The following is a 110,779-nucleotide window of genomic DNA, read 5'->3' on the forward strand; positions in this document are numbered from 1 at the left end:
GATTGTGGTGATCCAAAGGACAAACGGCGTAGCCTGGCCGCTTTGGTGTCCAAGTTTGACAGCGCTCAACCAACTCAGGAAAAGAAAAAACTAACATCGTGCCTTTAGGACAAAATACTCAGCATTGGCTTATTGTATCGCCAAGCGATCGCGCTATCCTAGCCAATGGCCGCGGTTCGGAGTTTTGAATGAGTACACCCATTCCGGTCATTGTTGTCGGTGCTCTCGGCAAAATGGGGCGCGAGGTCGTTAAAGCCGTACAACAGGCTGCCGACACTGCCCTCTATGCTGCTGTTGATCGCAAGCAGGGGGGGGAGGATATTGGTGAAGTCCTGGGGCTAGGGGCGCTGGGCATTCCAATTAGTGGCAGCTTGCAAGAGGTGTGTGTCGCCGCTGCCCAAGAAAAACAAGGGGTGGTGATGGTGGATTTTACCCATCCCACAGCCGTCTACGAAAATGTGCGCATGGCGATCGCCTACGGTATCTATCCTGTGGTCGGAACAACGGGCTTGAGTCCAGAACAAATTGAAGATCTGGCCGAGTTTGCCGACAAGGCCGATATGGGGGGGGTGATTGCTCCCAACTTCTCCATTGGTATGGTGTTACTGCAGGAGGCGGCCATCCGGGCGAGCCAGTATTTTGACCATGTGGAGATCATTGAACTGCACCACAACCAAAAGGCTGATGCTCCTAGTGGTACCGCCATTCAAACCGCGCAGCGTTTAGCAGAATTGGGTAAAACCTTTAACCCACCGCAAGTGCAGGAGTCGGAACATCTCAGGGGTGCCCGCGGGGCGTGTACGGAGGGGGAGATTCGCATCCACAGTGTGCGCTTGCCGGGACTGATTGCCCATCAGGAGGTGATTTTTGGCGCACCGGGGCAAATTTATACGTTGCGCCATGACACCAGCGATCGCCAGTGCTATATGCCGGGGGTACTGCTGGCAATCCGCAAAGTACGGCAGCTCAAGCGCTTGATCTATGGCTTGGAGAAGCTGCTCTAATTTCGCTTTAACTTTAGACTTCGGGTGTTTGCTGCAACAACCAAAAGCCTTGCAGGGTCTCCTGTTCTGGTCTTTCCTTCACGGCAATGAAATGCAAGCCTTGGCTTTGGGTACAGGCGTCCCTAAAGGCGGCCAGTTCTTTCTGAATCTGGGGATTGCGGCCACTGATGAGTACCCAGCGATCGCTCGCTCCTGTTTCCAACACTAGCAACGGCTGAGGTTCTTCCTCAAAACTCAAATAGGCCGGCTCTAATCCCGACAGCCAACCCGCCAAGGGCAGTGCGCGCTGCGAATAGATAATTAACCCCGGCAGTAGCGTATCGTCACTGAGGGTCAAAAAGGGCAGTGGGGGTACCTCACCAAAGGGCAGTTCCCATTCACCAGCCGTTTTAATTTCCCCCAGAGGAAGACCACTGAATTGCCAGCGATCGCCCCTCAGGGCTGGTGGTAAAGGTTGAGGCGCAGGGAGGATCAACTGGGGTGGCGTTGCCAGATCGGCTTGGTAGTTGGGTAGGGTTGGATAGAGGTTTGTGGCGCGATCGCGCAGCCAATCATAGAGGGCAAACGTGCGCCGACTGGGCACCATCACTAATCCTGCCGCTTCTCCCCCCCGCGTAATAATGCTGGTCATGGCTCGGCGGAAAAAACGTACCCGATCGGGTTGAGCACTGTTTGCCAGTCCCAGTTGCTGCCGCCATTGATCCATGGCTTCTTTGAGGGCAGCTTCTAACCAGCGGGCATTGGCTTCAGCTCCGGCACAAGTTTTGCTGAACTGAAATTGTTGCTGGCGATCGCAAATCAGCAATTCCCAGATTTTTTTGTTGTTTTCATCCACAAGGGGACGGGAATAAAAATCCAACTCCCAGATCGTATCCATTCACACCTAGAGGAACGTTACCCGCAAACTTGAAGCTATTTGCCTTTCCTAGGATAGGCGGTTTTGGCCGTCAAGGTAAATGTATAACCCGATACAGATTTTCCACTGTGAGAACTGGTGCAATCAAAGGTTAATTGCGGGTCAATGCTTTGCTCAGCTCCAGCCAAACAACAGCCAGATCACTTTCTGGCGCGATGGTGCCGCAACTGCGATTTCTCCTCCGCTGAACTCATGTGCAACTCTACTCCATAATCGTTGAGAATGAAAGCGATGTCCAAGTTAAAACTGAAACGTGCGAGACGGCAAAAGCGCCCGTTACGCAACCTTGACCGGCAGCCCAATTTCCGCTGGCGATCGCCAGCCCTTGTCGCCTGCATTCCCCTAGCTTTAATCATTGTGGCTGTTTGGGGAGTGGCTGCTCAGGCACAGGATAAACCCCTCACTCCTGAAGACGTTCAAGGCGTACTCAACACCATTTGGGTACTCATTGCAGCCATTCTGGTGATTTTCATGAATGCTGGCTTCGGCATGTTGGAAACTGGCTTCTGCCGCCAGAAAAATGCTGTCAACATTCTTTCTAAGAACCTCATTGTTTTTGCCTTGGCCACCCTTGCCTACTGGGCGATCGGATTCTCTTTCATGTTTGGTACCGAGGGCAATGCTTTTATTGGCCTGGGGGGCTTTTTCCTCAGTAGTGAAAACCCCGAAACCTACGGTCTTGATCCCTTTCCGGAGGGCTTACCCATCGCTGTGGCCTTTCTGTTCCAAGCTGCCTTTGCAGGAACCGCAGCCACCATTGTTTCTGGGGCAGTGGCCGAGCGGATCAAGTTTGTTGACTTTTTGATTTTCAGCCTCCTGCTCACTGGTATCTCTTACCCCATTACGGGTCACTGGGTTTGGGGGGGTGGCCTTCTCAGCAACATTGGTTTCCTTGGCCCAGATATTGCCTTTAAGGATTTTGCCGGTTCAACGGTGGTTCATGCCGTAGGCGGTTGGTCGGCACTGATGGGCGCTGCGTTCCTAGGACCACGGCTTGGCAAGTATGCCGCAGATGGTACGCCTCGGGCGTTGCCCGGCCACAACATGGGCTTTGCCATGCTGGGGTGTTTGATCCTCTGGATCGGCTGGTTTGGTTTTAACCCTGGTTCTGAACTGGCCGCAAATGAAGCTGTACCCTACATCGCAGTCACAACAAACTTGGCGGCGGCAGCCGGTGGGGTTGCGGCAACAATTACCGCTTGGCTAGCCATTGGTAAACCTGACCTCTCCATGATTATCAACGGTATTCTGGCGGGATTAGTGTCCATTACAGCACCCTGTGCAGGTGTGTCTTACTGGAGTGCCGTGATCATTGGTGCCATTGGCGGTGTGATTGTGGTCTATTCTGTCCTTTTCTTTGACCGCATCAAAATTGATGACCCCGTTGGTGCCACCTCTGTCCACTTGGTCTGCGGCACTTGGGGTACCTTAGCTGTTGGCTTGTTTGACAAAGAGTTAGGCTTGCTCACCGGCCACGGAGTGACTCAGTTGATTGCTCAGATTATCGGTATTTTAACAGTCGGTGGCTTTACTGTACTGCTGACCAGTATCTTTTGGCTGGCTCTGAAACAAACGCTTGGCATTCGTGTTTCCGAAGAAGAGGAACTCAAAGGCTTGGACATCGGCGAGCATGGCATGGAAGCCTACAGCGGTTTCTTGAAGGAGTAACTCGCCTGCCAATAAGTTTGGGGTCGTACCACGCCGCTGAACGATCCCATTGCCCTAGGTGGTTTTTGCTGTCCTCAGCGTTTGAGGGCAGTTTTTTTCTAACTTTGCAGTGATATACGCTACGCTATAGCGGCAGTACATTAGGGAGTTTTGGATGAGCGATCGCGCCATGGCGGTACGGGTGCGACAACACGTTAACCCTCTCAGTCAAAAGTTCCAGCAGGACATTGCTGTTCCCGATTGGTCAACGATTTACGAGCAACCTTCGCAGCCTTTACATCTCGATATTGGCTGTGCCAAGGGCACGTTCTTGTTAGAAATGGCAGCACTGTATCCAGAGCAAAATTTTCTGGGTCTGGAAATTCGCTACCCGCTGGTGGTGGCAGCCAATGAGCGGCGCGATCGCCAGCAACTTCGGAACCTCCACTACCTTTGGGGCAATGCCAATGTCCACTTGGGCAAAATCCTCGGCGGACTCCCCCTGCACACCGTCACGATTCAGTTTCCAGATCCGTGGTTCAAGCGCCGTCACCATAAACGCCGCGTCGTCACCCCTGAACTGGTGGCCACCCTTGCCGAACTCCTGCCCGCTGGTGGGCGTGTTGTCCTTCAGTCAGATGTCTTTGAGGTGGCTGAATCAATGGTGCAACAGTTTCGTGCCCATGCCGCCTTTAGCTCAACCTGTACCGATTGGTTACCCCAGAGTCCTTGGCCCGTCGCGACAGAACGGGAAAAATGTGTCCTCAGTAAAGGATTACCCGTTTACCGCTGGCAATTTGAGCGGTGTGCCCTCTAACTGGCTTTCAAATACTGCTGCCAAGTAGCGACAATTGCTGGGGAGCCGTACCAAGGGGCATCGGGGCGATCGCGCAAGCGGCTGCGAGGCGCATGGAGCACATCTTCATAGACCAGATTCTCTGCCCCCTCAAGGTGGGCTGCTGCCACTGGTGTCACCCCATCTCCCCAACAGGCACCCTCGCCACAGGTGAGTTTATAGCTTTGATACGTAAACCAATTGGCAAACGAACCGCGTGGTGTGCCATAGATAGCCTTGCCCGCCAGACAGACATAGCGAATTTTGGGGTAATAGGCGCCGGGGTAGGTGGTGTTCACAAAGTCAAGATTGCGGCGCGTCCAACGCTCCTGACTCCGATGGGGAGTACCCAACGTGATTAGCGTGTGCACCCATTTGTGACCCGCCCAAACTTGGCCTTCATAGGGTTGATCCCCTAGATAAATGCGGCTAATCCAGCCCCCCGCTGAGTGGCCAATGAGATGCACGGCGGACGCCCCTGTTGCATTCAGAACATGCTGAATGGTGGTATCCAAGGCCTGTAAAATTGGCGCCACCGATCGCCCCCCCAACGTGGGAAACCACGAGCGTACCCTGAGGGGCACCACCTCCGCCACAAACCCCAATTGCCGCAGATAATCCCGCAGTGGGTAGTACTCAGGGGCAGCCGCTAAATATCCCGGCAAAATAACGACAGGCAACACAGGACTAACTTGCTTGAGGCGTCGCCGGGAAGTGTATCACATTTGGATAGACGGAAATCATTAGCCCCTCGCGAGCCAACAGCGTCTGCGGAAATCGTGCCCGTGCCAACTCACCAATGCGATCTAGACAGTCATCATCATGGCTAGGGTCATGGTGAAACAAAATCAGTTGCTTGACCTGGGCGGCTTGGGCAAGCTTAACCGCCTCCTGCCATGTGGAATGCCCCCACCCCACCTTGCTCTGCTGCGGGTGATAGTATTCTTCATCGGTATAGGTGGCATCGTAGATCATCACATCGGCGCGATCGGCCAAGGCAAACGCCCCCGGATGCAGCTGATCAGGCAAATGCTCCGTGTCTGTGATATAGGCCACATGGATACCCTGCCAACTCACACGGTAGCCCACCCCCCCACCCGGATGATTCAGGGCTTCATTACTCACCACCACACCGCCGCCTAGGTGTACCTGTTCGCCCGCCTCCAAGTCATAAAAACGCAAATCTCCCCCCATAATCTGCAACGGGACAGGAAAGTTGGGGTGCAGCATTTGATCATTCAGTCGTCGTTCAATGCCCTGACCATTTTTCCCCGGCACTGCGTAGATATGGAACTGATTCCCCGGTACAAAGGCGGGCTGAAAGAAGGGAAAACCCTGAATATGATCCCAGTGGGTATGGGTAAAGAATAAATGTGCCGCCACCGGATGTTGACTCATTAAGTGCTCCCCCAGAACCCGTAAACCCGTACCGCCGTCAAAAATGATGCGTTGACCATTAGCTTGAATTTCCACGCAGGGAGTGTTACCGCCATAGCGGACAGTGTGGGAACCGGGACAGGGAATACTGCCGCGCACGCCCCAAAACCGAATGGTGAGTGGGTTAAACATGGGCATATCGCAAATCTTGATCGTAGTGTGCCACAGAAAACACGCTTGACTTGTGATATGGATCATCCTCCCCCTGTGACGCTAGGAGTTGATAGAGTGGGGGCTAGCCGCCACGAAGGTTGGTGAAAAATTTTTTCTAAAATCTGCAAGGCGAGTGCATATTTGTAAAAACGCCATTGGATAAATGAATAGAGGGTTGTAACAGGAGGATGGATGAATAATGAGGAGTGAATAAAACAGGCAGTCACGTTTCTTCGTACGGTTGTCCTTTGATTGATATCTAGTGAGAGCGATTGATGACACGCCAACCCTGCGATAAACTCATTGCTTTGCTCCGATTTGACGGTTCCGATCGCCCGCGCTGGTATCGAGATCGCCAACTACAGGCCTACTTCACAGCAGCGGGGTACAACCTCGAGGAGCCAGAGTCGACGGCTGTCTTCCTCCTCCAAAAATTACAGAGTCAGCCGAACCATGATGATGCCCAGTACTGGCAGCGGGGTCTATTTTGCTATCTCCAAGAAACTAGTTGGTCTGTAGCCATGACCCTGCGGGAGAAACTGGGCGGGATGCATCAGGTCAGTGACTGTTTTCAGCAGGCTTGCTGTCTCACTAATGATCCCCTCAAGTTATTGAGCAAATTTAAGCCCGGGCGGGGTACGCGGCTATCCACCTATGCCTATCTCCGTATCTATGACGGTGTGTATGCTGCGCTGGTGGGGGTTCGGAAATCAGATTGGGGCCTACTCAAACACAGTGGTCTGCGTTCTCTCTCCTCAGCCTTGGGGAACCAAGGATACACAGAAGATCGAGTTCGTCAAGTTTGTGCCCTTGTCGAATTGTGGCAGGAGTTGGCGGATCAGACCACTGCTCCCGATCAGGCACTGCTGGCTCAGGTGGCTAAAACCTATCGTCAATGTTGTCCTGATCTCCCCGCTGTAACCCCTAGCGAAGTTGAAACCCTGCTCCGCACAGCGATCGCTGCCTTGCGAGCTTATCGCCAACCACAGGTGGTGAATCCTGCTGAGCAAAGGTTTTGGGACACCCTAGAAGGAAGAAATACGCCTTGGGAAGCAACCCTGAAACAGGAAGAACAGGAAACCCTTAAACGGGTCTTTGAAATGATGAAAAATGCGATTGCAGCACTGGATGACACTAGTCGTCAGGTGTTTTGTCTGTACTATTGCGAGCAGGTCAGCCAACAAGCAATTGCCCAGCACTTAGGCTTTGCAAAACAATATCAAGTGTCTCGTGCCCTAGAGCGGATTCGTGGTCATTTGGCGAAAGCGGTACTCGCCGGCCTTAACCAACCCACGCATCCTGAACGCCTTAAGGAGGCAACAGTGGCTGTCAACCTGTGGTTGAAGGAGGGTTATAAAGTGTTAGCAGGGTCTTGTCAGCGGTGTGATCAGGTAGGTATGGCAGAACACTGTCGTTATGAGGGTGCATTTTGACTGTTTTGTAAACGGTATGAACTTTTGGGAGTTGTTGTACTTAGGTAAGGAACCATGACATCGCTATCACTTTCGTTTCTCACTGCTATAGATGCGCCACCGATGGCGCACACGGAACACGTTCACATTGATTTAGCAGATGCTGGCGATCGCCAGTGGATCGAGCAGATCACAGCGGCCGCCCGCGCTTACCGTCGTGGCAGTGTGCGAATAAATGCGATGGCCTATGTAGCTGTGCGTGACTGGTTCGCAGCAATGGGCATTAGTGCCGACCCCTTCCTCTCCACCGTCGAACTGCCCATCTTCTGGGAGTTTGTCAACGGCACCCTGCTGAAGACCGCCATCGGTCAAGTGTTGATTGTGCCTGATACTTCTATAGAGCTTGACGAGTGCCGCATTCCTCAGGAATGGTTGCACATTGCCGCTTGGAAACCCGATTACATCTTGGGCGTACAAGTCTTTGCTGAAGAAGCGCAGGTCAGACTCTGGGGCTATGCACCGACTAGCAGTGTGAATCGTTCTGCCATTGATGCCTTGAGCCGTACCTACACCCTCGATCGCGAGGACATGATCGAAGATGTGCCCCTCCTCGCTGCCTTGCCGGCCTGCCATCACATCCCTGTTCCATCACCTGCCGCAACTGCGATTCCCACAGCCACGCTTCAGCAAATTGCCAGTGGTGAGATGCTCTTGCCCCGCTTGGTGTTGCCCCTAGAGGAATGGCTGCACATCATTGGGCAACCTCGCCATCGCCTTGATCTCTTTTTGGCCTGTCATCCGCAGCGGCTGAGTCTCTGGCTTTATGCCAAGACCAAGGGCGTGAGCAACCTGTTGGGTCAAGTGTGGCAAGAGGCGCAGGAGTTGCTGGCGGAGGGCGCAATGCTCAATCCCTACATCAGTTGGAAGCTGGGCTGGACATCGCCAGAGTGGGCATTGCGCTCCAATGACACCTTAGAAGCCATGCAAGCTCAAGCTCAATTACGCCAAGCCTTGGAAACGGAGGATTGTCGCCAAGCGGTTGCCCTCCTCAAAGACCTGATTGCCACCACTGCCGATGAAGGATTGCGCTGGATGGCGGCAGAATATCTCCACGCTAAAGATGCCACTGCCCCAGAAGCAGGGGTGTGGAAAACTCGTACCGTGGACTTGGGTCTTGCCCTCGGCGGACAGTCCTTCGGCTTGGTCATGGCCGTACTGCCGCGAGATACGATGTCTGCCAATATTCTTGTGCGCGTCACTGCCCTCAAGGTAGGTGAAACCTTGCCCCCAGACTTGGTTTTGATGATTACTGAGGCCAATGGCAATACCTTTGCCCAAGTCACTAGTCGGCAGCAGGATCAAGCGGTGCAGTACAAGTTTTGGGGACAAATTGGCGAAACTTTTGGCATCACATTGGCCTATGGAGATGCTAAAATCACGGAAACTTTTGTTGTCTAGCTGCATTGGCTCTTTTTGATTGCCGCTGCGATGAAACACGTCTGTCTCGAAATCTACGGGGGTTGCCTTGAGCAGCATTCCTTCAAGGGTCGCCTATTATTGGGGACAGAAAGCCAAGTGGATGCCTATGGGGTGTATCCTGTAGAGTTTCCAGCAATGCCTCACCTTCCGCACCGGTATCGGCAGTGGCGCGACGCCTATCACGGCTATGCGAAGAATACTCGTCTGGGGGCTAGCGGTAACCAGATTACGAACATTGGTACTCAGCAACCCACCCTCCTTAAAGAGGTACGGCAAAACTACACTGACCTTGTGACTACCCTTGGCACGTGGTTGCACAATACGCGCATCAGTTATCTCTGCGAGGAACAGATCAATGAGCAAACTTCACTTTCTAAGGAGCAGACTTCATTTTTTGGCCTAGGCAACTTTATCTTGCCGCCGCCGATGAACGAGATTCACCGCATTTCTGTGCAGACAGATTTTGTTGAACTGTGGCACTATCCATGGCACGACTGGACACCGATTCGCCAACACAGCAATCTGGATGTGGTGTTTTCACCAATGGTGTATCAGTCCCTGAAGTCTTCGACAGCGCACCATGAGGGAGTACGGATTCTGGCAATTTTTGGCGCGAATGGCGACCTTGATCTCAAGGGGGATCTTGAGGCTCTCAGGGCGTTACCCAATGTCGAACTCCACTGCCTGCGATCGCCCCAATTAAGTGAACTCTATTCCCTGTGGTGTCAGCCCTGGGACATTCTCTTTTTTGCTGGGCATAGTCAGGGTAATGGCATTATTATCAACAATGAAGAGGAACCATTACAGATTTACAGGCTTTATGAGACGCTTAAAACCGCAGTGAAGCAGGGGCTGCAACTGGCGATCTTTAATTCCTGCGACAGTATTCCCCTAGGACAGTTTTTGATTCAGTTGGGCTTGCCCCACGCGATCGTGATGCGCGAAGCGGTTCCGAATATTGCCGCTGAGTTGTTTTTGAAGTACTTTTTACAGAACTTTCACGGCGGTGCAGATCTCTATGCCGCTGTAGCTCAAGCGCGATCGCAATTACGCGAACTGAGTCGCTGCGATGATCATCTGCCGGGCACATCAGCGCTGCCCTTAATTTGCCGCCATCCCCAAGCGCGCTGCCCCCACTGGCACCATTTACGCCGATCAGAAGCCCCTGCTGTTACAGTTGGTGTGTCTGGGGGCGATCGCTCCTCCCCAAGGGTTTCTAAATTTCCCGCATTCCTCTACTGGTGTCGCTGGCAACTGGAACTGGCGCAACTCCTGCCCCACGCCCAAGATCCTAGTCGCTGGGTGACAGCAATTCCTGGGGGTTGCAGTCCCCAAAGGCCACAGCAAAACTACCAAGATGCCTTTGCGAATGTTGCCCACTGGGTCTGCGGCCTCGAACGCACTATCGGTGGCTTTTCCCCTCAAGCGGAGTTGGCCTTTTTCTTTCCTGCCCTAGAGGCTGAGGCTCGGCAACTTCTACCGCGGATCTCTAGCCAACAGCTGCTGCCTTACTTGGAATCCTTGGTGGTGGAGCAGCGGGGCCTCCCCCGTGTCCGTGCCGCTTTTTTAATTGCGCAGCAATATCCCAATGTCAGCCACCTCAGTACAGCGTTTCAAGTTTTAGAGGATACCTTACGCCAAGACACCAAGCCCCAAGTGCGCGAAGAGCTATTAGCGGAGTGTCAGCAATTTCTCAAGGAGCTAGATGCCAAGCTGGTCAGGAGCGTTTGGGACAGCACCACGGGAGAGCGCCTACAGCAGTTTTTACAGCGGCTGCTCCATTATCCCCAACAGTCTAACCGCCTGAAACTGGCGATCGCCTCTGTTCTGATTACGGCAAAGGGCCGTTGGGCGGTTGAAGCTAGCAATGTTGCCCTAGAAATTTTTCGTAACTCCTCATACCTAGAGGATGTGATCCTTGCCAGTCGCTGTTTACACCAAGCGGGGGTGCGGCAGTGGGAGGTTGTTGGCCGACTAGAGCGCTATTTGGGCTTGGCCACGGTGCAGTCCCACCAGATTGCCCTTGCCGGCGCCCTTGGCATGGTTAGTCCGAATCATCCCCAAGCCATTGACACCCTTGAGTTAATCATTGAGCAGCAGGCCTACGATCTGGAAACATTGATGGCGGCGGTGCGTGCCCTTCACCGCATTTCCCCTGAGCATCCCCTTGTGTTGGCGACCCTGCGATCGCTCTTGGTCAAGGCGCAGGAAACCCAAGATATTCTCGGCTTTTACTATGGCCTAGCGGCTCTCGATGAATTGCAGCAGCCCCTAACTCCCTACATCTCAACTACAGTCATCCCGTGGGTTTGCCAGAAAATTGCGGTTTTTAAGGCGCAAGAAGAACCCTACCTGATGGCTCCCTATACCGTGCTGTGGTACTGTAGCCGCCATATTCCCTACCAAGAATTTGCAAATCTTTGGCAATAGTTAACTTCCCCGAAGGGGCGGGAGATCGAGCGCTTTCTGAGGATCAACCGTAGCGACTAAAGAAAAAATGGGGTCGTCGCAATGACTGACCCCGCCTGCCGATTCCTCAGAGAGGAGAACACTAAAACTTAGCCTAAGACAGATGAGAAAAAATGTCAACAAGCTAGAAGAAAAAGTTTGCCCAAGATGCCGAGCACCCTCTTGCCCTGTCTCCCTCAGATTCCACGCCGTGGGCTTTCGCCCTAACCTCTGAGAAAAGTGACCATTGCTTTGGGGGGTGCTCAAGGTTGAAGAGTTGCTCAGCCCTCAACACCAATTGCGGGAGTAGCGTTGATCGAAGTTAGGGATTGTCCTTGCAATTCGGTGAGCTGATAAGATTGACCGACTACAACGCAAAGCACCACCTTTTGTTCTTCAGGGTCAACGATCCAATATTCAGGAATGCCCATTTCGGCATACTCTCGACGTTTTGTGTGATAGTCGCGATCGCGAAGCGCGCCCTTTGGGCGATCGCGATTCCCATTGCCCGGACTAACCACTTCTACCACTAAAAGCGGTGGGCGTTCGACGATCGCCGAAGCAGATTTTGTTTGCGCAGAGCGTCCCAGTCTTCGCGGTGCAAAATGCATAAGTCTGGTTCCCGTGATGTTCGCAGGCCAGTGCGCACGCCAATGCCACCGGGGAAAATTTCGAAGGGTAAATGATTCCCCTTAATTTCGTTTTCAAGCGTGGTGAATAAAAATCGGATAATTGCGATATGTAGGGGGCTACCGGTTGGCATGGTAATAATTTCGCCATTTTCTAATTCAATGCGATGATCTGCCGCATCATAATCAAGGAACTCCGCAAAGGTAACCTTTCTAACGGGAGTCTGAGTCATGGCTGAATCTCGCAAATTCAAACACAATTTTTAATGCCTAACTCCAGCCTAGCCTACCGGACTTGAGTCAAAGCTTAACTTCAGGCTAGGAGAGCAATTTCAGTTGCTGAATCACAGGTTCGGGCGTTCGCGCAGCGCGCCCTTCAGGCGATCGCGGCATCTCTGGAGTGTCTTGACTCTCTTCTTCAGAGTGGCCATTAAGGGTTTGGAGTGCCGCTAGCAGATCTTGGTGCAGCGGTTCAAGGTCAGGGTGATGATCCAGATAGAGTTGCAGGGCATGGCTGGGGTCAAGGCACTGTTCGAGGGCAACTTCTGGCAGGCGGGCAATGGGCTGGCTATTCACCAGTTGAGGCAGAAGGCTGACGCTGTGGGCACGTTCAAGCGCTTTTTGCAGTTCATGGAGGTTGATCAGGGGAATTTGATCGGGGCGCAGTTGATACATGACCCGCACCACAGCCCCGCTGATCTCCCCGCTGGCGATCGCCCCCAAGAGGGCGGCTTGGGGATCCAGTTCCAGCTCGGTTAAGTCCACACGAATGGTGCGGAAGGGGCGGGTGGGTAGGGGACAAAACTGAAATTCTGTTTTGCCCTTAGCAAGGTTCACTAAGACATAGCCCTTTTCTTCCCCCTCTTCACCAAAATCCACCCGCTCAATGCTGCCGGGATAGACCACGGGTGGATCGTGACACAGGACTTGATGGCGATGCACATGGCCAAGGGCAACGTAGTCAAAACAGGGGCGCGCCAAAAAACTCAGGGGAATCGTAAAACCTTTGCCGGCACTCAAATAGCGTTCAGAGCCGTACTGGGCGGTGTCCACCATGGCATGGGCCAGTAAGACAGTGGGCAAGGCCGGATCAAGTTGGCGAATTTCCCCCTCAAGGGCAAGGCGCAGCCGCTCTAGGAGCAGTTGATGCACCTGGGCAAGGGAAAGGCCACTGGTTTCTGGCCGAGTGAGGAGCGTAGATCGCGTTAACCAAGGGAGGGTAATGACTTGAACACTGCCGCGGCGAGTTTCAATGCGATGGGTAGCCAAGCGATCGCCCACGATAAAACCAGGCACCCCAAGGGTGCGATAAAGACTGAGGCTGGCGCCCCCCTGTCCTTGGGCGTGCTGATCGTGGTTGCCCACCAGCAAAACCGTGGGAATGCGGGCATCGGCCAAGCGGCGAAATTGGCTGGCAAAGGCTTCATGGACGAGAGGGGGTGGCGTGGCATCGGGAAAGGCATCACCGCCAAAGAGCACCAGATCAACGGGTTCACTGAGGGCACGGTCAATACAGGTGGCCAGAGCAGCAATAAAATCCTCAAGGCGCGTATTCAAGCCGGTGGCCGGGTTAATGTGGCCATGACTGAGGCCACTGCCTAGGTGAATATCGGACACATGGAGAATTTTCATAGCGATCAGGTGATGACCGTGGGGCGATCGCGCCCCGTTAAGCCTTGGATATTCGCCACTTCATTGGCCAGTTGAATTAAATCGGCGAGTGCTACTTGGGCATCGAGGTGCTGCTGGCCAGGATTGGGTTCAAAGCGCTCCAAATAGACCCGGAGTGTTGCCCCTTGGGTTCCCGTTCCCGATAGGCGATAGACAATGCGACTGCCATCCTCAAAAATCAGCCGAATCCCTTGATTTTGGCTGACGCTGTGATCCACTGGATCGGTGTAGCTAAAGTTATCGGCAGTGGCCACGGTGTAGGCACCCAAGGTCTGACCCACGAAGCTGGGCAGTTTTTGCTCCAGTTGGCTCATCAGGGTGTGGGCGCGATCGCTCTCAATGCCTTCGTAGTCATGGCGGGAGTAGTAGTTGCGGCCATAGGTTTGCCAATGGGCTTTGACAATCTCGGCCACGGAGGTTTGGCGGACAGCCAAGATATTCAACCAAAAAAGCACAGCCCAGAGGCCATCTTTCTCGCGTACATGGTTTGATCCGGTACCAAAGCTTTCCTCGCCGCAGAGGGTGACTTTACCGGCATCGAGGAGGTTGCCAAAAAACTTCCAGCCCGTGGGGGTTTCATAACAGTCAATCCCCAGCTTGGCCGCAACGCGATCGGCCGCTTGACTCGTGGGCATCGAACGGGCAATCCCCGCTAAGCCGTCTTTGTAGCCGGGCACCAGTTGGGCATTGGCGGCCAGAATGGCTAGGCTATCACTGGGGGTAACAAAACAGTGTGCCCCCAAAATCATGTTGCGATCGCCATCACCATCGGAGGCCGCACCAAAATCAGGAGCCTGCTCGCCAAAGAGTTGCTGCACCAAGTCATGGGCATAGACCAAATTGGGGTCGGGATGACCACCACCAAAGTCCGGTAGCGGCACACCATTTTGCACCGTGCCTTGGGGTGCCCCTAGGCGTTTTTCAATGATCCGATGGGCATAAGGTCCCGTAACCGCGTGCATGGCATCAAAGACAAGGCGCAGCTTCCCGGTGCGAATGACCTCAGCAATACGATCAAAGTCAAAAAGAGTCTCCAGCAATGTTTGATAATCGGCGACGGGGTCAATGACTTCAACAATCATTTCACCCAAGGGAAACTCCCCAAGGGTGTGCAGATTCACATCGGGGGCTGTGTAGATTTTGTAGCTGGTGAGGGCAAGGCTCCGCTCATAGATCGCGTTGGTCACTTTCTCTGGCGCAGGCCCGCCATTGGCAATATTGAACTTAACGCCAAAATCTCCCTGTGGCCCTGCGGGGTTGTGACTGGCTGAGAGAATAATGCCACCGATCGCCCCATACTTGCGAATCACACAGGAGGCGGCTGGCGTTGAGAGAATGCCATTTTGCCCCACCTTGACCCGTGCAAAGCCATTGGCTGCAGCCATTTTGAGGATGACTTGGATCGCCTCAGCATTGAAGTAACGGCCATCACCCCCTAGGACAAGGGTTTGCCCCTGCGGTGCCTCAATGGTGTCAAAAATCGCTTGGATAAAGTTTTCCAGATAATGGGGCTGCTGGAAAACAGGTACCGCCTTACGCAACCCAGAGGTGCCGGGTTTTTGATCCTTGAAGGGAGTGGTGGCAACAACTTGAATACCCATTAGGAGGCTCCACAAGGGGACTGTCACTATAAGGGCAGCTTAGTCGGCTCCAGAATCGTGGTCAAGACCTTTCCATATAGTATGCGATAGTATGCGTTTGCCCTAATTGATTTTCTGAGAGACTTGTCATCGCACCTAGACGCTTGCTAGAATCATGAAGCACTTTCAAGCCGGGATAGCTCAGTTGGTAGAGCAGAGGACTGAAAATCCTCGTGTCGCCAGTTCAATTCTGGCTCCTGGCATCGCCGACAAGATGCGCCTCGTTTCGCTCCTACCGAGTGCCACAGAAATTGTTGCTGCCCTAGGATTGACACCGTTTCTTGTGGGGCGTAGCCATGAATGTGACTATCCGCCAGAGGTGAAGACATTGCCTGTTTGTACACGGGCAAGGTTAGATACACAGCAGTCAAGTTTAGCAATTGATCGGGCGGTTCAAGACCTCCTGCGATCGGCTCTGGGCATTTATGACTTGGAACTGGCGACCCTGCAAGCACTAAAACCGACCCACATCATTACCCAAGATCAATGCGATGTTTGTGCTGTAACCTTGGCAGAGGTGCAGGGGGCGATCGCCAGACTCTTTGAGCCACCACCGCAGTTAATTTCCCTCCAACCCCATTGCCTTGAGGATGTCTGGCAGGATATTCGGCGGGTGGGTCTTGCCCTCGGTGTCTCTCCCGACCCCCTACTGAATTCGCTACACACCAGAATTCATGCCTGTCAAGCAGGGGTGAGCGATCGCCCGCGGCGGCAAGTCGCGACCATTGAATGGATTGACCCCCTCATGGCCAGTGGCAATTGGGTACCGGAATTGATTGCCCTCGCGGGGGGTGAAAATGTCCTCGGTACAGCAGGAAAACATTCCCCCTACATTGAGTGGTCAACACTTCTGGCGATCGACCCGGAGGTGATCATTGTCATGCCCTGTGGCTTTGACCTCGAACGCAGCCGTCAAGAACTTGACCAAGCCTTGCACACTTATCCCCAATGGCAGCAATTGCGTGCCCTGCAAACAGGTCAACTGTACATTGTTGATGGCAACGCCTATTTCAACCGCCCCGGCCCCCGCTTAGTGGATTCCCTTGAAATTCTTGTCGAGATTCTCCACCCACCCCAAGAACCAAAATTTCAAGGCATGGGTTGGCAACCCTACAGCCCTTTTCCCAAGGATGGCACACGCTCACAGCTGTAAAAGCCAGTGCCGGCAAGGATTTGATTTCCTATCCCCTATTTCAGCAAAGGGCAGCTGTACGCGCCATCAATCACAGGAGGATGGCACCAACGATAAATCTGAAGAAAAGATAAAAATTACCCGTTGCAGATTTGGCTATTTCGCCTAAGATGAGGGAAACTCAACTGATCTCATTGATCCCCTGCCGTTGTCCCAAATACATAAATAGGCAAGCTTCCTATGGCAATTGGTTATTTAGCGCTGGTTTTGCATGCTCACCTCCCCTTTGTCCGCCACCCCGAGAGTGACTACGTTTTAGAAGAAGAGTGGCTCTTTGAGGCAATTACCGAAACCTATGTGCCCCTGATCTGGATGTTTGAGGGGCTAAAGCGTGACGGCGTGGACTTCAAAATCACAATGAGTATGACGCCGCCATTAATTTCAATGCTGCGGGATCCGCTACTTCAGGAACGCTACGATCAGCACTTGGCAAAACTAGAGGAACTGGCAGAACTAGAGGTAGAGCGCAATACCTACAATGGCCACATCCGCTACCTTGCCGAGCACTATGCCCAAGAATTCAACCGCGTACGGCAGACATGGGAAAACTACGATCGCGACCTCGTCAAGGCCTTTAAGCAGTTTCAAGACACCAATAACCTTGAAATCATTACCTGTGGTGCCACCCACGGCTACCTGCCCCTCATGAAAATGTATCCCCAAGCGGTGTGGGCACAACTGCAAGTGGCCTGTGAGCACTATGAACAAACCTTTGGCCGCCCGCCCAAGGGCATTTGGCTGCCAGAATGCGCCTATTACGAAGGCCTAGAGCGAATGCTGGCCGATGCGGGTTTGCGCTATTTCATTACTGATGGCCATGGTATTCTCTATGCCCGTCCGCGGCCTCGCTTTGGCACCTATGCGCCTATTTTCACCGAAACTGGGGTGGCTGCCTTTGGCCGTGATCATGAATCCTCACAGCAGGTGTGGTCATCGGAGGTGGGCTATCCGGGAGCGCCTGAATACCGTGAGTTCTACAAGGACTTGGGGTGGGAAGCGGAGTACGAATACATCAAGCCCTACATCATGCCCAATGGCCAACGCAAAAATACGGGAATTAAGTACCACAAAATTACGGGTCGTGGCCTAGGACTGGGAGAGAAGCAGCTCTATGACCCCTACTGGGCTCGGGAAAAAGCAGCCGAGCACGCCGCCAATTTCATGTTTAACCGCGAAAACCAAATTCGCTACCTATACCACCTAATGCAGCGCCCGCCGATTGTGGTCTCTCCCTACGATGCGGAACTTTATGGTCACTGGTGGTACGAAGGGCCTTGGTTCCTTGACTTTCTCTTCCGCAAAGTGTGGTTTGACCAAGACACCTTTGCCATGACCCACTTGGCAGACTATTTGCGCGCCCATCCCACCCAGCAGGTGTGCCGTCCGTCCCAGTCCAGTTGGGGCTACAAGGGCTTCCATGAATACTGGCTGAATGACACCAATGCTTGGATTTACCCCCACCTCCATAAGGCCGCTGAACGGATGATTGAACTGGCCAAGGGGGAGCCGTGGGATGAACTGAGTTGGCGTGCCCTCAACCAAGCGGCACGGGAATTACTCCTTGCCCAATCCTCAGACTGGGCTTTTATTATGCGGACGGGAACGATGGTACCCTATGCGGTTCGCCGCACCCGTAGCCACTTGATGCGCTTCCACAAGCTCTATGATGACATCAAGGCACAAAAAATTGATGCGGGTTGGCTGGAAAAAGTGGAAGCCATTGACAATATCTTTCCCCACATTAACTATCGGGTCTATCGCCCCTTGTAGTCGGGGCAGTGGTTAAAGAACGCCAAAGCCTTTGCGTTTCTTTTGCTTCTTGGGCTTTTTGGGAGCCTGAGCACGACCCCCTCGACCCATTGGGTTCATACCCGGCATACCCATTCCCGGAAAGCCCCCTTGACCCATCTGCTGCATCAGGGATCGCATCCGCTGGAAATCGCTGACCAACTTTGTTACATCGGCTACTTGATAACCAGAACCTTTGGCAACCCGTTCACGGCGACTGGGGGAGCTAGCGAGAAGTTCAGGATTGCGACGCTCTTCGCGGGTCATGGAGTTAATCATTGCTTCCGCCCGTTTGAGTTGTACTTCGCCCTGCTGGAGTTGCTCCGTTGAAATTTTATTCATGCCGGGGATGAGCTTCATAATTCCCGCAAGGGAACCCATATTTTTTAGTAGGCGCAGTTGCTTGAGGAAGTCATCAAAGTCAAACTGGGCTTCGAGGATTTTGCGGGACATTTTTTCGGCATCGGCCAAGTCCACTTCCTCTTGGGCTTTTTCGACAAGGGTGAGGACATCCCCCATCCCCAAGATGCGAGAGGCCAAGCGATCGGGATAGAAAGGTTGGAGAGCCTCGACTTTTTCACCAACACCAATAAACTTAATCGGTTGTCCGGAGACTTGACGCACCGAGAGAGCTGCACCGCCGCGTGTATCCCCATCCAGTTTGGTGAGAATGGCTCCCGTAATCCCCACCTGCTCATGGAAGGCACGGGTGAGGTTGGCCGCCTCTTGCCCCGTCATCGCATCTACTACTAAGAGGGTTTCGTGGGGTTGTACCGCATCTTTAATGGCCGCCAGTTCTGCCATCATCTCGGCATCAATTTGTAGGCGCCCCGCTGTGTCAATAATCACGGTATCCACACCGAGTTCCTTGGCTTTGGCCACCCCTTGGCGAGCAATTTCCACGGGGCTAACTTCTGTACCCATCTCAAACACGGGCACGTCAATTTGTTTGCCAAGGGTAATCAACTGATCAATCGCAGCGGGACGATAGACATCGGTGGCCACCAAGAGGGTGCTGCGGCGTTCTTTGCGCAGGTGCAGGGCGAGCTTTGCTGTGGCGGTGGTTTTCCCCGTTCCCTGTAAACCGGCCATGAGAATAATCGTGGGGGGTGGCTCCACGTGAGCAAGGGGACTGTGGGATTCCCCCATGACCTCAACAAGGGCATCGTAAACAATTTTGATAAATTGCTGATCGGGACGAACCCCGGCAATGACCTCAGCACCGATCGCCCGCTGACGCACATTTTCAATAAAGTCTTTAGCGACCTGGAGGTTGACATCGGCCTCTAACAGGGCACGGCGCACTTCCCTAAGAGCTTCTTGGATATTGTTTTCGGTAATTTTGTCTTGACCCCGTAGGGTTTTCCAAGCAGATTCAAGGCGTTCAGCAAGGGCGTCAAACATGGATTACAGCTCAAGGGGCAACAAGAATTTCATTGATCTTAGAGTATCTATCGTAGCAAACCGTCTTCCCCATACCGTCTTGGCTGCCGATTTAAGCAAGGGGCTGCGAGTTGCAATTTGTAGCAAAGTTAGCAGTGGTCGTCAACCGTATCCGCTAGGCTTTCACGGTAAGATAAAAACATTGGGGTTAGAGTCTTTATTTTTATCAGGTTCTATAAAGACGGCCTATTAAAGGCTCTGATCGGCGGGAGGTGTCCAATGCTTGTGATCCTCACCCAAAATCAGATTTTACCGTCACAGTCTGTGTGTCAATCCTGCTTGTTTGCTGATCGCCAAGGCAAACCCCGCTGGCAGGAGGGTCAGCTCCGTTGTGGGGCGCCTCTAGGGAGTACTGCTGAAGCGGGATGTCAACACTTTCGCTGTCAAATGGGGTTTCATTTAGTGGCGGTGTCAGATTTGCCGACTCCTCTCGAGCAAGACCATTGAGGGAAATCGCCACCAAGGAATATCAATGCTGGAATTTGAGAACTACGATCCGGAAGACTTTTACGACGAGTGGTTTCTAGCCAAAGGCCAACCACGACCTTTTATTGAACCGCTGTTACAACGGGTGCGATCGCTGCCAGCGGGAGAACTGCAACAGCGCCAAAAAACCGCCCAACAGGTGATGTTTAACATTGGCGCCACATTCACGGTCTATGGTGCTGCCGAGGGCACCGAGCGGATCATGCCCTTTGATATTCTGCCGCGGGTCATTCCCGCCCAAGAGTGGCAAGCCCTTGAACGGGGTCTCAAGCAACGGATTGCGGCGCTCAATACATTTATTGCTGATGTCTATGGTGAGCAAAAAATTATTAAGGATGGTGTCATCCCACGGGAAATCATTGAGTCGGCCAAGGGCTATCTGCGTCCCTGCCACGACCTGAAGCCGCCGGGGGGCATTTGGTGCCATATTACGGGTACCGACTTAGTGCGCGATCGCGATGGCACCTTCTATGTTCTAGAAGATAACCTGCGCTGCCCTTCGGGGGTCTCCTATGTGCTGGAAAACCGCCGCGTGATGAAAAGCACGTTTCCCCTTGTCTTCAAAGAACTGCACATTCAACCTGTGGACGAGTACCCCAGCCGTCTCCTAGAAACGCTGCTGAACCTTGCGCCCCCCGGCCTACCGGATGCGACCGTGGTGGTACTGACGCCGGGGATGTACAATTCCGCCTATTTTGAGCATTCCTTCCTTGCTCAGCAAATGGGGGTAACGCTCGTGGAAGGGCGGGATCTGGTGGTGGCTGATGGTTACCTACAAATGCGCACAACCAAGGGTCTGAAGCGCGTGGATGTGGTCTATCGCCGCATTGATGATGACTTCATTGATCCAGCGGTATTTCGTCCTGATTCGATGCTGGGGGTCAGGGGTCTGATGGAGGTTTATCGCCAAGGGCGGGTGGCGATCGCCAATGCCCTCGGAACTGGCGTGGCCGATGACAAGGTGATTTATGCCTATGTGCCGCAAATGATTCGCTATTATCTCGGTGAGGAACCCCTACTACCCAATGTGCCCACCTACCTGTGTTGGGAGCCACAACAGTTGGATCATGTGCTCAAGAACCTCGATTCCCTCGTGGTGAAATCTGCCAACGAGTCCGGCGGCTATGGCATGCTCATTGGTTGCCAAGCCACGACTGAGCAGCGGGCAGAATTTGCAGAGCGCATCAAAGCCAATCCCCGCAACTACATTGCCCAGCCCACCCTTTCGCTGTCGCGCGTGCCCACCCTGCTGGGGGATGAAATTGTCGGCTGCCATGTGGACTTACGCCCCTATATCCTGTACGGCAAGGAAATTTATGTCCATCCCGGTGGTCTGACGCGGGTGGCGATGAAGCGTGGCTCATTGGTGGTGAATTCTTCCCAAGGGGGCGGGAGCAAGGATACTTGGGTGCTTAATGATTAGAGCCGTCTTTTGGGGACAGGGGATGCTAGCGGTAAGGCACCACCTATGTTAAACAATTATTAGCTATTAGCCAACGCTGATCGGTGAACTTAGCCTAAACTTGCTGAGGTACTGAAGGAACTTAAGCACATGAATGAATTTGAGACATCCCCAACCACAGAAACTACCCATACGGAAAAGCCTATTTTTGAACCAACGCCGGCACCAGCACCCTTAGCGGAAGTAGAGTCTCAGCCAGCGCCGCCGAAGGTGGGCGGTCTCACGGATGAACAGTGGCAACAGGCTCGTGAAAAACTCTATTGGCTCCTCACGGTCTTCCCCGATCAGGTTAGTGCATTTGTGGGTGAATACAAGCAGCCCCTGCGCACCCTCCTCATCATTCTTGCCACCATTCCTTTTGTGGCACTAGCGGTTGCCATTTTGGAAGTAGTGAATGCCATTCCCCTCCTAGGCCCGACCTGTGAACTCGTAGGCTTTGGCTACACTTGTTGGTTTCTCTATCGCTATGTCCTCTTTGAGTCCGGTCGCCGTGAACTTGGCCAAAAGGTGAATGAGTATAAATCCCGTATCCTTGGGAATGAAGGCGGCAGTTCTTCTTAAGCGAGTTCATGCGCCTGCATTATCTCCAGCACGTGCCCTTTGAGACCCCTGCCTACATTGCCCAGTGGGCGATCGCCCGTGGTTTTGATTGGCAAGGCAGTCATCTCTATGCAGGCGAGCCGCTACCCGCATTGACGGAGGTGGATGCGCTGATTGTGATGGGCGGCCCTATGGGGGTACACGATGAGGCTGTTTATCCATGGTTAGGGTCTGAAAAGGCCTTTTTGCGCCAAGCGATCGCCAACGGGTTACCCATTTTCGGGATTTGTCTTGGTGCTCAGCTCTTGGCACAAGTCCTAGGGGCAGAGGTCACCCCAGCACCCACGAAGGAAATCGGCTGGTTTCCCATTGAACTGACAGCAGCCGCCCAAGCGCATCCTTGGTTTCAGGATTGGCCACCCCAACTGACGGTGCTGCATTGGCATGGGGAGATGTTTAGCCTCCCTCCGGATGCGATGCCCCTCGCCAAAAGTGCCACCTGTCCGCAACAAGGATTCTTGTGGGGCGATCGCGTTGTTGGTCTTCAGTTTCACTTAGAAGTGACCCCCGCTAGCCTTGGGGAGTTGATTCAGCACTGTCAGCACGAGCTAGTCCCCGGCCCTTACATTCAATCCGCCACAGAGATTCAAGCTCAAGCCGCGCAAACCGCACTCTTGACTCCCTATCTGGAACGTTTACTTGAGCGCTGGATTCAGTCGTGATCATTACCAGTCGGCAGAATCCCTTGGTGCGCTCGATCCGTAGGCTGCACCACCGCAAATATCGCCAAGGGCACTTGCTTTTAGAGGGGACTCATTTGCTCCAAGAGGCACTGGCAGCCGGCTATCGCTTATCGGTGGTTTGCTATACCAGCGCTTGGCAAGCAAAGCAGTCGCCAACATTTTGGCAGCAGGTTGTCCATAGGAGCGATCGCACCGTTGAAGTCAGTGAAGAGGTACTGACTGCCCTCTGTACGACAACCACTCCCGATGGCGTTGTTGCTGTTGCCAACTATACACCCCTTCCTACCTTGCCACTCCAGCGTTTAGGTCTGTGCTTAGTCACGCTTCAGGATCCGGGCAACTTGGGAACGATTATTCGTACCGCTGCCGCCGTGGGTGTTGAGGGGCTATTGTTGACCCCCGATTGCGTGGACATGACCCATCCAAAAGTGTTGCGTGCCAGTGCCGGCCAGTGGTTTCGCCTACCGATGCAAACTGTTAGCGATGGTTTGGCCACTCTCAAAGCCTACCAAGCCCAAGGATGGCAAATAGTCGTCACATTACCAACCGCGCCACTGATCTATTGGCAAGCGGATTTTCGTCAACGGACCTTACTGGTCATGGGAAATGAAGGCCAAGGGTTACCCCCGGCCTACCAAGATCTCACGTTTACGGCACTGCGGATTCCTCAGGAGCCAAATGTTGAATCCCTCAATGTGGCGATCGCCACAGCAGTGCTCTTGTACGAAGTCTATCGCCAACGCTGGCTGAACTAAACCACAAAAAAGTTGAGAACGCCTACCACTAGCACTAGGGCAATCCATAGCCCAGAGCCAAGGAAAATTAACTGCTTTGAGCGATCCCAATCTTGGGGAGAGGCGTAGGCCACTGGCACACCCACCACCATCACAAAGGAGAGGATGACAAGGGCAGCAAGAGCCAGTTGAAAGAGAATCGTCATTGTTGCTAACTCCCAAATCTTATCAGCGGCAATGGTAGCGAAGCGGCTACCTCTGAACTAGCATTATCCCCCATTTGTTGACCCTAAACTAGGCTCAGAAGCGAGTTATATCGCAACTACTGCCAACCCTGAGCCAGCCACGATCGCGGATCGACGCACTCGCCATTAACGTAGAGTCCCCAATGTAAATGGGGTCCTGTGGAGGCACCCGTATTGCCAACCGTACCAATGACTTGCCCTGCCTCAACCATTTGTCCCTCTTGGACGTGAATTTGATCGAGGTGCAGGTAAATCGTCAGCACCCCTTGCCCATGATCAATACCGATCGTGTTGCCATGGATGAGAAATCCTTGGGATTCTCGCCCCACTAAGGCCACTCGCCCCCGCTGCGCCGCTACTACGGGTGATCCCTTGGGGCCTGCATAGTCCAAACCACGATGGAAGTAGTCCTTGGCCAAAACCCCGTTGTAGTACCGCCGTACGCCGTAGGGTGTGGTCACAGGGCCACTGTTGGGGCGGCGAAAGGCACCTTGCCAGAGTCTTTCGGGGGTGACCAGTGCCTTAAAGGCATCCACGCGATCAAATTCCAAATCCGTTCCTGAGGCGTCTTTGCCCGGTGGGAGCCAAATCCTTTGCACAGGAAAGGAGCGATCGCCCACCCACAGAAGCATATTGCGGGTTTCATTTCCTGAGCGAACCACCAATGAACGGCGGCCGGGGGTCTGGAGTGGTGTTGTGGCCACAAAGGCACGCCATTGCTGTGGCCCAATGGAAAAGACCGGCAGCGCTTTGCCCGCCACCTCGACCGTGGGCTGTTCTGAAGCGTTGACCACAATGGCCAGCGTATCTCCCAAAACAGGGCGATCGGGACTGACGGTGACCGTAATTGGAATCGTAACTTGACTACTGGCGGGCAGAATGGTGGCAGTGATAATGGCAGGTACTAGCCACGGGAAAAGGCAATCGCGCATAGCGGCAAGAAACAATGAGCCTCTAGATTGGACACGCAAAAATGCACTGGGGTTCCAAGCAGGAACGAATGAGAAAAAGCCGCCAGTAAATTTACCGACGGCTGGATGATTAAAGCATCCTTGGGCGTAATTTAACGACGGCGGGGCACTTTGGCTAAGTAATCAATATCAGCAGCACGCAACTGCTGGGCATAGCGAGTCTTGGGCGCGATCGCTGCTGCCAAATCGCGGTATTTGCGGGGGTCGCCCTCCGGTAGCCGCCGCTCTTGGAACTTGCGATCGTAGAATTTCTCCAGCGTAAACCGCCAATCGGTGGTAGTGGTGCCCACTTTGTCGCGGTATTCAAAGCCATAGCGCGGCGTCACGAGGTTAAAGGGACGTCCCTCCATCCGCTTGCGCTGGTAGGGCACCGTAAAGTCACCAAAGGCATTGGTGTATTCCTCACTGTCGAGGAGGGCATCGACAAAGCCATAGAAGCCAAGGGTGCCGATTTTAATTGACCAAGCAATTTTTTCCTCTTCGTTGTAGGCACTGCGCCCCAAGAACCGCCGCAGGCACACATCCACCAAACGGTAGTTGTCGTTCACAGCCACCACCGTATTGTAGAAGCGCTCTGATTTGGCCAGACCGCGAATGAAGTCCCGCACCGTAATCACTCGGTTCACTAATTGGGATTCCAAGGTGATTTGACGGTTAAAGGCTAAGGTGGCATGCTCACTAAACACCTGCCGATAGCAGGCCCAGATCACCTCGCGGATTTCCGGGTAGGAGGCCGCATCCTCAAGACGATAGATATAGGGGCTATCTTCGTTTTGATCGGCAATGCCAAAGGTAGCGACGCGGTGGTTTTGAGTCGTCGGCTTGTAGGCGAGTAGAGGTAAGTCCATGGATCTCTCCCAAGTCAAAGAGTGAAACAATAGCTAGCGCAGCGGAAAGGTCGCCGTCGGGTTGATCGACGCCGGTACAGTCGGGCGATCGCGCCGCGTGGTATCGGGGATTTGCACATTGGCCGTGGACACTGGCTTGAATTGCACAGGTGTCACCTTGACTGATCGTGCCATCTCCAAGAAATTGCGAATGTCGCCCCACTTGTAGCGACTGTTCTCTAACTTATCGCGCCAGTAGTCACCATAGCGAGGGGTCACCAGATTAAAGGGGCGATCTTTATAGCGACGACGCTGGTAGGGCACGGTGTTATCGCCAAAGTTTTGCGTATATTCGTCACTATCCACAAGGGTATCCACAAAGTTCTGCCAACCGTCGGTGGCAATGCGAATGGACCACGCCAGTTCCTCATCTTTGTTGTAAGGGGCACGCCCAAGGAGCCGCTTCAGGGCAATTTCCACCAAGCGATAGTTGGAGTTCGTCTCCACCACCAAGCGACGGAATGTCTCCGATTTGGCCAAGCCGCGAATAAAATCCCGTACCGAAATGGCACGATTGGCTAGTTGGGACTCCAAATGGGGCTGGCGGGTACTCTTGAGGACAACGTGTTCACTAAACACTTGGCGATAGGCTGCCCAAATCAGTTCATCAATATCCGACTGATCCACTGCATCCTCAAGGGAATAGCGCCAAGGGGTGTCTTCATTGGGCACTTCATAGCCCGGTACCCGCTGATTTTGGGAACTAGGGGCATAGCTCAGCAAGGGAATCGTCATGGCTTACACCTTTGGTTGAGAGGGCAAATAACGATAGGGCAACGCAACGGGCACAGGTTTGACCGGTGTCGGCGGTAGATCCCGCTCTTGGGCGGTGTTGGGAACCGTCACCAAACTGGAGGTGGCCCGTGCCACATGGCGTTGAGTATCGAGGGTAGGCACCACAATTGAACGCGCCATAGAGAGGAAGTTGGCTGGAATCGCGCCGCGGATAATTTGCTTGTCCAGTGGCCCTGCGGTGTAGTAGCGCACTTGATAGTAAGAACGACCACTGAGGGACATTTCCTTGTTGCGCCAGTAGTCGCTGTAGCGGGGATTAACGAGGTTAAAAGGACGCGCCATGCGCCGCCGCCGTTGGTAGGGGACAATATCGGCACCAAAGTTTTGCTGGTACTCATCGCTGTCCACCAAGGCATCAATAAATCCTTCTAGGCCACGGGTGGCTAGAATAATCGACCAAGCAATCTGCTCCTGCTGGCCATAGGTGGGGCGGCCAAGGAATCGCTTGAAGGAGACATCCACGAGGCGGTAATTGGAATTGACGGCTGCCACTTGCTCGCGATAGACCTCGGACTTACCCAAGCCACGGATAAAATCCTGTACGGAAATGGCACGATTGCGCAGTTGGGATTCTAGGAAGGGCTGACGGTAGGAGTCCAAAATCAGGTGCTCGCTGAAAATTTGGCGATAGGCTGCCCAAATCAGGGCATCCACGTCTGCGGCATCGGTGGCATCGGTGAGGCGGTAGATGACGGGATCATCCTCGGCGGGGACTTCATAACTGACCACCCGCTGGTCAAGGGTTCTGGGCTTCACAGCCAGCAAGGGTAACGACATAACTTTCCAATCCTTTTAGGTGTGCATGGACAGAGAGTCCCTCTGGAGGGCAAGTTGACAACGGGAACGCACAACAATGTCGGGGTCGCGATCGCTCAAATGATTGAGGAGGAAACGCACCGCTTCCCGAAGGGCGCGAGCAGCCGCCTGCTGATGCAGATGATCGAGGGCAACACCCACGGCATAGCGAACCGCCCAATCCGCTGCTTCACTGTTGCGTTGAAGAACTGTGAGTGCTTCCCTTAATTGAGCCTCTCTTGCCGTCTCTTCAGTGATTAACTGCCAGCGGAGCGTTCCTAAGGCCTTTGTGGCGGCGCGGCGAACACTGGGGGCAAAATCCGACTGCGCGGCAGCCAATAAGACCCGTAGGGCGGCAGGATGACCAATACTCCCCAAAACTCGCACCCCATAGGCACGGGCACCATAGTTGTATCCATCCAACTGTGCCAACAGCGGCTCCACAACCGCATCCCCAAGGGCAATGAGGCCTGCCACAGCGGCTTGGGCAGCAGCGGGGTTGTTGTACCCCAAAACTGCAATCAGCGTGGGAATAGCAGCGGTGTCTTTTTGCTGGGCAAGCTGAACCACCGCCTCGCATAGGGCAGGAGCAGAGGTGGCGGTCTCAACGGCATGGATATAGGTATGGAGATCACTCACAGCAGTTGATCCAATCCTTGAAAGAGGGAGAGGGTCTGTTCGGCTGGGGCGGCCTGCCGCAGTTGCTGGCTGAGGATGCCGTGGAGGGCAATGAGCTTGAAGCTCGCTTCAACACCCGCCTGCAAAATAGCCTCTGCTGCGGGTAGATAGCCCATCGCTCCCAAATCCAGAAGCGCTGTCCGTCGCAGTTGCACATCCTCACTGTTGAGAGCCGCTAGCAGGCGATCGCCATACTCGGCCGCTCCCGTGAGCTGAAAAAGTGCCCGCGCAGCGGCAAATTGGACTCGCGGCATTTCATGAGCCAAGAATGGCTCAATCAGGGCAATGGCTTCAGTGGCACCAAGGTGACCCAAGCTTTCAATCACGGCTTCCACTGGCTGCACCAGATGCGGGCGACCGGGGACGAGCCGCGCCATTGCCACACCCCCTTCTAGGAGCGATTGCAGGGGCGCGATCGCTTGAGGGTCTCCCAACTGACCAAGAGCAATGGCCGCCGCCTCACGGACATAAAAATCCTCGCAGCGCAAGCACTCAATTAATGCCGGTACGGCTTGGCGATCGCCCAACTTGCCCAAGGCACGGGCGGCATTCCGCCGCAGAGGGTAACCCCCCAATTCTGTGCGATCGGCCTCATCGGCCAAAGCAGCAATCAAGGCGGCCACAATCGCCTGCCGCTCCGCTGCTGTTGCTGTTTCTAGGCCAAACTTCCCCAGCCACCACGCCGCATAGTAGCGGAGACTGGTATCCGTCCCCTGAAGCTGCGCCAGCATTTGGGGAACCGTCAGTTGTACCGGTTCAGAGACCGCCGTCATTCCCTCTCCAGACATCAGCCAATTAGGAGGCGACCACGGGGGTAATGGAAACGATTTTGCCCCCCATGCGGGTAATGCGCTGCATCTCTTCATTCATGCGGTTGTAGGGCACCGTAATAAAGGTGCTACCGCTGCGCCGAATCGGAAACCCCATTTTGTCAGTTTCTTCGTTTTGACGCAGACCCACAACCTCGTAGCGGAAAACGCGAGCGCCGGAGGGGCTAAGGGCAGCACTTCCAGACGCAGTTTGACCAAACATGACACCTGACTCCCAATCTCAAAAGGACGCTAAACAAACATTCCTAGGCAGGATTGACACTGACAATGCGAGCACCCGTGCGCTGAAGCTGCTGCATTTTGCTCGACAGTTGCTCATAGGGCACCAAGAAGGCGGTACTGCTGCGGCGCACCCCCGGATAGCCCGGTTGGCGAATGCCCGCCACTTCAATGCGATAGACGCGGCCACTTTCACCAAAGGAACCACCCAAGCAAGCCCGTGGGGGAACATCGGCACTGGGGGTGTAGTAGGCAAAGGCCGTATCGCTACTCGAAGGCGGCACCACCGTATTGGGACTGTTGGTGGCCAGATCCCGCGCTAAACGGGACATGCTGCCTTCTGCTTGGGCGCGATCGCTATTGGCATAGCCACGATAGAGACGGAACATGCGGTTAAAGCCCACTGTTTTCTGACCCGGCTGGCTATTAAAGCCACGGTAATAGGGCACGACCCAATCCCCAAAGCTATCGGTGTATTCGGGGGAATCAATGTAGGAGTCAATGTCGGCATCAAAGCCCTCATTTTCGTAGAGATCCAAATGGAAGATTACTTCCGACTCGTCGTAGGGTGCCCGCCCCAACAAATGCTTATAGTTCAGTTCAATGACACGGGTTTGAAAATTGCCGTAGAGAAACTTCTCTTTGTATAGTTCCGACTTGGCCACTGCGCGCACAAACTCCCGCACGGTAATTTTGCCATTGCGCAACAGTGACTCCGCACTCACCAAACGCTCCGATGCCATGACATAGTCATTGCCCAAGACCTGACGGTAAACGGCACGGATGACAGTCTCTAGATCTTCCTCGCTCCAGTTGGCACGCAGCTCCACCCGCGGAGCATCACTGAAGGCGGAGGTACCCAAGCGCGAAGCAGCAGCAGTAATAGCCACGGTACAAACTCCTAAATATCGAGGGTACAAACAAGCCCGGTGCTGTAAACAAAGGGTCAGCCCAACGCCGACAACATCTGCTTACCTCACCGGGCAACGAAGGGAAACGCCTATTAGCTGAGGGCGTTAATGGCGTAGTCGATGTAGGCGTTGGCTTCCACCGCAGCTTGGCCCGTCAAGCCATGATTGGCTTTGATGTATTTCAGAGCTTCCACATACCAGCTTGGGGAGAGATCAAACGTGCTGTTGATTTCAGACAAGCCAGCGATGAGGTACTCATCCATCGGACCAGTGCCACCGGCAACGAGGCAGTAGGTCACCATCCGCAGGTAGTAGCCGATGTCACGGGCGCACTTGGCTTTGCCTTCGGGGGTCGAGGCATATTGAGAGCCTTGCATGGTGGTGGTGTAGGGGAATTTTTGGTACACCGCTTGGGCTGCGCCGTCAATCAGGCTCTGAGCATTGTTGGTCAGGGCGCGAGCAGCTTCCATGCTGGCCACAGCGCGCTTGAAGCGACCGTCAACCGCTTGCAGCTCGGTGTTGCTAAGGAAACGACCTTGGGTATCAGCGGCGGCAATAGCTTCAGTAATCGGCGTTTTCATGGATAAAATATCTCCCTAAAAAATGTGCGTGTTCAGAACGGTCAAAGTTACAAGACGGTAGCTGTGTCTTAGGCAACAGCGGCAGCGGCACGATCAAAGTAGCCAGCAATCTCAGACATCAGGGCGCTGCAATCGCCAGGAGTGATGCCATTGGGATCATTGGCGATCGCGATCGCGGCATCTTTCATTTTTTGGATAGCCACAGCCACGGAGGAGCCGGGGGTACCAAGGGCTTGGTAGGTTTCCCGCAGACCGTTCAAGCAGCGATCATCGAGCACGCTGGAGTCACCGGCCAAAATGGCGTAGGTCACATAGCGCAAGATGATTTCCATGTCGCGCAGGCAAGCAGCCATACGACGGTTGGTGTAAGCATTCCCACCGGGTTGGATCAGTTGGGGTTGCTCTGCAAAGAGGGCACGAGCAGCGTTAGCAACGATCGTGGAGGCATTGCTGGTGATGCGGTTGACGGCATCCAGACGCTTGTTGCCTTCTTTCACCAAGTTGGACAGGGCATCGAACTGGGCGTTGGTGAGGAATTCACCGCGGGCATCGGCCTGAGCGACAACTTTGGCAAATGCATCTAGCATGGATCAATTCTCCTTAAAGGTTGTTAAAGAAGTTAGAACTTCTTGACATTCCTGCCCCTAGCGGGATTGCAGGATTTTTATGGTGTTTTTGTGTCAACCCATAAAGGCTGTGTCAAGCAACCTTAGAGCGACCAAGCTGATCCTTGGTGTGGATATGTCAGGTCACGAACACCACAGTGGTGGGTGCCGGAAAGGTCGAATAACAGCCTGTGTTTCCCTAGGTGAGGTCAACAACCGTGCTGTTAAACCCTTCAGGTATTTCTTATACAATGCGGTGGGAAACCTGTTTCGCCGTAGTTATTAATTTGTAAAATACTTTTGTGAGATAAATTAAGCTTCCCGCGATCGCCATAAAATTGGTGCGATTTGTCCTAAGTTTTTCCTAAGTTTCGTGAAGTTTCTTTAACATTATTCTCAGGAAGTTACGATCCACATGAGTGAACCGTTGCAATTTAGCTTATTTGACACCCTCGCCCCCACCGAGGCCGAATCCCCGCCACCGACGCCTCTCGATGCTGCTACCTATGATCAAATTCCGCTGCGCGCTGAGGTGCCTATTCCCGCCGGTACCTACCGCGACTTGGAGGCGCTTGCGGCGCATTGTCAGCAGTGTCAACGCTGTGGCTTAGCGGCCACCCGTACCCATGTGGTGGTCAGCCGTGGTAATCCCGCCGCCAAGCTGATGATTATTGGTGAAGGACCGGGTCAAGCGGAGGATGAAACGGGTCGCCCCTTTGTTGGCAAGGCAGGGCAGCTCCTCGATAAAATTCTGGCTTCGGTCAATCTCGATAGTGAACGGGATGCCTATATCTGCAACATTGTGAAGTGCCGCCCTCCCGGCAATCGCGTCCCTGAACCCGCTGAAACAGCAGCCTGCCTGCCCTATCTGTTAGAGCAGATTCGCTTGGTCAATCCCCGCATTATTCTACTGGCGGGGGCAACGGCTGTGCGCGGCTTGCTCCAAGATCAGCGGGGGATTACAAAAATTCGCGGTCAGTGGATTGAATGGCAGGGACGCTGGTGTATGCCGATTTTTCATCCTGCTTATCTGTTGCGAAATAACTCGCGGGAGCCGGGCAGTCCCAAGTGGCTAACGTGGCAGGATATGCAAGCCGTGCGCGATCGCCTGCGCCAACTCGATGCTTAGATTACTCCTGACGGTGGGGATGTTCCTGCAAATAGCGTAGCCAAAGCTCCGAAAGTTCCCGCGCCTGTTGCTCCTTTTCGCCAACAATGTGGTACATTCGCCGCGGCCGACCGCGACCTTCCACCTTCTTCCAATAACCATCAATAATTCCCTCATCCTCGAGGAATTTGAGGGCGCTGTAGAGCACCGTATCGGAAAGGCGGTAAAGAGGATATTCGTTTTCAATGGCTTGAATCAGCGCCGTGCCATAGGAGTCCCCCTTTTCCACAAGGGTATAGAGCACATAGCACACCGCAACTTCCTTGCTCAGGTAAACGGGCGGTGGCTGGCGGAAAAAGGTGTAGATATCTTCCAGTTTCATAACCTTATCCTCAGCAATGGGCTACTGCTGATCCATTGACTCCCCAAAATTCCTCAGATCATGGAAGCGTCTGAATTCAACTCTGTTGCTCCAAACGATAGAAAACACAAATACTCCCCCCTTAATATCAGCACTTGCCTCTAGCCTTATATAGCGCATGAAAGTCACTAAGTATTTATCACTACCAAGACTACAATATTGTTTTACAACCCTTTCCTGAAATATAGGAGAAACAGTCTTCTCCCCTGTCGGCTTTCACGATTTTAAGCGTCTGCCGTCCTTGTAAAAAGGGCTGTACTTCTGATTTTAGGAAGTTTGAGAGAAAAGTGTTCCTTGCATCATAATTCCGCAGTTGGCAAAAATCAAGTCATTGACCTGTTGTAAATTGATTTCAAGGGTGATCAGCAGCAAAATTTCTTAACAAAAATTCACGATAAATCTGCCAGCGGCGGCCATTGTGGACCAGCAGTGTGAGGTGGGATACCCAACAGCGAGCCGCAAAGGATTGTGCTTGAAAGTCTGCCCAAGCGTGGCGAAAGTTGTCCTTGGTTAAATCACGAAAGGCGATCGTCATGTGGGGGGTAAAGGCATGGCGTTGCGTAGGGGGGAGGTGCAGGGGCTTCGCTACCGCTTTGACGAGATCTGCTTGTAGTGTCTTGAGGGCTGGGGTGGGTGCCACGTGAATATAAATGACTCGTGGGGGAAAGGCGGCAAAGCCATCGAGGATCAACTCCACTGGAGCGGCTTGCTCGGAAAAAGTTTCTAGAGCTTGCTCCAGATTTACGACCGCTGCATCTGGCCACCAAAAGGGGGGATAGAGGGTAACGTGGGGGGGAGAGCGCAGTGCCGCTTGGCTTTGGTAGCGATCGCAACAATACTGCTTGAGGCGGGTGACTTCCGCCTGAATGTCAGCATTGGGCAACAAAGCAATAAAGTAATGCCGCCGGTTCATTAGCGCTGTGCCACAACGGTCCAATGGCGATCGGAGGTGAGGGTGGCTTGCCACTGCTGCGGCGGCTGCGGCAAGGTTTTGAACAGATCCCCCATTTCCGTTAAGGTCAGTGCCGCATGGAGCGAATCGGCAAACAGTTGCCGTTGCTGGGGCGGGTCTTGACCCGCATATTGCTCAACCAAGGCTTGCAGTTCGGCCAATGTTTCTGGGCGATAAAGGTCACGGATAAACAACGTCCCTTGGGGACGCAGCACCCGCAGCATTTCGCCAAGGGCAGGCCGCGGATCCGCTAGGTGATGGATCAAGCTATTACTGATCACAACATCAAAACTCGCGTCGGCAAAGGGCAAGGCTTTGGCATCCCCTTGAATAAAGTTTAATTGCGGACTGTGGTGGCGGGCGATCGCCAGCATGGCTGAACTGAGGTCAATCCCTGTTAGTTGCCAATGGGGATAGCGTTGATGCAGCATTTGCAGAATCCGCCCGTTTCCTGTACCCACATCTAAAACTTTTAGAGGTTGCTCAACACTGGCTAAGACTGCGGCTAAATCTTCACAGAAGGCGGCATTAACAGCAGTAAAATCCATGGCGTCATAGGCGGCAGCCGTTTCTGGCGTCTCCATGACCTCAGGTTCAAGAATGCGTTGCAGCGGCATAGGCTATAGACCCGTCGCCGATCGCCCCTGCTTGGGTAAGCGCACAAACACAAAGTAGCTCAGATAGAGCATATAGATGACAAGGGCAACGGCGGCAAAGAAGCCAAGGGTACCGGCGCGGGCTTGGGCATGGAAAATATCTTTGAACATCAGGGGTGGCTCGAGCCAGACTTGGCAACTGGGGGTCTGAACGGCACCAGCGACAAACGCACAGGGCAAATAAAAGGCCTGACCAATGGCGGCAAGGATACAGTAGAGCGTGATTGCCCAGCGCCAGCTACTAAAGACCTGACCAATCAAATCTTGGCGATCGCTAATTTCCTCATTGAGATCCACCCAAAACCAGAGGCTAATGGGAATCAGCACCAAGGCCATAAATCCGGTGACGTAGGCCACTGGCCACTGCGGCATCATCAGGTACACCGTAATCGCCAATAGACTGGCCACCCGCCAATAGATAATCAGCAGTTGGGTAATCGCTGGCACATTTTTAACCGTTGACCACAGCAACAGGATCAAGGGGATAATTACAGTAAAGAGCACCGCAAGGCGGTAGTCCATCCACACGAGCGATCGCAGAAGTTCCAAGGACATGGCAGGCCACAGACCCAAGTGCAACGGTTCTATTATTAGGGATCGCCTTCCCAAGGCACAAGGCTAGAGCGATCGCACTCGCTCATACCAACGCATCAGAATGGCTGCTAACTTTTGCGAATCATGGCGCACGGTTGGCGTGGATTCGTCCATCACATCCGCAAGGATCAGTCGACAGTTTTGACGGGTCAGGGCTTCCCGATCAATAGCCACAGCGGTACTTCCCTGCTGCCCATAGCGTTCAAGGTGAGCGGCACTGGGGGGGTATTTTTGCACCAGCACCGCATCAAACAGGCGATCGCCCGTGACCGCATCAAGGGCACGCACATGATCACTCACAGCATAGCCATCGGTTTCCCCCGGCTGCGTCATAATGTTGCAGACGTAAACACAGGGGCACTGCCGCTCCGCTAGGGCTTGGGCAATCTCAGGCACTAAAAGATTGGGAATGATACTCGTGTAGAGACTGCCGGGGCCAAGGATAATGTAGTCGGCCTCATGAAGGGCTTGAATGGCGCGGGGCAGGGCTTTGGGGGCTGGGGGCGAGCAACCAATTTCGACAATTTTGCCGCGGGCGGCTGTAATGTTGGACTCCCCATGAATGAGGCGACCATCGGCAAGGCGTGCCCAAAGGGTCATATCTGTTAGGGTGGCTGGCAACACTTGACCACGAATGGCCAAGACCGCTGAACTGGTGGCGATCGCTCGCTCCAGATCCCCCGTGATATTTGTCATCGCCGTCAGAAACAAATTGCCAAAACTGTGCCCTGCTAAGCCATCCCCCGCTTCAAAGCGATATTGAAACAGTTCAGTGACGATTTTCTCCTCATCGGCAAGAGCCGCCAAGCAGTTGCGAATATCCCCCGGTGGCAACACCCCAATTTCCCGCCGCAGTCGTCCGGATGAGCCGCCATCATCGGCCATCGTCACAATGGCAGTGATATTGGAACTATAGAGCTTGAGTCCCCGCAAGAGGGTGGAGAGACCAGTTCCCCCCCCAATAGCAACAATTCTTGGCCCCCTGCCTAGCCGCCGATGGATGAGCAGCCGCTCCACCAAGGCCTTGTCGTCTTCTGGCAATAGGACTTCCGTAATCGAGCCAAGGGTGCGGGCATAGCCCCAAGCAATCAGTGCCAACCCCCCAAGCAGCAGTAAAGGGCCACTGATGTAGCTGGGCACAAAACGGGCAATACTTTGAACAAACTGCTCTAGAAATTGCAGGAAGTAAAAGATGGGCGTGAGATTGATACTAATGGCAAAGCCCAAGCTGGCGAGCAGAACGCCCAGTGCACTGATCAGGAGCCACCGCTTGACCAATAGCCCCGGCAGCAACCATTGGGACCACAAACGGATTTTACGACGGGCTGGCCGTAGCTTCGCTGAGAGTGGTTGAGCCTTATTCGCTCTCCTCATCCGCACCAATACCCAAATAGGTTTTGCTCAGATAGCGGGCTAGGCGCTGCAGAGGATTGGCCACTTGTTTTTTGTGTTCGGCATGATTACTGTTAATGGGAACACCTAAAATCCCGGAAAATTCATCATCGCTAATTTCCCCTGCTTGGTGCTGAGCAAAGGAATCAACCACTTGAATGAGTTCATCGGTGGAAAATTCAAAACCATGTTGACTGGCAAAATCCACCACCTTAGGCGCCATCTCTCCTCGCAGGGCAGCGAGTTCCTCAGCATCTAGTTCGGCAGCGCCGCTGATATTGCCATCCCCTACCCCCAGAAGGTTCTCCAGTTCATCTCGTAGTTGGGTATCTTCAGCGGTCTTTTGCATGAACGCTAACACCTGTGCCGTCGCCATAGGCTTCCTTCCTTCGGTCAGTAAATTTTCTGCACGAACCGATTGGATTATAGCATTCTCTGCTGAGAGTATTTTTAGGCAACAGTTCTTAAGAAGGGCACCTCAACCACTTGAGCAATGATGCCCTCTGGGGTGTGCAAGGTTAACCCGGCACCGCCCACTTTAGTGCGCACATAGCCTAGACCAAAGGCACCCCCATTTAGGGGCGTACAACTGGTGAGCAGACCCACTTTTTCCCCTTCCAAAAGTAGGGGAGTTGGGGCGGAAACAACGGCACTCAATTCCAGTCCCCAGAGATGTTGTTTGACCCCTTGGTAGGTGTTGAGGCGGGCGATCGTCTCTTGGCCAATGTAGCAGCCCTTATTGAAAGAAATCGTATGCCCCAGTCGGGCTTCGAGGGGGTTATAGTCTTCGGTGAGTTCAGCCTCGGCAGCGGGTCGCCCTTGGCGGATGCGTAGGTGTTCCCAGTCGGTATCATTCAGTTGGAGATGGGCATTGAGGAGATCTGTGAGGGGGCGATCGCTCCAAAGGGTCAAGCCCGGAATCGCTAAGCCACTGGTGGCAGCAATGGTTATGGGAGCGTTTTCGTAGGTGAGAGTCACATGAGCGTAGGGCTGGGAAAACGGTTGCAGACCCAATTGGTCAGCGATCTGATCCGAAACGGCACCGAACACTCGGTAGCAGTAACTGTCAGAAGTGCGATCGCTCACCTGCACATCGTCGCCAAAGAAGATGTACTTATCGAGCCATTTCAAGAGAAACTCGCGGCGCTGCGGTGACACCAGTAGATCCACCCACTCCATATGAACAAGTAGGGTGACAAGATCAAGGGTGCGTGCCGTCGAGGTCAGAAAAACCGTATCTGCCCCTTGGCCGGGTTGCAAGACAAGACAGTTATTGGAGCTTTGATTGTGCAAAAACTTTAGGCGATCGCCCCCCCTGAGGCGTAGGCGCCCCCAATGACTGCAATCATAGACTGCACCACTGACAGAGACTGTTTCCAGTAGATCCGTCATTCTTTTACTCCTAAGAGAAGCAAGTCCCGCTCAAGGAGCGATCGCACCCCTGCAAGATTGAAGCCCGGTTGCTCAGCTAATAACTCAGCCACGTTTTTTTGACCCGTCGCAGCCGTCAGGAATTGCTGCTCAGCCTGATTGAGCTGAATCACATCATAGTGACAGTTAAAGACACAGACCCCCGGCCAACCGTCTAAGCAGGGGTGTCGCCACGGAATAGCCACCAGCAAAGCCGCATCCTCAGACCAATCGTGACGGGGCAGCGGCGGCTTGGCCAAAAAGAACTCAAAGTGGGTCATTGCCTCAGGGTCAAGGCATTCAATGAGTTGATATTGCTGGATCGGATCTAAGTGCTGTGCGCGGTGCAACAGTTCTGGCTGGCTGCCCAATAGCCGCTCCAACCGCCAAACTTGAGGGTTAGAAAAGCCAACGAATTCTAGGCCAGAGGCAGCAATGAGGTCAAAGAGGCTGGCGATCGTGTAGTCAATTTCTTGGGGATGCACGTACATGTCGGCAAAGCATTCATCCCGCTGATTTTCGAGGCTCCAGCGCTCCTGCTCACGCTTTTTCAGGCGATTGTTCTGGGGCAATGCGGCAAAGAGTTGCCGTCCAATGGCCACCCCCTCGCGATAGTTGTGGCGATCGCTCCCCTGAAGTAAGGCAATGGCCTGCTGCATCAGTTTAATTTCCCAGCGACCGTAGGCTCCATAAACAAAGATGTGCAAAATGCCGCCGGGAGCAAGAACATCGGCGAGAGCTTGAATGCCCCGCTGCGGATCCGGCAGATGGTGCAGCACGCCCACACAGTTAATCATCTGGAACCTTTGCCCCAGTTGTGCCACATCCTCTAGGCTCAGGTGGTGAAATTCGACATTGGTGGCGCCCGATCGCCGGCAGCGCTCGCGGGCAATCTCCAAAGCACCCTCACTGAGATCCAACGCAGTAATCTTTGCCTGCGGATTCAAATGGGCGAGATATTCCGTTCCTACACCAGTGCCACAGCCAGCATCGAGAATGGCAACGTCCAACTGGGAGGGATAGCGTCCTGTGCAAAAGCTATAGGCCGCCGGCCAAGACCAGCGCCAGTTGTACCCCGGTGGTGGCTCATCAAGGAGCGGCTCCGGCGGAAAAGGATAGGTATTGTACAGTTGCCGCACAGCAGCAGTAATCTCAGCCGCCGAGGTCATGATGGTTCCCCTTGAGATAAGCGTCGTAATAATTCTCGGGTGGTTGCCTCTGGGTCAGCCGCATCCATAATGGCGCGGACAACGGCCACCTGAGTCGCCCCGGCCTTGACCACCTCATCAATGTTACTGAGATCAATGCCGCCAATGGCAAACTGCGGCATCGGGGCGTGTTTGCGGGCGTATTGGAGATAGTCAAAGCCCACAGCCGCTTTACCGGGTTTGGTAGGAGTCGCAAAAATCGGCCCAACACCCACATAATCGGCACCTTCAGCAATGGCACGCTCCAGTTCTTGGGGATTGGTGGTCGAGCGTCCCACGAGGCGATCGCGCCCTAAAATTTGCCGAGCCAGTTCCATGGGAATATCCGTCTGTCCGAGGTGGACACCATCGGCATTGGCACCCACGGCAATATCCACGCGATCGTTGACCAAAAACAGGGCGCCGTAGCGTTGGCAGAGCGCTTGTAACTGGCGAGCCGTGGTTAGACGGGTGTGATCATCACTGGTTTTGTCGCGGTATTGCACAAGGGGCAGTCCCCCCTTCAAAGCAGCTTCGACGGTTTCCAGCAGGCGATCGCTGGGGGCAGTCACCAGATAGAGCTTTGCCCCTTGCAGGCGTTGCGCTCGAGCGTGGCGCGGGTTGAGGATCAAGGCTTGCTCGAGAATGTAAACGCGATAGCGGAGGGCTTTGGCGGTGTCACTCAGCTCAGTGTCCGTCAATTTCGCGTATTCTTCAATCACCCGCAGGGCTTCTTGGACACGGGCAAAGTTAGCAGTGAGCACCTCGCTGAGGGTCTGGCGATCGCGCTCCTGCGGATGACGCAAAGCAGTCCCCGGATCCTGATCCGTTTGTCGTGCCGCCCGCAACTCTGGGGTATGGTAGCGGCCAAGGGTTTGGCGCAAATCTTTACATTCTGCACTCAGGGCAGCATCTTCGCGGCCAAAGCGGCACCATTCCTCAATCACCCGCAGACCTTCGCGGGCACGGTCAAGGTTGGCATCGAGAATCCGCCGGATGCGTTGCCCCTCAAATCCGGGAGCTAAATTTTGCATAGCACGTCCGATCCCCACAGAAAAGAATCAACACAGTTCTGTTCACCGTTCATCGGCATTGTTGATAGCGCAATGAAGTTTTTGATGAGCCGTTTCAGCATTCACTCCCAGCCGTGGTTGAGTCACCTATGTTTGATCCTAATGGGTTGGGGGACGCCCGTATTGGCGGCAGAACCGATTCCCATCCCCGTGCCACCGCCAGAGGTGAATACCGTCATCCCGATTCCTGTGCCTGCCCCAGAGGTGAGTACGGCGCCAATTCCCACCCCACCGCCGCAGCAGCTTGACAACTCCCTCGAACGATTGCCGGTGCCTAGTGGCCCGATTCCGATGGGATTTGTGGGTCGCGATCGCGCGATGAATCAATTGCCGCCCCCACCAGACATTTCTGATGTAAACTTGGCAACACTCGCTCCCGTAGCCCCCAGAACGCGGTTTCGAGTCATTGTTTTGGATTTGCGGGAGGATGATCTAGCCAATCAAGAACGCCTGCGATCGCTCGTTCCCGAAGTGATACCCATTACCCTTGGCCAGCGCCGCGCCCTACAAGTGGGCAGTTTCCAAAACGAGGCCAATGCCAACGAAATGCGTACCTTTATGGAGGTCAATGGCTTCCGCGCTGAGATTCAACGTCTGCCCTAAACAACCTCAATTGGCTCAGGAACGACGCGAAGAGGCCTAAAGAGTGCCCGCTTTTTCGGCAGTGAAGTGAACCCCCTGCCCAAGCAATCAATTTTTCATAGACTTAGAGGATTAGGAGCAAATCGCCACAGGAGTTGAGTTGCTAAAACATTCTGAGGATACAACCGTTCCCAAAGACAATAGCAATATCAACAAGATAGATGAGCAAGACCGCACCTTTCATGACTGGTATCGGTTTGTGCTCTCTTATCCGCCCCATCTTGTGAGGGATTATATAGAAGACTTTGGCTTGAATGCAGAGAGTGTCATCCTCGACCCCTTTTGTGGCACAGGCACAACGCTGGTTGAGTCGAAGCTGCGTGGAATCCCCTCATTGGGTACCGAAGCCAATCCATTTGCCCATTTTGCGACGTGTGTTAAGACGGATTGGGATGTTGATCCGGATTTGCTCTACCGTCACTCCTGTGAGATCGCAGAATTTGCCCTTGACATCCTGCGGCAGCAAGGGATAGGGGACTCGGTGCCTTTTGAGGGGAATATTGCGGATCTACCGTTACGCCAACTCTCGCCAGAACAACATAAACTCATCCTTACGGGGTCGATCAGCCCGATTCCCTTGCACAAGGTCTTGGTACTCCTTGACTGCTTAGAGAAATACAGAATAGAACAGGTCTATCGGCATCAACTGCTGGCGATCGCCAACATACTGGTTTTTGCCGTGAGTAATTTGCGCTTTGGCCCTGAAGTGGGTGTTGGCAAGCCTAAAGTTGATACACCAGTGATTAGTGCTTGGCTCGCCAAAATTGATGAAATGGTGGAGGATTTGCGGCAGGTCAAAAATCAAAATGATGCCCCTGCCCACGTCTATCTGGCGGATGCAAGATGTCCTGACCGAGTATTGCCGCCGCAGTCCGTTGATGCGGTGATCACCTCACCCCCGTATCCCAATGAAAAGGACTACACCAGAACAACCCGCCTCGAATCGGTGGTCTTGGGCTTTATCAAAACCAAGGCGGACTTACAAGCTTTCAAGAAGGGTCTGATCCGTTCCAACACGCGCAATGTGTACAAAACCGATGACGACGATCAGTGGATTCAAAACCATCCTGCAATTCAGGAGATAGCAGCTGAAATTGAACGCCGCAGAATTGAGCTGGGTAAAACGTCTGGCTTTGAGAGACGCTACAGCAGGGTAACAAAGCTCTATTTTGGTGGCATGGCACGTCACTTGGCTGCCCTGCGATCGCGCTTGCGTCCCAATGCTCAATTGGCCTACGTCGTGGGTGATCAAGCCTCCTATTTGCGGGTGATGATTCGCACAGGTCAGTTATTGGCTGACATTGCCCAAGCCCTTGGCTATGAGGTTGTGCGCACAGATCTCTTCCGAACACGGTTTGCCAGCGCCACGAAGGAGCAACTGCGCGAAGAAGTGGTGATCCTACGCTGGAAAGGATAGTCGAGTCAGTCCAGATGGGCTGTACCTTAAGAATTACTGTAAAATAAGGCATCAACTGGCAGTACACCCACCCTATGGTTACCTCTTGGGCGAAATGGTCATTGCCGCGACTTCAACGGTACTCAACTGCGCTGCGCCAAAGGCGATTGGCCAAAGGACACGCGACGCGATCGCAACGACTGCGCTGGAAATCTTTTGTGTTTAATCTGCTGTCTGAGCGTCTTTTGCTGGTCATCGGCGGATTGGGGGCAGGTCTTCTCCTGTGGCAAACCGATGGCCCCCTGATGGTGGCCACCCTGAGTGGCGTGGGTACGATTTTTCTCCTCAGTCGCTGGCAACGCCGACTGTTGACGCTATGGCAAGACCTGCGCCAACAGATGTCCCAATGGCTACACCATCCCTTCGCCTTTACGGTGGTCGGGGGTTTGCTGGCCTGTTTGGGTACCTATACCCTTCTGCATTTGGGTCAACACACCGCAGATCCATGGCTCGTGGTGGCGCTTGTGATCCTCGGCATCCTTTTAGTGGCCGTCATTGCCCTGCTTGGGACGCTCATGGGGCAACTGCAACAGCAGCATCAGACCCAACAGGTGTCCCAATGGTTTGCTGACCTCACCCATCCGCAACCGCTGCATCGGCTAGTGGCTATTCGCCAATTAGCTCGCATCTCTAAGGGGGCAGAGCGTCGCCAAGTGCAGGAAGCCCTATATCTGCTACTGGGACAGGAAACGGATGCAATCGTTCGCCGTGCTGCCCTTGAGGTGCTCGATCATCTTGATGATGCCGCCTGAGTCCCTCAACTGGTTGGAGCGATGGTGCTTAGCTCGGTTGATTCGAGCGATCGCTAGTGTCATTGGGGTTGAGCCACAGCGATTCGACTACGTTGGCTTTGTTGAAATCACACGGCAAGTGAAGCAGAGGCGATCGCCCGCGCAGCAGCAGGCTATCGTGGCCACCGTCTTTGATCGGTTAGTTCCCCCCTTTATCAGCACCTTGGTACGCACACTCTTTCGCCCGACTCGCTGGGTTTGTGAGTGGAATGCGTGGTTTGCCACCCGCCTCACGGGCTGGTTAGTGGGAGCCAGCGATCGCTACTGGGTCGAGGTCATTCCCCCCGATCAACCCCGCCAATGGCAACACAGTGGCGTGCGCATTCAAAAATGCCGCTATCTTGCTGAATCTCAATGCGTGGCTCTGTGCATGAACCTGTGCAAAAAGCCCACAGAGCAATTCTTTCGGCAGCGATTTGGCATTCCCTTGACGATGACGCCCAACTTTAGCGACTACAGTTGCGAAATGGTTTTTGGTACCCCTGCCCAGCCGATTCCTGAGCCAACCATTCCCCACTGTTGGGACGATCCGAGTCAGACCCCCTGCCCCCACATTTAAGACCATTCTCTTGGCGAATCATTTTTGGCGATTGACAATTCAAGATTATTTGAAATAACGTAGGGATGTCCCGCTGGAGCAGCAACGATGGGCGTTGGCATCGGCATTAATGGCTTTGGCCGCATTGGTCGCTTGGTTTTGCGTGCCGCGTGGGGTTGGCCTGAACTGGAGTTTCGCCACATTAACGAGATTAAAGGAGGCACAACCGCTGCCGCCCATTTACTAGAGTTTGATTCGGTTCATGGCCGCTGGCCCCAAGCCATTCAGGCCAAAGAGGGGGCGATCGCCATCAACGATCAGATCATTAGCTTTTCGGAAGCAAAAACCCCAGCAGAGGTACCTTGGCAAGAACGAGGAGTCGAGATTGTTCTGGAATGCTCCGGTAAATTCCGTACCGCTGAGCAACTGGCGGCCTACTTTGCAGTTGGGGTGAAAAAAGTGATTGTTGCTGCCCCCGTCAAGGAACAGGCCCTCAACATTGTCATGGGCATCAATGACCATCTCTACAATCCCCAAGAACACCACTTGCTCACCGCCGCCTCCTGTACGACAAATTGCCTTGCCCCCGTCGTTAAGGTCATTCACGAAACCCTTGGCATTCGCCACGGCTTGATCACCACGATCCACGATGTCACCAATACGCAAACAGTGGTGGATGCCCCCCACAAGGACTTGCGCCGTGCCCGCTCTAGTCTGATGTCTCTTGTGCCGACAACCACGGGTTCAGCCACTGCTATTGGGCTGATTTATCCCGAACTCCAAGGCAAACTCAATGGCTTGGCGGTACGGGTGCCCCTGTTGAATGCGTCGCTCACCGACTGTGTTTTTGAAGTGAGCCGCCCCACCAGTGTGGCCGAAGTGAATGCAGCTCTTAAAGCTGCCGCCGCCGGGGAACTCAACGGAATTCTCGGTTATGAGGAGCGCCCTCTTGTTTCCATTGACTATTGCAACGACCCCCGTTCCAGCATTGTCGATGCCCTCTCCACAATGGTTGTGGATGAAACGCAGGTGAAAATTCTCGCATGGTACGACAACGAATGGGGCTACAGCAATCGCATGGCCGAATTAGCTCGTCACGTCGCCACTACGTTGCCCTAAGGAGTCTGCTATGGCTGTGTCCACCAGTGTCCGCAACTATATGATTGTTACCCTCGCCTACTGGGGGTTCACGATTACCGATGGCGCACTGCGGATGCTAGTGCTGCTCTACTTTAACCAGATTGGCTACACACCGCTGCAAATTGCCTTCCTATTTCTCTTCTATGAAATTTTTGGCATTGTCACCAACTTTCTCGGTGGCTGGATTGGTTCCCGTTTAGGGCTGAATGTCACCCTCTACGCGGGCATTGGTTTACAGGTGATCTCGCTGATCATGCTCACGCCCCTAACGCCAGAATGGCCTTTGTGGTTTGCGGTGCCCTATGTGATGGCGGCACAGGCGATGTCGGGGGTGGCCAAAGACCTGACAAAGATGAGTTCTAAGAGCGCTATTCGCTTAGTGGTGCCCCAGGAGGCAGAGTCACAGCTCTTTAAGTGGGTGGCGATTCTGACGGGTTCTAAAAATGCCCTCAAGGGGGTGGGTTTCTTTGTTGGCAGTGTGTTGCTGACATTGGCGGGCTATAGAGCGTCTCTGTGGATCATGGCGATCGCGCTTATCTTGATCCTGTTCAGCGGTTTGTTATTGCCACGGGGGATGGGGCAGATCAAAAAGAAAATCAAATTTCGCCAACTCTTTTCCAAGAGCAAGGAGATCAATATTCTTTCTGCTGCTCGCTTTTTCCTCTTTGGGGCGCGGGATGTCTGGTTTGTGGTGGGTTTGCCCGTCTATCTCCAAAGTGTTCTCAACTGGTCATTTTATGAAGTGGGGGGCTTTCTCGCCCTGTGGGTCATTGGCTATGGAGGTGTCCAGTCCTCGGCACCCCTGCTGTTGAAATACATCAATCGCGGTCGCCCTCCCCAAGCCGCCACTATTCAGTTTTGGACGTTTACACTGACGATTGTGCCAGCAGTCATTGCCTTGGGCTTGATGAGCCACTGGAATCCCAATGCCGTCATTATTGGCGGCTTGCTCCTTTTTGGCTTGATTTTTGCCATGAATTCGGCAGTCCACTCCTACTTGGTGCTGGCCTACACCGATGATGAAAAGGTGGCCTTGAATGTTGGCTTCTACTACATGGCCAATTCCGGCGGGCGACTAGCGGGAACGGTTCTCTCTGGCCTCATCTATCAAATTTGGGGCATTGTCGGCTGTCTGTGGGTTTCGATGGTCTTTGTCCTCTGTGCTGGCTTGATTTCCCTGAAGTTAGAAGATCCAAAACGGCAGCAGCCCTACCCCTCGTTGGTTGTGGGGGATGGTGAATAACTGCAACATTTTCCCCTAGGGGTTAGAAGTGAATAAAATTGAGATATGGTGAGGTTCCCCGAGGAATTGCCCTTATGATGCTCCCCCAAGAAATCATCGGCCAAAAAGTGTGGTTGGAAGTGGAACCCGAAGATGCCTACTATGCGGGTGAGAAAATTCGAGTACAGGCGGAAATTAGCCAGCCCACTGCTCCCCCGTGGTACTATGCTCGCTACATTAACCCGCCCCGCTGGTTCCGCACCCAAGGTCAGTGGCTCACCCACCATGAGGCGGAGATGGCAGTGCTCTTGAATCCCGTCTTGGAGGATTTGGAGCTGGGGGAAGAGGATTACGACGGTGATGAACTGACGAATGGTGATTTTAGCGATCGCTAGGAGCATCTCGGGTCTGTTGGTCAGGGTGGCGATCGCCCACTGTTAGCTGCTATACTAAGTGCTAGGAAGAGTGGTGTATTGGCAGCACCCATGAACGTTCTATTCTGAACGGTTCAAAAATCTCCTTCCCCTCGGGAAGTGAGGTTGTCACTTTTTGAGATTGTTTGGGTGTGGTGGGCAATGTCCCGCCTTTTTTATTTCCTATGCAGATACAGATGCTGTTGCCTGTGGTGCAAACCCTTGCCCAGCAGGTTGCCGACCAAGAACACCTTGATCTGGTGAGTGTGCAGTGGCTGACCCATCAATCGCCCCCAATTTTACGGGTGGAGGTGCGCCATCCTGAGAATGACACCAGCTTAGAGGATTGCGAACGGCTGAGTCGGGCACTGGAGATGGCTTTGGATGGGCTGCCAGAGTTGGAGTTTGCCTACGTTCTCGAGGTGTCGAGTCCGGGCCTGTCGGATTACTTGAGTAGCGATCGCGACTTTGATGCCTTTCGTGGCTTTCCTGTACGGGTCACGACCACCGCACCCCATCGGGGCAAAACCCTTTGGGAGGGCAACCTGATTCGCCGTGACGCGGTGAATGTCTATCTCAATCAACGGGGGCGATCGCTGGCGATTCCCCGCTCACTGATTGCCAGTGTCCAACTGTACACCCCCAGCAGTGAGCCTTAGCAGCAGTTGATCTACTAAATGAACGAGGTTGTAACGGACGATGACCATCTATCGCTTACCCGGCCTACGGGCCATGATCAATGAAATCAGCCAAGAGCGGAATTTGCCCAAGCACGCGGTACATCAAGCCCTCAAGGAAGCACTGCTCAAGGGATACGAACGCTATCGCCGCAGTCTGCGCCCGGATCATAGTCACTTTGAAGAAGACCACTTTGCCAACTTTGAAGTGGAACTAGACACCGAGCAGGAGGGCTTCCGCGTTTTGGCCACCAAAACGATTACGGAAACAGTGGCGAACCCCGATCGCGAAATTGCCCTTGCCGATGTGATTGAGGTGGTGCAGGATGCCCGTGTCGGCGATACGGTGCTGTTGGATGTCACCCCTGACCATCAGGAATTTGGCCGCATGGCCGCCATGCAAACCAAGCAAGTGCTGGCGCAGAAATTGCGAGATCAACAGCGTCGCCTCGTCCAAGAGGAATTCAAAGACCTCGAGGGCACCGTACTCATGGGGCGCGTCCTGCGGTTTGAGCGGCGATCGGTGATTATGGCTGTGCGCAGCGATGCTAGCCAACCGGAAGTGGAGGCCGAACTGCCGAAACGGGAACAACTTCCCAACGACAACTACCGCGCCAACTCCACATTCAAGGTGTATCTCAAGCGCGTCAAAGAGGGACCTCAGCGCGGCCCCCAATTGGAGGTTTCCCGTGCTGATGCTGGCTTGGTGGTCTATCTCTTTGCCAATGAGGTGCCAGAAATTGAGGATGAAGTGGTGCGGATTGTGGCCATTGCTCGCGAAGCCAATCCCCCGAATCATAAAGTCGGCCCCCGCACCAAAATTGCCGTGGATACCTTAGAGCGGGATGTCGATCCGGTGGGTGCCTGTATTGGGGCACGGGGATCCCGCATTCAAGCAGTGGTGAATGAACTGCGGGGGGAAAAAATTGATGTGATCCGCTGGTCGCCGGATCCAGCCACCTATATTGCCAATTCCCTGAGTCCAGCGCCAGTGGAGGAGGTGCGGCTGATTAACCCCGAAGCCCGCATTGCCCATGTCCTTGTGGCACCGGATAAGGTCTCCCAAGCCATTGGTAAGGAAGGCCAAAATGTGCGCTTGGCAACTCGCCTAACGGGCTGGAAAATTGAGGTGCGCGATAGCTCCCAATACAACTACGAAGAGGAGGATCGCTTGGCCATGGCCGCCCTCGAAGAACAAGTTGCCAGTTAGGGAGGATGGTTGTTTCTCAACGCCGCTGTGTGGCCTGTGGCCGCTTGGCCGATCGCTCGGAGTTCTGGCGCATTGTGCGCTGCTGGCCGGATCACCGCGTGCAACTGGATCAGGGAATGGGGCGATCGGCCTATCTGTGTCCCACTGCCGAGTGTCTCAAGGTGGCCAAACAAAAAAAACGCTTGGCGCGATCGCTCCGCTGTCCCATTCCCGAGGATATTTTTACGACCCTTGCTGCTCGCTTAGATGCCCATCGCAACTATGACTGACTCCCCCATTTGGCAGCCCTTTACACAAATGAAAACGGCGGCTCCGCCCCTGAAGGTGGTGCGTGCCCAAGGTGCTCGCCTTGAACTGAGCGATGGCCGTCAGATTATTGATGCCATTTCCAGTTGGTGGGTGACGCTCCATGGCCACAGCCATCCTGTGCTGGCTAAAGCGCTCTATGAGCAGGCACAAACCCTTGAGCACGTCATTTTTGCCGGCTTTACCCATGAGCCAGCGGAGCAGCTTGCCCAACTGCTGTGTGCCCACACGCCAGCGGGGTTACAACGGGTCTTTTTTTCCGACAATGGCTCAACCGCCGTGGAAGTGGCGCTGAAGATGGCCTACCAGTATTGGCAGCGGCGAGATCAACCCCAGCGATCGCGCTTCATTGGCTTTGCCGGCGGGTACCATGGCGATACCCTTGGGGCAATGACTGTCGGCCAAAGTTCCCCGTGGTGGCAACCCTTTCAACCGCTGCTCCCCCCCTTAACAATCCTGCCCTACCCAGCAACCTATGCGGGGGATCCAGAGGTCGAGACCAAGGAAGCACAGGCGATCGCTCAACTGGAGGATACCCTGAAGGCAGACCCCGATGCCTATGCCGCTCTCTTCATTGAGCCACTCGTACAGGGGGCAGGGGGAATGCGCATGTGTCGTCCCTCGTTTTTGCAAGCCCTTTCTGCAATTGCCAAGGCCTATGGGGTGTTAGTCGTCTATGACGAGGTGATGACGGGGTTTGGCCGCACAGGTGCCCTCTTTGCCTGTGAGAAAGCGGGGACACAACCCGATCTCCTTTGTCTCTCTAAGGGGTTATCGGGAGGCTGCTTGCCCATTGCCGTCACATTGGCCACTGAGGACATTTACCAAGCCTTTTATGCCGATGATCTGGCGCGCGCCTTTTTCCACAGCCATTCCTATACCGGCAATCCCTTGGCCTGTGCCGCGAGTGTGGCTTCATTTCAATTGCTGCTTGCCAAACCTGAAGCCTACCAAGGTCTAGAGGCGCGCCATTGGCAGTGTTACCAGCAGTATCTTGCCGATGTCAGCAATCTCAAGCAATTTCGCACCTGTGGCACGATCGCGGCCATGGAATTGGCGACGGCGGCCTCCTACTTTAGTGACCTTGTGCCCCAACTGCGCCGCCGCTTTATTGAGTTGGGTGTGCTGCTGCGACCTTTGGGCAATACGCTCTATATCCTGCCCCCCTACTGCATTAGTGATCAAGAACTGGCCGCAGTCTATCGCGCCATCCGCCAAGTGGCGATCGAGGTGGCCGCAGGTTATTTCACCGCAGTCTCTGCTTGAGTGGCCATATAACTCAGGAGCCAATTGACCGCAGTGGCACGGCGCGTACGGCGGGGGTTGAGTTCCTTGATTTCATAGCCAGCAAAGCCCAACTGTTCCTTGAGAAGTTGCTTGTGGGCAGGGGGAATAGAGCGGGTGAGCTTGACGATGGCGGGGCGGCTGCCAATGAAGTCTGGCGGTTGGGGATAGTCTTGTCGCCATTCTGGAGGCACGCGATCGCTCTGCCAAGTTTGGCTGTGGGCGTCATAGCGATAGCCCAAGCAGTGCCACAGGAGCTGATTGACCGTAGCATCATCCAATTCATCATTGAGAATTTGCCACAACGTGGCTTCTGTGAGAGGGGGGAGTGGCGAATCAGAGCTATCCATTCACACTCTTTGTAATCAGTCGGTCTACTGAAACCGGTACCATAAAAAGGGTGGTTTCTCTAAATCTGCCCTTATTATGTCTGCTTCGGCAACGAATTCCCCTTCCCGCTGGCGATCGCTACGCAATAATGCCCTCCTGATTGGGGTGGCTGTGCTGATCACGCTACTGATTCGTATTTTTGTGGCGGAGTCGCGCTTTATTCCCTCAGAGTCTATGGAGCCAACGCTTTGGCCGGGCGATCGCATTGTGGTGGAAAAGATCACCTATCGCCAGCGATCGCCTCAACCGGGGGATATTGTTGTCTTCTATACCCCACCCCTCTTGCAGACCCTTGGTTATCGCGCCGATCAAGCCCTCATTAAACGAGTGATTGCCACCGCCGGGGACACGGTTGCCGTGCATGATGGTCAAGTTTGGGTCAACGATCGCCCCCTTGCAGAACCCTACATTGCTGAGCCACCCGTTTATACCCTCTCCCCAGTGACAGTGCCAGAGAATATGCTCTTTGTTATGGGAGATAACCGCAACCACAGCAATGACTCCCATATCTGGGGATTTTTGCCCCTTGAGAATGTCATTGGTCGGGCGATCGCCTGCTATTGGCCCCTCAACCATGCGGGTAAAATTTCGTCCCCGGCTGCCTAATAGGTGACTAGCCGCATCAGTGTGAGGTTAGCATCCTCCACCAGTCCCCATTCAACTGGTAACGGTACCACTTGTCCCACAGGAGTTGTTTGCGTCGCTTGGAGACAATCAGTCTGCAAACTGTAGTTGCCATTGCGCAGGCTTGACGGTTGGGCAGGGCGGCTGACTTGACAGGTTTTAATGACCGTCGCTCCCACCTGTAGCGTGCTATGGGTTTGGCTGTGAGCCAAAGGTGTCCAAGAAAACACGGCTAACAAACTCAAAGCGATCGTGGCGACAAGAGACTGCCGCCAAAACTGCATGCTGAACATAATTCCCCCGCCTTCTCTTTATCGAGAAGTCATTGATGAAATCACTTGTAACAGTTCCTTAGATTCCTTCCCCCGCTTTTAGAAACGTGAGGCTTTGAGTCTTGAACAGTGAATACTAAGGTATTAACTGCAAAAAAGTAATAAGAAAATGTGAGGAGCTGTTTAGAGTTGTAGGGGACTCAGTCGCCTTCCCTACACCTCTATTGTAGTCTATTGTAGGCTTTATAGCCAAACCTAGTTACGATCCTGTACAAAAGTTCATGATTGAGTCTTATACCAATTCAATTTGAAGATATAGTTATTTCGAAAGAGAGTGAGATATTTTCAAGAGGGATAGGCTATACTCAAAGCGTCATGAATGTTACTCAAGAATATGAGCTATAGCTTGGACTGACGAGAGCGGGTTGTCTCCTATATCCAGCAAGGTGGCAAAATCAGTGAAGCAACTCAAATCTTTCAGGTGAGCCGCGCCACCATCCATCGCTGGCTGAAGCGAGAGGACTTAGCCCCTACGGTTGTCCCCCGTCGTCCTTGGAAACTGGATTGGGCGGCCTTAGAGACGGGGTTTGACTCTCGAGTGGAGTGTGAGTATGGGTGGTCAGCGCGAGGCCAACGAATTGATGGAGAGTGAGCTTTGTGGGCAGCTGTGGACAAGTCCTTGCTTCAGCCAGTAGAGCATCTGCAAGCGTTCCTGCTGTCGGGCATCGGTTTCATGGTTGCAAAGAGCTGGTATAAGATATCGCTTCTTGTCGCTTGAACTCTGTTCATCCAGCGAACTCAAACAATCTGCCATCTTCTACTGCTCAGCAAATAATGGTATAAACTCCCTTCCCTTCAAGGCAGTGGACTAAATGGGAACGCTAGCAAGGACTATCCTCTTTAGGGGTCAATTTGTGCCTGTGCCACTACTGGCATAGTTCCAACGAAAAACGGCTATTCACCTGTCAGGATCGAAGTATCAGCGTAACGACACCGCCCTTCGCTACGGTTGACGCTTCAAAACGCTGGTTTAGGCCACTTCGCGTTTCAGGTAGGGAAATAGAATGATTTCGTTGGCACGTTTGGGTTGGTCACTTTCAGTTGTATTGGGAGTTGTTACCCTTGGGTTCACCAATGGGCTGGCGATCGCTCAACCGCTCTTGGCACGACAAAATCAATCTCCATTGGTCAATGGCCTGTATCTCCTTGGCGAGTCGCCCCAACCCCAACAGGTGGGTCATAGCTATATTGTCTTTGAAGTCAAAGATCAGAAGGTCTATGGGGCGTTTTACATGCCCAATTCCTCCTTTGATTGTTTTCGGGGTACCGTGGGCGATCGCCAGTTGCAGGTGACGGTTCTACCCACCTATGAGGAGGAACCCTACCAAGCAGAAATTGATTTACCCAGTTTCTATAGTTTGCGTCGTATTAGTGCTAGCGATCGCGCCATTTTGGCCGCCTGCAAAGCCGAGCCGCTGCCCATTGCCACCCAAACCGGAAGCTAGGCAGAGGTGATATCATCAGACGGTACCTTTTGCCGTTAACTTTTGGTTAAGTCTGAATGGTTAAGCTGACCCCGACGCCTGCCTATAGTCTGACGCTGCGATTGAAGACTTCCTTAGATCCAACGGAATTGGGAACCGTTCTCCAGATCATTGGTGGGCAACAGGGGCAAGTGGGTTCCATCACCCTGATCGAGAAAACCGCTAATAAAATCCTACGGGAACTGGTGGTGGTGGCTGCCAGCCGCGATCATGCTGCGGCCATTGTCAATGCTGTGAAATCTGACACCCAAGCCACGGTGCTAGAGGTGAGCGATCGCACCTTTCAGCTCCATGAGGGGGGCAAAATCACCGTTAGAAGCAAGCATCCCCTTCAGGAATACGACGATCTGGCGATGGCCTATACGCCGGGCGTCGGTCGGGTATCCCAAGCGATCGCTGACGATCCTCAATTGGTGCACAAACTGACGATCAAAAGCCATACGGTGGCCATTGTCAGTGATGGCAGTGCGGTCTTGGGATTGGGCAATATCGGCCCAGAGGCTGCTCTACCGGTGATGGAGGGCAAGGCCATGCTCTTTCAGGAATTTGCCGGTCTGGACGCCTTTCCCATCTGCTTGAGCACACAGGAGGTGGATGAAATCGTCGCCACCGTCAAGCGCATCGCCCCCGTCTTTGGTGGCATCAATCTAGAGGATATTAGCGCCCCCCGCTGCTTTGAAATCGAAGCCCGTCTGCAAGCGGAATTGGATATCCCTGTGTTTCACGATGACCAGCACGGCACGGCCATTGTCACCCTTGCCGCCCTTAAAAATGCCCTGCAACTAGTGGCTAAATCCTTAGATACGGTGCGCATTGTCATTAACGGGGCGGGGGCAGCCGGCATCGCCGTGGCCAGGCTCCTGCGCAAAGCCGGCGCCCACCATCTAACCCTCTGCAACCGCCAAGGCATCCTCTCAAAAGACAAAGCACAAACACCAGCACAGCAGGAATTTGCCGTCGCTGAAACAGGAACGCTGGCTGATGCTCTAGAGGGTGCCGATGTCTTTATTGGCTTGAGTGCCCCCGGCGTCCTGAGATTGGAAATGGTGCAGCGCATGGCCCCAAAAGCGATTGTTTTTGCAATGGCCAATCCCGTGCCGGAAATCCAACCCGAACTCATTTATGACCATGTGGCGGTGGTGGCCACTGGCCGCAGTGACTATCCCAATCAAATCAACAATGTGCTCGCTTTTCCGGGGGTGTTTAAGGGTACCCTTGCCTGTCGGGCACCGCGGATGACGGAGGAGATGTTCCTCGCGGCAGCAGCAGCGATCGCGGCCTTGGTGAGTCCCTCGGAACTGCACTCAGCCTATATTATCCCCTCAGTGTTTGATCCACGGGTGGCACCGGCAGTGGCCAAGGCTGTCGAGGACTGCGCGCGATCGCTGGGGTTAGCGCGTGCCTAGTCTCTATTGCGAGACAGTAAAGGGTTGAGTCAGGGTCAAGCCCAAATCCGTATTGGCATCAATCACCACTAGTCGCTGCACGGCTGGATCAATCGCACCACCAATGGTGGCACCGGCGGCTGCACCGGTAATCACTTTTTCGGGCGTAATCTTGCGATCGCCAATCACCGCAGAAGCACCCGTGGCCAAAGCAGCACCAATCAGCGTATCGCGAATAATGGAGGTGGCAGGCCGTCCTTGGTTGGTTTCAATCGCTGCCCCCGTCACTGTCCCCGTGAGCACTTTTAGGGGCGTAATCCTGCGGTCTCCCGCCAAGCCAGAAATCCCCGCAGCCACCGCCGAACCAATGGCCGCATTGCGGAAGACATTGCCAATGTTGGGATCACGGGCATCGCGAATCGTACGAATTACTTGGGAATTAGCAGCGATCGGGAGTTGGCGATTATTGATCACCACCGTATTGGCCACAAATTGAGACCCCCCTTGGGCGGGCTGGATCTGGCCAAAAATTTCACTACCCACGGGAATCACAACACGACCTTGGCTATCGCGGACATCGGCAGCCGTCACCAAGCGGATCGCAACACTTTCATTGGGGCTAAGGACAATCCGCTCTGCATCGGGGAAACGAGCCGGAATTTGCTGACCGGCTGGGAGCGCAATAGGCGAGGTGGTAGCCACACCCGCAATGTACTGCGTCGGGACAAGGGCTTGGGCACCGGGGGCACGGGTCGCCTGACAGAGGAATGCGGCAATATCGGCACGGGTGGCCAGTTGATTCGGCGCAAAGAACTGCACATTGGGATAGTTCACCACCACTTGTTTAGCGGTGGCAGCGGCCACACCCGCACGTCCATAAGCGGGAATTGCTGCCGCATCATTGAACTGGCCTAAGACCCCCTCCACAGAAGGCGGTGTGGGATATTGCAAGCCACTGGCTAGAGCCACGATCGCCTGAACGCGAGGAATATTTTGATTGGGCTGAAACACATTGCCGGGGTAGCCACTCAAGAAGCCAGTACGGGTGGCATTTTGAATCGCACTCGCTGCCCAAAATGTGCTGGGGACATCGTTAAACATACTGGGGGCACGCACCACTGCAGCATTGGGAAACGCCTTTCCGAGCATGGCCGCATATTCAGCACGGGTGACGGGGGCAAAGGGGCGAAAGGTGCCATCGGGATAGCCGCTGATAATGTTGCGACTGGCAAGGTGGTCAATACAGGCCTGTGCCCAAATGCCTTGGGTATCGGTAAAACGGGATTGGGCTTGGACCGGAACAGCCGCTAGAAGGGCAAGGGTACCAGAACTCATTAAACCGCAGCTCAAAACGGCCAAGCTGCGCTGTGCGAGGCTCTGCATAGCAAATCTCTCCAAGTAAGAGGGTATTCAAGTTATCTGAGAGGGTTTTGGATTCCCCTCAGCAATTTTGATTGGGAAAACACGTCAATCGTTGACTCTGCTGATGCCTATGGACGCAGTGCCGGAGATTAGGTTCCCTTGGGCGTAGGGGCTTCACTGGGGACAAGAACCGATTCCACTTGGGTATTCATTTGCCAGCCCGAAATTAAGGCGGCGGGTAGGGTATGGGGTTTGGGGCTGTGGAGCAGGTAAATCAGGCGATCGCCCACTTGCCACTCTTCATTGGCTCGCACCACCCGCAATCCCTCTGGCCGTTCCACAAGCAGGGGAAGCACTTTCCCAGAGCGGATCAAGGCGTCAAGGTGCTGGCGTTGCAATTGCGATCGCTCCTCCTCAATCACCAGTTCCCCCAAACGAACCGCCTCAGTGTTGATATATTGGTTCCATTTTTTAATGGACAGTTGCCGAGCAAAGGCTGGACTCAACCCCAAGGGACAATCCTCTACCTCAAGGGCGGCCAAGACCCGTGGCGGGTGAAATTCTTCGAGGACGCGCTGTGCCAGCACCGCATTCACCTCAGTATTACTAGTCACAGCCAGATAGGTGCCCAATTGAGTAATGCCGGCCTCCTGCAAAATATTCAGGTCAAGGGCACTACTGAGATAGACGGGCAGATGTTCACGGCGGGCTTGTTCAACGGCCTCAGGATCGGTGTCAATCATCACCACCTCTTCGCCGCGATCGCGCAAGATCCGCGCCAACAAACGACCCAAGGGCGTACAGCCAGCAATCATCACCCCTGAAGCCCCTTGGGCACGCACATTCAGTTGGGTTGCCACCCAGCGCGCCGTTAGGCCTTGGCCGAAAACCGTCATCAAAATCGTCAGGAACACTTGTCCTTTAATGGCATCCCCCCCACTAATTCCCGCATTGGTGAGGGTAATCGAAAATAGCGAAGCCACTGAAGCCGCAACAATTCCCCGCGGCGCAATCCAACTGAGGAAGGCTTTTTGTTGCCAACTGAGATCACTGCCCCATGTACATAGGACAACGCCGAGGGGACGGATCAGGAACATTAAGCACAACACCGTGAACACCCCCGACCAACCTAGCTCCAATAGACCAGCGATCGAGAGATCCGCAGCCAGCAGGACAAACAAGACCGAGATCGAGAGCGTACTCAGTTGACCCTTGAAACGCCGCAGTAGCCGCCCCCCCGGCACATCCGACCAACGCAGTACCAGCCCCAGAACCACCGCCATCATCAAGCCGGATTCGCTCACCAGTTGATCCGAGAGCCAAAATAGCCCCCACAGCACTGCCAGCACCAACAGGTTCCGCAAATCTTCCGCCAAAAACCAAGCGCGGTGCAGGAAGCGATTGAGACACCAGCCACCAATACCACCAATCAAGACCCCCACCGCCAAGCGCTGAATAATCCCGAGGGCGATCGCCCCCATGCCGAGGTCTTGATTGAGAACTACGTTCAGCACCATCACCGCCAAAATGGCACCAATGGGGTCAATGAGCACGCCTTCTCCCTCGAGAATGACCGCCAATTTGTGCTCTACACCCACCTGACGCAGCAGCGGCCCTACCACCGTAGGCCCGGTCACCACCACCACGGACGCATAGAGAAAGGCCAGTTGCCACGGAAACTCGCCAATCCAATGGGCGGCCATGGCGCCAGCCACAAACGTCACCAATCCCCCCAGCGTCACTAACTTCCAGAGGCTACCCGTAATATCTTGGTCAGCGCGGCTCAGGTCTAAGCTCAAGCCCCCCTCAAAGAGAATCAAGGCCACACACAGGGGCACTAACACTTCTAGGCCTTCGCCTAAAACTTCCGGATGGACTAGCCCCAAACCACTGGGGCCTGAAAGAATACCCGCCAGTAACAACAGGACAATACTCGGCAGCCGTAACCAATGGGCAGTCACTTGGGCACCAATGCCTAGGACAACGGTGATGACGAACAAGGCGGTGAGTTCGGCACTACTTTCCATCGCAGCCTCCACAGAGGTTTAGGCGTTTAGGGCTAGACTGACGGGCAAGCGTTCCTCCTTGTTCTACGTCAAAGTTCAGTATTGGACTGTTACATTTGTCACACCCTATTGCGGGGGAACCTGATTACAGGATACTGGAAGTCCTTGAGCATTGCCAATTTCAATCAATTTTGTAAAACTCTCCTAGAGAGGGGAAACAGGGCGCGATCGCCACCACAGCCATGCTGCTGCACCACAGAGGGTACAGTTGCCAATGAACGTGAGCAGCGCTTGCAGATCCACCAACCAAGCCAGTGTCACTGCATTATCGAAGTAATGCCACGTACAGGCACACATGGCACTCACCAACGCTGGTAGCATTGCCCACGCCAACCACCGCCATCCCTGCTCCGGACAGCGGCGATCCAGTTGTGCCACAAACCAAATGGCGGCCATCCACTCCAGCACACTGGAAATGTGCACTATCCATGTGGAAATTGACAGGGCGTGCATTCGGCCTCCGGATAGATGAGGATTTTGTAAGTCTCAGGAGTGGGATGTACTGCCTGTTCCACCGCCTCGGCAAGTTTGGCCAAGGGATAGCGATCGCTGATCAGGGCTTTGACATCAATGCGGCGGTTAAAGATAATGTCGCAGGCTAAGGACTGTAAGCGGTAGGAGGAACTGTAGCTGCCCATGAGATCAATCTCACGGCGATAGAGAATGTTGGGATTGAGGGGAATCTCCACCTCATCGGGAAACTCGGCAAAGAAGAGAATTTTGCCCCCCTTGCGCGTACACTCTAGGGCTTGGAAAAAGGCCTTCTCACTGGGAACCGCCAAGAGACTGACATCCACCCCCAAGCCATGGGTCAGGGCTTGCACCTTGGCACTGAGATCGGGATCGCGGGCATCAAAGGCGGCAGCAGCGCCCACTTCTTTGGCTTTGGCAATTCGCGAGGGCAGTAAATCGGTGGCGATCGCCCGTGCCCCAAAGAGATTCACCAACATAATAAACATTAGGCCAATAGGCCCTGCCCCAGTGATCAGCACCGTTTGGCCGGGAGCAACACCTGCTTTCTTCACTGCCTTGAGGCAACAGTTGGTGGGTTCAACGAAGCTGGCTTCTTCATCACTAATGTGATCGGGAATGGGAATCAGACCGCCATGCTGCACAATGTGCCCCGGCACTTTCACATACTCGGCAAAGCCCCCACCACTGGGAATAAAGCCCGCCGTTGTCGTCACCGTCTTATAGACATGGCACATTGAATAGTTTTCATTCAAGCAGTAGGCGCAGTGCATACAGGGAATATGGTGCATGACCACCACCCGCTGACCCACCTGCCAACCCGTCACGGCCTCACCCACCGCCGCAATTTTACCCGCCGTTTCATGGCCAAAAATACGAGGCGGCTCATAGAGGGGATAGCGAATTTTTTTGATGTCCGATTGGCACAAGCCAACGACCTTGACGCGCACAAGGACTTCATCCGCCGCAATCTCAGGGATGGGAATGTCCTCGTAGCTGAGTTGGTTCACCCCTCGGAACACTTGGGCTTTCATTGAGACCTTTGCAAACTCATCACCCCTAAAGATAATTGTCCCTTGCACCGAGAGCAAGTCTGGATGATACCCCTTTGCGGCTTCAAGCAAAGGAAAACTCTAGTTGTTTTGCTGCCGACAAGCAAATCGTGGGCTGAGGTGATTGGATTTCAAGGGCATTCAATAGATTCACCAGCGATCGCCCCACCGCTGCCGCCAAATTCACGGGCACTGCATTGCCAATCTGCCGATACTGGCTTGAAAGAGAACCACAAAACTGCCAATCATCGGGGAACGTTTGGATACGCGCATATTCGCGCACGGTCAACGGTCGTGTTTCGGTGGGGTGGCAGCGTTCTGTTTGCTTTTGGGCAGGGGAGCAAGTCAATGTCAACGCAGGTTCATCCCATGCCAAGTGCCGTGCCATCCCCGTTTTGCCACCATCAAGACGAAAACTTCCCATCAGATAAGCCTGCTGCAGGTCTGGGGGCAAGTCGCGCCAACACCCTCCTTCGGGAACCTGTTGCAAAATCGCCGCTTTCTGCTCAGGGTAACGCTGACCCGCAGAGGGAGGCACATCGCTTGATTTCTCTTTCAATAAATTCCTCATCACTGAGATGATAAACAGCAATATCGAAAGTTGCTTTTATTGGATCAATTTTGAGCTTCTTAAATTCTGTGAAATCAATTGATGAGCGATAGTTTAGAATTGTTTCTTTAACATGAGCACGAATATCTTCGTCGCTAATAAATCCCAGCTGACAGTAGGCACTGGAACAGGAGCATAACTCATACTCTAGAAAAGAAAAGAGTTATATTAAGATTTTTACTGCTTTTGACATCTTACGTAACAAAGTGGTGGTGAAAGAGACTCCCCTGAAATACTAGAGGAAGAGTCCTGAGTACTGGGGGCAAGTTTGTTGTGGCGTATCCCTTGCACGTTGCCTTCATTTGGCACCAGCACCAACCCCTCTACAAAAGTTGTCGCACCGGTCAATACCTGCTCCCTTGGGTACGGCTCCACGGCACGAAGGACTACTTAGATCTGATCTTAGTCCTCGCCAAATATCCCCGCCTCAAGCAAACCGTCAACCTTGTCCCCTCCCTGTTGCTGCAAATTCAGGATTATGTCAACGGTACGGCCCTTGATCCCTACCTCACAGCCACACTGACGCCGGTCGAGCAACTCACGGATCAACAGCGCTGGTTTATCATTGAGCATTTCTTTGATGCCCACCACCGCACAATGATTGACCCCCATCCCCGCTATCGCGAACTCTACGAGCAGCGGCAAACCCAAGGGAAAACTTGGTGTTGGCAACACTGGCAGCCGCAAGATTATGGGGATTTGTTAGCGTGGCACAATTTAGCGTGGATTGATCCTCTCTACTGGGAGGAGCCAGAGATTGCCCAATGGCTGTCCCAAGGGCGGGATTTTAGCCTGAGCGATCGCCAGCGGATCATTGCCAAACAGCGGGAAATTCTTGGCCAAATCATTCCCCAGCACCGCGCCCTTCAAGAGGCGGGTCAAATTGAAGTCACCACAACCCCCTATACCCACCCGATTTTGCCCCTCTTGGTGGATACCGATGCCGCCAAAGTAGCGGTTCCCAACATTGCCCTGCCCCAACAGCGGTTTCAATATCCCGAAGATGTTCCTCGGCATTTGCGGCGGGCGCGAGTTCTTTATGAACAATTCTTTGGGCAATCGCCCCGCGGACTGTGGCCGTCAGAGCAATCCGTGAGTCCAGCCATTCTTGAACCCATTGTCGAGCAGGGATTTGAGTGGATTTGCTCCGATGAAGCCATCTTGGGCTGGACAACGGGAACCTATTTTTACCGCAACGAAGCAGGGGTTGTCCAACAAGCCAATGTTCTTTACCAACCCTACCGCCTGACCACTAGCAAAAGGGATCTCAACATTGTCTTTCGCGATCATCGCCTCTCGGATCTGATTGGTTTTACCTACAGTGCCATGGCTCCCGAAGCAGCGGCAGCGGATCTGCTCAAGCAGCTTGAGGGTATTCGCCAGCAACTCATTGCCTATGAAGGGACTGGCCAATCCAGTTTGGCGCAACCATGGCTTGTGACCATTGCCCTCGATGGTGAAAACTGCTGGGAGTACTATCCCCGCGACGGCCTGCCCTTCTTAGAAAGGCTTTACCAAGGCCTGAGCGAGAACGAGCACTTTGCCTGTGTTTCTGTGGCGGAGTATCTGCAACAATATCCCCCACGTGCGGTGATTTCGGGTTCTGCTCTCCACAGCGGCTCTTGGATTGATGGCAATTTCTGTACGTGGATTGGCGATCCGGTAAAAAACAAAGCTTGGGACTATTTAGGGGCTGCCCGCCAAACCCTTGAACGCCACCCCGAAGCGACAGAAACAAACAATCCAGCGGCATGGCAAGCCCTTTTGGCGGCTGAAGGCTCTGACTGGTTTTGGTGGTTTGGTGAAGGCCACTCCTCGAACCACGATGCCCTGTTTGATCAGCTTTTCCGTGAGCATTTGATGGCGCTCTACACAGCATTGGGGGAGCCAATTCCTGAGGTTCTCAATGATCCCTTAGAAGTCCACGAAGCCAAGGATACCTACCCACCCCAAGGCTTTATTCACCCTGAGATTGATGGGCGCGGTGATGAGCAGGACTGGAACTTTGCTGGCCGGATTCAAATCGGTGGCAGCCGCGGGACGATGCACCGCCAAACCCTGATCAATCGCCTCTGGTATGGGGTGGATCACCTAAATATCTATCTGCGTCTTGATGCTCCGAACCAGAAACAGCCCTTTGGGAATGACATCAGCACCCTGCACTTTTGCTGGTACTACCCCAACAGGGTGACGTACAATAGCCCCCTCTCTGATCTGCGAGATTGCCCCGACGAAGCCCCCCTCAACTACCTGTACCACCATCAATTGGTAATTGACTTTGAAAAGCAACAGATTGCTTTCAAGGAGGCGATCGCCAACTACCAGTGGGAAGAGCGACCCAGCCATGCCCGCTATGCCTTGGGCATCTGCCTAGAAGTGGCCATTCCTTGGGCAGATCTGCACCTGCATCCCGATTGTGGCCTGCATTTGTTGATTGTGTTGGCACAGGATGGCTATTACTTGGATCATCTGCCCACAGAGCAACTGCTCTTTTTGACCACACCTTAGACCTTGAGGCGAAGCGTTAACAACAAGCGATCGCTCAGGCTTCGCAATGCAGCTACGGTTGAGGGCAAATAATTTGCAGCGAGAAATTATTTTCTGCGTACCAAAGTTCTGTAAGCTCAGATAGGAAACCTCTGCGGGATCAACTTGTGCAGTTAGGAGGGTTGTGTGGATAACGTCATCGGCTTAGAGATTATTGAAGTTGTCGAGCAGGCGGCGATCGCCTCAGCGCGGTGGATGGGCAAAGGTGACAAACACATGGCGGATCAGGTCGCCGTGGATGCCATGCGCAACCGCATGAATCAAATCCATATGCGCGGTCGTATTGTGATTGGCGAAGGGGAACGGGATGAAGCCCCAATGCTCTACATTGGCGAAGAAGTGGGCATTTGTACCCGTCCCGATGCTGCCCAATACTGTAACCCGGAAGAACTCATTGAAATTGACATTGCCGTTGACCCCTGTGAAGGGACAAATCTCTGCGCCTACGGCCAACCCGGCTCAATGGCAGTACTGGCCATTTCTGAAAAAGGGGGGTTGTTTGCGGCTCCCGACTTTTATATGAAGAAATTGGCGGCGCCCCCTGCTGCCAAGGGCAAAGTCGATATTCGCAACTCGGCGACAGAAAACCTGAAAATTCTCTCGGAATGCCTTGACCGCGCCATTGATGAACTGGTGGTGGTGGTGATGAAGCGCGATCGCCACAATGACTTGATTCAAGAAATTCGCAATGCGGGTGCCCGTGTTCAACTGATCTCCGATGGCGATGTCTCCGCTGCTCTCTCCTGTGCTTTCTCTGGTACCAACATTCATGCGCTCATGGGTATTGGTGCTGCGCCTGAAGGAGTGATTTCCGCTGCTGCCATGCGTGCCTTGGGTGGGCACTTCCAGGGGCAACTGGTCTATGATCCCGCTGTGGTCATGACCAAGGAATGGGCGAATCGCACCCGCGAAGGCAACCTCGAAGAACTCAAAAAAGCCGGCATCACTGATCCCGACAAGGTCTATGAAGCGGAGGAATTGGCCTCCGGCGAAACCGTTCTCTTTGCGGCCTGTGGTATTACGCCCGGTATGCTCATGAAAGGGGTGCGCTTCTTCAAAGGTGGCGCCCGTACCCAATCTTTGGTCATTTCCACGCAGTCGAAAACGGCTCGCTTTGTCGATACCATTCACATGTTCGATAAACAGTTGAAGTCGCTGCAGTTGTACTAAGCGCTGCTCGGTGAAAGAAAATTAGCTCCCTCCCGGTGAGGGGGTTTTCTTTTTATCTTCGGGAATAGCGATGCCCTTAACTCTACCCACAGCAATTACCCTTGCGCGCCTGTTGATCGTGCCCGTGATAGTGGGTCTGCTCTCGTTGAATCACAGTGCCGTGTACCGTTGGTGGGGGGTGGGTTTATTTTTGGTGGCAGCCCTCACGGATTGGCTGGATGGCTACATTGCTCGCCGTCTCAATCAGGTGACGGATTTGGGCAAGGTGCTGGATCCGCTCGTGGATAAGTTGCTAATCTTGGTGCCCCTGTTGCTGTGCATTGAATGGGGAGAGGTGCCCGCATGGTCTGTGGCGTTGATCCTCTTTCGGGAACTAGGCATTGCTAGTTGGCGGGTTCAGCAATCTCAAATTCAGGGCGCCAATCTCTGGGGTAAAGCAAAAACCCTTAGCCAGATTATGGCCGTGGCATTGCTTCTCGCTCCCTTACCGCCTAGTTGGCAGGGGGGAATCCTCATTGTTTATGGGGGGGCGATCGCCCTCACACTGATTTCTGGGGCACTTTATCTTCGTGGTTGAGTGCCAATGCGCCCCGCGAGCACCTCCTGCAACTGCTGGGGATTGATGCGATCCACCCAATAGGCTTGAAAAGTGGGCTGGGTCACCTGATTGACAAAGGTTTGACTCAGGAATGGACGCAAGGACTCGTTTTTTTGATTAAAGACGCCAAAGAAAGCCCCCGCCAGTCCCTTGAAAAAGGGCTGTGCCAACTGTGGGTTCGGGCCAATGAGATCATTGGGAACCGGTAATACTCCCGCTTCACTGACCCCCACTGCCGAGAAGTGGGTACCGGGCACGAGCATGGCAAGGTACTTGGGCTGCGCCTGTAACCATGTAAAAGGCCAGATCTGCTCCTCTAAGGGTGGCGCAAAGACATCCCGACTACTGGAAACAATCAGCGTGGGCACCTTGATATTGGCCATGCCCCGTTCGCCAATGAGGATACTACTCACTGGATTGACGGCAATCACAGACCTGACCCGTGGATCCGCCGGTGTAGAGGGCACAGCGGCAAGACCGAGACTACGACATTGCAGGGGCACTGAGATATTAAAGATAAAGAGATCACGAGCGGCTGCTAGACAGCGTTGTTTGACGGCATTCCAGTCAACAGTCCCCCCTGCTGCCGCCAACACGGTAAAGCCCCCCATCGAGTGGCCAAATAGCCCCACATTATTGGTGTCAATTTTTAGGGCTGGATTTTTCTGAACTAACGACGCGACAGCATCCACACCAAATTTCAAGTCAAGGGGGCGCTGTGCCCAATCCTTTGGCAAGTTCTCGTAGTCGAGGGGTGCCCCGGAGAGAAAACTATTAATTCGGCTGGCATCCGAACCGGGGTGAGTGACTGCCAAAACTGCCAATCCATGACTGGCCAAGTGCTCTGCTAAGTAGGCAAACGTCGTGCGGTCTGAGGCTAAACCGTGGGAAATGACGATGAGGGGGGCTGGTGCGATCATCCCTATGGGGACATAGAGATCTGCGGGAATGAGGCCTGTGGTGCGATTGGGATTGGTGAATTCAAGTTTTTGCTTTTGCCACTGGAAGGGTCCTTTTTGGGCAGGATTAAGGCCACTGGCAGGCAGTGGCGTTCTTGGTTGGAGTTGCGCCAAGCGTTCGATAAAGTCTTGCGCCCGCTGTTCTTGATTCACTGCACGGGTAAAGGCACCCACTGCCTTCAGACCGAGTTCACCATTGACTTTAACACTCTTGCCGGGAAAGGCTTGTAGTACTGAGAGCAGGGTAATGCCTGCGGGGGAACTGGCGGCGGTTTTCAGGGCTTCCCCAAGGGCTGGGCCCCCATTGACATCATTATCTGCCCGAATAACTTGGCCAATGCGCTCTAAAAAGCTTTGACCAATGGGACTTTTGACAAACTGGCTAACGGTTGTTGGTTCTAAGTCCATGCGTGTGGTCAAGCCTTCGCGCAAGTTGGATTCTTGGGCGTTGGGAAGTAGCCGAATTAAAAATCTTAGCTCCGAACTCGCATTCCCCGTTTTGGCAAATGTGGCAAGGTCACTCACTTGGATGTTGAATGTGCCGAAGGGCGGATACACAAGGCTAATTTGCTCGGCAGCCAGTCCCGCCTGTGCCCAAACGGTTGCTGCTGCGCCCAACAGAGAGAACCACTGCCATTTTTTCCGCGTGCGCGCGATCGCCATCCCTGAGATACCCTCACTTAATCACTAGCATTATCGTTGTTTGCAACGTCACCTGCAACTCCAAGGACTGGCAGCCTGAGGGCTAGGTTCCGACTCTCTGAAAAGGGCTGTAAAGGGCGGCCGCTATGGTATTGTGCTTTTGGAAAAAATGAGGGAATTTGCCCATGAGTGAGGATGCAGTCAAGCAAATGAAGCAGGCCGTTGCCAAAGCTGCTGCCGATCGCGTGCAGTCTGGAATGATTGTTGGCTTGGGCACTGGGTCAACCACGGCCTTTGTCATTCAATTTTTGGGCGATCGCCTGCGCAATGGGGAACTGAGCAACATCGCTGGTGTGCCCACCTCGTTTCAAGCCTCTGTCCTCGCCAAAAAGTATGGCATTCCCCTAGTCACCCTTGATGATGTGGAGAAATTAGACATCGCCATTGACGGTGCCGATGAAGTGGATCCCGCCAAAAACTTGATCAAAGGGGGTGGGGCGGCTCACACCCGTGAAAAAATTGTTGATTCCCTTGCGGATCAGTTCTTGGTGGTGGTGGACAGCAGTAAACTGGTGCAGAAATTGGGTTCTACCTTCCCTGTGCCCGTGGAAGTGTTACCCTTTGCCGTGGCTCCGGTGACTCGTGCCCTGAAAGCTCTTGGGGGGCAGCCTGAACTGCGCATGGGGGTGAAAAAAGATGGCCCAGTGGTGACGGATCAAGGCAACCTTGTCCTTGATGTCAAATTTGATGACATTTCTAACCCCGCCGAACTAGAGAAAACGATGAACAACATCCCCGGTGTTGTCGAAAATGGCCTGTTTGTCAACGTGGCCGATGTCATCCTCATTGGTGAGATTGTGGATGGCCAGCCCCGTGTGCGTGAAATGGCCTAGCAGTTTTTCCATTTCCTGCGAGGAAGCAACAGTTACTTTCCGGTGATCAATCTCTCAACCCATCAGTGATTGAGGTCTCAGGCGGCGACAGGATTGCCATCAATAATTGGGGTATCCACTCCATAGGAGCCTCCAATGTCTCTCCACTCCTTCACCCGTCGGTTGATCACCCTAAGCAGTATTGTGGTTTCAGGTGTTGTGGTTGCTACTACGGCAGCACAGGCAAACCCACCGATTATCGTCAACTGCAACAGCAGTGGCCAAGTTTGCGATCAAATGGCGCATTACAACTTCCGCTCTGAAAGTCCGTATTGGGATTATGCCCTCCAAGTCACTGCGCCTGCTACCCACTGCTCGGAAGTGAAATATTTCACCACCAATCGTCAGGGACAGCGGGTCGAAACGGAGTTCCTTGGCCCCAACCGTTCAGCCTTTTTGCCCATTGGTGGCAACTGGGAGCGGGGGAATCACACGATTCAAATTGGGGCGATTGGACGGCAAGGTGGCTGTAATGTAGGCACGCTCAGTTCATGGGGCATCCAAGTGCAGCCTGCCGTTGTTCCCCGCTAATGAGGAATAAACTCCTAGAAACTTAACTCATCTTCATCTATTCAAGGGTCGGTGGCAACGACACTGACCTTTTTTTGTGCTTATTTTTAGCGCACTTTACCAATTTTCATTTATTTTACTTCCGCGTTAGTATAGCCTCTCCCTGAGCGGATTGCAGCCCCCTGTTCCGAGGGATCCCCTGCGAGGGGTGTCAAATTATTTTCTACAAAGCTACTAAAAATACTCAAAGCCTCCTATAGAGAGACTCCGAGGGATTCAACGCCAAAATCAGACTTTAGGAAATTTGAATAGATCCGTCGGCAGAGAAAATTTAATTGAACTCTTGGGGGCGATCGCTCGTCAAATTATTGGGAAAAATTCTACTTGAGGATTTGTACCATGCGATTGCGTTGGTTGGTATTGGCATTAGGAGTGGCAGGAATGTTGAGCACAGGAGCGATCGCCAGCCGTGCTGGTAAGGAGGTGCCCGCCACGCTTACGGGTCGAATTACGGCGGTTGTTGATGAGGATGAAGTCTTACTTGAGGCCAATAACCAACGCTACAAGCTCGATCTACCGGATGCCTGCAAACCTGCCCTGCGCAATGGCGTTCTTAGGGTGGGCGGCGTTGTTACTGCCAGTGGCAAACTTGAACTTGATGATCGCGAGCTAGATGTTTCCGTTGTTCAGATGAATGGGCGTCGGGTCTGCCCATAATAAATGCCGCCAGCGTACTGCACTGCCAATAGCACTGCTTGGTGGTACGGGGAATTGCGGTCAAGTTCCGATAGCGATATTGGAAGCCTTCACGATACCCTTGGGTTAGGGAGGGAGAATGTCACAATTGCGCACACCAAAGGGGACATGCACTGAGGGAATCGAACCCGCTGCTGATTCTAGATGGGTCAGTTGATCATCAAAGAAGATATGCGGTTTGAGTTGCTTGAGAACCCGTATTTTCTCCATACCGCCAAGGAAAAAGGTTTCATCCGGCATGACGCCCCAACTGTTGAGGGTGGTCACCACCCGTTCACTAGCAAGGATATTGCGTGCGGTCACAATCGCAATCCGTAACAGCCGCTGATAGCTGGCATCCTGCTGCTCTTTTGCCATTTCCAATTGTTGAAAGGCTGCCAGTTTCTTAAAAAGATCACTCAAGGGTCCCGGATTATGGGGAATGTTGGCCTTTTGCAGTTCATGGGCTTGAAATTGCTCGAGATCCCCTTGGCGAAAGACGGCTTCCGCTTCATCATCCGCTAGCACACCATCAAAGTCAAAGGCAATCCGTAACTCAGCATCGTCTTCGTGATCGGTGATGGGCGATCGAATCACCATGCCCGCTGGGTACCCAGCCGCGATCGCCTGCTGCACATCTGTTGCATTTGCTGAAAGAAACAGAGACACATTAAAGGCAGGAATGTAGGGATGGGGGGATTTGCCGCCCAAAAATGCGGCGCGGGTAATGTTCAGACCGTAGTGCTGAATTGAATAGAAGACCCGCTGACCAGTATCGGGATCGTTTCTGGAAAGGAGCACGACCTCCACGGGTTCTTGTTCGGGATAGGCACGGTTGAGATTCAAGAAGCGGCGAATAAAGGGAAATGCCACCCCCTTCGGCAAGACATCGTATTTCCTTTCCCGCTGAAATTGGCGGTACTTTTCGGTCCCCTCATTGCGAAAGACATCATCCGCCTCCCCCAAATCAAAGAGGGCACTGGAGGCCACCGCAATCACTAATTTCTTCTCAATTGGATACCCCATTGCTGAGCATCCGATAGTGGGATTCAAGAGCAGTCCGCAATTGGGCGATCGCCCCTTGCCAATCACCCCGCTGCGGCTGACGAATTAACTGCGCCGAAGGATACCAAGGCGATCGCGATCGCTGCCAGAGCCACCGCCAATCCGCCACAAAGGGCAACAGGATCCACAGGGGCTTCCCTAGGGCACCCGCCAAGTGTGCCACAGCCGTATCAATTGTTACCACAGCATCCAACTGCTGGATCAACAGCGCCGTATCCAGAAAATCGCCCATGTAGGGCTGGCAGTCAATCACTCCCGCCTGCTGCAATTGTTCACCCTCGAGGCGCGATCGCTCCTTTTGCAGGCTATACCATTGGACATCAAATTCCCGCAGGAGAGGCAGGAAGTACTCAAGGGGACAAGACCGCTGCGCCGTGGTGCGCGTTTGACTATGGCTAGCCCAAACCAGACCAATCCGCGGTTTGGACACATGAAAAATACTGCGGGGCAGGGGGGTGGGTAACTGAAAATAGGGACTGAACTTGGGAAAGTGGTCTTTATCAATACCTAGGTAGCGCGGCAGACTCAGCAGAGGGGTATGGTAATCAAAGGGGGGAGGCGTCTCCTCGGTGCTTATCACTTCAATCCCCGGCAGTGTTTGACAAAGACGCACCAAGGGCGGGTAAGCAGCAAAAATCACCCGTTGGGCACGCCGCGCCATCAAGGGCAGTAAGCGCACAAACTGAATGCAATCCCCTAGCCCCTGCTCACTATAGACAAAGAGGGTTTTCCCCTCTAGGGATTGACCTTGCCAACGGGGTTGCGGATAGGTGCGTAATCCTCCAGTGGGTTGCTGCCAGCGCCATTCATATTCTTCCCATCCTTCTGGGAAATGTCCCAGCAGCAGCAGCACAAGGGCAAAGTTGAGGCGCACATCCACTGCATCGGGGTCTAAGGCAACGGCCTGGCGAAAGTGATGGAGAGCTGCTTGCGGATCCCCCGTTTCCAAGAGCGCTGTGGCCAACCCGGCATGAGCTGCACCATTGAGGGAGTCAAGACTCAGACAGCGTTGGTAGTAGCTGATTGCTCCCGTAAAATCCGCTTCGCTGAGGCAAATTTGACCCAGTTGCAATAGCGCCTGTTGGTGCTTGTTATCCCGCAGGAGCACTTCTTGGTAGCGATCGCGCGCCGCCGCGAGGTTACCCTGTAGATGCAAAGCGTACCCCAGATTGTAGTGGGCTGCCAACAGTTCTGGATTAGCACTCAAGGCGGCCTGAAACTGGCGAATCGCTGCCTCATAATTTTTCAGTTCAAGATAGACACTGCCCAGATTGTTGTGGACATCGGCTTGACCCGGTTCAAGGTACAGTGACTGTTCGTAGCAAGCACTCGCTTCTGTGAGCTTGCCTTGGGCGTGTAGGCAGAGTCCTAAGTTATACAGCGTTGTGGGCAAGTCGGGATTCAAGGATAGGGCTTTTTGGTAGCAGGCGATCGCGCGTTCAGTGTCCCCCAAGTCCAGATAGGCATTTCCTAAGTTGCTATGGGCTTCCACCCACTCCGGCTTAACTTCAAGGGCGCGTTGGTAGTGGGGTAGCGCAGCCGCCGGTTGGTGCAGCAAATCATGGAGAACAATTGCCAAGCGATAATGGGAAGGGGCATGCCACGGATCAAGGGCGATCGCCTGCTCATAGGCTGCCTGTGCCTCAAGGGGCTGTGCCAGTTGTTCAGCAATTAACCCCAATAGGTAATAGGCCTCTGGCTGCGGGGTCTCTTCAATAACTTGACGTGCGCACTGTTGTGCTCCGCTCCAGTGCTGTTGTTGATACAGTTGCCAAGCCTTTTTTAGCAGCGAGGCGGTTCGCCATCCAAAGATACCCACGGCTATTGTGATGAGCAGTTATTCAAATAATAGGCAACAGCGGTGGCGATCATAGAATTGCCATTGAGATCCAAGGGGGTGGGGTCTTGGGGCGGCTGGGGTTCTGCGTGCAAAAAGTGCCAGTGACCACCAAAAAATTCTTCATGGCTGAGAATTTGATGGAAATGATGTGCCTGCAATCCCGCCACCAAAACAGGCCCTTCAGCAAAATCATCACGACGAATCGTTGCCACCGGTACCCCCAAGCGACAGGCCTCCGCGTAGGTGCCATAGCCGGGCTTGGACACGACTCGACCACAGAGAGGCATCACATCCACCGGGCGCAGTTGACGGCCACAGAGCTTCCGTAGGTTCGGTAAGTCCTCAGGGGCACTGGTATCAAAGGTAAGGAACTGCCAATCGGGAAACCCCTTGAGGGTCTCATAGGGAATCGCTTGCAAGCTCAGGCCGCCAAAGGTTAAAAGAACTGTGCGATCGCGGGGAGTGGTGAGGCCAAGGCGCTGCCGCAACTCCTCTGGCTCAAAACGCGGTTCAGCTCCCGTCAGTCCCACGGGTTCCTTGTGGGGAAAGGCATTGAGGGGTTCCGCAAAGGGCAGTTGAAACAAGCGATCGCACCCGCTATAAAGATTACTCACCCAATCCGCAATCTCGCTAAAGTCATCGCCAAAGGAGCGATAGATAAAATCCCAGCCAAAGTTACTAACCATCCAACAGGGCACCCCCGCTGCATGGGCGATCGCCACCGCCAAAGGGGGAATATCCGCTAGCACCAACTGTGCCCGATTTTGCTGAATAAACTCTGCCTCGGCGCGGATCAACTCAGGGGCTGCCGCCTGAAGTTCCAAGAGCTTGGCACGGGTTGCAGGCAAATCCATTTGCAAACTATCGGCTTGTACGACCCCCAGATCAAGGGCACGGGGACGATGAATAAACTCCCCCTCCAGATTCGCCTGCAACAACCAATAGGGAGCTGCCGTCACGATCAGTGGCAAGAGATCAGGCACTTGGCGGCGAATGGCATTCACCAGCGCCGTTGTCCGCGCCACATGACCAAAGCCATGGTTTGTGATTGCCACGTAGAGGGTCGGTCGAGCCACAGGTGTGTTCTTGCCAAAACCGATGCAATCTTAACATTTGTAACAACTCTCGATTGGTGTGCCAAACCGCTTTTTTCTGAAGAAGTGGGAACAGGCGGGGAACAGATGGCTCAAATCAGACCCGTCTCGCTCTGGGTGGCTATAATAGATTTATTTCATTCTATCCAAATGAAGCATAAGATAGATTTATTTTCGGTATTTATAAACTTGTGTTGCTTTTTATGAAGATATGTAACATACTGTTGACTAGGAGGCAGAGATAAGCATAGCAACACGCTAGACGTTCAACATCTCTGAAGCTGTATGACCTATACCACCGATACTCGTTTCACTCCCTCGACACTGGCCACAGCCGTTCAAGAGGTTACCACTCTTTTCAACTGCCTGAGTGTGGATGACAAACTAGGACTTCTGTGGTTCATCTACACCGAAACGGGTCGTTCGATTACAGCCGCCGCCCCCGGTACGGCTCGCCTACAACTGGCGGAAGGACTGCTCAATCAGGTCAAAGCACTCAGTTTCGATGATCAACTTCAATTCATGCGCGACTTGGTGGCCAATGTGGACACCCCTCTCACCCGTGCCTACGGTGTCTTTAGCCCCAACACCAAGCTCGCCTTCTGGTATCAACTGGCAGAACTGATGAAACAGGGGTTTGTGGTACCTGTGCCCCCCGGTTATACCCTCAGCCGCGATGCCGATCGCGTGTTTGCAGCCATCAAAGCCCTTGACTTTGGTCAACAGATTACTGTCCTGCGGAATGCAGTGGTCGCCATGGGTGTGGATCCGCTGGCTGTCTAATTGAGATGCCATGGGTTACGCAAGGGGGCAATGTGCTCCCTTTTTTTGTCCAGATACAAACCACTGAGGAACTGAAACCATGACCCATCCTGTTCAAGGAAGTCCCATTCTCGGCATTGATGAGCCAACTATAACTGCCTATTTTGCTGCCCTCAACGACGAACGCTACGAGGCTGTGGCAGCTCTGTTTGCCGAGCAGGGAGTGCTCTATCCGCCCTTTGAGGATGCCGTGGTGGGTCGGGGGGCGATCGCCCATTATCTCCACCTTGAAGCCGTGGGTATGCGGGCAGAACCCCTTAAAGGAGAACTACTAAGCACAGAGGGCACAGAACGTCGCTACCGCCTTGTGGGTAAAGTTACACTCCCCCTTTTTAGCGTCAATGTGGCTTGGCAATTTGGCCTCAATGCTGAGGATCAAATCACATTTGTGAAAGTGGATTTGCTGGCAACCTTGGAGGAACTCCTCAACTATCAGCCTCTACGTCAGCAGCGCTAGGGCGACCGGAAAACACCTCGGACTCTAAGGCCTCCACGCGATCGCGCAAATTGTGGAGAATGCCCGAATGACTCAGGCGCACCGCTGCCAACTGTTCCCGTAGGCGATCGCAGTTTTCGGGCAGTTGTTGACGCAGATGAATCACTTCACGGCTGAGGGCATTCACCCGTCGCTCTAGATCCGCCACCCGTTCAGGCAAATGCTCCGCTTGAATATAAAACTTGCAGACAATGTCAACTATTGCCGCTTCAAGGCTAGTAAATTGATGCTCCCGCTGATAGGCATACAGCCAACTGAGAACATCGGGCGGTAAATGCTCCGTAATTTCCGACTCAGAATTCACGATTCTATCCTGTGGCAGGCTGTACTTCTATTTTGTCGCTTTAGGGAGAGCAGTGGCGAGAGGGTCGAAGCATCGGAATGGACACCTGTAGTCAGGCAAGGCCACTGCCATTAAGTAAAAACTTGGGAGGCGTCAGCCAAAAGAGTTGACTATTACCAAGGGGATCGGTTTCTGGAATCTGCAGGCCAATAATGCCGGCTTTCTTGAGCTGGAGGTGTCCCAAGGCTTTACCACAGATGAGCAGTTCGGTCCAGTGACTGAGATTGGGTTCATGACCCACGGCAATCAGGGCACCCTCATGATCTTGACGCCAGTGATTTAGCCAATGGAGCCAATCTAGCAAACAACCGCTTGGAGCCAACAGGTCAGAAATCATCAGATCGGGGGCAACCCCCACTTCAAGGAGAATTTCTGCCGTTTGCCGTGCCCGCACTAGTGGGGAGGAGAGAATCAGTTCTGCCTCAATGCCTAGATCAAGTAACCGCCGCGCAATCTGCTGGGTTTTCTTTTCGCCTTTGGCCGTCAGGGGGCGATCGCTATCACTGCCTTCAAACACTTCCCGTTCGACCGCGATTCCGTGGCGGAAAAAAAGGACTGTTAGCTCCGTCATAAAGACCTAAAACTTGATTACTACGAACAGTGCCTTACTCCGTACCGTGGAGGACATTGTTCTTCGGATTGACGAGGTGGAGGAGCTTCTGCTTAATCTGCGTATCGTAAACGCTCCACTTGAGTTTAGCGTATTCTGGATTCTCATTGAGACCCGACAAGAAGCCCACGGGAATTTCAAAACCGCCGGCTTGGGAGCGACCCCCACCAAAGAAGCGTCCTTGGCCATCCTTACCAAAGGCCTCTTTGATAAATTCGTCAGGGTCAAGGGTAATTTTTGTCGTGCGTAGCGAACCGATAATCAGTTCCACCTCTTCATCTTCGTCGTGGACAAGGCCATAGACAACGGCAGTGTGGACGTTCTCTTCAGTCACAAGGAAATCCGCCGCTTGGGGAATGGCATCGCGGTCTTCGTAGCGGATATAGCCCACGCCAGAAATTGAGAAATTGTTGTGAATAGAACGGTTTTTCAGCGATCGCTCGATCACATCCATCACCTGCTTCGAGCGGTGGGACTGCAAAATGGTGTTCAGCAGTTGATAATCAATAAAACGACTCAGGAAGGCGGCTGCGAGAAAGTCCTCTTCTTTGGCTTGCTTGAGGCAATCGGTGTCAGAGCGCAGGCCATGCATCAGAGCCGTGGCACATTTCACGTGAACTGGGTTGCTACTGTCGAGGGTGAGTAGCCCCGCTTGCAGGTATTGGGTAAAGATGGTAGCCGTGGCGCGGGTCGTGGGTCGAATGTCTGTAAACTCGGCTTGAATGGCTTCTTGGAGACTGTGGTGATCAATGATGGCGATCGCGGGCAGGCCTGCCTCCTGTACCATGGGCAGCAATTGACTGGTGGTGCCTTGGTTGTCAATGAGAACGTAGCCTTGGTAACAGGTACAATCCCGCTGATCTTTATTTTTCGTACCTTGCACCGCCCAGCGCACAAGGGGCATCCCCGTCAGCCGCACTAGGGTGATATTCTCCTGATGGCTCAGGGCACCGGCGTAGGCAATATCGCACTGAATCTCAAACTGCTCAGCAATAAGCTTATAGGTCCATGCCGAAGAGAGGGCATCGGGGTCAGGAAAATCTTGGAGAATAATCAACTGCCGCGTACCGCGATGGCGTTCCAACATTTGCCGCAGCGCTTCGGCGCGAGGGTCACTCAAGCGAACTTCCGCCTTGGCCAATTCTGTAGAGGTCGTCTCCGATTTCACCAGTGCGTTACCATTCAGTTCAGGATGAGTGGAACCGACGTCACTGGCAGCGGGGTCACTGAGTTCAAGTGGATAGGGAGATTGCATAGTTGTTTCAGCGTTGGATAACAGGGTTGAACCCAATGGGGAACGCGCAGAAGATAATTGTCGTCACCATACCGTCAACGACTCTATCTCGATCTTGGCAGATATTTTATCGTTTGGCATCCCCCCTTGGACAGCGGTTGCGCCAGTGGCGATCCTCCCCTGCTTGGCAGCCTTTAGCTTTTACTTTAGCGATCGCGCTGTTTTTGGCGGGAACCCACAGTGTGAAAGCGCAGCAGGTGTGGCGAGGCAGTGAATTGGTATCCTTGCAGCGAGCCTACGATGAGTGGCAGCAGAAACACATCCTCTATTTGGGTGAAACCCATGACAGCGCTGCTGACCATCAGGCGCAACTGTTGATTTTGCAGGAATTGCAACGGCGGGGTCGCCCCCTAGCGATCGCTCTTGAAATGATGCAGCGTCCCTTTCAAGCCGCCCTCGATGCCTACATTGGCGGTGAAATTACGGAAATGGAATTGCTGGAGCAAACCCAATATGCCCAGCGCTGGGGGTTTCCTTGGTCGCTGTATGCACCGATTTTTCGCTTTGCCAAGGAGCAGCAGATTCCCCTGATTGCCCTGAATACGCCCACCGAAGTCACCCGCCAAGTGGCACGCCAAGGTCTAGAGAGCTTAGGGGAAGATGATTTTCGCTATATTCCACCCCTATCAGATATTGACTTGAGCAACACTGCCTATCGCGATCGCCTGCAGGAGATTTTTGTTGCTGCCCATCAAGGGATGAGCCACAGTATGAATTTTGACTTCTTTTACCAAGCTCAAGTTCTTTGGGATGAAACCATGGCCAAAGTCATTGCTAAACAGCATCAGCGGCATCCCGATCGCCTGATTGTGGTGCTGACGGGGCGGGGTCATGTTTATTTTGGCGATGGCATTCCCCAACGGGTACAGCGACGGCTCTCCCCCAACCTCCGCCAAGCAATTATCCTCCTCAACCCAACAGCAACGGAAAAAGCCAAACCCCGCATTGCCGACTGGTTCTGGCAAAATGATCCCTCTCTCTAACCTAATCAGCCAAGCCATGTTCAAGGGCAAAGCGCACGAGTTCTGTGCGGCTACTGGTACCGGTTTTCACAAAGAGGCGACTGACATACTTTTCAATATTGCGAACACTAGTATTCAGTTGGCTGGCAATTTCCTTATTCATCAGACCCTTGACCACCAGTTGCAGCACACTGGCTTCGCGGGGGGTGAGATCCAGTTGAATTGGGGGAGCCGTGGGATTGCGTTTGCCCTGTTGGACGAGCATTGCCCGCAGTTCGGCAATTTGTTGGGCTAGATTGGCCAGATTGGGTTCGGCCTCATCGCGAGCAGCCGCTTGCCGCCGCAGCAGATTTTTAATGATGGCCACCAGTTCATCGGGGTCAAAGGGTTTGGCTAGGTAGGCATCACAGCCAGCATCATACCCTTGGATGCGATCGCGCTTCATGCCCCGCGCTGTGAGGAAGATAACGGGAATATGGTTGAGATGGGGCTGTTGGCGCACCGTTTCCAAAAAAGCATAGCCATCCATCTGCGGCATCATAATATCCGTAATAATCAGGTCGGGCACATTGGTTTCTAGATACTCCAGAGCCGCTTGACCATTGGCCACTGCTGTCACCTCAAAGCCACTGTCCTCTAAATAGGCCGTTACCGCCTCGCGCACCCCCGGCTCATCATCCACCAGCAATAATTTTGCTGTCATTGGCTGTCTCCTATGCCCGTAGGACTTAATTTACAGCCCTTTTCACACGGATGGAATACGCTCAGCCAGTGCTCATCTGTGTACCCCAGAAAAGGACTGTATTTATGCTCTAACATAATTGGCAATACCTAGGTGGAATAATTGAATGGCGATTATTGCGCTGCGGGCATGGTACCTACCGCAGTATGAACCCCTCGAACACATCGAGCAACGTCCCCACGATCTACGGCTCAACAAAAGTAGCTTGCTGAAAACGGCATTGCGGGCAGATTTTCTCGATGACTTAGAAACGGTGCAGCGTTCGGAGTGGTTTCAACGCTATCGCCTTGGGGAAACGGTGGAATTTTATATTGAGGGCAGTGGCAGCTATACGATCGCCAACATTGATGTTCTCAGTCATGAAATCTATTTCATCAAGAGCGATCGCCTGAGTTACTTGGAACCGACCCTCTTTTTCAGTCCCGCCGATAGCCCCAGTAGTGACGAGATTCGCACCGCCCTCAAAGCATTTGTGACCAATACCCCTAGTCGCTTCCCCTTGGAACTGGTCGAAAGCCCACGCTCAGCCACGGCTCCTCTGCGTCTGGATAGTCCCGTGATCACCCAATTGCGTCGCTCACTGCTCTTTATTGCAGATGGGAGTGGGAATGAACAGTTGCATGCAATGGTTGCCCTCGAACTGGGCTATGCCCTAGCCAGTAAACGCCGCAATCAACTCCTTGTCATTCAGCAGGAGCACCCCAGCCAGCGGGCGCCTCTTCCCATTGAAGTTCCCAGTCGCCAGCGCCTCATCTATAGCCATTCCCAAGAGCTAGCCGAGAAGTTGCCCACCGTGCTGCAAACGCTCCTAGAACCTTTTGATTTCCATTGATATTTGCATAGGGAAGCCCGTTTCGGGAATAACCTGACCGTTAACGAACGAGATCGTAGAGCAGGTGGGAAGGAACTCCTGCCGCCAAGAGAAGGCGCGGTAGAGTGGGCAGGACACGACAGCAATGCCGAATGAAATCATGAATCCACCGTTGCAAGGTTTCGACTTCATAGTTGGTTAAAAGTTGATCGTGGGGCGTGAAGTTACGGTTGTGGAACTGCTCCACTTGAATTTGCGCCAACCAGCTTTCACGGGGTCGTGTCAATAACCAATAGTTAGTGACAATCATTTTGCCAAGGTAGCGTACCGTTACTTCTGTAATTCGCCGACAGTATTCATAGTAATCAGCAAGGTTTGTCGATTCATGGTTTACCCTAGGCACAGGAATCTGCTCTTGAGTTTCCGCAACCTGACTAAAGAAAGACATCAAATCTGTTAAGGCACTGTGGGAGACAGGAAGTTGAATACCAATGAGGTCAAAAATTTTCTGCTCAATCTGTTGAAGCTGGTGAGTTTGATGTGGTTCGTTAACTTTTATTTTTTGATGTAACTCAATGAGAAATTCTAATTGATTCAGTTGTGGATAGGTTAAATGATCTAGATTAATGTAACGCTCTAGGTATTCTTCCTCAATGCCCAGTGGGTGTGTGTCACGGGCAACATAGGATTGAATGGCGGGATGCTCTGCCAGTAAGCGCCGCATATAGTAGCGAGTGACTGGAGAAATATTCATAGGGGGAACCCTCACAGTTAGGACGGGACATAGCAGCAAAAGGGAGAGAGGCACGTGACATGCACGTACTTTCAGATGTGTAAGAAGTTAAGTCAATGATGAATACTTAATACTTGTTTAACAAACGCAGGGACTAGGGAAGCAAGTTAACATAACCAAATAGTTATTCAAAAAACTAATCATCGTCATCAGGGAAACACCAATCACTTCAGGTTTACAAGTAAATTTACGGTATTTAAGTTAAAAGAGAACTCTAACTGTGTTGGATGAAACATGTTTCTGTTATAAATGCTCAGATCTGAGATCGTCAAGTATTGATTGATACAAATAGTGTCAAGTATTGATTAATACAAATAGTTTTGCGTCACCATTCTGTAACATAGCCGCTACGTGACACTGCAAAATTTAAGAAATCGTTTACATTAGTTCATATTGAGCCTAAATTTGGTAGCTAAGGCTACAAATGTTGTCAATAAAGCTGTAATAATGATTTGATTTTTTTTATATTCTGATTACAACTCTTTACATTAATTTTTATTAATTGCAGCAGCTCCATTTCTATCCACAGACGGGGATCATTCATCCCCTTGGTTGTAGGGTTGATCGGCAAAGATACAGTCAGAAAATTTCTGGGGCGATCGCGAGTGGCCTGCCAATGCAGCAATGGTATCCGCTGTTCCGAGAAATCAGCGATGATTGTCTTACCCTTGATGCTGTTTAACCTCTCATCTCGTTATTGAGCCGCCTATGCTTGCTGTTTATCCTGGAAGTTTCGATCCCATTACCCTAGGGCACTTGGACATTATTGAGCGGGGTGCTCGTCTCTTTAGTGAAGTGATTGTGGCGATCGCCCATAACCCTCAGAAAAAAGCCCTCTTTAGCGTGGCGCAGCGGATCAAACAAGTGCAGGCGGCAACTGTCCACTTAAAAAATGTGCGGGTGGATACCTTTGATGGCCTCACCGTTGAGTACGCGCGATCGCAACAGGCAACAGTTCTTCTGCGGGGGCTACGGGTTCTGTCGGACTTTGAATACGAGCTGCAGATGTCCCACACCAATAAAAGCCTCTGGCCAGAGATTGAGACCGTGTTCCTCACCACGTCCAATGAGTATAGTTTCTTAAGTAGTAGCTTAGTAAAAGAAATTGCCCGATTTGGCGGTAATGTTCGTCATCTAGTACCAGCCACTGTTGCAAAGGATTTAGAAGCATGCTTTACTCAAACGCCGATCGCATCTCAACGACCACTGGAGTAAATGAAGCGCTTGATGTCCCTTCCGTACCGCTGCAACTCCTGCAACAATTGGAAAAGCTGGAAGAACTCCTGATTCTCGAAGGGACGAAGATCCCGCTGACCGGCCGCAAACTCATTGATGAAGAGCAGATCCTGAATCAGCTTGCCCACATTGAACAGGCGATCCCCGAATCATTGAAGACAGCGCAGCGGATTCTCAATCAGCGGGATGAGATCATTAAACAGGCCCAGCACCGCGCCCAAGAAATTATCCGTGCCGCAGAGCAACGCGCTGCCCAAATTGCCGATGAACTGCGGATTCGCCAGCAGGCAGAACTCGAAGCCCAAAAAATTCGCCAGCAGGTGCAGCAAGAGGTGGAGTTTATGCGCCAGCGCGCGATCGAGGAAATCAATCTGCTACGGCAAAACACAGAAAAAGAACTAGCCCATCTGCGCCAAGTGACCCGCCATGAATGTCAAGAGCGGCAACAGGAAGCGGATGCCTATGCCGATCGCACCCTTGCGGAAATGGAACGCCAATTCAAGGAAATGCTAGCGGTGATTCAAAATGGGCGCCAATACCTCAAGCAGCACCAAGCCCACCGTCAACCCTAGGCAATACCCCAATTCAATTGTCACGCTAGCGGGCTTTCACAGGCTCTAGGGTAAAGAACGTTTGAAAAATTTGCGTATCCACCTCATTCATTTGCTGCTGCAAGTGATCGAGGAACTCGTGCATGCCTTTTAGGACATTTTAGGACATTTAATGTTGACATCAACCAAACAAGCAATATTCTCTGCCCACTCAATGGAACGATTTAACCCATAGACGACATCGGCAACACGACTTAACATATACTGGCAAGCATTCACTCTCTGCCCACTCTAGCAACCTTTTCCCGTCCTGAGTATATGCAGCAAACCCGTCTTAATACCCTGCTTGATCGTTTAGGCGCCGGGATTCAAGAGCAGTTAAAAAATCCGTGGCGACGGCTAGCAACACTGAGTATTGCCTTTCTCTTTGGGGTGTTCTTGGGCTTAGCCATTTCCTCGAGTGCAGGTCAATTGGGCTATTTAGATATTGTGGCCTCGAGCATCGTAGCAATTATTGCTGAAGTGATTAGTGCTATGTTCTATAGCGATCGCTGGAAACTGCGGCAAACTCTCTTTGGCGAAATTCTCAACGCCTTGAAGTTCGGTCTCCTCTATGGTTTGTTCCTCGTTGCCTTCCTTCTGGGAAGTTAGTTGCTAATTCAATTGGAAACCTCATGAATGAGTATTGCGGCAATTTTAATCGCCATTCCCGACAATGAACCGCCAGCAGACCTTGAAGCACTCATCGCCGCCGCAGAGGAAGGAGACTTACCCAGTTGCATCCTAGAAACTGCATGGCACGGTCTGCAAACGACCCTAGCAAAACGTTTTGACCAGAGGCAATGACTGCTGCCCACATCTATCTTGCTTCTCTTTTTAGCAAACCAGCAAGGGGCAGGAATACTCATTTACTGTGATTAGCAGAGGCTGGCATTCCCTTGTCACTCCCATATTTAAGAAAAGGGCTGTAATTTGAGTACAATAGTGTGATGCCAACGGCGGCTTGCCCTGTTGGTACGGCGTTTACCCTAAGTTGATCACTGCCTGCTATGGTTCAAGAGCGTAGTCTGCCCTCTTTGTCCATTCCCCAAACCACGATTACTCGTGAGCAGGGGTTAATGCTCTATGAAGATATGGTACTGGGGCGCACCTTTGAAGATAAGTGTGCCGAAATGTACTACCGGGGGCGGATGTTTGGCTTTGTCCACCTCTACAACGGTCAAGAGGCAGTCTCTACAGGTGTGATCAAGGCGATGCGTCCCGATGATTACGTGTGCAGTACCTATCGCGATCACGTTCATGCCCTGAGCGCCGGTGTTCCTGCCCGTGAAGTGATGGCTGAACTCTTTGGCAAGGCGACGGGGTGTAGCAAAGGCCGGGGCGGCTCAATGCACCTCTTTTCTGCTAAGCATAATCTCTTGGGGGGCTTTGCCTTTGTCGCTGAGGGGATTCCAGTCGCAACGGGGGCAGCATTTCAGACGATGTACCGCCGTCAGGTGATGGGCGATGCCAAGGCCGATCAGGTCACCGCTTGCTTCTTTGGTGATGGTGCCAGCAATAATGGCCAGTTCTTTGAGTGCTTGAATATGGCAGCCCTCTGGAAATTACCCATTCTTTTCGTTGTAGAAAATAACAAGTGGGCGATCGGTATGGCCCATGAGCGTGCCAGTTCCCAAACAGAAATCTACAAGAAGGCCAAGGTCTTTGGCATGGTGGGTGAGGAAGTAGATGGCATGGATGTGCTGGCGGTGCGTACAGTGGCTGAAGCAGCGATCGCCCGCGCCCGTGCCGGTGAAGGCCCCACCCTGATTGAAGCTTTGACCTACCGTTTCCGGGGGCACTCCCTTGCCGATCCCGATGAACTGCGCTCCAAAGAAGAGAAAGAATTTTGGCTGAAGCGCGATCCCATCAAAAAGCTGGGTGCCTACCTCGTGGAGCAGGAACTGGCCACTAGCGAAGACCTGCGTGCCATTGAGCAAAAAGTACAGGCAATTGTGGATGATGCTGTGGCCTTTGCTGAGGAAAGTCCTGAGCCTAAGCCCGAAGAACTCTACGACTACATCTTTGCGGATGAATAGGTTGGGCCGCTCCTAGCAAACAACTAAAGACTTAGGAGCGTTCGAGGTATCGCACCGTCACTGAGTAAATCGCATAGCCCATACAGTAGCCTGCTAACACATCACTCACCCAGTGGGCACCCACATAAACAGAGCTGATGCCCATTAAAATCATCAGGGCGATCGCGACTCCATAGCTCAATCCTCTCAAGGTTGGTCGCTTCTTAGAAAGGAAATAGCTCCAGAGGAAGTACAGCAGAAGATTCCCTGCTGCATGCCCACTGGGAAAACTATGCCCGCTCAAGTGCAAGACCAGTGGATTATCGGGTCGAGCGACATCAAAGAACGGTTTGAGCACCCGATCAATGAGAATCAGGATGAACAGCGTCGAGAACGCGATCGCCCTCACCTCGTGCCAGCGGCGATGTCTCCCTAAAATCACGAGGGAAATAAACACCAAACTGCCAGCAACGGGGGCATTGCCCGAAAAATAGGACAATTTTGCAACAGGAGCAAACTCACGCGGTAAAACGGTTCGGACAATCTCGGACAAAGCAATATCCCACTGTTGGCCAAGTCCACTGAACACTAGGAAACAAATGCCTAAGAAGCAACCGCAAACACAAATAAGTGGAATTTGGAATGTTGCAGGGGGCTGGGGTGTTGTCTTTTGGTAAACACTCGTCTGGCGAAATGCGCTGAGGGGCATAGCTCACAACGACAGTTCTAGGGGAAACTCGTGTTTAAGAGAACATTATTTACAGATTAAGGGATTATAACCTCGCCCCACCCCCCTACAGCCCTTGGCTGATCCCAGTCTCAGCAACGTCAAGAATATATTTTTATCAATGAATAAACCATTGCTGGGTCTGTTGACTAGGATAGTCACTAGAATAAAAGGAGCTTTCCCTAGAACATTGGCATGTTGTTGACTCCTCCTTTGTTTGCTTGGCTGGATGGTCTCTGGGATGGGGTATTCTCCACCCAGGGGATCATGATCATGCTGCTGATGGGCTACGCAGGGGCGATGTGGCTCTTTTTGTCCAGTGCCCCCAAGGTCTATACGATCATGGTCTCGGATTTGGAGCACGCGCGGCAGTTCTACGAGCAGGAGTTGCATTTGCCGATCGCTGATGTACCGCTGCACTACTACTACAACTATGAGCAAACCCTTGGCGTGGCTTCGATGGATCCGCTCTATGTGCCCTCGGCCTTGAGCTACAGCAGCCCCAAGCGCCCCAGCCCTAGTGATGGGTTGTGGTACCAACTCAAGAAAAATACCCAACTGCATGTCATTAGTGGTGCCAGCAAGGGGGAACGCCACCGTCAGCGCCATGTCTGCTTTGACCGTGAGTGCCTCGAACTCCTATTGCTGCGGATTCAACGGCGGCAGTTGCGCTACAAAATGCGCAGCGATCGCCCCCTCAATTTCCTTGTCAAGGACTACGACGGCACCGTGATTGAAATGGCAGAAATTTCGGCGCGGCCATGACAGACCTCCAAGAACTCCCTAGTCGTGGTCATCTCTTGACGGAGCAGATCAATCCCGCCAGCCAGAATCTGGATCAGCTCACTCCCTTGGAACTAGTTGATCTGTTTAATCAGGAAGATGCCCAAACGCTGCGGGCGATCGCCCAAGCCCGCGAGGCCTTAGCCCAAACCATTACCGCCACAGCAGCCCGCCTCCGCCAAGGGGGACGCCTCTTCTACGTTGGTGCCGGCACCAGTGGTCGCTTGGGGGTTTTGGATGCTGCGGAATGTCCACCCACCTTTTGTACACCGCCCCATTTGGTTCAAGGCATTCTGGCCGGCGGTGAGGCTGCCCTTGTGCGCAGTTCCGAAGGCCTTGAGGATCGCTACGAAGATGGCGCTGCCGTGGTGGGCGATCGCCAGATTACTGCCCAAGATGTGGTGATGGGTATTACCGCTGGCGGAACCACTCCCTATGTTCATGGGGCACTGGATGCAGCGCAAGCAGTAGGGGCACTTACGGTCTTTATGGCCTGTGTTCCCTCGGATCAGGTACAGCGGGCTGCCGACATTGACATTCGCCTACTGGTGGGGCCTGAACTCCTTGCTGGATCCACCCGTTTGAAAGCCGGTACTGCCACAAAAATGGCACTGAATATCATTTCCACGGGGGTGATGGTGCAGTTGGGCAAAGTCTATGGCAACCGTATGGTGGATGTAGCCGTCAGCAACCGTAAGCTCTTGGATCGTGCCCTGCGGATTCTCACGGATCTCACGGGGATTGATCGCGCAGCAGCAGCGGATCTTCTTGAACGCAGTGGCTACCAAGTGAAGCGTGCCCTGCTCATGTACTGGACAGGACTGGATGCCCTTGCCGCTCAAGCTCTACTCGATCAACACAATGGCCAACTGCACGCGGCCAAAAGTGCTGCCCTGAACCCCTAGATGCCCACTTTGAAGCCAAGACCGCGATTATTGCGGGGTTCCTCAAACTGCCTGTACACCTTTGGATCGGGGCGAGTAGGCACAGGCGAAATCTCTAGGCTGTTTTCAATCTCTGCCATATTACTCGCAGGTGGGACAGCATTGGGGTTTGCCGCAGGATCGGGGGCTGATTGCAGTGCCGATCGCAACTCGGGGCTAACTTGAATCGTGCCAATGGTAGCGGAATTAGCAAAGACAGGTACAGCAGGCAGCATACTGGCAATTACTATCCAAGGGATTGAGGAGAAACGCATAGTAAAGAATCCTCAAAGGGGTTAGAAATTAAGCACTTAAGAACCCCTAACTGCGTTGGGAGTATTCTCTATGTTTTCTATTCTAGGGCAGCCACCTCTCCCTTGGTTGCCGCAAGGGATCCCTTCTGTGGTGGCAAGATAACAATAGGACGGAGAGAGAGGGATTCGAACCCTCGGTGAGTTGCCCCACACAGCATTTCCAGTGCTGCGCCTTCGACCACTCGGCCATCTCTCCACGTTTAGGCAGTTCTACTATCCTATCAGAAGTCCTGTGTCTCTGCTGCATCCCATTGCCCAAGCCAGTTTTGCCATCATTGATCGCGAGATCGGTCCTCACCCTTTTGATGCCCCAAGCTATGCGATTTTGCGGCGAATTATCCACAGCACGGCAGATTTTGAGTTTAAGAACCTGCTGGAGATTTCGCCGGGGGCGATCGCCCACATGACACAAGCCCTGCGCTCAGGTGTGCCGATTATTACCGATGTGGCCATGGTCAGGGTCGGCATTCAAACCATGGTCAGCCGTACCTTTCAGAATCCAATTATTACCGCCCTCGACGATGGCAGCCACACTGCCCCCGGTCAAACCCGCAGCGAAGCAGGGATGATCCGCGCTTGGCAACAGTGGCCCGATGCCCTGTTTGTGGTTGGGAATGCGCCAACGGCGCTCCTTGCCCTGTGCGATCGCCTGCAACAAACCCGTGTACCGCCGGCGGGGGTCATTGGTGTCCCCGTTGGCTTTGTCAATGTTGTAGAGTCAAAAGCAGCCCTTGCCCAACTGCCCGTGCCTCAAATTCGCGTTGCCGGTCGCAAGGGGGGATCGCCTGTGGCGGCAGCGATTGTGAATGCCCTGCTGGAGTTGGCCGATAGCAAGGAGTCAGTGTGACCCCGATTCATGTGGTGGGCATTGGCCTAGAGGGGCTGGCAGGGTTGGGGGAAACAGTTCAGGAAATTATTCGCACAGCGACGCTTTTGGTGGGGAGCGATCGCCATCTTCAGTTGATTCCCCATGGAGACGCCCGCCGCTTGTCTCTACGAGACTTTAACGCCAGTTTCAAGGCGATTCAAACCCACTTGGCAACAACCCCGAACCCCCAAGTGGTCATTCTCACCAGTGGCGATCCCCTGTTTTACGGGCTGGGACGCTGGCTGCTCGAAGTCTTTACTCCCGATCAGTTGACGTTTCATCCCCACCTCAGTGCGGTGCAGTTGGCCTTTAGTCGGCTCAAGCTCCCTTGGCAGGATGCCGTGATCTACAGTGCCCATGGTCGCGATTTAGCGGGGTTGGTGCCGCTGTTGCAGCGGGGGGTGGAGAAAATTGCCATCTATACCGATGGTGAGGCTAATATTGCTGCCATTAGCCGCTTATACCAAGCATTGCACCTGCCTGTGTCCTATCGGGCGTGGGTGTGTCAGGCCTTGGGTAGTGCAGACGAAGCCATTCTGCCGTGGGACTTAGCCCAACCAGTGACAATGCTTCCGCCGGTACATCCGCTGAATTTGGTGGTGCTCCTGCGTCAACCCCAGCACCTACCCCCTCGGGAACAGCCCGTTTTTGGCCTAGGGGATGATCAATTTTTCACCTTTGGCGATCGCCCCAGCTTGATGACAAAGCGGGAAGTGCGGGTATTGGCCTTGGCGGAACTTGCCCTCACCGGCACTATCGAAACCGTTTGGGATGTGGGCGCCGGCACCGGCAGTGTCGCTGTGGAAATCGCCCGCCTTGCCCCCCAAGCCACCATCTATGCGATCGAGAAAACGGCGATTGGCTTTCAACTGATTGAGCGCAACCGCAAGGCTTTTGGTTTGACCAATCTGATCCCAATCCAAGGAGCAGCACCCCAGAGCCTCAGTGGCTTGCCGCAACCGGATCGCGTGTTTATTGGCGGCAGTGGTGCCCAATTACTGGCCAATCTCGACTATTGTTGGTCACACTTGAAAGCTGGCGGCCGGTTGGTGCTGGCGATCGCCACCCTCGAACACCAAGGCCAAGTTCTCCACTGGTGTCAAACCCAGCAAATCAGCCCGCAAGTGCTACACGTGCAACTCAGCCGCTCCGTTCCCTTGGGTCAAGGCCACCGCCTCCATCCCCTCAATCCAGTCACCCTCATCACCCTGAGTCAGGGGTAAAAATAGCCATCGGGATAAACCGTGGTGCGATCGCACACCGCAGCCGACAGATCAACACCCGTTGCCCGAAAAAAATTACACCGCTGTACCTGGGCTGCCGTTAAATCTGCCTGCTCTAAATTGGCCTGTTGCAGGTTGGCCCCTTGGAGATTCGCTTGTCGCAAATTGGCATAGCGCAGATCCGCCCCCTGAAGATTAGCGCCTTGCAGGTTTGCCCGTTCCAAATTGGCCGATCGCAGGTTGGTGCGGACAAGGTTGGCTCCTTCAAGATCTGCTGCCGCAAGGTTCGCTTGATACAACTGAGCATCCCCTAATTCACTGTGGCGTAGATTGGTGGCAATCGCTTGAATTCGATTCAACTGGCAATAGGGCAGATAGGCATTCTCCAAATCACTGTCACTAAAATCGGCATCGCTGAGATTGGTGTCAAAAAGGCTCAGACCCGTCAGATCGCTGCCCCGAAAATCTCGTTCCCCCGCTGCATAGGCTGCCAATAGTTCCTCATTGCTGAATTTGGCCATAATGGTATAAAGAGCGTTGTACTGTGACTAAGTATTTCTACCTAAACCTTTTTGACTGTAGGGGGATTTATTGAGGAAGTTCATTTTATTTAATGGTTTCTTAACTTGGTGAGGCACCACAATGGGGTTTCAACCGCTTTCCTTGGCACAGCATTACCACGAACGCACCAAGTACGCCCCTGAGACCTTAGCCCAACAGGCAGCACCGCTCGATTTTAGTCGCCAGCCCAGTCCCTTCAAAACCTATCCTCTTGGTCAGTCCTTCTCCCTCAAGCCGTTTTTAGAACCTGAGCAGGGGGCAGCCCACCCCCACTGGCAGCGACTCTCACGGTTGTTGTACTGTACCTATGGCATTACTGGGGTGGTTCCCTATCCCGATCAGCCCTTTTATATGCGGGCAGCACCTTCTGCCGGGGGGCTATATCCAGCGGAAATCTATCTCCTCACTCGCAACGACACCGCCATTCCCGCTGGCATTTATAACTACCAAGTGAAAGACCATGCCCTTGTGCAGGTGTGGCAAAGCTATTCTTGGTCAGCCCTACAGGCCGCTTGTCTTTGGCATCCAGCGCTAGAAAGGACGCACATTGCGCTGATCGTGACAGCCGTCTTTTACCGTTCCGCTTGGCGTTATGGCGATCGCGCCTATCGCCGCATTTGCCTCGACATTGGGCACCTCTTGGGGAATGTGGAACTGGCCGCCAATATCAATGACTTTCGCGCTCACTTCATTGGTGGTTTTGTGGATGCCCAAATGAATGAACTGCTTTACCTTGATCCAGAACAGGAGGGGGTGTTGGCGGTGGTTGCCCTTGCCAATTTACTCGAAGTGGGTGAAAACTTGTCCACGTTCCCCGCAGTGTTGGCCTCTGCCACCTGCTATGACTATGGGGCGATCGCCAGTGGCGAGCTACTGAAGGCTTACCATCGTGCCAGTGCCCTCACCAATAGTGACATGATCTACGGCATGGCCAAAGAGACTCCCAGCCCCCCTGCCAAGGAGCCTACTGAACCCCCTGCTAGTAAATACAACTTTCCCTTTGGTCTGCGGGTGAGTCTCAGCAAAACCATCATTGACTGGGAAACCAATCTAGCCGCTCTCCAGCAAACCATTCTGCAGCGGCGCTCGACTCGTCAGTACAGTGGCCAAGGGATTGAAGTGGATCAACTGGCTGCCCTGCTCACCTTTGCCTACCATCCTCAGGACTACCGCGATCAAGGCCTAGATGAAGCCCCTAGTTTCTTTGACCCGACATTGGTGGAAACCTTTATTGCCGTGACGCGGGTCAAGGATCTAGAGGAGGGCTGCTACTACTATGCTGTGGCCGAGCATGAGTTACGCCAGATTCGCTTCAAGAACTTTCAAGAGCAGTTGCATTTCCTCTGCCTCAATCAAGATCTCGGTCGCGATGCCGCTGTGGTGATTTTCCATACCGCCAATCTGGAGCGGGCGATCGCTCGCTATGGGGAACGGGCTTATCGCTACCTCCACATGGATGCTGGCCACCTTGGACAGCGGATCAATTTGGCTGCCACCGCTTTGGGGCTAGGGGTCAGTGGCATTGGCGGTTTCTTTGATGATCAGGTCAACGATCTCTTGGGCATTCCCCCGCAAGAAGCGGTTCTGTACATTACCACCGTTGGCAAAGCAGCGTGACCCTCACCACCCGTGGCCACTACAGTATCAAGGCTCTATTGGACTTGAGTTTGTTACCCAACTATGGGCCTGCCTCCGTGCGCGCCATTGCTGAGCGGCAAAAGATTCCTGCCCCCTATCTGGAAAAACTCTTGATTGAATTGCGGCGGGCTGGCTTGGTGCGATCGCTGCGAGGCGTCTATGGGGGCTATCAACTGGCTCGTCCGCCGGCCGCCATTTCCCTGCGGGATATCCTTACTGCCGTTGGTGAATCGCCGACCCCCCTGTTTTTGCATCCTCCCCAACCGGAAGATGGCACAGCGGATTGGGTGACCTTGAGTCTCTGGCAACGACTCCACCAAAAACTTCAGGATGCCTTGGCCAGTATCTCCCTTGAGGATTTATACTTTGATGCCCGTAGTTGGCAAGCGGCTCAAGGGGATGGGGCAACGTTTGTCGTCTAGGCGATCTAGGCTAAGGGCATCCCAGAGTGGGGGGAGACACCCATGTCAGCACCAACCTACCCCAAAGCATGGCTGATCATTCGCGAACGTGGTTTGCCGAAACGGGAAGTTATTCTCAGTCCCGATCGCCAGTGGACGATTGGTCGCCAACTGGATTGCAATATTCTCCTCAAAGATACCTACGTCTCGCGAGTGCATGCCGTCATCAACGCCTTTCTCTTTAAGGGGCAGCCCCTCTATTTCATTAGTGATTACCACAGTCGCAATGGCACGCTCCTCAATGGCCTGCCAATTCAGCACAGCACCCTCCTCCACCATGAAGATGTCATTTGTGTGGGTACCACCCTCATTGTTTTTTACTATCCAGACATGTTTAAGGAGATTTCCCTCGATGAGCGCCCCAAACTGAGCAAACGTTCAACCGGCAGTCTGCCTTGGGTTGGCTAGGGGTTTGACAGCCACAGGGGATAAATTTTATGATGAAAAATTGTTGAGTTTGCACGGAACAGGTTTTCCAAGAGGCACGCATCCCCTCACCTGCACGGCAAGGAGTTTTTTAGTTTCTATGGCATACGCAATCATTGAGACCGGTGGCAAGCAACTGCGCGTTGAAGCCGGGCGCTTTTACGATGTGGAGCGGCTCCCCGTCGAGCCAGAGGGCACAATTGATCTAGAACGGGTGTTGCTGGTGCAAACCGATAGCCAAGTCCACGTGGGTCAACCCTACGTTAGCGGTGCGGTTGTCTCTGGTACGGTGATGGGGCACCGTCGCGGCCCCAAGGTGATTGTCTATAAGATGCGCCCGAAAAAGAAAACCCGCAAAAAACAAGGCCACCGCCAAGAACTGACCCGCATCATGATCAACGAGATTCGTCTTAACGGTGAATCCCTAGGAGGTTAACATGGCACACAAGAAAGGAACAGGTAGTACCCGCAACGGTCGTGACTCCAATGCCCAGCGTCTGGGTGTCAAGCGCTTTGGTGGTGAAGTGGTTAAGGCCGGTCACATTCTTGTACGGCAGCGGGGGACAAAGTTTCACCCCGGCGCCAATGTCGGTCGCGGCAGTGACGATACTCTTTTTGCCACGATCGCGGGTGTGGTCACCTTTGAGCGCTATGGCAAAAATCGCAAGCGCGTGAGTGTCTATCCCCTAGCCGAGGGCTAAAACCACTCCTCGATAAACATTCAAAAATCATCTAATTGGGTCAATCCTCTGGGTTGGCCTTTTTTGTTGTCTTAGGCAATGACTCTCCTAAGGAAGTGTTGACCCGATTATTGTAAATTTCTATGAACAGCTTGCTTTAAGGTCGAGAAATTGTTAAATTAGATACAGAAATAAATCGTTCATCTCTCGCAGGACATCAGTAAACGCTTTTCAGACTGAGTTTAATTGTCAGCGTTGTACCTTCGCGAGGGACGGAAGTAGGGAAACAGATCCCGAAGGAACGCGCCTCAGCCAGTCCACCTTGTAATAAAAATGGGGCGAAAATTATGACGACTCTTACTTATCGCGGCGTTCAATACAACTACGTTCCTCCAGCGATCAACACCCAAGCAACGGATGTCGTGGCCAAGTATCGCGGTAGCACCTATCGTGTGGCTGCTCCGACAAATCCACCGGAAGACTCCTTAAAAATCATGACCTATCGGGGTGTCAAGTATCAAAAAGGTAAACAGCCCGCTGGTGTTCCCGCTGCGCGCTTGGCCGATAATGTGGCTTCTGTGCCCATGACAGCAACGGTTAACGAAATGGCTCGCTCCTTGGCGATGGCACATCATGTGATGATTAAAAGCCGTGAACAAACCCTCCTTGCCCGGATGGCAGAAGCAATCGGCATGCCGGTGACGGCAGCCCACTACTGGAACCAAATCCAAGGGAAAATTAACCCCGTCTTTGGTGCCACCTACGATCGCTCCCCTGTGGCGCTGAGCTAAGGCAGCAATGACACTGGGTTGAAGTGTTGAGTTGAGTCAGTAGGAAAATAACGAGGGAGTCAGGTCATTCTTGGCTCCCTTTTGCTGTGGGCATTAACCCCGCCGATCCCAGGGCCCCCAAATGGCAAAGGTCATCCCCGGATGGTAGAGATTGACAAACATGGTTTGGCCGTCGGGTGAGAAGCAAACCCCCGCCAGTTCTTGATCATTGAGGGCATTGCGCGCAAAGGTGTATAGCTCTCCTTGGGGGGTGATACCAATGAGGCGATTAATGGCATCGTCGCCATCTTCGCAGCAAATGAGGTCTCCCCAAGGGGCCATCGTCAAGTTATCGGGATAATCAAGAACCTCTTTGCCGGGGGACTCGACAAACAGCTCAATCGTGCCACCATCTGCTGCGGTGCGACCGGGGCGGTATCGCCAGATTTGGCCTAGCCGCTTTTCACCACCACTGGTGGCTGTAAAGTAAAATTCGCCATTGTGGTAGCAGAGGCCTTCACCGCGTACAAATTGGGCTGCCCCTTTGTCGTAGCCCTCATAGCGCACGGTGTCGAGGGGGGGGTCAGGCTGGGTGATATTTACCCATTCCACTTCAAAGGGTTTGCGCAGGGGAAAATCCTGACCGGTGTTAATTTTCGGGTAGCGTTTGATTTTCAAGGCTTGGAGTTGGCCGCCAGCAGCAAGGTTGGTGGGTTCCTTGGGAATAAAGCGATAAAAGAGACTATCGCCGCGATCCTCTGTTTGATAGACGATATGCGTTTGCGGGTCGATGGCGATCGCCTCATGTTGAAAGCGCCCCATTGCCTTGAGGGGAACTGGCGTCACGGGGCCTTGGGCACTGATCGGTACTTCAAAGTTGTAGCCGTGGCGTTTTTGCACCGGACCGCGGTTGGCAGGATGTTCGGGCGTGGAAATGGTTTCCTCGCAGCTAATCCAACTGCCCCAAAGGGTTTTGCCGCCACCACAATTGCGCGAGGTACCGGCCAAAGAAACGTAATGCTTGAGGAGTTGCCGATCTTTGCTCACCACGAGTGTAGTGGTGCCGCCGGGGGCAATGGGGTCATACATCCGCTCCTTGGGAGCCACCACCCCCTGAAAGGCACGGGGTAGCCCCGGATGCATCTCATGGTTGCGCACAAGGATGGTCGTGCCATCGGGGCCGGGGAAGGCGGCCATGCCATCATGGAGCGTCGGGACGGGGGTACCATCACTCAGGCGATCGCCCAGCTTGGAAAATACCCGATACTGAAAGCCTGCCGGCAAATCCAACAGGCCATTGGGATCCTTCACCAAGGGGCCAAATCCGCGTGTGGTCAGCAGTTCACCTTGGGCGGCCCGTTGATAGAGAAGCTGTAATCCTTGGGGAAACAGTGCTGCCCCCATACCGGCGGCGGCAAGGGTGAGGAAGCGACGACGTTGCAAACCCATAAAAAACCCATGTAAACTGCACAACCAACGGCTAAAAGCCGACCCCTATTGTCTTACTGCAAACTTAGGAAGTTATTCAAGGGCGTTTTGTGGCCGATTGCAGATCGCTTGCTAAAATAAAGTCATAATGAGTTTGGATAAGTCAATGCGAGTGATCGATTTGCCCCTCAATGCCATTCGTCGTCCCCTGATGCGGCAAACGGATCCTGCAAAAGTCGCAGCCTTGATGGCCTCCATTGTGGAAATTGGCCAGCAGGAACCCATTGATGTCCTTGAAGTCGAAGGGCAGTACTATGGCTTTTCGGGGTGTCATCGCTACGAAGCCTGTCAACGGCTCGGACTGCCGACGATTCGGGCACGAGTCCGCCGGGCGCCCCGTTCGGTACTGAAGCTGCACCTTGCCTAGGCATCTTGTCAGATTCGCCTCAGTGTGGGATTCTAGCCAATTAGCCCCTCTAGGACAGCGATCGTGACCGGTGTACGCCTTGAACAACTGACCAAGGTCTATCGCGACCCCCAGCGCGGGCATGATGTCACGGTGCTGCAAGGGATTGATCTGAGGGTCGGTGCGGGCGAGTTTTTGGTGCTGGTGGGGCCTTCGGGGTGTGGCAAAAGTACCCTGCTGCGGCTGATTGCGGGTTTGGATGAACCAACCACGGGCACAATTTGGGTGGGCGATCGCGTGGTCAATGGTTTACCGCCCAAAGCGCGGGACATTGCCATGGTCTTTCAAAGCTATGCTCTTTATCCCCACTTGACGGTCTATGACAACTTGGCCTTTGGCTTGCGCCGTAACACCCAGATGAATGGCCTCCTCCCCGCCCCCATTGAAGCAACTTTGACGCGCTGGACGCGATCGCTCCCCAAGGGGATGCAACTGTCTTTTCCCCGCGAACGCATGATTCACCAGCGGGTGATGCAGATTGCGCAGATGTTGCAAATTGGTCACTTGCTCTATCGCTATCCCAAACAACTGTCCGGTGGTCAGAAGCAGCGGGTGGCCCTCGGACGAGCCATGGCCCGCAATCCCCAAGTGTTTTTGATGGATGAACCGCTTTCAAACCTTGATGCCAAGCTGCGCACCGAAACCCGCGCTCAAATTGTCCAACTGCAGCAGCAATTGGGCATCACAACCATTTATGTGACCCATGATCAAACGGAAGCAATGACGATGGGCGATCGCATTGTGGTGCTGCACCAAGGTCAAATCCAACAAATTGCCAGCCCCCTCGACCTGTATCAACGCCCTGCCAATCGCTTTGTCGCTGAGTTTATTGGCTCACCGCCAATGAATTTCTTAGCCGTGACCCTCAACCAAGGGAAGATTCAGTACCACCATTGGCAGTTGTCCTTGAACCCGCCCTTCCCCTCGACAGCGAAGGCATGGTTAGGGATTCGTCCAGAACATTTCGCGCTGGCCACCGCTGAAGAGACCGATGCCCTGCCCGTTCAAGTGGATCTCGTGGAAGCCCTTGGCCATGAAACGGGCTTGACGGTTCACCTCTGTGCGACAGGAGAAACGTTGCGGGTGCGCTTACCAGGACAACAGCCGATTCAGCGGGGCGATCGCCTGTATTTGCGTCCTGATCCCCAGCATTTCCACTTCTTTGATGAGCAAACGGGGCAGCGACTAGAACCATGAGCCAACGCCTGCAAGCCCGCCTCGCCATGGCCGGCATTACCCGCAAGAGTCAACTGCGCCGTAAAGGATTTACCCGCCACCAAGCCAATGCCATTTGGTCAGGGGAGCTGCGTCGCTTGCGCCTAGAGACCCTCGAACACCTTGCCCAGGTTCTGGGGGTGACGCCCTTGGAGTTTTGGCAGTGGTTTTATGGTGAAGCGTCCCCTGAGGCTGCCCTGCAACACCAAGCTCTTCAGATTCTGGAGCCGTTTCTGCGTTTCTGGCCCACTGCCGCCTACGCCGCTAGCCAAAACCCCACCGCCCCCGCCCAGAGAATTTTGCCCCTTGTGAAGCCGGTGTTTCAACTCCTCGAGCAGTGGGGGATTCGGTTGATTGGTGAGGTTGGAGCCTGTGTTCCCTTTGATCCGCACCAGCACCAGAGCGATCGCGTGCCCTTAGAGGAAGGCACCCCTGTGCGCATTACCCATGCGGGCTATTGGTGGGGCGATCGCCTGCTCTTTCGGGCGGTGGTGACGCCAGTAGATACTCTTGGACAATCTGCCCCCTCAGCACATGCTCCTGAATCACCCGCTCAATAACTGCTGGCGTTGCCGAGTGATACCAGACGCCATCGGGATAGACCACTAAAATGGGGCCCTGTTGACACACCCGTAGGCAATTGGCCTTTGTGCGAAAAATACAGCCCTCTGGGCGCGGTTGATCCAAGCCCAATTCCTTGAGGCGTTTTTTCAAATACTCCCATGCTTCTAAACCCACTGCCTTGTCACAGCACAGGGGTTTGGTTTGATCAGCACATAGGAATAGATGCCGCTGAATGTGATCAATGCCGAGAGCTGCTACTTGCTGCGCTAACGAAGGAGATGTCATAGTTGGCTTTTTCTAATCTGCAACAAGGGTTTCTGGTGTTGGTAGCACCATTGAGGACGTGGGGGAGGGTTGACGCCGATTCCATTCAATGTCGGGCATTTCCTCAAAAGCTCGCCGCAGGGAGGCCTCCCAGAACTGCCGCACCTTCGACAAAAAAGGATCACCCAAGACAAATTCGGCGCGGTGACAGATCTGAAAGCTATCGGTGCGGTACATGATCAGGTCAAGGGGAGGGCCGACGGAGATATTGGATTTCATCGTTGAATCAAGGGAGAGCAGTGCATACTTTGCCGCCGCATCTACCGGCGTATCGAAGCGCAACGTGCGGTCTAAAATCGGCTTGCCATATTTTGTTTCACCAATTTGAAGAAAGGGAGTTTCGGGGGTCGCTTGCAGAAAGTTGCCCTGACTGTAGATCAGGTAGAGGTAGGGTTCCTCGCCACGAATTTGCCCCCCCACCAGAAAGGTGCATTGGTAGTCAATGTTATCTTTGGCCAACCAAGGGCGATGACTATCGGTGACCTCCCGCAGCTTACCACCGACATAGCGGGCTACCTCGTACATATTGGGCAGCGAGTTGAGACTGTGCTCCAACTGACCCTTGAGATCACGACGAATGAGCGTGAGCACTTCCTGAGTAATTGAAAGGTTACCAGCGGTACAAATGACAATCACCCGCTCCCCCGGCACCGAAAAATCAAAGAGTTTCTGATAGGTGGAAATGTAATCCACCCCCGCATTGGTGCGAGAGTCTGCCGCCATCACCAGACCCGACGTGGTGAGAATTCCCAAGCAATATGTCATTTTGCCTATGCTCCGCCAATAACCAAGCACTATAGAGTGTATAAGGGATTTGCAGCGATCGCTACGGACGCTGGGCATTGGAAATTGACCTGATCATCCGATAGGGTAGGGTTCGGTGTCACAGCGAAGTTTGCAGCGATGTCAGCCATTCTAGAAACCCTTGCCCTGATTCTCCTGCTGGGATTCTTTGGGGGTCAGTTGGCACGGCGACTAGGGGCACCGGCCTTGATCGGCATGATTCTCGTGGGGATTGTCCTCGGGCCTGCAGCCTTGAATCTGTTGCAAACCGATGTCCTAACGGCAGCCCCCACCTTCCGTACTGTTGCGGTGATGGTGATTTTGATGAAGGCGGGGCTGGGCTTGGATCGTCAGAAGTTGGCACAACAGGGCACGGTGGCGCTACGCCTCGGGGTATTACCCGCACTGTGTGAAATGGTCGTTGTGGCTGGGGTGGCGATGCTGCTACTGGGATTTGATTTGCGCCAAGGGCTATTGTTGGGGGCGATCGTGGCACCGGAGTCCCCGGCTGTCATTGTGCCGGGCATGCTACGGCTAAAAAGTTTGGGCTGGGGCGTGGACAAGGGGATTAGTGATGCGATTCTCTCGGGCAGTGCTATTTCCGATGTAGTCATACTGGTGCTGTTTAGTCTGCTGATGGGGTCTGAGCATAAGGGAGGATTCCTAGGGGCTTTGCCGCCCGCCTTGGGGGTGAGTGTGCAGGCACTCCTTGAAATTGGTGGTGGCTTGATCGTGGGCTATGGCTTGGCCTGGGCGCTGGTCTTTTTGTTGGTCAAGCAAAACTGGAGTCAAAATCGGGTGCAAACAACCCTCGTGGCAGCAGCAGTGGCCTTGGGAGCGGTGGGCTTGGCCGATCGCCTGCCCTTGTTTTCCGGCTACCTTGCGGTGATGAGTGCCGGCTTCTTCTTGATTGAGATGGATGCCCCCCTAGCGCGGCAATTGCGGGGCGGCTTTGATGTGCTGTGGCAGGTGGCAGAGATTTTTCTCTTCGTGCTGTTGGGTGCCAGTGTCCAGTTAGGGGTGTTGCAAAGTTCCCTCGGTGTGGGTTTGGTGATTTTGGCGGTGGGTACCTTGATTGGGCGGGGCATCGGTTGGTATCTTTCCACCCTTGGCAGTCATTGGACACTCTCCGAACGCCTCTTTTTGCTGCCGGGGAATTCCGCAAAGGCAACGGTGCAAGCGGCGATCGGTGCTTTACCCTTATCCGCTGGGGTGGCGGGGGGTGAAACGATGCTGGCGATCGCGGTTCTCTCGATCCTGATTACGGCTCCCTTGGGGGCATGGGCAATTCCCACGTTTGCACCAAAGCTCCTGCAAAAGGGCGAGGTGGATGCCACCAAAGTTCTGCTGCAACCACGGGTTGTGCTCTTAGCACCGGTGGATGTTTCGAGTGTCACCCCCTACGTTCTCCAAAAGACGGCGGAATTAGCGCGGCGTGCTGATGCGGAAGTGATTGTGCTCCATGTGCAGGATGTTCCTGATCCCAAGGCAGTGGCCACACTCCAAGCCCAAGTCAAGCAGTACCTCGCAGACATTCGCTATCGTTTCATTGTGACCGCTGGCCCAATTCCCCAAGCCATTTTGGATACGGCAACCCTCTACAACGTGACCGAAATTATCCTTGGCAAACATGGTCAAGGGGGTCTGAAGCGCGTGCTCATGGGATCTGTGTGCCAGAGTATTCTTGAGACCTCAACCCGACCCGTGCTGATTGTGGAGGAACCCCGCTCGTGATCCCTATGCATCCCCGATTGCGACCGGCCTTAGCTGTCAGTTTGGGTGCGATTCCGGGGGCCTTAAGCCGCTTTTTACTAGAGGCCTATTTGGAACCCTATCTTACGGGTAATGTGCCCTTTGCTACGCTCGTCGTCAATGTCACGGGTTGCTTTCTGCTGGGGGTGATTGCTCCCCTTGCCTTTGCCCGCACCTTTGTCCTGCATCCCGATTTGCGCTTGCTATTGACAACGGGGTTTATTGGTTCCTACACAACCTTTTCATCCTACGAGTTGGATAACGACAAGCTCTTGGGAATCACAGATGCGGCAGTCGAGGGTTTTTACTGGCTCGGCAGTACAGGGCTGGGATTATTAGCACTGGAGTTGGGCAGCCGCCTAACGCTGCGGAGTCTAGCCCATTGGGAGAAGTGGGATGATCGCACCTGAGAGTGTATTGGCCATTGCCATTGGAGCGGTGCCCGGTGCCTTGGCCAGATATTATGTGGGTCTGTGGAGCGATCGCCGCTTTGGCACCCTTGTCTTCGGTACCCTGAGCGTGAATCTCATGGGTGCCTTTCTTATGGGCTTTTTGAGCCATATTTTAGTCCGTTGGGAAGCACCGCTGTGGCTCAGCCATGGCATCACCGTCGGTTTTTTGGGATCTTTGACCACCTTTTCTACGTTTACCCTCGAGGTATCGAACCTGCGCCGTGAAGGCTACCCCCGCATTGCGTGGCTGTACTGGCTGAGTACGCCTATCCTCGGGTTTCTCTGTGTGGAAGCCGGCATTGGCCTCTCCCATTGGATGTAGATCAACGGCTAGCTGCCAATACTGGCCAGTAGCTTCGCTTCCTCCTCCTTGGAAATGAGGCGGCCTTGGTTTTCGTAGTCGGGAATTTGGTCAAAGTAGAGGTAGCGATAGAGATCCGCTGCAAAGGGATCAATTTTCCGCGTCACAATCTCTAGGTACTCCTCGCGGGTGGGAATGCGCCCCAGTAGGGCACAAACTGCTGCTAGCTCTGCGGATCCCAGATAGACCCGTGCCCCTTTGCCCATGCGGTTATTAAAGTTGCGGGTGGAGGTGGAGAAAACCGTGGTGTGATCAGCAACGCGGGCTTGGTTGCCCATGCACAGGGAGCAGCCCGGCATCTCCATGCGTGCCCCAGCAGCAGCAAAAATACCGTAGTAGCCCTCTTCGCGCAACTGCTGCTCATCCATACGGGTGGGGGGTGCAATCCAGAGGCGCACCTTCACCGCCCCCTCTCCTTCCAGTACCTTGGCAGCGGCACGGTAGTGGCCAATATTGGTCATACAGGAGCCAATAAAGACCTCCTGCACTGGATCGCCGGCACATTCGGAGAGGGTTTTGATATTGTCGGGGTCATTGGGGGCAGCCACAAGGGGTTCCTTGATTTGATCTAGATCCACCTCAATCACATCGGCATACTCGGCATCCGCATCGGCCGAGAGGAGAGTGGGATTGGCCAGCCATGCCTCCATCTTTTTCACCCGCCGTAGAATCGTACGCGCATCGCCGTAGCCACGGGCCACCATATTTTTCAGGAGGGCTACATTGGAGCGCAGGTAGGTTGCCACCGTTTCTTCACTGAGTTTAATCGTGCACCCTGCGGCCGATCGCTCCGCTGTGGCATCGGTGAGTTCAAAGGCCTGCTCCAGTTGCAAGTGCGGCAGCCCCTCCATTTCCATGATCCGTCCGGAGAAAACATTCTTTTTATTCTCCTTGGCAACGGTGAGCTTACCCTGCTGAATGGCCACATAGGGAATGGCATTGACAATGTCCCGCAGCGTCACCCCCGGTTGCAACGCACCTTTGAAGCGCACGAGCACCGACTCCGGCATATCCAAAGGCATCACCCCCAAGGCCGCTGCAAAGGCGACCAAGCCAGAACCTGCTGGGAACGAAATGCCCAAGGGAAAACGGGTATGGGAATCGCCCCCCGTGCCCACGGTATCCGGCAGCAGCATGCGGTTGAGCCAAGAGTGAATAATGCCATCTCCCGGTCGTAGCGAGACGCCCCCTCGCGAGGTCATAAAGTCCGGCAGTTCTTTGTGGGTTTTGATGTCAACGGGCTTGGGATAAGCCGCGGTATGGCAGAAACTTTGCAAGACCAAATCCGCACCAAAGCCAAGGCAGGCCAGCTCCTTGAGTTCATCGCGGGTCATTGGGCCTGTCGTATCCTGGGAGCCAACCGTTGTCATGACCGGTTCACAGTAGGTGCCGGGGCGGACGCCGGGGAGACCACAGGCTTTACCGACAATCTTTTGCGCCAAGGTATAGCCCTTACTGCTCTCAACGGGGGGCTTGGGACGAGTAAAGAGGGGACTGGGTTCTCGGCCAAGGGCAGCCCGTGCTTTGTCGGTGAGGGTACGCCCAATGAGAAGGGGAATGCGCCCCCCCGCTCGCACTTCATCCAAGAGGGTCTCGGGTTTGAGGGTAAAGGTACTGATGACCTCCCCCGCTGCATTGGTGATTTCGCCGCGGTAGGGGTAGATCGTGATCACATCCCCCATATTCATGCGGGTAACATCGCACTCAATGGGCAGGGCGCCGGAGTCCTCCATGGTGTTGAAGAAAATGGGGGCAATTTTGCCACCAAGACAGACGCCCCCTGTGCGCTTATTGGGAACGTAGGGAATGTCGCGACCAATGTGCCAAATCACAGAGTTGGTGGCGGACTTGCGGGAGGAACCGGTGCCAACCACATCCCCCACATAGGCAAGGGGGTAGCCCTTTTGCTTCAGTTCGGCAATGATTTGCAGTGCCCCCGGCAAGCGGCTTTCCAGCATCACCGTAGCGTGCAGCGGAATATCGGGGCGGGTGGTGGCATGGGGGGCAGGGGAAAGATCATCGGTATTGGTTTCACCGGCGACCTTAAAAACGGTGACAGTAATGGCCTCCGGCAGCGGATCACGGCAGGTAAACCAATCCCCATTGGCCCAGGATTCCATCACCTGACGGGCGTAGGGGTTGCCTTGGTGCATCAGGTCTTGGACATCATGAAAGGCGTCATAGACCAAGAGGGTATGGCTGAGGGCAGTGGCCGCCGCACGGGCAAGTTCTGGGTTTTCATGGCGCAGCAGCTCAATGAGGGATTGAACGTTGTAGCCCCCCAGCATTGTCCCTAGGAGTTCCACCGCTGCAACGGGAGTGATGAGGGGACTGGTGAGTTCTCCTTTGGCGATCGCCGTCAAAAAGCCGGCTTTAATGTAGGCCGCTTCATCGACACCGGGGGGCACGCGATCGCGAATCAGGTGCAGTAGGTAGTCTTCTTCGCCCGCTGGGGGGTGTTGCAGTAGATCACAAACCGCCGAGGTTTCTGCCGCCGTCAGGGGCAAGGGGGGAATGCCCAAGGCAGCACGTTCTTGGGTTTGCTGACGGTATTGGCTGAGTACGGTTGTGTCCACGCGCTGTTGACCTCAATTCGGATACAAGGGAGAACAAAATCATTTAAGTGCGGATCTAGATTTTAGAGTACAGATTCCCCTTTGGGGGTTTGGTTGCCTTTGCTACCCTTGCCCCTATCGCCAGTCCCGCTGTAACTCTTCAGCAACGCGACGGTAATCCGCTTGAGCTTCCTTCGCCTGTTTGCCCTTCCATTGGGTAATGGGTACGCCGTCGAGAGCCGCCCGTTCGTGGGCTTTGTAGGCGCGGATAAAGGAGTGACAGGCTGCTACCCCCAACTGCAAGAGCGTATTTTGGGCTTCGAGGGCTTCATTGACACAGCGGGGATCAACGCGGGTGAGCAGGACGCGGTGGGGAACGTTAGACGGTTGCACCACTTGCTTCACTGTTTCAATGAGGGCGGCAAGGTCAATGGGGGCGGGGGGGGTGGGCAGCACCAGATAGTCGGCGATCGGTACCACCGCTGCTAGGGCACTGGAGGCTAAGGCCGGCGGCGTATCGACAACAATCAAGTCATAGCCAGAGAGCTTGCGCACATTGCTGAGGAGTTTTGGGTTGACCTCCTGGGCGAGATCGAAGCCCATGGACTGGCCACTGCGCTGAAACCACCACGTCGCCGAGGCTTGGGGATCCGTATCCACCAACAACACTTTGTACTGCTCGGCATAGGTGGCTGCTAGGTTGATTGCCGTTGTGGTTTTACCAACGCCTCCCTTGCCATTGAGGACAGCCAGCAGACGGGGTTCAGCCAAGGCCCTATCCTCCTAAAACTGCCGCAGAAAGCGCAAATCGCTGGTGTAGAAGCGGCGAATATCATCAATTTGATGCAGCACCATGGCAAACCGCTCTACCCCAAACCCAGCAGCAAAGCCCGTGTAGACCTCTGGATCGTAGCCGACATTTTTGAGCACAGCAGGATCCACCATGCCACAGCCCATCACCTCTAACCAGCGTCCCTGCCACTGCACATCCACCTCCGCCGAGGGTTCCGTAAAGGGGAAATAGCTGGCTCGGAAACGAATGGGAACATCGCCAAAGAGTGCCGCCAGAAACGTCGTGACGGTACCCTTGAGGTCGGTAAAGGTCAGCCCCTCATCCACTGCCAAAATCTCAACCTGATGGAACACGGCCGCGTGGGTGGCATCCTCCGTATCCCGCCGATAACAACGGCCGGGAGCAACAATGCGAATGGGCGGATCATTGAGTTCCATGTAGCGGATTTGCACCGAAGAGGTGTGGGTGCGCAGCAGATTGCCATCGGGCAGGTAGAAGGTGTCCTGCATGTCGCGAGCCGGGTGATCCGCAGGGGTGTTGAGGGCTTCAAAGTTGTAGTAGTCAGTTTCCATTTCAGGGCCATTGGCAACGGTATAGCCGAGACCCACAAAAATATCGAGGATGCGGTCAATGGTGCTGTTGAGGGGATGAATGTGCCCTTGGGGACGATAGACGCCCGGCAGGGTGACATCAAGGCTTTCAGCCGCCAGTTGCGCAGCAATTTTTTCGGCTTGCAGGGTTTCGCGGCGGGCTTCTAGTTCTTGGAGCAGTTTTTCCTTGAGGGTGTTGGCGAGGGTACCGATGGTGGGGCGATCGCTAGGGGGCAGTTTGCCCATAAGGGCGAGAATTTGTGAGAGTTCGCCTTTTTTGCCCAAGTAAGCCACGCGCAATTGCTCTAGGGTATCGAGGGTGCGGGCTGCAGCGATCGCCTGTAGGGCTTTGGCTTCTAAATCTTTGAGTTGTTGGCTGAGCCGATCACGATCAAGGGTGGGGGTCGTCATGGCAAAATGCAGTTGCGGGGTGCACAAATGGCAACAATTTCGGTCAAGATAAAGCATTCCCACCTGTTGGGAATAAGCCTTGATTATAACGCTATGCCCGCAGTTGCGATCGCGATGGTTCTCGAATGCCGATTCCTAACCTCACCAGCCAGCCTAAACAGACGGTCAGTCAGTGGCTAGCCAGCGCACCCCAAGCCTTTCTCCGTTCACCGCGGTTTTCTACGAACCGCGAGCAACAGATGGCGATCGCTGCCTGTGGGCTGTGGTTTTGGGCACAACTCCTTTACCTGCACGATTTGTCTGCAACCCCTTGGCCGTGGCTCGAAAGTGTGGTGGAGGCCGCCGCCGTGGTCATCATTGGTGGTTTCCCAGTGCTGTGGTGGGCAAGTGGCCAGCGGGATTTTAATAAGATGACCCAACGCTGGCCGGGGCGGTTACTCCTCAGTTTGGCACTGTACATTGCCATTGGCTTGATTCTCCCCCAAGCAGGCCGCTTTCCTTGGCAGCGGGTTCTCACCAATTTAATCTTTGCTGATCAGCCGTGGCTGAACTTGCTGATCTTTCTCGGAGGCGTCTGGGCCATGGTGCGCGTCCCTGTCCTCTTGCGGCAGCAAACCACACCGACACCAGTGTTGTGGGCTTGGATCAGTGGAGCAGCACTTTATTTGTTGCTCAGCCACAGTGGGTTGATTTCGCCAGCCTTCCCCAAAGCGTACACGGAAGGATTCATCATTACCCCTATCTATCTGCTCCTATGTGCTTGGGGCGATTGGCAGCGGCGACACCCCCCACGGGCGACCCCCACGGGATTGGGACTACACGACATTCCCCTAATTGCGGTCTCGCTTTTTAGCCTCTACTGGTTCTCGACCCCCTACTTTCGCTTTGGCCCTTTTGTGGCACTGCAACTGTTTATTTTGGTGATCATTTTTGGCAGGGGGCTGGGGCGATCGCACTTTGGCTATAGTTTTGAACCCCGCTGGCGCGATGCTCGTTTATTGGCGGCAATGTTCTTGGCGGCTTTGGTAACCATGGTGCCCTTGGGGAGTCTATTGGGCTTTTTGCCCTTGGCGAAATTTAACTTGACGCCTTCGCCCTTGGCGGTGTTTGTCTATGTCACCCTCTTTGCAATGCGGGTGGGCATTTTTGAGGAGGTGCTCTTTCGCAGTGGTTTGATGATTTTCGTGCGGGATCTGTGGCAGCACTATGGGGGCGATCGCCAGCGGCCGGTGGTCATTGCTTGGGGGGCCATTCTCATTTGTTCGCTGCTTTTTGGTATTCTCCATGTAGGCAATGAGCCGAATGCCGATATTCAACTGCCCCTCATGGCCTACCGAGCGGTGTATATCATCATGGCAACCTTGGCCTCCCTCTTTTACTGCCTCACCTTTGCCTGTACCCAGCGCCTCTGGGCGGGCGTTCTCCTGCATGGTCTGGTGGATGCGATCGCCGTCGTCTTTTTTGGCGCTGCCCTTGTTGCCCCTTTCTAGCGCACCACAATCACAGGCACACCCGGCTTGACTTTCTCAAAAAGCTCCTCAATGTCGCGGTTGTACATCCGCACGCAACCGTGGGAAACCGCATGACCAATGGAATCCGGATGGGGGGTACCGTGCAACCCAACCCAATTGGTGCCATCACTCCAAAAGCCAATCCAACGCCGCCCCAAGGGGTTGCGGGGATGTCCACCGGCAATCACTGCCCCGGTAAAGGGATTTTTCCAAGCCGGATCGCGAATCATCTCCCGCACTTGAAATTGACCTGTGGGGGTTTCCCACCCCGGACGACCTACGGCCACGGGATACCGGCGCAGGGGAGTTTGTCCTTGATAGAGGGTCAATTGGCGCCGTGATAGGCTGATTTCTAGACGTAGGGGAGCGGTGACCGCCGGTGGAGGAGCAGTAGCAAGGGCAAAGGGGAGACGACCCCAAAGACTCAAACTCACCCATCCAATAACCGCGATCGCTCGCTGGCCAGCTTTTAGGAAGCCTTGTGCTTTCATTCCGCAATTCACTCCTACCACTGTGAGATTGGCATTGGGGAATAATAGATAGCTACGTTGCTACTGAAAAATTTTTCAAAATTCTAGATGAATGACCAAGTTCTCCGCTATTTACCCCTTACAACGGGGGTTTTGGGGGGCACACTTCTCCTCATCAATCGCCTCTTGACCCCCATGCTGACCCCTTCCCAAGCCCGTGCCGATGTCGTGGGGGTGATCCTTGCGGCGGTCTTGATTTTGACGACGCTGATTTGGCAGCGGGTGCAACCCCGTCCTGCGGAAGCGGTGATCCTTGAAGGGGAAGAGGGATTTGAACTTGCCGATGATCTGGATGCTGCCCTGAAAACAGAGCTGGCTTGGCTCTCCTATACCTTGCTGAAGAATACGCCGACAAAGTCCATTGTCATTTGGCGAGCCGATCGCCCCCTCCTGCGGCGCGGTATTCTGGGGCCCAAACCAATGACGGCCACGGGTGCCATTGTGCAGCGCGCCCTGCAAACCCAACGCCCCATCTATTTAGTGAATTTAGCCCTTTACCCCGGACGCATTGAATTTGACTATTTGCCCCCCAATACCCAAGGGGTGATCTGCCAACCGGTGGATGCGCAAACGGTGATGATTCTCGGCACCAATGCCCCCCGCCGCTATACCAAACAGGATGAACAGTGGGTAGCTGCCCTTGCCGCAAAATTCGCCCAGGTGCTGACAGAACAGTACAATAAAGCCTAGACACGCTTTGAAGCGACTTTTTTTTGACACTGAAGACCGTTTATTAGGATTTCGATATTTACTATGACTGTTGCCACTTCTGCTACCCCTGCTGTGCCCAGTGACTCGCGTCAACGGGCAGCGACTTTTTTGAAAGACCTCCAGGATCAGATTTGTCAGGCCCTAGAGGCAGCCGATGGCGGTGCCCAGTTTCAAGAGGACAGTTGGCAACGTCCCGAAGGGGGGGGTGGTCGCTCACGGGTGATGAAAAATGGCCAGCTTCTGGAGCAGGGGGGCGTTAATTTCTCAGAGGTGTGGGGGGAGCAATTGCCGCCCTCAATCTTGGCGCAGCGGCCAGAGGCGGCGGGGCATGGCTTCTATGCCACGGGTACCTCCATGGTGCTCCATCCCCGCAATCCCTATGTGCCGACGGTGCATTTGAACTACCGCTACTTTGAAGCTGGGCCGGTGTGGTGGTTTGGCGGTGGGGCAGATTTGACCCCCTACTACCCCTTTGCTGAGGATGCGAAACACTTCCATCAGGTGCATAAGGCTGCCTGCGATCGCCACCACAGCGAGTACTACCCTGTGTTCAAACGCTGGTGTGATGAATACTTCTACCTCAAGCATCGTGGCGAAACCCGTGGCGTGGGCGGCATTTTCTTTGACTACCAAGATGGCAGCGATCGCGAGCTTTACCGCGGCCCTGATCCCCATGGCGAAGCTGCTCGCTACAGTCAAAAGGTCGGTTCCATCGGCAATCGTTCGTGGGAAGACCTGTTTGCCTTTATTCAAAGCTGTGGCCAAGCCTTTCTAGAAGCCTACCTACCGATTGTGGAACGGCGGCGTCACCTCGAGTATGGCGATCGCGAGCGGCAATTTCAGCTCTATCGGCGCGGCCGCTATGTGGAATTCAACCTAGTTTATGACCGCGGCACCATCTTCGGCCTACAAACCAATGGCCGCACCGAGTCTATTTTGATGTCCCTGCCCCCCCTTGTCCGCTGGGAATACGGCTATACCCCGGAACCCAACAGCCGCGAAGCGGAACTGTACACCACCTTTCTCAAGCCCCAAGACTGGGTGAATTGGCCAAGCTAAATGAGGATCAGTGCCCCTGTGTTGCGCCGTGTGCTTGCCCTCCTAGGTGATCTGCGCCTAGCGATTCTCCTGCTGCTGGTGATTGCGATCGCCAGTATCGCTGGCACTGTGATTGAGCAGGGGCAATCCCTCAGCTTCTACCAAGAAAACTATCCCGCAGACCCTGCCCTGTTTGGTTTTCTCAGTTGGCGGGTGCTGCTGGCCCTAGGGCTAGATCATGTCTATCGCACCCCTTGGTATCTCACTCTGTTGGTGCTCTTTGGGGCGAGTTTAACGGCCTGTACCTTCAGTCGGCAGGTGCCTGCCCTCACCACCGCCCAACGCTGGCAGTACTACTCCCAACCGCGTCAATTCACCAAACTGGCCCTGAGCACCACGATTTCCCAAGGCTCCCTCAAGGAACTGGCCGCTGCCTTGACTCAGAGAGGCTACCGCGTCTGGCAAACCGATAATCAACTCTATGCCCGCAAAGGCATTGTTGGTCGCATAGGCCCGATTGTGGTTCATGCCAGTATGATTCTGATTTTGCTGGGGGGGATTTTGGGGGCGCTGACGGGCTTTATGGCGCAGGAACTGATTCCCAGTGGTGAAACCTTTCATCTTCAGCACATTGTGCAGGCGGGGCCACTGGCGCGCATCCCCCAACACTGGTCGGTCAAGGTGAATCGCTTTTGGATTGATTACACTGATGCGGGTGACATTGACCAATTCTACTCGGATCTCTCGGTACTGGATGCCGACGGTCAGGAGGTGAAGCGGGGCACAATCCATGTCAACCAGCCCTTGAAGTATGGCGGGGTCACCCTCTATCAGGCGGACTGGAGTATTGCCGCCATTCGCTTTCGCCTGAACAACAGTCCCGTGCTGCAACTGCCAATGGCCCAGCTGGACACAGAAGGCAAAGGTCGTCTTTGGGGCACATGGCTGCCCACGAAACCGGATCTCTCGGAGGGGATTTCCCTGATTGCACGGGATCTCCAAGGCACGGTGCTCATCTACAGCCCCAAGGGCGAGTTTCTCACCAGCTTGCGCACCGGCATGAGTACAGAGATTAACGGTGTGACGCTGACGCTGATTGAACTCGTGGGCAGTACAGGGCTACAAATTAAAGCCGATCCGGGGATTCCCCTGTTTTATGCGGGCTTTGCCCTGTTGATGGCGGGGGTGATCATGAGCTATGTGTCCCACTCCCAGGTGTGGGGGCTGCAGGAAACCGATCTCCTCTATGTGGGTGGCCGCACCAATCGGGCACAGTTGGCCTTTGAGCAGGAATTGGTGGCGATCGCCAATGCCTTAAACCGCCAAGACCAGCCCCTAGCCGTTGAACAAAATTAGCCGGACTCCCCCTTGACTCTCTCGTTCACTGGAGACTTCACGATGAATCGCAGGAGCGTCAGGGGAAGATCACCATGGTTCTCAAGCTGCGCGTGCCCGACATGGCCTGTGGCGCCTGTCGCGATGCCATTATCCAAGCGATTCAAGCGGTTGACACCCGTGCGACTGTTACCGCCCATCTCGCAACCAAAGAGCTAGCCATTGACACCCAAGCCGCAGCGGCAGACATCCGCAGTGCCATTCGCCAAGCCGGTTATACGCCCCAATGATCACCCAGCTCACCTTCAAGGTGCAGGGGATGCAGTGCGCCGCTTGCGCCAATGTCATTGAAACTGCCCTGCGATCGCTACCGGGCGTCAGGGACTGTGAAATTTATTTTGCCGCCGCTCAGGCCACGGTCACCTACGATCCCCAGCAAGTGACCTGGTCAGATCTACAGGGGGCGATCGCCAAAGCCGGCTATCACGCAGAACGACTGCCTGAAGAAGGCTTGGTAACTGACACCGCCACCGCAGAATTGACCTATCGGGCTGAGCTGCACCGTCTCAAACGCCGACTCCTCTTTGCGGGTGGCGCTACCCTACTACTGCTAGTGGGGAATCTACCCATGATGACGGGCTGGCATCTCCCTTGGATCCCCCCATGGCTGCACCATCCTTGGGTACAACTGTTGCTGACAGCGCCAATTCAGTTTTGGAGTGGCGAATCCTTTTATGAGGGCGCCTGGCGGGCACTGCGCTATCGCACAGCAACGATGGATACCCTAGTGGCTCTGGGCACCAGTGTCGCCTTTTTCTACTCGCTCTTTGTGACGCTCTTTCCCCAAGCCTTCCATGGCCACATGCCAGAGGTCTATTACGAAGTCTCAGCCGTCGTCATTACCCTGATTCTCTTAGGACGCTTTCTCGAAAGTCGCGCCAAACGGGAAACTGCTGCCGCTATTCGCAAACTCCTCGCCCTGCAACCGAAAACGGCACGGGTAATTCGTAATGGGGAAGCCGTGGAGGTGCCCCTGATTGAAGTGCAAGTGGGGGATCGATTGCTGGTGCGTCCCGGCGAGAAAATTCCCGTGGATGGTGAGATTGTGGCTGGGGCTTCGACGGTGGATGAATCCATGGTGACCGGGGAGAGCCTACCGGTGGAAAAACGCGAGGGGGATGAGGTCATTGGTGCCACTCTCAATCAAACGGGCAGCCTACAAATGCGTGCTACACGGGTAGGACAGCAAACCTTTTTGGCACAAATGATTCGACTAGTGCAGCAGGCACAGGCCTCAAAAGCCCCCATTCAAAAACTGGCGGATCGCATCACGGCTTGGTTTGTACCGACGGTGCTGGCGATCGCTCTCCTGACGGGGCTGCTGTGGCTGACCATTGGCCGCAATCCCACCCTAGCCCTGTTGACCACCATTGGCGTTTTGATCATTGCCTGTCCCTGTGCCCTTGGCTTGGCCACCCCCACCTCAATCATGGTGGCCACCGGCAAAGCAGCGGAGTATGGCATTTTGATTAAAGATGCCCGCAGTCTCCAGCTGGCCGATCGGGTGCAAACTGTGGTTCTCGACAAAACAGGCACCCTCACCCAAGGCCATCCCAGCGTCACCGATTTTTATCCTCAGGCGGATGCCACAACCCTTTTGCGGCTGGCCGCCAGTGTGGAATGGCACTCGGAACATCCCTTGGCTGCCGCTGTGGTCGAGTATGCCCAAGGGCAGGGGGTATCGCCGCAAGCGGTTCGCGACTTTGTGGCCACGATTGGTCAAGGGGTACAGGGCATGGTTGAGGATCAATGGGTGCTCATTGGCACCCCAGCCTTTCTAGCAGCCCACAAGATTGACATCACCCCTTGGCAGCCTCAAGCTCAAACCCTTGCACAGCAGGGGAAAACGGTCATCTGGATAGCGGTGGATGCCCAAGTCAGGGGGCTGATCGCCCTTGCCGACACGCTGAAACCCGAAGCCCCAGCGGTAGTGGCTGCCCTGAAGCGCATGGGATTAGAGGTGATTCTGCTGACGGGCGATCAGGCCGTAACAGCTGCGGCCATTGCCCAGCAAGTGGGAATTGAGCATTACGTTGCCAGTGTCCGCCCCGATCAAAAGGCAGCGATCATTGCTGAACTGCAACGGCAAGGGAAGTGCGTGGCCATGGTGGGGGATGGCATTAATGATGCCCCGGCCCTCGCTCAAGCCGATGTGGGCATTGCTCTGGGCACGGGTACCGATGTAGCGATCGCCAGCAGTGACATCACCCTCATTGCCGGTCATCTTCAGGGCATTGTCACCGCCCTACAACTCAGCCGCGCCACCATCCAAAATATTCGCCAGAATCTCTTT

Annotated in this window: 121 protein-coding genes, 2 tRNA genes, 2 pseudogenes and 1 riboswitch (2 of these 126 running past the window's edge); of the genes and pseudogenes, 67 read left to right on the plus strand and 58 right to left on the minus strand. The window is 53.9% G+C overall.

Annotated features, from left to right (window positions below; genetic code table 11):
• Positions 1–97 carry the beginning of a cupin domain-containing protein gene (locus RHJ80_RS06935; protein ID WP_302676371.1) on the minus strand. 323 nt of this gene lie to the left of the window's left edge, so the window shows 97 of its 420 coding nt (coding positions 1–97); it begins with the start codon at positions 95–97; its stop codon lies off the left edge, out of view.
• A 91-nt stretch (positions 98–188) separates the two neighbouring features.
• Between RHJ80_RS06935 and dapB the strand changes: the two genes are divergently transcribed.
• A complete protein-coding gene (gene dapB, locus RHJ80_RS06940) occupies positions 189–1,004 on the plus strand; it encodes a 4-hydroxy-tetrahydrodipicolinate reductase (RefSeq protein WP_310800636.1) in 816 nt (271 codons plus the stop codon).
• A 13-nt stretch (positions 1,005–1,017) separates the two neighbouring features.
• Here the strand turns inward: dapB and RHJ80_RS06945 are convergent, their stop codons facing one another.
• Positions 1,018–1,881 carry a Tab2/Atab2 family RNA-binding protein gene (locus tag RHJ80_RS06945; protein WP_206199536.1) on the minus strand — a complete coding sequence of 288 codons (864 nt, stop codon included), beginning with the start codon at positions 1,879–1,881 and terminating at the stop codon, positions 1,018–1,020.
• 261 nt (positions 1,882–2,142) lie between these two features.
• On the opposite strand from RHJ80_RS06945, the gene RHJ80_RS06950 reads away from it, so the two are divergent.
• Together RHJ80_RS06950 and trmB are read left to right on the plus strand one after the other, a co-directional pair.
• On the plus strand, positions 2,143–3,588 hold the full coding sequence (locus tag RHJ80_RS06950) for an ammonium transporter (protein WP_206199537.1): 1,446 nt from the start codon (positions 2,143–2,145) through the stop codon (positions 3,586–3,588).
• A 154-nt stretch (positions 3,589–3,742) separates the two neighbouring features.
• Complete coding sequence (gene trmB / locus RHJ80_RS06955; protein WP_302677881.1) at positions 3,743–4,384, plus strand: tRNA (guanosine(46)-N7)-methyltransferase TrmB; 642 nt, start codon at positions 3,743–3,745, stop codon at positions 4,382–4,384.
• On the opposite strand, the gene RHJ80_RS06960 is transcribed toward trmB, so the two are convergent.
• A complete protein-coding gene (locus tag RHJ80_RS06960) occupies positions 4,381–5,085 on the minus strand; it encodes a triacylglycerol lipase (protein WP_302677882.1) in 705 nt (234 codons plus the stop codon). The two genes, trmB and RHJ80_RS06960, sit on opposite strands and share 4 nt — an antisense overlap.
• Positions 5,086–5,089: 4 nt before the next feature.
• Entirely contained in the window at positions 5,090–5,977 is an 888-nt protein-coding gene (locus tag RHJ80_RS06965; protein ID WP_206199539.1) for an MBL fold metallo-hydrolase, read from the minus strand.
• Positions 5,978–6,267: 290 nt separating this feature from the next.
• Here RHJ80_RS06965 and RHJ80_RS06970 point away from each other — a divergent pair, with 290 nt between their 5' ends.
• From RHJ80_RS06970 to RHJ80_RS06980, 3 genes are all read left to right on the plus strand, one after another.
• Positions 6,268–7,425 (plus strand): sigma-70 family RNA polymerase sigma factor, encoded by a 1,158-nt coding sequence (locus tag RHJ80_RS06970; protein ID WP_310743580.1) that lies wholly within the window; start codon positions 6,268–6,270, stop codon positions 7,423–7,425.
• A gap of 102 nt (positions 7,426–7,527) precedes the next feature.
• A complete protein-coding gene (locus tag RHJ80_RS06975) occupies positions 7,528–8,862 on the plus strand; it encodes a DUF1822 family protein (RefSeq protein WP_310800637.1) in 1,335 nt (444 codons plus the stop codon).
• Between the two features lie 30 nt (positions 8,863–8,892).
• Positions 8,893–11,313 carry a CHAT domain-containing protein gene (locus tag RHJ80_RS06980; protein WP_310800639.1) on the plus strand — a complete coding sequence of 807 codons (2,421 nt, stop codon included), beginning with the start codon at positions 8,893–8,895 and terminating at the stop codon, positions 11,311–11,313.
• A gap of 299 nt (positions 11,314–11,612) precedes the next feature.
• Here RHJ80_RS06980 and RHJ80_RS06985 read toward each other — a convergent pair whose 3' ends face one another.
• The 4 genes from RHJ80_RS06985 to RHJ80_RS07000 form a co-directional block, all read right to left on the minus strand.
• Positions 11,613–11,852 (minus strand): Uma2 family endonuclease, encoded by a 240-nt coding sequence (locus tag RHJ80_RS06985; protein ID WP_310800641.1) that lies wholly within the window; start codon positions 11,850–11,852, stop codon positions 11,613–11,615.
• A gap of 8 nt (positions 11,853–11,860) precedes the next feature.
• Positions 11,861–12,193: a Uma2 family endonuclease gene (locus RHJ80_RS06990; protein WP_310800642.1), complete on the minus strand. Its 333-nt coding sequence runs from the start codon at positions 12,191–12,193 to the stop codon at positions 11,861–11,863.
• An 85-nt stretch (positions 12,194–12,278) separates the two neighbouring features.
• Positions 12,279–13,592 (minus strand): exonuclease subunit SbcD, encoded by a 1,314-nt coding sequence (gene sbcD / locus RHJ80_RS06995; protein ID WP_310800643.1) that lies wholly within the window; start codon positions 13,590–13,592, stop codon positions 12,279–12,281.
• Positions 13,593–13,597: 5 nt separating this feature from the next.
• On the minus strand, positions 13,598–15,232 hold the full coding sequence (locus RHJ80_RS07000) for an alpha-D-glucose phosphate-specific phosphoglucomutase (RefSeq protein ID WP_310800645.1): 1,635 nt from the start codon (positions 15,230–15,232) through the stop codon (positions 13,598–13,600).
• Between the two features lie 169 nt (positions 15,233–15,401).
• On the opposite strand from RHJ80_RS07000, the gene RHJ80_RS07005 reads away from it, so the two are divergent.
• From RHJ80_RS07005 to RHJ80_RS07015, 3 genes are all read left to right on the plus strand, one after another.
• Positions 15,402–15,474 (plus strand) — tRNA-Phe (locus RHJ80_RS07005).
• Positions 15,475–15,485: 11 nt separating this feature from the next.
• Positions 15,486–16,424 (plus strand): cobalamin-binding protein, encoded by a 939-nt coding sequence (locus RHJ80_RS07010; RefSeq protein WP_310800075.1) that lies wholly within the window; start codon positions 15,486–15,488, stop codon positions 16,422–16,424.
• A gap of 219 nt (positions 16,425–16,643) precedes the next feature.
• Complete coding sequence (locus tag RHJ80_RS07015; protein WP_206199547.1) at positions 16,644–18,233, plus strand: glycoside hydrolase family 57 protein; 1,590 nt, start codon at positions 16,644–16,646, stop codon at positions 18,231–18,233.
• Between the two features lie 12 nt (positions 18,234–18,245).
• Here RHJ80_RS07015 and ffh read toward each other — a convergent pair whose 3' ends face one another.
• Positions 18,246–19,655, minus strand: a complete 1,410-nt coding sequence (gene ffh / locus RHJ80_RS07020) for a signal recognition particle protein (protein ID WP_302676361.1) — start codon at positions 19,653–19,655, stop codon at positions 18,246–18,248.
• Positions 19,656–19,913: 258 nt separating this feature from the next.
• On the opposite strand from ffh, the gene RHJ80_RS07025 reads away from it, so the two are divergent.
• The 5 genes from RHJ80_RS07025 (at position 19,914) to RHJ80_RS07045 (ending at position 23,680) form a co-directional block, all read left to right on the plus strand.
• Positions 19,914–20,141 (plus strand): hypothetical protein, encoded by a 228-nt coding sequence (locus tag RHJ80_RS07025; protein ID WP_206199549.1) that lies wholly within the window; start codon positions 19,914–19,916, stop codon positions 20,139–20,141.
• Between the two features lie 25 nt (positions 20,142–20,166).
• On the plus strand, positions 20,167–21,603 hold the full coding sequence (locus RHJ80_RS07030) for a circularly permuted type 2 ATP-grasp protein (RefSeq protein ID WP_399363684.1): 1,437 nt from the start codon (positions 20,167–20,169) through the stop codon (positions 21,601–21,603).
• A gap of 129 nt (positions 21,604–21,732) precedes the next feature.
• Positions 21,733–22,203: a CAAD domain-containing protein gene (locus RHJ80_RS07035; protein ID WP_302676360.1), complete on the plus strand. Its 471-nt coding sequence runs from the start codon at positions 21,733–21,735 to the stop codon at positions 22,201–22,203.
• Positions 22,204–22,211: 8 nt separating this feature from the next.
• Complete coding sequence (locus RHJ80_RS07040) at positions 22,212–22,904, plus strand: type 1 glutamine amidotransferase (protein WP_206199551.1); 693 nt, start codon at positions 22,212–22,214, stop codon at positions 22,902–22,904.
• Positions 22,904–23,680 carry an RNA methyltransferase gene (locus RHJ80_RS07045; protein ID WP_315863370.1) on the plus strand — a complete coding sequence of 259 codons (777 nt, stop codon included), beginning with the start codon at positions 22,904–22,906 and terminating at the stop codon, positions 23,678–23,680. The genes RHJ80_RS07040 and RHJ80_RS07045 overlap by 1 nt, the downstream gene beginning before the upstream one ends.
• On the opposite strand, the gene psbZ is transcribed toward RHJ80_RS07045, so the two are convergent.
• The 11 genes from psbZ to RHJ80_RS07100 all read right to left on the minus strand — a co-directional run bounded on the left by psbZ (position 23,677) and on the right by RHJ80_RS07100 (position 31,158).
• On the minus strand, positions 23,677–23,865 hold the full coding sequence (gene psbZ, locus RHJ80_RS07050; RefSeq protein ID WP_181496775.1) for a photosystem II reaction center protein PsbZ: 189 nt from the start codon (positions 23,863–23,865) through the stop codon (positions 23,677–23,679). The genes RHJ80_RS07045 and psbZ overlap by 4 nt on opposite strands.
• Before the next feature lie 116 nt (positions 23,866–23,981).
• On the minus strand, positions 23,982–24,836 hold the full coding sequence (locus RHJ80_RS07055) for a M23 family metallopeptidase (RefSeq protein WP_310800647.1): 855 nt from the start codon (positions 24,834–24,836) through the stop codon (positions 23,982–23,984).
• Between the two features lie 131 nt (positions 24,837–24,967).
• Positions 24,968–25,723 carry a phycobilisome rod-core linker polypeptide gene (locus RHJ80_RS07060; protein WP_206199553.1) on the minus strand — a complete coding sequence of 252 codons (756 nt, stop codon included), beginning with the start codon at positions 25,721–25,723 and terminating at the stop codon, positions 24,968–24,970.
• 33 nt (positions 25,724–25,756) lie between these two features.
• Positions 25,757–26,497, minus strand: a complete 741-nt coding sequence (locus RHJ80_RS07065; RefSeq protein WP_302676357.1) for a phycobilisome rod-core linker polypeptide — start codon at positions 26,495–26,497, stop codon at positions 25,757–25,759.
• A 3-nt stretch (positions 26,498–26,500) separates the two neighbouring features.
• The gene (locus RHJ80_RS07070; protein WP_206199555.1) at positions 26,501–27,334 is read right to left on the minus strand and encodes a phycobilisome rod-core linker polypeptide; all 834 of its coding nucleotides are present in this window, start codon (positions 27,332–27,334) and stop codon (positions 26,501–26,503) included.
• A 15-nt stretch (positions 27,335–27,349) separates the two neighbouring features.
• Positions 27,350–27,991, minus strand: a complete 642-nt coding sequence (locus RHJ80_RS07075) for a HEAT repeat domain-containing protein (RefSeq protein WP_302677894.1) — start codon at positions 27,989–27,991, stop codon at positions 27,350–27,352.
• Entirely contained in the window at positions 27,988–28,818 is an 831-nt protein-coding gene (locus RHJ80_RS07080; protein ID WP_315862881.1) for a HEAT repeat domain-containing protein, read from the minus strand. Before RHJ80_RS07080 ends, RHJ80_RS07075 begins: the two co-directional genes overlap by 4 nt.
• Before the next feature lie 7 nt (positions 28,819–28,825).
• Positions 28,826–29,062, minus strand: coding sequence for a phycobilisome linker polypeptide (locus RHJ80_RS07085; protein WP_149818199.1), 237 nt, complete (start codon positions 29,060–29,062; stop codon positions 28,826–28,828).
• A gap of 43 nt (positions 29,063–29,105) precedes the next feature.
• The gene (locus RHJ80_RS07090; RefSeq protein WP_149818201.1) at positions 29,106–29,969 is read right to left on the minus strand and encodes a phycobilisome linker polypeptide; all 864 of its coding nucleotides are present in this window, start codon (positions 29,967–29,969) and stop codon (positions 29,106–29,108) included.
• 113 nt (positions 29,970–30,082) lie between these two features.
• A complete protein-coding gene (gene cpcA / locus RHJ80_RS07095; RefSeq protein WP_149818203.1) occupies positions 30,083–30,571 on the minus strand; it encodes a phycocyanin subunit alpha in 489 nt (162 codons plus the stop codon).
• A gap of 68 nt (positions 30,572–30,639) precedes the next feature.
• Positions 30,640–31,158, minus strand: a complete 519-nt coding sequence (locus RHJ80_RS07100) for a phycocyanin subunit beta (protein ID WP_011057792.1) — start codon at positions 31,156–31,158, stop codon at positions 30,640–30,642.
• 433 nt (positions 31,159–31,591) lie between these two features.
• Between RHJ80_RS07100 and RHJ80_RS07105 the strand changes: the two genes are divergently transcribed.
• On the plus strand, positions 31,592–32,305 hold the full coding sequence (locus RHJ80_RS07105; protein ID WP_206199557.1) for a uracil-DNA glycosylase family protein: 714 nt from the start codon (positions 31,592–31,594) through the stop codon (positions 32,303–32,305).
• A 1-nt stretch (position 32,306) separates the two neighbouring features.
• Here the strand turns inward: RHJ80_RS07105 and RHJ80_RS07110 are convergent, their stop codons facing one another.
• The 9 genes from RHJ80_RS07110 to RHJ80_RS07150 all read right to left on the minus strand — a co-directional run bounded on the left by RHJ80_RS07110 (position 32,307) and on the right by RHJ80_RS07150 (position 39,930).
• Positions 32,307–32,666, minus strand: coding sequence for a PadR family transcriptional regulator (locus tag RHJ80_RS07110; protein ID WP_149818207.1), 360 nt, complete (start codon positions 32,664–32,666; stop codon positions 32,307–32,309).
• Positions 32,667–33,057: 391 nt separating this feature from the next.
• Positions 33,058–33,618: a 2'-5' RNA ligase family protein gene (locus RHJ80_RS07115; protein ID WP_302677896.1), complete on the minus strand. Its 561-nt coding sequence runs from the start codon at positions 33,616–33,618 to the stop codon at positions 33,058–33,060.
• Complete coding sequence (locus RHJ80_RS07120; protein ID WP_310438313.1) at positions 33,618–34,274, minus strand: class I SAM-dependent methyltransferase; 657 nt, start codon at positions 34,272–34,274, stop codon at positions 33,618–33,620. Before RHJ80_RS07120 ends, RHJ80_RS07115 begins: the two co-directional genes overlap by 1 nt.
• Positions 34,275–34,277: 3 nt before the next feature.
• Positions 34,278–34,868 (minus strand): DUF3177 family protein, encoded by a 591-nt coding sequence (locus tag RHJ80_RS07125; RefSeq protein ID WP_206199560.1) that lies wholly within the window; start codon positions 34,866–34,868, stop codon positions 34,278–34,280.
• 63 nt (positions 34,869–34,931) lie between these two features.
• The gene (locus RHJ80_RS07130) at positions 34,932–36,281 is read right to left on the minus strand and encodes a YvcK family protein (RefSeq protein ID WP_315863334.1); all 1,350 of its coding nucleotides are present in this window, start codon (positions 36,279–36,281) and stop codon (positions 34,932–34,934) included.
• Entirely contained in the window at positions 36,265–36,675 is a 411-nt protein-coding gene (locus RHJ80_RS07135; protein ID WP_286626602.1) for a hypothetical protein, read from the minus strand. The genes RHJ80_RS07130 and RHJ80_RS07135 overlap by 17 nt, the downstream gene beginning before the upstream one ends.
• 74 nt (positions 36,676–36,749) lie before the next feature.
• Positions 36,750–37,691, minus strand: coding sequence for a folate-binding protein (locus tag RHJ80_RS07140; protein WP_310800650.1), 942 nt, complete (start codon positions 37,689–37,691; stop codon positions 36,750–36,752).
• Positions 37,688–38,878: a bifunctional 2-polyprenyl-6-hydroxyphenol methylase/3-demethylubiquinol 3-O-methyltransferase UbiG gene (locus tag RHJ80_RS07145; protein ID WP_286626604.1), complete on the minus strand. Its 1,191-nt coding sequence runs from the start codon at positions 38,876–38,878 to the stop codon at positions 37,688–37,690. Before RHJ80_RS07145 ends, RHJ80_RS07140 begins: the two co-directional genes overlap by 4 nt.
• A complete protein-coding gene (locus RHJ80_RS07150; RefSeq protein WP_286626605.1) occupies positions 38,875–39,930 on the minus strand; it encodes a thiamine phosphate synthase in 1,056 nt (351 codons plus the stop codon). Before RHJ80_RS07150 ends, RHJ80_RS07145 begins: the two co-directional genes overlap by 4 nt.
• Before the next feature lie 84 nt (positions 39,931–40,014).
• Here RHJ80_RS07150 and RHJ80_RS07155 point away from each other — a divergent pair, with 84 nt between their 5' ends.
• From RHJ80_RS07155 to bioA, 11 genes are all read left to right on the plus strand, one after another.
• Positions 40,015–40,572: a hypothetical protein gene (locus RHJ80_RS07155; protein WP_310800651.1), complete on the plus strand. Its 558-nt coding sequence runs from the start codon at positions 40,015–40,017 to the stop codon at positions 40,570–40,572.
• A gap of 139 nt (positions 40,573–40,711) precedes the next feature.
• Complete coding sequence (locus RHJ80_RS07160; protein ID WP_310800652.1) at positions 40,712–42,028, plus strand: DNA methyltransferase; 1,317 nt, start codon at positions 40,712–40,714, stop codon at positions 42,026–42,028.
• A 74-nt stretch (positions 42,029–42,102) separates the two neighbouring features.
• A complete protein-coding gene (locus RHJ80_RS07165; protein WP_310800653.1) occupies positions 42,103–42,819 on the plus strand; it encodes a hypothetical protein in 717 nt (238 codons plus the stop codon).
• Positions 42,806–43,417, plus strand: a complete 612-nt coding sequence (locus RHJ80_RS07170; protein WP_310800654.1) for a DUF4033 domain-containing protein — start codon at positions 42,806–42,808, stop codon at positions 43,415–43,417. The genes RHJ80_RS07165 and RHJ80_RS07170 overlap by 14 nt, the downstream gene beginning before the upstream one ends.
• 87 nt (positions 43,418–43,504) lie before the next feature.
• A complete protein-coding gene (locus RHJ80_RS07175) occupies positions 43,505–44,515 on the plus strand; it encodes an ArsJ-associated glyceraldehyde-3-phosphate dehydrogenase (RefSeq protein ID WP_310800655.1) in 1,011 nt (336 codons plus the stop codon).
• Between the two features lie 10 nt (positions 44,516–44,525).
• Positions 44,526–45,779 (plus strand): organoarsenical effux MFS transporter ArsJ, encoded by a 1,254-nt coding sequence (arsJ, locus tag RHJ80_RS07180; RefSeq protein WP_206199570.1) that lies wholly within the window; start codon positions 44,526–44,528, stop codon positions 45,777–45,779.
• A gap of 74 nt (positions 45,780–45,853) precedes the next feature.
• Positions 45,854–46,153, plus strand: a complete 300-nt coding sequence (locus RHJ80_RS07185; RefSeq protein WP_206199571.1) for a hypothetical protein — start codon at positions 45,854–45,856, stop codon at positions 46,151–46,153.
• A gap of 215 nt (positions 46,154–46,368) precedes the next feature.
• On the plus strand, positions 46,369–46,830 hold the full coding sequence (rimP, locus tag RHJ80_RS07190; RefSeq protein ID WP_190278200.1) for a ribosome maturation factor RimP: 462 nt from the start codon (positions 46,369–46,371) through the stop codon (positions 46,828–46,830).
• 40 nt (positions 46,831–46,870) lie between these two features.
• A complete protein-coding gene (gene nusA / locus RHJ80_RS07195; RefSeq protein ID WP_206199572.1) occupies positions 46,871–48,058 on the plus strand; it encodes a transcription termination factor NusA in 1,188 nt (395 codons plus the stop codon).
• Between the two features lie 5 nt (positions 48,059–48,063).
• Positions 48,064–48,327, plus strand: a complete 264-nt coding sequence (locus tag RHJ80_RS07200; RefSeq protein ID WP_310800080.1) for a YlxR family protein — start codon at positions 48,064–48,066, stop codon at positions 48,325–48,327.
• Positions 48,305–49,630 carry an adenosylmethionine--8-amino-7-oxononanoate transaminase gene (gene bioA / locus RHJ80_RS07205; RefSeq protein WP_302677907.1) on the plus strand — a complete coding sequence of 442 codons (1,326 nt, stop codon included), beginning with the start codon at positions 48,305–48,307 and terminating at the stop codon, positions 49,628–49,630. Before RHJ80_RS07200 ends, bioA begins: the two co-directional genes overlap by 23 nt.
• Here bioA and RHJ80_RS07210 read toward each other — a convergent pair.
• On the minus strand, positions 49,606–49,998 hold the full coding sequence (locus RHJ80_RS07210) for a DUF1823 family protein (protein ID WP_206199574.1): 393 nt from the start codon (positions 49,996–49,998) through the stop codon (positions 49,606–49,608). The two genes, bioA and RHJ80_RS07210, sit on opposite strands and share 25 nt — an antisense overlap.
• Before the next feature lie 76 nt (positions 49,999–50,074).
• Between RHJ80_RS07210 and lepB the strand changes: the two genes are divergently transcribed.
• A complete protein-coding gene (gene lepB, locus RHJ80_RS07215; protein WP_310743592.1) occupies positions 50,075–50,644 on the plus strand; it encodes a signal peptidase I in 570 nt (189 codons plus the stop codon).
• Here the strand turns inward: lepB and RHJ80_RS07220 are convergent.
• The gene (locus RHJ80_RS07220; protein ID WP_310800657.1) at positions 50,641–50,946 is read right to left on the minus strand and encodes a hypothetical protein; all 306 of its coding nucleotides are present in this window, start codon (positions 50,944–50,946) and stop codon (positions 50,641–50,643) included. The two genes, lepB and RHJ80_RS07220, sit on opposite strands and share 4 nt — an antisense overlap.
• A gap of 442 nt (positions 50,947–51,388) precedes the next feature.
• Here RHJ80_RS07220 and RHJ80_RS13180 point away from each other — a divergent pair, with 442 nt between their 5' ends.
• From RHJ80_RS13180 to RHJ80_RS07235, 3 genes are all read left to right on the plus strand, one after another.
• Positions 51,389–51,586: an IS630 transposase-related protein gene (locus RHJ80_RS13180; protein ID WP_399364981.1), complete on the plus strand. Its 198-nt coding sequence runs from the start codon at positions 51,389–51,391 to the stop codon at positions 51,584–51,586.
• A gap of 412 nt (positions 51,587–51,998) precedes the next feature.
• Positions 51,999–52,439: a hypothetical protein gene (locus RHJ80_RS07230; protein ID WP_302676334.1), complete on the plus strand. Its 441-nt coding sequence runs from the start codon at positions 51,999–52,001 to the stop codon at positions 52,437–52,439.
• A gap of 56 nt (positions 52,440–52,495) precedes the next feature.
• Positions 52,496–53,884: an NAD-dependent malic enzyme gene (locus tag RHJ80_RS07235; RefSeq protein ID WP_310800659.1), complete on the plus strand. Its 1,389-nt coding sequence runs from the start codon at positions 52,496–52,498 to the stop codon at positions 53,882–53,884.
• Between the two features lie 3 nt (positions 53,885–53,887).
• Here the strand turns inward: RHJ80_RS07235 and RHJ80_RS07240 are convergent, their stop codons facing one another.
• From RHJ80_RS07240 to RHJ80_RS13110, 6 genes and pseudogenes are all read right to left on the minus strand, one after another.
• Positions 53,888–55,246 (minus strand): S-layer homology domain-containing protein, encoded by a 1,359-nt coding sequence (locus RHJ80_RS07240; protein ID WP_310800661.1) that lies wholly within the window; start codon positions 55,244–55,246, stop codon positions 53,888–53,890.
• Positions 55,247–55,374: 128 nt separating this feature from the next.
• Complete coding sequence (locus RHJ80_RS07245; RefSeq protein ID WP_310800662.1) at positions 55,375–57,252, minus strand: cation:proton antiporter; 1,878 nt, start codon at positions 57,250–57,252, stop codon at positions 55,375–55,377.
• 183 nt (positions 57,253–57,435) lie between these two features.
• Positions 57,436–57,744: a DUF2499 domain-containing protein gene (locus RHJ80_RS07250; protein WP_310742822.1), complete on the minus strand. Its 309-nt coding sequence runs from the start codon at positions 57,742–57,744 to the stop codon at positions 57,436–57,438.
• Entirely contained in the window at positions 57,714–58,796 is a 1,083-nt protein-coding gene (locus RHJ80_RS07255; protein WP_310800663.1) for a zinc-dependent dehydrogenase, read from the minus strand. Before RHJ80_RS07255 ends, RHJ80_RS07250 begins: the two co-directional genes overlap by 31 nt.
• An 82-nt stretch (positions 58,797–58,878) precedes the next feature.
• Positions 58,879–59,358: pseudogene (locus RHJ80_RS07260) on the minus strand (DNA cytosine methyltransferase); the annotation flags it as partial.
• Positions 59,321–59,533: an Eco47II family restriction endonuclease gene (locus RHJ80_RS13110; protein WP_315863371.1), complete on the minus strand. Its 213-nt coding sequence runs from the start codon at positions 59,531–59,533 to the stop codon at positions 59,321–59,323. The gene RHJ80_RS13110 and the pseudogene RHJ80_RS07260, both read right to left, overlap by 38 nt.
• 164 nt (positions 59,534–59,697) lie before the next feature.
• Between RHJ80_RS13110 and RHJ80_RS07265 the strand changes: the two genes are divergently transcribed.
• The 3 genes from RHJ80_RS07265 to pgsA all read left to right on the plus strand — a co-directional run bounded on the left by RHJ80_RS07265 (position 59,698) and on the right by pgsA (position 63,718).
• A complete protein-coding gene (locus RHJ80_RS07265) occupies positions 59,698–61,932 on the plus strand; it encodes a glycoside hydrolase (protein WP_310800665.1) in 2,235 nt (744 codons plus the stop codon).
• A 165-nt stretch (positions 61,933–62,097) separates the two neighbouring features.
• Positions 62,098–63,141: a class II fructose-bisphosphatase gene (gene glpX / locus RHJ80_RS07270; RefSeq protein ID WP_206199585.1), complete on the plus strand. Its 1,044-nt coding sequence runs from the start codon at positions 62,098–62,100 to the stop codon at positions 63,139–63,141.
• 70 nt (positions 63,142–63,211) lie between these two features.
• Positions 63,212–63,718 (plus strand): CDP-diacylglycerol--glycerol-3-phosphate 3-phosphatidyltransferase, encoded by a 507-nt coding sequence (gene pgsA / locus RHJ80_RS07275; protein WP_302677929.1) that lies wholly within the window; start codon positions 63,212–63,214, stop codon positions 63,716–63,718.
• On the opposite strand, the gene RHJ80_RS07280 is transcribed toward pgsA, so the two are convergent.
• Positions 63,703–65,361 carry an alpha/beta fold hydrolase gene (locus RHJ80_RS07280; RefSeq protein ID WP_310800666.1) on the minus strand — a complete coding sequence of 553 codons (1,659 nt, stop codon included), beginning with the start codon at positions 65,359–65,361 and terminating at the stop codon, positions 63,703–63,705. The genes pgsA and RHJ80_RS07280 overlap by 16 nt on opposite strands.
• 164 nt (positions 65,362–65,525) lie before the next feature.
• Between RHJ80_RS07280 and rpiA the strand changes: the two genes are divergently transcribed.
• The 3 genes from rpiA (at position 65,526) to RHJ80_RS07295 (ending at position 67,499) form a co-directional block, all read left to right on the plus strand.
• Complete coding sequence (rpiA, locus tag RHJ80_RS07285; RefSeq protein WP_206199588.1) at positions 65,526–66,233, plus strand: ribose-5-phosphate isomerase RpiA; 708 nt, start codon at positions 65,526–65,528, stop codon at positions 66,231–66,233.
• Positions 66,234–66,368: 135 nt separating this feature from the next.
• The gene (locus tag RHJ80_RS07290) at positions 66,369–66,803 is read left to right on the plus strand and encodes a hypothetical protein (RefSeq protein ID WP_302676322.1); all 435 of its coding nucleotides are present in this window, start codon (positions 66,369–66,371) and stop codon (positions 66,801–66,803) included.
• A 378-nt stretch (positions 66,804–67,181) separates the two neighbouring features.
• Positions 67,182–67,499 (plus strand): hypothetical protein, encoded by a 318-nt coding sequence (locus RHJ80_RS07295; protein ID WP_310800667.1) that lies wholly within the window; start codon positions 67,182–67,184, stop codon positions 67,497–67,499.
• Positions 67,500–67,604: 105 nt separating this feature from the next.
• On the opposite strand, the gene RHJ80_RS07300 is transcribed toward RHJ80_RS07295, so the two are convergent.
• The 3 genes from RHJ80_RS07300 to RHJ80_RS07310 are packed head-to-tail and all read right to left on the minus strand — an operon-like array spanning position 67,605 to position 71,498.
• Positions 67,605–68,543 carry a 5'-nucleotidase gene (locus tag RHJ80_RS07300; RefSeq protein WP_310453573.1) on the minus strand — a complete coding sequence of 313 codons (939 nt, stop codon included), beginning with the start codon at positions 68,541–68,543 and terminating at the stop codon, positions 67,605–67,607.
• Positions 68,527–70,401 (minus strand): tetratricopeptide repeat protein, encoded by a 1,875-nt coding sequence (locus RHJ80_RS07305; RefSeq protein ID WP_310800668.1) that lies wholly within the window; start codon positions 70,399–70,401, stop codon positions 68,527–68,529. The genes RHJ80_RS07300 and RHJ80_RS07305 overlap by 17 nt, the downstream gene beginning before the upstream one ends.
• Before the next feature lie 2 nt (positions 70,402–70,403).
• Entirely contained in the window at positions 70,404–71,498 is a 1,095-nt protein-coding gene (locus tag RHJ80_RS07310) for a glycosyl transferase (protein ID WP_310800669.1), read from the minus strand.
• Positions 71,499–71,801: 303 nt separating this feature from the next.
• On the opposite strand from RHJ80_RS07310, the gene RHJ80_RS07315 reads away from it, so the two are divergent.
• Both RHJ80_RS07315 and RHJ80_RS07320 read left to right on the plus strand, forming a co-directional pair.
• Positions 71,802–72,299, plus strand: a complete 498-nt coding sequence (locus RHJ80_RS07315; protein WP_206199593.1) for an orange carotenoid protein N-terminal domain-containing protein — start codon at positions 71,802–71,804, stop codon at positions 72,297–72,299.
• Positions 72,300–72,378: 79 nt separating this feature from the next.
• Positions 72,379–72,795, plus strand: coding sequence for a nuclear transport factor 2 family protein (locus tag RHJ80_RS07320; protein ID WP_310800670.1), 417 nt, complete (start codon positions 72,379–72,381; stop codon positions 72,793–72,795).
• Here RHJ80_RS07320 and RHJ80_RS07325 read toward each other — a convergent pair.
• The 3 genes from RHJ80_RS07325 to RHJ80_RS07335 all read right to left on the minus strand — a co-directional run bounded on the left by RHJ80_RS07325 (position 72,764) and on the right by RHJ80_RS07335 (position 75,042).
• Complete coding sequence (locus tag RHJ80_RS07325) at positions 72,764–73,138, minus strand: hypothetical protein (protein ID WP_310800672.1); 375 nt, start codon at positions 73,136–73,138, stop codon at positions 72,764–72,766. The genes RHJ80_RS07320 and RHJ80_RS07325 overlap by 32 nt on opposite strands.
• A gap of 91 nt (positions 73,139–73,229) precedes the next feature.
• Positions 73,230–73,748 carry a phosphohistidine phosphatase SixA gene (gene sixA, locus RHJ80_RS07330; protein WP_310800673.1) on the minus strand — a complete coding sequence of 173 codons (519 nt, stop codon included), beginning with the start codon at positions 73,746–73,748 and terminating at the stop codon, positions 73,230–73,232.
• A gap of 34 nt (positions 73,749–73,782) precedes the next feature.
• Positions 73,783–75,042: a bifunctional oligoribonuclease/PAP phosphatase NrnA gene (locus RHJ80_RS07335; protein WP_310800674.1), complete on the minus strand. Its 1,260-nt coding sequence runs from the start codon at positions 75,040–75,042 to the stop codon at positions 73,783–73,785.
• Positions 75,043–75,155: 113 nt separating this feature from the next.
• On the opposite strand from RHJ80_RS07335, the gene RHJ80_RS07340 reads away from it, so the two are divergent.
• Positions 75,156–76,064 (plus strand): ChaN family lipoprotein, encoded by a 909-nt coding sequence (locus tag RHJ80_RS07340; protein ID WP_225901521.1) that lies wholly within the window; start codon positions 75,156–75,158, stop codon positions 76,062–76,064.
• Position 76,065: 1 nt separating this feature from the next.
• On the opposite strand, the gene RHJ80_RS07345 is transcribed toward RHJ80_RS07340, so the two are convergent.
• On the minus strand, positions 76,066–76,746 hold the full coding sequence (locus tag RHJ80_RS07345; RefSeq protein WP_206199599.1) for a response regulator transcription factor: 681 nt from the start codon (positions 76,744–76,746) through the stop codon (positions 76,066–76,068).
• A gap of 145 nt (positions 76,747–76,891) precedes the next feature.
• Between RHJ80_RS07345 and RHJ80_RS07350 the strand changes: the two genes are divergently transcribed.
• Complete coding sequence (locus tag RHJ80_RS07350) at positions 76,892–77,617, plus strand: hypothetical protein (protein WP_310742829.1); 726 nt, start codon at positions 76,892–76,894, stop codon at positions 77,615–77,617.
• 40 nt (positions 77,618–77,657) lie between these two features.
• Here RHJ80_RS07350 and RHJ80_RS07355 read toward each other — a convergent pair whose 3' ends face one another.
• On the minus strand, positions 77,658–78,350 hold the full coding sequence (locus RHJ80_RS07355) for a hypothetical protein (protein ID WP_310800675.1): 693 nt from the start codon (positions 78,348–78,350) through the stop codon (positions 77,658–77,660).
• A 747-nt stretch (positions 78,351–79,097) separates the two neighbouring features.
• On the opposite strand from RHJ80_RS07355, the gene coaD reads away from it, so the two are divergent.
• Together coaD and RHJ80_RS07365 are read left to right on the plus strand one after the other, a co-directional pair.
• Complete coding sequence (gene coaD / locus RHJ80_RS07360; RefSeq protein ID WP_206199602.1) at positions 79,098–79,604, plus strand: pantetheine-phosphate adenylyltransferase; 507 nt, start codon at positions 79,098–79,100, stop codon at positions 79,602–79,604.
• Positions 79,559–80,197, plus strand: coding sequence for an ATP synthase F0 subunit B (locus RHJ80_RS07365; protein ID WP_310800676.1), 639 nt, complete (start codon positions 79,559–79,561; stop codon positions 80,195–80,197). Before coaD ends, RHJ80_RS07365 begins: the two co-directional genes overlap by 46 nt.
• Positions 80,198–80,347: 150 nt before the next feature.
• Here RHJ80_RS07365 and RHJ80_RS13185 read toward each other — a convergent pair.
• Positions 80,348–80,437, minus strand: a pseudogene (locus RHJ80_RS13185) (alpha-E domain-containing protein); the annotation flags it as partial.
• Positions 80,438–80,494: 57 nt separating this feature from the next.
• Between RHJ80_RS13185 and RHJ80_RS07370 the strand changes: the two are divergent.
• From RHJ80_RS07370 to pdhA, 3 genes are all read left to right on the plus strand, one after another.
• The gene (locus RHJ80_RS07370) at positions 80,495–80,827 is read left to right on the plus strand and encodes a DUF565 domain-containing protein (RefSeq protein ID WP_206199605.1); all 333 of its coding nucleotides are present in this window, start codon (positions 80,495–80,497) and stop codon (positions 80,825–80,827) included.
• Between the two features lie 27 nt (positions 80,828–80,854).
• Positions 80,855–81,022 carry a hypothetical protein gene (locus RHJ80_RS07375; RefSeq protein ID WP_206199606.1) on the plus strand — a complete coding sequence of 56 codons (168 nt, stop codon included), beginning with the start codon at positions 80,855–80,857 and terminating at the stop codon, positions 81,020–81,022.
• A gap of 203 nt (positions 81,023–81,225) precedes the next feature.
• On the plus strand, positions 81,226–82,254 hold the full coding sequence (gene pdhA, locus RHJ80_RS07380; protein WP_310800677.1) for a pyruvate dehydrogenase (acetyl-transferring) E1 component subunit alpha: 1,029 nt from the start codon (positions 81,226–81,228) through the stop codon (positions 82,252–82,254).
• Positions 82,255–82,285: 31 nt separating this feature from the next.
• Here the strand turns inward: pdhA and RHJ80_RS07385 are convergent, their stop codons facing one another.
• Positions 82,286–82,822 carry a phosphatase PAP2 family protein gene (locus RHJ80_RS07385; protein ID WP_310800678.1) on the minus strand — a complete coding sequence of 179 codons (537 nt, stop codon included), beginning with the start codon at positions 82,820–82,822 and terminating at the stop codon, positions 82,286–82,288.
• 333 nt (positions 82,823–83,155) lie between these two features.
• Between RHJ80_RS07385 and RHJ80_RS07390 the strand changes: the two genes are divergently transcribed.
• Both RHJ80_RS07390 and murQ read left to right on the plus strand, forming a co-directional pair.
• Positions 83,156–83,725, plus strand: a complete 570-nt coding sequence (locus tag RHJ80_RS07390) for a glyoxalase-like domain protein (protein ID WP_206199608.1) — start codon at positions 83,156–83,158, stop codon at positions 83,723–83,725.
• Positions 83,722–84,648, plus strand: coding sequence for an N-acetylmuramic acid 6-phosphate etherase (gene murQ, locus RHJ80_RS07395; protein WP_310800679.1), 927 nt, complete (start codon positions 83,722–83,724; stop codon positions 84,646–84,648). Before RHJ80_RS07390 ends, murQ begins: the two co-directional genes overlap by 4 nt.
• On the opposite strand, the gene RHJ80_RS07400 is transcribed toward murQ, so the two are convergent.
• Both RHJ80_RS07400 and RHJ80_RS07405 read right to left on the minus strand, forming a co-directional pair.
• Positions 84,645–84,941: a hypothetical protein gene (locus RHJ80_RS07400; RefSeq protein WP_310800681.1), complete on the minus strand. Its 297-nt coding sequence runs from the start codon at positions 84,939–84,941 to the stop codon at positions 84,645–84,647. The genes murQ and RHJ80_RS07400 overlap by 4 nt on opposite strands.
• Before the next feature lie 150 nt (positions 84,942–85,091).
• Positions 85,092–85,176, minus strand: a tRNA-Ser gene (locus RHJ80_RS07405).
• Between the two features lie 36 nt (positions 85,177–85,212).
• Between RHJ80_RS07405 and RHJ80_RS07410 the strand changes: the two genes are divergently transcribed.
• Together RHJ80_RS07410 and cbiE are read left to right on the plus strand one after the other, a co-directional pair.
• Positions 85,213–85,827: a cobalt-precorrin-8X methylmutase gene (locus RHJ80_RS07410; protein ID WP_302677940.1), complete on the plus strand. Its 615-nt coding sequence runs from the start codon at positions 85,213–85,215 to the stop codon at positions 85,825–85,827.
• A complete protein-coding gene (gene cbiE / locus RHJ80_RS07415; protein ID WP_206199612.1) occupies positions 85,824–87,071 on the plus strand; it encodes a precorrin-6y C5,15-methyltransferase (decarboxylating) subunit CbiE in 1,248 nt (415 codons plus the stop codon). Before RHJ80_RS07410 ends, cbiE begins: the two co-directional genes overlap by 4 nt.
• On the opposite strand, the gene RHJ80_RS07420 is transcribed toward cbiE, so the two are convergent.
• On the minus strand, positions 87,062–87,592 hold the full coding sequence (locus RHJ80_RS07420) for a pentapeptide repeat-containing protein (RefSeq protein WP_310800682.1): 531 nt from the start codon (positions 87,590–87,592) through the stop codon (positions 87,062–87,064). The genes cbiE and RHJ80_RS07420 overlap by 10 nt on opposite strands.
• A gap of 121 nt (positions 87,593–87,713) precedes the next feature.
• On the opposite strand from RHJ80_RS07420, the gene RHJ80_RS07425 reads away from it, so the two are divergent.
• The 6 genes from RHJ80_RS07425 to RHJ80_RS07450 all read left to right on the plus strand — a co-directional run bounded on the left by RHJ80_RS07425 (position 87,714) and on the right by RHJ80_RS07450 (position 91,628).
• On the plus strand, positions 87,714–89,249 hold the full coding sequence (locus tag RHJ80_RS07425) for a SagB/ThcOx family dehydrogenase (RefSeq protein WP_310800684.1): 1,536 nt from the start codon (positions 87,714–87,716) through the stop codon (positions 89,247–89,249).
• Complete coding sequence (locus tag RHJ80_RS07430) at positions 89,246–89,692, plus strand: Rrf2 family transcriptional regulator (RefSeq protein WP_302676304.1); 447 nt, start codon at positions 89,246–89,248, stop codon at positions 89,690–89,692. Before RHJ80_RS07425 ends, RHJ80_RS07430 begins: the two co-directional genes overlap by 4 nt.
• 42 nt (positions 89,693–89,734) lie before the next feature.
• On the plus strand, positions 89,735–90,139 hold the full coding sequence (locus RHJ80_RS07435; RefSeq protein ID WP_302677943.1) for an FHA domain-containing protein: 405 nt from the start codon (positions 89,735–89,737) through the stop codon (positions 90,137–90,139).
• A gap of 118 nt (positions 90,140–90,257) precedes the next feature.
• Positions 90,258–90,593, plus strand: a complete 336-nt coding sequence (rplU, locus tag RHJ80_RS07440; protein ID WP_206199617.1) for a 50S ribosomal protein L21 — start codon at positions 90,258–90,260, stop codon at positions 90,591–90,593.
• 1 nt (position 90,594) lies between these two features.
• Positions 90,595–90,858 (plus strand): 50S ribosomal protein L27, encoded by a 264-nt coding sequence (gene rpmA, locus RHJ80_RS07445; protein WP_206199618.1) that lies wholly within the window; start codon positions 90,595–90,597, stop codon positions 90,856–90,858.
• Positions 90,859–91,032: 174 nt separating this feature from the next.
• Positions 91,033–91,145: riboswitch (Glutamine riboswitch) on the plus strand.
• A gap of 39 nt (positions 91,146–91,184) precedes the next feature.
• Positions 91,185–91,628, plus strand: coding sequence for a DUF4278 domain-containing protein (locus RHJ80_RS07450; protein ID WP_206199619.1), 444 nt, complete (start codon positions 91,185–91,187; stop codon positions 91,626–91,628).
• A gap of 93 nt (positions 91,629–91,721) precedes the next feature.
• Here the strand turns inward: RHJ80_RS07450 and RHJ80_RS07455 are convergent, their stop codons facing one another.
• Positions 91,722–93,056, minus strand: a complete 1,335-nt coding sequence (locus RHJ80_RS07455; RefSeq protein WP_310800686.1) for an alkaline phosphatase PhoX — start codon at positions 93,054–93,056, stop codon at positions 91,722–91,724.
• Between the two features lie 145 nt (positions 93,057–93,201).
• Between RHJ80_RS07455 and RHJ80_RS07460 the strand changes: the two genes are divergently transcribed.
• From RHJ80_RS07460 to RHJ80_RS07470, 3 genes are all read left to right on the plus strand, one after another.
• Entirely contained in the window at positions 93,202–93,462 is a 261-nt protein-coding gene (locus tag RHJ80_RS07460) for a sulfiredoxin (protein WP_310800688.1), read from the plus strand.
• Between the two features lie 63 nt (positions 93,463–93,525).
• Entirely contained in the window at positions 93,526–94,698 is a 1,173-nt protein-coding gene (locus tag RHJ80_RS07465; RefSeq protein ID WP_310800689.1) for an ABC transporter ATP-binding protein, read from the plus strand.
• Positions 94,695–95,276, plus strand: a complete 582-nt coding sequence (locus RHJ80_RS07470) for a helix-turn-helix domain-containing protein (protein ID WP_302677945.1) — start codon at positions 94,695–94,697, stop codon at positions 95,274–95,276. Before RHJ80_RS07465 ends, RHJ80_RS07470 begins: the two co-directional genes overlap by 4 nt.
• Here RHJ80_RS07470 and RHJ80_RS07475 read toward each other — a convergent pair.
• On the minus strand, positions 95,158–95,565 hold the full coding sequence (locus tag RHJ80_RS07475; protein WP_149820658.1) for a ferredoxin: 408 nt from the start codon (positions 95,563–95,565) through the stop codon (positions 95,158–95,160). The two genes, RHJ80_RS07470 and RHJ80_RS07475, sit on opposite strands and share 119 nt — an antisense overlap.
• Before the next feature lie 12 nt (positions 95,566–95,577).
• The gene (locus RHJ80_RS07480; RefSeq protein WP_190278070.1) at positions 95,578–96,369 is read right to left on the minus strand and encodes a proteasome-type protease; all 792 of its coding nucleotides are present in this window, start codon (positions 96,367–96,369) and stop codon (positions 95,578–95,580) included.
• A 138-nt stretch (positions 96,370–96,507) separates the two neighbouring features.
• On the opposite strand from RHJ80_RS07480, the gene RHJ80_RS07485 reads away from it, so the two are divergent.
• The 3 genes from RHJ80_RS07485 to crcB (RHJ80_RS07495) are packed head-to-tail and all read left to right on the plus strand — an operon-like array spanning position 96,508 to position 98,913.
• The gene (locus RHJ80_RS07485) at positions 96,508–98,121 is read left to right on the plus strand and encodes a cation:proton antiporter (protein ID WP_310743607.1); all 1,614 of its coding nucleotides are present in this window, start codon (positions 96,508–96,510) and stop codon (positions 98,119–98,121) included.
• A 5-nt stretch (positions 98,122–98,126) separates the two neighbouring features.
• Positions 98,127–98,549, plus strand: coding sequence for a fluoride efflux transporter CrcB (gene crcB, locus RHJ80_RS07490; RefSeq protein ID WP_206199624.1), 423 nt, complete (start codon positions 98,127–98,129; stop codon positions 98,547–98,549).
• Positions 98,536–98,913 (plus strand): fluoride efflux transporter CrcB, encoded by a 378-nt coding sequence (crcB, locus tag RHJ80_RS07495; RefSeq protein WP_310743608.1) that lies wholly within the window; start codon positions 98,536–98,538, stop codon positions 98,911–98,913. Before crcB (RHJ80_RS07490) ends, crcB (RHJ80_RS07495) begins: the two co-directional genes overlap by 14 nt.
• 8 nt (positions 98,914–98,921) lie before the next feature.
• Here crcB (RHJ80_RS07495) and acnB read toward each other — a convergent pair whose 3' ends face one another.
• From acnB to pheS, 3 genes are all read right to left on the minus strand, one after another.
• The gene (gene acnB, locus RHJ80_RS07500) at positions 98,922–101,528 is read right to left on the minus strand and encodes a bifunctional aconitate hydratase 2/2-methylisocitrate dehydratase (RefSeq protein ID WP_310800690.1); all 2,607 of its coding nucleotides are present in this window, start codon (positions 101,526–101,528) and stop codon (positions 98,922–98,924) included.
• Positions 101,529–101,642: 114 nt separating this feature from the next.
• Positions 101,643–102,278 carry a ParA family protein gene (locus RHJ80_RS07505; protein ID WP_310800691.1) on the minus strand — a complete coding sequence of 212 codons (636 nt, stop codon included), beginning with the start codon at positions 102,276–102,278 and terminating at the stop codon, positions 101,643–101,645.
• A gap of 12 nt (positions 102,279–102,290) precedes the next feature.
• On the minus strand, positions 102,291–103,301 hold the full coding sequence (gene pheS, locus RHJ80_RS07510) for a phenylalanine--tRNA ligase subunit alpha (RefSeq protein ID WP_310800692.1): 1,011 nt from the start codon (positions 103,299–103,301) through the stop codon (positions 102,291–102,293).
• Between the two features lie 125 nt (positions 103,302–103,426).
• Here pheS and RHJ80_RS07515 point away from each other — a divergent pair, with 125 nt between their 5' ends.
• On the plus strand, positions 103,427–104,791 hold the full coding sequence (locus RHJ80_RS07515) for a CPBP family intramembrane glutamic endopeptidase (protein WP_310800693.1): 1,365 nt from the start codon (positions 103,427–103,429) through the stop codon (positions 104,789–104,791).
• On the opposite strand, the gene RHJ80_RS07520 is transcribed toward RHJ80_RS07515, so the two are convergent.
• A complete protein-coding gene (locus RHJ80_RS07520; RefSeq protein WP_225901523.1) occupies positions 104,788–105,303 on the minus strand; it encodes a L,D-transpeptidase in 516 nt (171 codons plus the stop codon). The two genes, RHJ80_RS07515 and RHJ80_RS07520, sit on opposite strands and share 4 nt — an antisense overlap.
• Positions 105,304–105,390: 87 nt before the next feature.
• Here RHJ80_RS07520 and RHJ80_RS07525 point away from each other — a divergent pair, with 87 nt between their 5' ends.
• The 5 genes from RHJ80_RS07525 to RHJ80_RS07545 all read left to right on the plus strand — a co-directional run.
• Complete coding sequence (locus tag RHJ80_RS07525) at positions 105,391–106,032, plus strand: cofactor assembly of complex C subunit B (protein WP_310800694.1); 642 nt, start codon at positions 105,391–105,393, stop codon at positions 106,030–106,032.
• Positions 106,033–106,095: 63 nt separating this feature from the next.
• Entirely contained in the window at positions 106,096–107,112 is a 1,017-nt protein-coding gene (hemF, locus tag RHJ80_RS07530) for an oxygen-dependent coproporphyrinogen oxidase (RefSeq protein WP_310744404.1), read from the plus strand.
• Positions 107,113–108,447, plus strand: a complete 1,335-nt coding sequence (locus tag RHJ80_RS07535) for a cytochrome c biogenesis protein (protein ID WP_310800695.1) — start codon at positions 107,113–107,115, stop codon at positions 108,445–108,447.
• A gap of 74 nt (positions 108,448–108,521) precedes the next feature.
• Complete coding sequence (locus RHJ80_RS07540) at positions 108,522–108,716, plus strand: heavy-metal-associated domain-containing protein (RefSeq protein WP_310744405.1); 195 nt, start codon at positions 108,522–108,524, stop codon at positions 108,714–108,716.
• Positions 108,713–110,779: the 5' portion of a heavy metal translocating P-type ATPase gene (locus tag RHJ80_RS07545; protein ID WP_310800696.1), read on the plus strand. It continues 180 nt past the right edge of the window; only the first 2,067 of its 2,247 coding nucleotides appear in the window; it begins with the start codon at positions 108,713–108,715; its stop codon lies beyond the right edge, outside the window. The genes RHJ80_RS07540 and RHJ80_RS07545 overlap by 4 nt, the downstream gene beginning before the upstream one ends.

It is taken from the genome of Thermosynechococcus sp. QS41, assembly GCF_031583515.1.
GTDB lineage: Bacteria > Cyanobacteriota > Cyanobacteriia > Thermosynechococcales > Thermosynechococcaceae > Thermosynechococcus.

Excerpts from the sequence above, each read along its gene's own strand:
- dapB (WP_310800636.1), top strand. The coding sequence starts at position 189 with ATGAGTACACCCATTCCGGTCATTGTTGTCGGTGCTCTCGGCAAAATG.
- RHJ80_RS06945 (WP_206199536.1), bottom strand. The coding sequence starts at position 1,881 with ATGGATACGATCTGGGAGTTGGATTTTTATTCCCGTCCCCTTGTGGAT.
- RHJ80_RS06950 (WP_206199537.1), top strand. The coding sequence starts at position 2,143 with ATGAAAGCGATGTCCAAGTTAAAACTGAAACGTGCGAGACGGCAAAAG.
- trmB (WP_302677881.1), top strand. The coding sequence starts at position 3,743 with ATGAGCGATCGCGCCATGGCGGTACGGGTGCGACAACACGTTAACCCT.
- RHJ80_RS06965 (WP_206199539.1), bottom strand. The coding sequence starts at position 5,977 with ATGCCCATGTTTAACCCACTCACCATTCGGTTTTGGGGCGTGCGCGGC.
- RHJ80_RS06970 (WP_310743580.1), top strand. The coding sequence starts at position 6,268 with ATGACACGCCAACCCTGCGATAAACTCATTGCTTTGCTCCGATTTGAC.
- RHJ80_RS06975 (WP_310800637.1), top strand. The coding sequence starts at position 7,528 with ATGGCGCACACGGAACACGTTCACATTGATTTAGCAGATGCTGGCGAT.
- RHJ80_RS06980 (WP_310800639.1), top strand. The coding sequence starts at position 8,893 with ATGAAACACGTCTGTCTCGAAATCTACGGGGGTTGCCTTGAGCAGCAT.
- RHJ80_RS06990 (WP_310800642.1), bottom strand. The coding sequence starts at position 12,193 with ATGACTCAGACTCCCGTTAGAAAGGTTACCTTTGCGGAGTTCCTTGAT.
- sbcD (WP_310800643.1), bottom strand. The coding sequence starts at position 13,592 with ATGAAAATTCTCCATGTGTCCGATATTCACCTAGGCAGTGGCCTCAGT.
- RHJ80_RS07000 (WP_310800645.1), bottom strand. The coding sequence starts at position 15,232 with ATGGGTATTCAAGTTGTTGCCACCACTCCCTTCAAGGATCAAAAACCC.
- RHJ80_RS07010 (WP_310800075.1), top strand. The coding sequence starts at position 15,486 with ATGCGCCTCGTTTCGCTCCTACCGAGTGCCACAGAAATTGTTGCTGCC.
- RHJ80_RS07015 (WP_206199547.1), top strand. The coding sequence starts at position 16,644 with ATGGCAATTGGTTATTTAGCGCTGGTTTTGCATGCTCACCTCCCCTTT.
- ffh (WP_302676361.1), bottom strand. The coding sequence starts at position 19,655 with ATGTTTGACGCCCTTGCTGAACGCCTTGAATCTGCTTGGAAAACCCTA.
- RHJ80_RS07025 (WP_206199549.1), top strand. The coding sequence starts at position 19,914 with ATGCTTGTGATCCTCACCCAAAATCAGATTTTACCGTCACAGTCTGTG.
- RHJ80_RS07030 (WP_399363684.1), top strand. The coding sequence starts at position 20,167 with ATGCTGGAATTTGAGAACTACGATCCGGAAGACTTTTACGACGAGTGG.
- RHJ80_RS07035 (WP_302676360.1), top strand. The coding sequence starts at position 21,733 with ATGAATGAATTTGAGACATCCCCAACCACAGAAACTACCCATACGGAA.
- RHJ80_RS07040 (WP_206199551.1), top strand. The coding sequence starts at position 22,212 with ATGCGCCTGCATTATCTCCAGCACGTGCCCTTTGAGACCCCTGCCTAC.
- psbZ (WP_181496775.1), bottom strand. The coding sequence starts at position 23,865 with ATGACGATTCTCTTTCAACTGGCTCTTGCTGCCCTTGTCATCCTCTCC.
- RHJ80_RS07055 (WP_310800647.1), bottom strand. The coding sequence starts at position 24,836 with ATGCGCGATTGCCTTTTCCCGTGGCTAGTACCTGCCATTATCACTGCC.
- RHJ80_RS07060 (WP_206199553.1), bottom strand. The coding sequence starts at position 25,723 with ATGGACTTACCTCTACTCGCCTACAAGCCGACGACTCAAAACCACCGC.
- RHJ80_RS07065 (WP_302676357.1), bottom strand. The coding sequence starts at position 26,497 with ATGACGATTCCCTTGCTGAGCTATGCCCCTAGTTCCCAAAATCAGCGG.
- RHJ80_RS07070 (WP_206199555.1), bottom strand. The coding sequence starts at position 27,334 with ATGTCGTTACCCTTGCTGGCTGTGAAGCCCAGAACCCTTGACCAGCGG.
- RHJ80_RS07080 (WP_315862881.1), bottom strand. The coding sequence starts at position 28,818 with ATGTCTGGAGAGGGAATGACGGCGGTCTCTGAACCGGTACAACTGACG.
- RHJ80_RS07085 (WP_149818199.1), bottom strand. The coding sequence starts at position 29,062 with ATGTTTGGTCAAACTGCGTCTGGAAGTGCTGCCCTTAGCCCCTCCGGC.
- cpcA (WP_149818203.1), bottom strand. The coding sequence starts at position 30,571 with ATGAAAACGCCGATTACTGAAGCTATTGCCGCCGCTGATACCCAAGGT.
- RHJ80_RS07100 (WP_011057792.1), bottom strand. The coding sequence starts at position 31,158 with ATGCTAGATGCATTTGCCAAAGTTGTCGCTCAGGCCGATGCCCGCGGT.
- RHJ80_RS07105 (WP_206199557.1), top strand. The coding sequence starts at position 31,592 with ATGAGTGAACCGTTGCAATTTAGCTTATTTGACACCCTCGCCCCCACC.
- RHJ80_RS07110 (WP_149818207.1), bottom strand. The coding sequence starts at position 32,666 with ATGAAACTGGAAGATATCTACACCTTTTTCCGCCAGCCACCGCCCGTT.
- RHJ80_RS07115 (WP_302677896.1), bottom strand. The coding sequence starts at position 33,618 with ATGAACCGGCGGCATTACTTTATTGCTTTGTTGCCCAATGCTGACATT.
- RHJ80_RS07120 (WP_310438313.1), bottom strand. The coding sequence starts at position 34,274 with ATGCCGCTGCAACGCATTCTTGAACCTGAGGTCATGGAGACGCCAGAA.
- RHJ80_RS07125 (WP_206199560.1), bottom strand. The coding sequence starts at position 34,868 with ATGTCCTTGGAACTTCTGCGATCGCTCGTGTGGATGGACTACCGCCTT.
- RHJ80_RS07130 (WP_315863334.1), bottom strand. The coding sequence starts at position 36,281 with ATGAGGAGAGCGAATAAGGCTCAACCACTCTCAGCGAAGCTACGGCCA.
- RHJ80_RS07135 (WP_286626602.1), bottom strand. The coding sequence starts at position 36,675 with ATGGCGACGGCACAGGTGTTAGCGTTCATGCAAAAGACCGCTGAAGAT.
- RHJ80_RS07140 (WP_310800650.1), bottom strand. The coding sequence starts at position 37,691 with ATGACGGATCTACTGGAAACAGTCTCTGTCAGTGGTGCAGTCTATGAT.
- RHJ80_RS07145 (WP_286626604.1), bottom strand. The coding sequence starts at position 38,878 with ATGACCTCGGCGGCTGAGATTACTGCTGCTGTGCGGCAACTGTACAAT.
- RHJ80_RS07150 (WP_286626605.1), bottom strand. The coding sequence starts at position 39,930 with ATGCAAAATTTAGCTCCCGGATTTGAGGGGCAACGCATCCGGCGGATT.
- RHJ80_RS07155 (WP_310800651.1), top strand. The coding sequence starts at position 40,015 with ATGAGCCGTTTCAGCATTCACTCCCAGCCGTGGTTGAGTCACCTATGT.
- RHJ80_RS07165 (WP_310800653.1), top strand. The coding sequence starts at position 42,103 with ATGGTTACCTCTTGGGCGAAATGGTCATTGCCGCGACTTCAACGGTAC.
- RHJ80_RS07170 (WP_310800654.1), top strand. The coding sequence starts at position 42,806 with ATGATGCCGCCTGAGTCCCTCAACTGGTTGGAGCGATGGTGCTTAGCT.
- RHJ80_RS07175 (WP_310800655.1), top strand. The coding sequence starts at position 43,505 with ATGGGCGTTGGCATCGGCATTAATGGCTTTGGCCGCATTGGTCGCTTG.
- arsJ (WP_206199570.1), top strand. The coding sequence starts at position 44,526 with ATGGCTGTGTCCACCAGTGTCCGCAACTATATGATTGTTACCCTCGCC.
- RHJ80_RS07185 (WP_206199571.1), top strand. The coding sequence starts at position 45,854 with ATGATGCTCCCCCAAGAAATCATCGGCCAAAAAGTGTGGTTGGAAGTG.
- rimP (WP_190278200.1), top strand. The coding sequence starts at position 46,369 with ATGCTGTTGCCTGTGGTGCAAACCCTTGCCCAGCAGGTTGCCGACCAA.
- nusA (WP_206199572.1), top strand. The coding sequence starts at position 46,871 with ATGACCATCTATCGCTTACCCGGCCTACGGGCCATGATCAATGAAATC.
- RHJ80_RS07200 (WP_310800080.1), top strand. The coding sequence starts at position 48,064 with ATGGTTGTTTCTCAACGCCGCTGTGTGGCCTGTGGCCGCTTGGCCGAT.
- bioA (WP_302677907.1), top strand. The coding sequence starts at position 48,305 with ATGCCCATCGCAACTATGACTGACTCCCCCATTTGGCAGCCCTTTACA.
- RHJ80_RS07210 (WP_206199574.1), bottom strand. The coding sequence starts at position 49,998 with ATGGATAGCTCTGATTCGCCACTCCCCCCTCTCACAGAAGCCACGTTG.
- lepB (WP_310743592.1), top strand. The coding sequence starts at position 50,075 with ATGTCTGCTTCGGCAACGAATTCCCCTTCCCGCTGGCGATCGCTACGC.
- RHJ80_RS07220 (WP_310800657.1), bottom strand. The coding sequence starts at position 50,946 with ATGCAGTTTTGGCGGCAGTCTCTTGTCGCCACGATCGCTTTGAGTTTG.
- RHJ80_RS07230 (WP_302676334.1), top strand. The coding sequence starts at position 51,999 with ATGATTTCGTTGGCACGTTTGGGTTGGTCACTTTCAGTTGTATTGGGA.
- RHJ80_RS07235 (WP_310800659.1), top strand. The coding sequence starts at position 52,496 with ATGGTTAAGCTGACCCCGACGCCTGCCTATAGTCTGACGCTGCGATTG.
- RHJ80_RS07240 (WP_310800661.1), bottom strand. The coding sequence starts at position 55,246 with ATGCAGAGCCTCGCACAGCGCAGCTTGGCCGTTTTGAGCTGCGGTTTA.
- RHJ80_RS07245 (WP_310800662.1), bottom strand. The coding sequence starts at position 57,252 with ATGGAAAGTAGTGCCGAACTCACCGCCTTGTTCGTCATCACCGTTGTC.
- RHJ80_RS07250 (WP_310742822.1), bottom strand. The coding sequence starts at position 57,744 with ATGCACGCCCTGTCAATTTCCACATGGATAGTGCACATTTCCAGTGTG.
- RHJ80_RS07255 (WP_310800663.1), bottom strand. The coding sequence starts at position 58,796 with ATGAAAGCCCAAGTGTTCCGAGGGGTGAACCAACTCAGCTACGAGGAC.
- pgsA (WP_302677929.1), top strand. The coding sequence starts at position 63,212 with ATGCCCTTAACTCTACCCACAGCAATTACCCTTGCGCGCCTGTTGATC.
- RHJ80_RS07280 (WP_310800666.1), bottom strand. The coding sequence starts at position 65,361 with ATGGCGATCGCGCGCACGCGGAAAAAATGGCAGTGGTTCTCTCTGTTG.
- rpiA (WP_206199588.1), top strand. The coding sequence starts at position 65,526 with ATGAGTGAGGATGCAGTCAAGCAAATGAAGCAGGCCGTTGCCAAAGCT.
- RHJ80_RS07290 (WP_302676322.1), top strand. The coding sequence starts at position 66,369 with ATGTCTCTCCACTCCTTCACCCGTCGGTTGATCACCCTAAGCAGTATT.
- RHJ80_RS07295 (WP_310800667.1), top strand. The coding sequence starts at position 67,182 with ATGCGATTGCGTTGGTTGGTATTGGCATTAGGAGTGGCAGGAATGTTG.
- RHJ80_RS07300 (WP_310453573.1), bottom strand. The coding sequence starts at position 68,543 with ATGGGGTATCCAATTGAGAAGAAATTAGTGATTGCGGTGGCCTCCAGT.
- RHJ80_RS07315 (WP_206199593.1), top strand. The coding sequence starts at position 71,802 with ATGACCTATACCACCGATACTCGTTTCACTCCCTCGACACTGGCCACA.
- RHJ80_RS07320 (WP_310800670.1), top strand. The coding sequence starts at position 72,379 with ATGACCCATCCTGTTCAAGGAAGTCCCATTCTCGGCATTGATGAGCCA.
- sixA (WP_310800673.1), bottom strand. The coding sequence starts at position 73,748 with ATGACGGAGCTAACAGTCCTTTTTTTCCGCCACGGAATCGCGGTCGAA.
- RHJ80_RS07335 (WP_310800674.1), bottom strand. The coding sequence starts at position 75,042 with ATGCAATCTCCCTATCCACTTGAACTCAGTGACCCCGCTGCCAGTGAC.
- RHJ80_RS07345 (WP_206199599.1), bottom strand. The coding sequence starts at position 76,746 with ATGACAGCAAAATTATTGCTGGTGGATGATGAGCCGGGGGTGCGCGAG.
- RHJ80_RS07350 (WP_310742829.1), top strand. The coding sequence starts at position 76,892 with ATGGCGATTATTGCGCTGCGGGCATGGTACCTACCGCAGTATGAACCC.
- RHJ80_RS07355 (WP_310800675.1), bottom strand. The coding sequence starts at position 78,350 with ATGAATATTTCTCCAGTCACTCGCTACTATATGCGGCGCTTACTGGCA.
- coaD (WP_206199602.1), top strand. The coding sequence starts at position 79,098 with ATGCTTGCTGTTTATCCTGGAAGTTTCGATCCCATTACCCTAGGGCAC.
- RHJ80_RS07365 (WP_310800676.1), top strand. The coding sequence starts at position 79,559 with ATGCTTTACTCAAACGCCGATCGCATCTCAACGACCACTGGAGTAAAT.
- RHJ80_RS07370 (WP_206199605.1), top strand. The coding sequence starts at position 80,495 with ATGCAGCAAACCCGTCTTAATACCCTGCTTGATCGTTTAGGCGCCGGG.
- RHJ80_RS07375 (WP_206199606.1), top strand. The coding sequence starts at position 80,855 with ATGAGTATTGCGGCAATTTTAATCGCCATTCCCGACAATGAACCGCCA.
- pdhA (WP_310800677.1), top strand. The coding sequence starts at position 81,226 with ATGGTTCAAGAGCGTAGTCTGCCCTCTTTGTCCATTCCCCAAACCACG.
- RHJ80_RS07390 (WP_206199608.1), top strand. The coding sequence starts at position 83,156 with ATGTTGTTGACTCCTCCTTTGTTTGCTTGGCTGGATGGTCTCTGGGAT.
- murQ (WP_310800679.1), top strand. The coding sequence starts at position 83,722 with ATGACAGACCTCCAAGAACTCCCTAGTCGTGGTCATCTCTTGACGGAG.
- RHJ80_RS07400 (WP_310800681.1), bottom strand. The coding sequence starts at position 84,941 with ATGCGTTTCTCCTCAATCCCTTGGATAGTAATTGCCAGTATGCTGCCT.
- RHJ80_RS07420 (WP_310800682.1), bottom strand. The coding sequence starts at position 87,592 with ATGGCCAAATTCAGCAATGAGGAACTATTGGCAGCCTATGCAGCGGGG.
- RHJ80_RS07425 (WP_310800684.1), top strand. The coding sequence starts at position 87,714 with ATGGGGTTTCAACCGCTTTCCTTGGCACAGCATTACCACGAACGCACC.
- RHJ80_RS07435 (WP_302677943.1), top strand. The coding sequence starts at position 89,735 with ATGTCAGCACCAACCTACCCCAAAGCATGGCTGATCATTCGCGAACGT.
- rplU (WP_206199617.1), top strand. The coding sequence starts at position 90,258 with ATGGCATACGCAATCATTGAGACCGGTGGCAAGCAACTGCGCGTTGAA.
- rpmA (WP_206199618.1), top strand. The coding sequence starts at position 90,595 with ATGGCACACAAGAAAGGAACAGGTAGTACCCGCAACGGTCGTGACTCC.
- RHJ80_RS07450 (WP_206199619.1), top strand. The coding sequence starts at position 91,185 with ATGACGACTCTTACTTATCGCGGCGTTCAATACAACTACGTTCCTCCA.
- RHJ80_RS07455 (WP_310800686.1), bottom strand. The coding sequence starts at position 93,056 with ATGGGTTTGCAACGTCGTCGCTTCCTCACCCTTGCCGCCGCCGGTATG.
- RHJ80_RS07460 (WP_310800688.1), top strand. The coding sequence starts at position 93,202 with ATGCGAGTGATCGATTTGCCCCTCAATGCCATTCGTCGTCCCCTGATG.
- RHJ80_RS07470 (WP_302677945.1), top strand. The coding sequence starts at position 94,695 with ATGAGCCAACGCCTGCAAGCCCGCCTCGCCATGGCCGGCATTACCCGC.
- RHJ80_RS07475 (WP_149820658.1), bottom strand. The coding sequence starts at position 95,565 with ATGACATCTCCTTCGTTAGCGCAGCAAGTAGCAGCTCTCGGCATTGAT.
- RHJ80_RS07480 (WP_190278070.1), bottom strand. The coding sequence starts at position 96,369 with ATGACATATTGCTTGGGAATTCTCACCACGTCGGGTCTGGTGATGGCG.
- RHJ80_RS07485 (WP_310743607.1), top strand. The coding sequence starts at position 96,508 with ATGTCAGCCATTCTAGAAACCCTTGCCCTGATTCTCCTGCTGGGATTC.
- crcB (WP_206199624.1), top strand. The coding sequence starts at position 98,127 with ATGCATCCCCGATTGCGACCGGCCTTAGCTGTCAGTTTGGGTGCGATT.
- crcB (WP_310743608.1), top strand. The coding sequence starts at position 98,536 with ATGATCGCACCTGAGAGTGTATTGGCCATTGCCATTGGAGCGGTGCCC.
- pheS (WP_310800692.1), bottom strand. The coding sequence starts at position 103,301 with ATGACGACCCCCACCCTTGATCGTGATCGGCTCAGCCAACAACTCAAA.
- RHJ80_RS07515 (WP_310800693.1), top strand. The coding sequence starts at position 103,427 with ATGCCGATTCCTAACCTCACCAGCCAGCCTAAACAGACGGTCAGTCAG.
- RHJ80_RS07520 (WP_225901523.1), bottom strand. The coding sequence starts at position 105,303 with ATGAAAGCACAAGGCTTCCTAAAAGCTGGCCAGCGAGCGATCGCGGTT.
- RHJ80_RS07525 (WP_310800694.1), top strand. The coding sequence starts at position 105,391 with ATGAATGACCAAGTTCTCCGCTATTTACCCCTTACAACGGGGGTTTTG.
- hemF (WP_310744404.1), top strand. The coding sequence starts at position 106,096 with ATGACTGTTGCCACTTCTGCTACCCCTGCTGTGCCCAGTGACTCGCGT.
- RHJ80_RS07535 (WP_310800695.1), top strand. The coding sequence starts at position 107,113 with ATGAGGATCAGTGCCCCTGTGTTGCGCCGTGTGCTTGCCCTCCTAGGT.
- RHJ80_RS07540 (WP_310744405.1), top strand. The coding sequence starts at position 108,522 with ATGGTTCTCAAGCTGCGCGTGCCCGACATGGCCTGTGGCGCCTGTCGC.